The sequence below is a fragment of the Rhodococcoides fascians NBRC 12155 = LMG 3623 genome, assembly GCF_001894785.1.
Taxonomy (GTDB): domain Bacteria; phylum Actinomycetota; class Actinomycetes; order Mycobacteriales; family Mycobacteriaceae; genus Rhodococcoides; species Rhodococcoides fascians.
Genome location: NZ_BCWW01000016.1, coordinates 1 through 114,185 on the forward strand (window position 1 = coordinate 1; position 114,185 = coordinate 114,185).

105 protein-coding genes (1 of these 105 running past the window's edge) are annotated in these 114,185 nt (G+C 65.0%); 56 read left to right on the top strand and 49 right to left on the bottom strand.

The annotated features are described in order from the left end of the window. Positions 1–598, top strand: a 598-nt coding sequence (locus tag RFA01S_RS24035) for an HNH endonuclease signature motif containing protein (RefSeq protein ID WP_255283982.1), incomplete at its 5' end; no start/stop codon positions are given. A gap of 110 nt (positions 599–708) precedes the next feature. Here RFA01S_RS24035 and dapD read toward each other — a convergent pair. After that, on the bottom strand, positions 709–1,662 hold the full coding sequence (dapD, locus tag RFA01S_RS24040) for a 2,3,4,5-tetrahydropyridine-2,6-dicarboxylate N-succinyltransferase (protein WP_032383853.1): 954 nt from the start codon (positions 1,660–1,662) through the stop codon (positions 709–711). Between the two features lie 204 nt (positions 1,663–1,866). On the opposite strand from dapD, the gene RFA01S_RS27950 reads away from it, so the two are divergent. The 6 genes from RFA01S_RS27950 (at position 1,867) to RFA01S_RS24070 (ending at position 7,304) form a co-directional block, all read left to right on the top strand. Further along, complete coding sequence (locus RFA01S_RS27950) at positions 1,867–2,010, top strand: hypothetical protein (protein WP_155288421.1); 144 nt, start codon at positions 1,867–1,869, stop codon at positions 2,008–2,010. Positions 2,011–2,079: 69 nt separating this feature from the next. Continuing rightward, positions 2,080–3,000, top strand: a complete 921-nt coding sequence (locus tag RFA01S_RS24050) for an SMP-30/gluconolactonase/LRE family protein (protein WP_238325043.1) — start codon at positions 2,080–2,082, stop codon at positions 2,998–3,000. 10 nt (positions 3,001–3,010) lie between these two features. Continuing rightward, positions 3,011–4,096, top strand: coding sequence for a succinyl-diaminopimelate desuccinylase (dapE, locus tag RFA01S_RS24055; RefSeq protein WP_032365377.1), 1,086 nt, complete (start codon positions 3,011–3,013; stop codon positions 4,094–4,096). A gap of 10 nt (positions 4,097–4,106) precedes the next feature. Further along, a complete protein-coding gene (locus tag RFA01S_RS24060; protein WP_051365252.1) occupies positions 4,107–4,877 on the top strand; it encodes an LOG family protein in 771 nt (256 codons plus the stop codon). After that, the gene (locus RFA01S_RS24065; protein ID WP_230074810.1) at positions 4,874–5,437 is read left to right on the top strand and encodes an LOG family protein; all 564 of its coding nucleotides are present in this window, start codon (positions 4,874–4,876) and stop codon (positions 5,435–5,437) included. Before RFA01S_RS24060 ends, RFA01S_RS24065 begins: the two co-directional genes overlap by 4 nt. Positions 5,438–5,528: 91 nt before the next feature. After that, a complete protein-coding gene (locus RFA01S_RS24070; RefSeq protein ID WP_032406316.1) occupies positions 5,529–7,304 on the top strand; it encodes a long-chain-acyl-CoA synthetase in 1,776 nt (591 codons plus the stop codon). Here RFA01S_RS24070 and RFA01S_RS24075 read toward each other — a convergent pair. Beyond that, positions 7,294–7,938: a TetR/AcrR family transcriptional regulator gene (locus RFA01S_RS24075; RefSeq protein ID WP_162182868.1), complete on the bottom strand. Its 645-nt coding sequence runs from the start codon at positions 7,936–7,938 to the stop codon at positions 7,294–7,296. The genes RFA01S_RS24070 and RFA01S_RS24075 overlap by 11 nt on opposite strands. Positions 7,939–7,992: 54 nt before the next feature. Here RFA01S_RS24075 and RFA01S_RS24080 point away from each other — a divergent pair, with 54 nt between their 5' ends. From RFA01S_RS24080 to RFA01S_RS24110, 7 genes are all read left to right on the top strand, one after another. Next, a complete protein-coding gene (locus RFA01S_RS24080) occupies positions 7,993–8,430 on the top strand; it encodes an ester cyclase (protein WP_051365250.1) in 438 nt (145 codons plus the stop codon). Continuing rightward, positions 8,427–9,287, top strand: coding sequence for a dihydropteroate synthase (gene folP / locus RFA01S_RS24085; RefSeq protein ID WP_027498058.1), 861 nt, complete (start codon positions 8,427–8,429; stop codon positions 9,285–9,287). Before RFA01S_RS24080 ends, folP begins: the two co-directional genes overlap by 4 nt. After that, positions 9,284–10,213: a glucosyl-3-phosphoglycerate synthase gene (locus tag RFA01S_RS24090; RefSeq protein WP_032386312.1), complete on the top strand. Its 930-nt coding sequence runs from the start codon at positions 9,284–9,286 to the stop codon at positions 10,211–10,213. Before folP ends, RFA01S_RS24090 begins: the two co-directional genes overlap by 4 nt. 55 nt (positions 10,214–10,268) lie before the next feature. Next, entirely contained in the window at positions 10,269–10,682 is a 414-nt protein-coding gene (locus RFA01S_RS24095) for a DivIVA domain-containing protein (RefSeq protein ID WP_052060465.1), read from the top strand. Further along, on the top strand, positions 10,679–11,287 hold the full coding sequence (locus RFA01S_RS24100; protein WP_032383847.1) for a DNA-3-methyladenine glycosylase I: 609 nt from the start codon (positions 10,679–10,681) through the stop codon (positions 11,285–11,287). Before RFA01S_RS24095 ends, RFA01S_RS24100 begins: the two co-directional genes overlap by 4 nt. A 96-nt stretch (positions 11,288–11,383) precedes the next feature. Beyond that, positions 11,384–11,551 carry a DUF3117 domain-containing protein gene (locus RFA01S_RS24105; RefSeq protein ID WP_008714277.1) on the top strand — a complete coding sequence of 56 codons (168 nt, stop codon included), beginning with the start codon at positions 11,384–11,386 and terminating at the stop codon, positions 11,549–11,551. Positions 11,552–11,708: 157 nt separating this feature from the next. Continuing rightward, a complete protein-coding gene (locus RFA01S_RS24110; protein WP_032406317.1) occupies positions 11,709–12,587 on the top strand; it encodes a putative RNA methyltransferase in 879 nt (292 codons plus the stop codon). Here RFA01S_RS24110 and glgA read toward each other — a convergent pair. Further along, positions 12,557–13,720: a glycogen synthase gene (glgA, locus tag RFA01S_RS24115; protein WP_027498054.1), complete on the bottom strand. Its 1,164-nt coding sequence runs from the start codon at positions 13,718–13,720 to the stop codon at positions 12,557–12,559. The two genes, RFA01S_RS24110 and glgA, sit on opposite strands and share 31 nt — an antisense overlap. 76 nt (positions 13,721–13,796) lie before the next feature. Here glgA and glgC point away from each other — a divergent pair, with 76 nt between their 5' ends. Next, positions 13,797–15,011: a glucose-1-phosphate adenylyltransferase gene (gene glgC / locus RFA01S_RS24120; RefSeq protein ID WP_027498053.1), complete on the top strand. Its 1,215-nt coding sequence runs from the start codon at positions 13,797–13,799 to the stop codon at positions 15,009–15,011. 61 nt (positions 15,012–15,072) lie between these two features. Here the strand turns inward: glgC and RFA01S_RS24125 are convergent, their stop codons facing one another. Beyond that, on the bottom strand, positions 15,073–15,684 hold the full coding sequence (locus tag RFA01S_RS24125; RefSeq protein ID WP_032365496.1) for an O-methyltransferase: 612 nt from the start codon (positions 15,682–15,684) through the stop codon (positions 15,073–15,075). A 239-nt stretch (positions 15,685–15,923) separates the two neighbouring features. Between RFA01S_RS24125 and sigE the strand changes: the two genes are divergently transcribed. From sigE to tatB, 4 genes are all read left to right on the top strand, one after another. Beyond that, complete coding sequence (gene sigE / locus RFA01S_RS24130) at positions 15,924–16,550, top strand: RNA polymerase sigma factor SigE (protein WP_045840779.1); 627 nt, start codon at positions 15,924–15,926, stop codon at positions 16,548–16,550. 16 nt (positions 16,551–16,566) lie between these two features. After that, positions 16,567–16,893, top strand: a complete 327-nt coding sequence (locus RFA01S_RS24135) for a hypothetical protein (RefSeq protein ID WP_032365497.1) — start codon at positions 16,567–16,569, stop codon at positions 16,891–16,893. An 84-nt stretch (positions 16,894–16,977) separates the two neighbouring features. Next, positions 16,978–18,483, top strand: a complete 1,506-nt coding sequence (locus RFA01S_RS24140; RefSeq protein ID WP_032406318.1) for a S1C family serine protease — start codon at positions 16,978–16,980, stop codon at positions 18,481–18,483. A gap of 18 nt (positions 18,484–18,501) precedes the next feature. Next, positions 18,502–18,966, top strand: coding sequence for a Sec-independent protein translocase protein TatB (gene tatB / locus RFA01S_RS24145; protein ID WP_032406319.1), 465 nt, complete (start codon positions 18,502–18,504; stop codon positions 18,964–18,966). A gap of 159 nt (positions 18,967–19,125) precedes the next feature. Here tatB and RFA01S_RS24150 read toward each other — a convergent pair whose 3' ends face one another. The 6 genes from RFA01S_RS24150 to RFA01S_RS24175 all read right to left on the bottom strand — a co-directional run bounded on the left by RFA01S_RS24150 (position 19,126) and on the right by RFA01S_RS24175 (position 25,476). Then, positions 19,126–19,899, bottom strand: coding sequence for an amino acid ABC transporter ATP-binding protein (locus RFA01S_RS24150; RefSeq protein ID WP_032406320.1), 774 nt, complete (start codon positions 19,897–19,899; stop codon positions 19,126–19,128). Then, positions 19,896–21,353 carry an amino acid ABC transporter substrate-binding protein/permease gene (locus tag RFA01S_RS24155; protein ID WP_032369630.1) on the bottom strand — a complete coding sequence of 486 codons (1,458 nt, stop codon included), beginning with the start codon at positions 21,351–21,353 and terminating at the stop codon, positions 19,896–19,898. The genes RFA01S_RS24150 and RFA01S_RS24155 overlap by 4 nt, the downstream gene beginning before the upstream one ends. A 92-nt stretch (positions 21,354–21,445) precedes the next feature. Beyond that, entirely contained in the window at positions 21,446–22,582 is a 1,137-nt protein-coding gene (locus RFA01S_RS24160) for an Mrp/NBP35 family ATP-binding protein (protein ID WP_032406321.1), read from the bottom strand. Positions 22,583–22,652: 70 nt separating this feature from the next. Beyond that, on the bottom strand, positions 22,653–23,525 hold the full coding sequence (locus tag RFA01S_RS24165) for a lytic transglycosylase domain-containing protein (RefSeq protein ID WP_032365384.1): 873 nt from the start codon (positions 23,523–23,525) through the stop codon (positions 22,653–22,655). Positions 23,526–23,650: 125 nt separating this feature from the next. Continuing rightward, a complete protein-coding gene (locus tag RFA01S_RS24170) occupies positions 23,651–24,181 on the bottom strand; it encodes a DUF1003 domain-containing protein (protein WP_045840756.1) in 531 nt (176 codons plus the stop codon). A gap of 20 nt (positions 24,182–24,201) precedes the next feature. Continuing rightward, positions 24,202–25,476 carry a magnesium transporter MgtE N-terminal domain-containing protein gene (locus RFA01S_RS24175; protein ID WP_027498042.1) on the bottom strand — a complete coding sequence of 425 codons (1,275 nt, stop codon included), beginning with the start codon at positions 25,474–25,476 and terminating at the stop codon, positions 24,202–24,204. Between the two features lie 60 nt (positions 25,477–25,536). Between RFA01S_RS24175 and RFA01S_RS24180 the strand changes: the two genes are divergently transcribed. The 6 genes from RFA01S_RS24180 (at position 25,537) to RFA01S_RS24205 (ending at position 31,548) form a co-directional block, all read left to right on the top strand. Continuing rightward, positions 25,537–26,493, top strand: a complete 957-nt coding sequence (locus RFA01S_RS24180; protein ID WP_032406322.1) for an HpcH/HpaI aldolase/citrate lyase family protein — start codon at positions 25,537–25,539, stop codon at positions 26,491–26,493. Positions 26,494–26,591: 98 nt separating this feature from the next. After that, positions 26,592–27,080, top strand: coding sequence for a YflT domain-containing protein (locus RFA01S_RS24185; RefSeq protein WP_027498040.1), 489 nt, complete (start codon positions 26,592–26,594; stop codon positions 27,078–27,080). Positions 27,081–27,276: 196 nt separating this feature from the next. Continuing rightward, entirely contained in the window at positions 27,277–28,599 is a 1,323-nt protein-coding gene (locus RFA01S_RS24190) for an ABC transporter substrate-binding protein (protein ID WP_027498039.1), read from the top strand. Then, positions 28,596–29,540, top strand: coding sequence for a carbohydrate ABC transporter permease (locus RFA01S_RS24195; RefSeq protein ID WP_032406323.1), 945 nt, complete (start codon positions 28,596–28,598; stop codon positions 29,538–29,540). Before RFA01S_RS24190 ends, RFA01S_RS24195 begins: the two co-directional genes overlap by 4 nt. After that, positions 29,540–30,373: a carbohydrate ABC transporter permease gene (locus tag RFA01S_RS24200; protein ID WP_027498037.1), complete on the top strand. Its 834-nt coding sequence runs from the start codon at positions 29,540–29,542 to the stop codon at positions 30,371–30,373. Before RFA01S_RS24195 ends, RFA01S_RS24200 begins: the two co-directional genes overlap by 1 nt. Positions 30,374–30,378: 5 nt before the next feature. Beyond that, on the top strand, positions 30,379–31,548 hold the full coding sequence (locus RFA01S_RS24205) for an ABC transporter ATP-binding protein (RefSeq protein WP_027498036.1): 1,170 nt from the start codon (positions 30,379–30,381) through the stop codon (positions 31,546–31,548). A 67-nt stretch (positions 31,549–31,615) separates the two neighbouring features. Here RFA01S_RS24205 and RFA01S_RS24210 read toward each other — a convergent pair whose 3' ends face one another. From RFA01S_RS24210 to RFA01S_RS24220, 3 genes are all read right to left on the bottom strand, one after another. Beyond that, a complete protein-coding gene (locus RFA01S_RS24210) occupies positions 31,616–33,052 on the bottom strand; it encodes an MFS transporter (RefSeq protein ID WP_052060466.1) in 1,437 nt (478 codons plus the stop codon). 124 nt (positions 33,053–33,176) lie between these two features. After that, positions 33,177–34,040, bottom strand: a complete 864-nt coding sequence (locus RFA01S_RS24215) for a hypothetical protein (protein WP_032371672.1) — start codon at positions 34,038–34,040, stop codon at positions 33,177–33,179. Further along, a complete protein-coding gene (locus tag RFA01S_RS24220) occupies positions 34,030–34,746 on the bottom strand; it encodes a metallophosphoesterase family protein (RefSeq protein WP_027498034.1) in 717 nt (238 codons plus the stop codon). The genes RFA01S_RS24215 and RFA01S_RS24220 overlap by 11 nt, the downstream gene beginning before the upstream one ends. Positions 34,747–34,816: 70 nt before the next feature. Between RFA01S_RS24220 and RFA01S_RS24225 the strand changes: the two genes are divergently transcribed. After that, a complete protein-coding gene (locus RFA01S_RS24225; RefSeq protein ID WP_174557311.1) occupies positions 34,817–35,410 on the top strand; it encodes a suppressor of fused domain protein in 594 nt (197 codons plus the stop codon). A gap of 90 nt (positions 35,411–35,500) precedes the next feature. Here RFA01S_RS24225 and RFA01S_RS24230 read toward each other — a convergent pair whose 3' ends face one another. Next, complete coding sequence (locus tag RFA01S_RS24230; RefSeq protein ID WP_027498032.1) at positions 35,501–36,589, bottom strand: magnesium and cobalt transport protein CorA; 1,089 nt, start codon at positions 36,587–36,589, stop codon at positions 35,501–35,503. A gap of 79 nt (positions 36,590–36,668) precedes the next feature. Between RFA01S_RS24230 and RFA01S_RS24235 the strand changes: the two genes are divergently transcribed. From RFA01S_RS24235 to RFA01S_RS24250, 4 genes are all read left to right on the top strand, one after another. After that, the gene (locus RFA01S_RS24235) at positions 36,669–37,505 is read left to right on the top strand and encodes a PHP domain-containing protein (RefSeq protein ID WP_027498031.1); all 837 of its coding nucleotides are present in this window, start codon (positions 36,669–36,671) and stop codon (positions 37,503–37,505) included. Further along, complete coding sequence (locus tag RFA01S_RS24240; RefSeq protein WP_027498030.1) at positions 37,502–38,116, top strand: MarC family protein; 615 nt, start codon at positions 37,502–37,504, stop codon at positions 38,114–38,116. The genes RFA01S_RS24235 and RFA01S_RS24240 overlap by 4 nt, the downstream gene beginning before the upstream one ends. Beyond that, the gene (locus RFA01S_RS24245) at positions 38,113–38,406 is read left to right on the top strand and encodes a hypothetical protein (protein ID WP_052053095.1); all 294 of its coding nucleotides are present in this window, start codon (positions 38,113–38,115) and stop codon (positions 38,404–38,406) included. Before RFA01S_RS24240 ends, RFA01S_RS24245 begins: the two co-directional genes overlap by 4 nt. 245 nt (positions 38,407–38,651) lie before the next feature. After that, positions 38,652–39,851, top strand: a complete 1,200-nt coding sequence (locus RFA01S_RS24250; RefSeq protein WP_032406358.1) for an NAD(P)-dependent malic enzyme — start codon at positions 38,652–38,654, stop codon at positions 39,849–39,851. Positions 39,852–39,929: 78 nt separating this feature from the next. Here the strand turns inward: RFA01S_RS24250 and RFA01S_RS24255 are convergent, their stop codons facing one another. From RFA01S_RS24255 to RFA01S_RS24270, 4 genes are read right to left on the bottom strand one after another with little or no spacing between them, the layout of a single operon-like run. Continuing rightward, a complete protein-coding gene (locus RFA01S_RS24255; protein ID WP_027498027.1) occupies positions 39,930–40,622 on the bottom strand; it encodes an ABC transporter permease in 693 nt (230 codons plus the stop codon). Continuing rightward, positions 40,619–41,281: an ABC transporter permease gene (locus RFA01S_RS24260; RefSeq protein WP_032365390.1), complete on the bottom strand. Its 663-nt coding sequence runs from the start codon at positions 41,279–41,281 to the stop codon at positions 40,619–40,621. Before RFA01S_RS24260 ends, RFA01S_RS24255 begins: the two co-directional genes overlap by 4 nt. Continuing rightward, a complete protein-coding gene (locus RFA01S_RS24265; RefSeq protein ID WP_032390505.1) occupies positions 41,278–42,429 on the bottom strand; it encodes an ABC transporter ATP-binding protein in 1,152 nt (383 codons plus the stop codon). The genes RFA01S_RS24260 and RFA01S_RS24265 overlap by 4 nt, the downstream gene beginning before the upstream one ends. Beyond that, entirely contained in the window at positions 42,429–43,403 is a 975-nt protein-coding gene (locus RFA01S_RS24270) for an ABC transporter substrate-binding protein (protein ID WP_032365502.1), read from the bottom strand. Before RFA01S_RS24270 ends, RFA01S_RS24265 begins: the two co-directional genes overlap by 1 nt. 209 nt (positions 43,404–43,612) lie before the next feature. Here RFA01S_RS24270 and RFA01S_RS24275 point away from each other — a divergent pair, with 209 nt between their 5' ends. Then, positions 43,613–44,506 (top strand): glycine betaine ABC transporter substrate-binding protein, encoded by an 894-nt coding sequence (locus tag RFA01S_RS24275; RefSeq protein ID WP_032371670.1) that lies wholly within the window; start codon positions 43,613–43,615, stop codon positions 44,504–44,506. On the opposite strand, the gene RFA01S_RS24280 is transcribed toward RFA01S_RS24275, so the two are convergent. From RFA01S_RS24280 to RFA01S_RS24290, 3 genes are read right to left on the bottom strand one after another with little or no spacing between them, the layout of a single operon-like run. Next, positions 44,462–45,418, bottom strand: coding sequence for an alpha/beta hydrolase (locus RFA01S_RS24280; RefSeq protein ID WP_032371669.1), 957 nt, complete (start codon positions 45,416–45,418; stop codon positions 44,462–44,464). The two genes, RFA01S_RS24275 and RFA01S_RS24280, sit on opposite strands and share 45 nt — an antisense overlap. 12 nt (positions 45,419–45,430) lie before the next feature. Continuing rightward, positions 45,431–46,264, bottom strand: a complete 834-nt coding sequence (locus RFA01S_RS24285; protein WP_032406324.1) for an SDR family NAD(P)-dependent oxidoreductase — start codon at positions 46,262–46,264, stop codon at positions 45,431–45,433. Continuing rightward, positions 46,261–47,829, bottom strand: coding sequence for a flavin-containing monooxygenase (locus RFA01S_RS24290; protein WP_032375499.1), 1,569 nt, complete (start codon positions 47,827–47,829; stop codon positions 46,261–46,263). Before RFA01S_RS24290 ends, RFA01S_RS24285 begins: the two co-directional genes overlap by 4 nt. A 69-nt stretch (positions 47,830–47,898) precedes the next feature. Between RFA01S_RS24290 and RFA01S_RS24295 the strand changes: the two genes are divergently transcribed. Further along, positions 47,899–48,546, top strand: a complete 648-nt coding sequence (locus tag RFA01S_RS24295) for a TetR/AcrR family transcriptional regulator (protein WP_032371667.1) — start codon at positions 47,899–47,901, stop codon at positions 48,544–48,546. Positions 48,547–48,809: 263 nt separating this feature from the next. Here the strand turns inward: RFA01S_RS24295 and RFA01S_RS24300 are convergent, their stop codons facing one another. The 6 genes from RFA01S_RS24300 to RFA01S_RS24325 all read right to left on the bottom strand — a co-directional run bounded on the left by RFA01S_RS24300 (position 48,810) and on the right by RFA01S_RS24325 (position 60,224). Beyond that, complete coding sequence (locus tag RFA01S_RS24300) at positions 48,810–52,607, bottom strand: multifunctional oxoglutarate decarboxylase/oxoglutarate dehydrogenase thiamine pyrophosphate-binding subunit/dihydrolipoyllysine-residue succinyltransferase subunit (RefSeq protein WP_072692234.1); 3,798 nt, start codon at positions 52,605–52,607, stop codon at positions 48,810–48,812. A gap of 110 nt (positions 52,608–52,717) precedes the next feature. Beyond that, positions 52,718–56,455, bottom strand: coding sequence for an ABC transporter ATP-binding protein (locus tag RFA01S_RS24305; protein WP_032406359.1), 3,738 nt, complete (start codon positions 56,453–56,455; stop codon positions 52,718–52,720). 251 nt (positions 56,456–56,706) lie between these two features. After that, a complete protein-coding gene (locus RFA01S_RS24310) occupies positions 56,707–57,477 on the bottom strand; it encodes an ABC transporter permease (RefSeq protein ID WP_032382481.1) in 771 nt (256 codons plus the stop codon). Continuing rightward, the gene (locus RFA01S_RS24315; RefSeq protein ID WP_032406326.1) at positions 57,474–58,514 is read right to left on the bottom strand and encodes an ATP-binding cassette domain-containing protein; all 1,041 of its coding nucleotides are present in this window, start codon (positions 58,512–58,514) and stop codon (positions 57,474–57,476) included. Before RFA01S_RS24315 ends, RFA01S_RS24310 begins: the two co-directional genes overlap by 4 nt. 107 nt (positions 58,515–58,621) lie before the next feature. After that, a complete protein-coding gene (locus RFA01S_RS24320) occupies positions 58,622–59,461 on the bottom strand; it encodes an LLM class F420-dependent oxidoreductase (RefSeq protein ID WP_027498014.1) in 840 nt (279 codons plus the stop codon). A gap of 43 nt (positions 59,462–59,504) precedes the next feature. After that, on the bottom strand, positions 59,505–60,224 hold the full coding sequence (locus RFA01S_RS24325; protein ID WP_032365401.1) for a hypothetical protein: 720 nt from the start codon (positions 60,222–60,224) through the stop codon (positions 59,505–59,507). 97 nt (positions 60,225–60,321) lie between these two features. Here RFA01S_RS24325 and RFA01S_RS28305 point away from each other — a divergent pair, with 97 nt between their 5' ends. Then, positions 60,322–60,456 (top strand): hypothetical protein, encoded by a 135-nt coding sequence (locus RFA01S_RS28305; RefSeq protein ID WP_255283983.1) that lies wholly within the window; start codon positions 60,322–60,324, stop codon positions 60,454–60,456. Then, on the top strand, positions 60,453–60,833 hold the full coding sequence (locus tag RFA01S_RS24330; RefSeq protein ID WP_032365504.1) for a VOC family protein: 381 nt from the start codon (positions 60,453–60,455) through the stop codon (positions 60,831–60,833). Before RFA01S_RS28305 ends, RFA01S_RS24330 begins: the two co-directional genes overlap by 4 nt. A gap of 9 nt (positions 60,834–60,842) precedes the next feature. Here the strand turns inward: RFA01S_RS24330 and RFA01S_RS24335 are convergent, their stop codons facing one another. Together RFA01S_RS24335 and RFA01S_RS24340 are read right to left on the bottom strand one after the other, a co-directional pair. After that, positions 60,843–61,856 carry a glutathione S-transferase family protein gene (locus RFA01S_RS24335; RefSeq protein ID WP_052060467.1) on the bottom strand — a complete coding sequence of 338 codons (1,014 nt, stop codon included), beginning with the start codon at positions 61,854–61,856 and terminating at the stop codon, positions 60,843–60,845. 63 nt (positions 61,857–61,919) lie between these two features. Further along, a complete protein-coding gene (locus RFA01S_RS24340; protein WP_027498010.1) occupies positions 61,920–62,663 on the bottom strand; it encodes a GNAT family N-acetyltransferase in 744 nt (247 codons plus the stop codon). A 194-nt stretch (positions 62,664–62,857) separates the two neighbouring features. Between RFA01S_RS24340 and RFA01S_RS24345 the strand changes: the two genes are divergently transcribed. The 3 genes from RFA01S_RS24345 to RFA01S_RS24355 all read left to right on the top strand — a co-directional run bounded on the left by RFA01S_RS24345 (position 62,858) and on the right by RFA01S_RS24355 (position 65,411). After that, entirely contained in the window at positions 62,858–63,061 is a 204-nt protein-coding gene (locus tag RFA01S_RS24345; protein WP_008714360.1) for a cold-shock protein, read from the top strand. A gap of 272 nt (positions 63,062–63,333) precedes the next feature. After that, positions 63,334–63,951 (top strand): PadR family transcriptional regulator, encoded by a 618-nt coding sequence (locus tag RFA01S_RS24350; protein WP_051365245.1) that lies wholly within the window; start codon positions 63,334–63,336, stop codon positions 63,949–63,951. Next, positions 63,948–65,411 (top strand): DHA2 family efflux MFS transporter permease subunit, encoded by a 1,464-nt coding sequence (locus RFA01S_RS24355; protein ID WP_032406327.1) that lies wholly within the window; start codon positions 63,948–63,950, stop codon positions 65,409–65,411. Before RFA01S_RS24350 ends, RFA01S_RS24355 begins: the two co-directional genes overlap by 4 nt. Positions 65,412–65,463: 52 nt before the next feature. Here RFA01S_RS24355 and RFA01S_RS24360 read toward each other — a convergent pair whose 3' ends face one another. Further along, positions 65,464–66,609: an acyl-CoA dehydrogenase family protein gene (locus tag RFA01S_RS24360; protein ID WP_027498008.1), complete on the bottom strand. Its 1,146-nt coding sequence runs from the start codon at positions 66,607–66,609 to the stop codon at positions 65,464–65,466. Between the two features lie 86 nt (positions 66,610–66,695). Between RFA01S_RS24360 and RFA01S_RS24365 the strand changes: the two genes are divergently transcribed. Next, complete coding sequence (locus RFA01S_RS24365; RefSeq protein ID WP_032406362.1) at positions 66,696–67,487, top strand: enoyl-CoA hydratase/isomerase family protein; 792 nt, start codon at positions 66,696–66,698, stop codon at positions 67,485–67,487. Between the two features lie 10 nt (positions 67,488–67,497). Then, positions 67,498–68,439: an adenosine deaminase gene (locus RFA01S_RS24370; RefSeq protein WP_032406328.1), complete on the top strand. Its 942-nt coding sequence runs from the start codon at positions 67,498–67,500 to the stop codon at positions 68,437–68,439. Position 68,440: 1 nt separating this feature from the next. On the opposite strand, the gene RFA01S_RS24375 is transcribed toward RFA01S_RS24370, so the two are convergent. Together RFA01S_RS24375 and RFA01S_RS24380 are read right to left on the bottom strand one after the other, a co-directional pair. After that, a complete protein-coding gene (locus RFA01S_RS24375) occupies positions 68,441–69,928 on the bottom strand; it encodes a molybdopterin-dependent oxidoreductase (RefSeq protein ID WP_032406363.1) in 1,488 nt (495 codons plus the stop codon). 61 nt (positions 69,929–69,989) lie between these two features. Further along, positions 69,990–71,303: a D-arabinono-1,4-lactone oxidase gene (locus RFA01S_RS24380; protein WP_032406329.1), complete on the bottom strand. Its 1,314-nt coding sequence runs from the start codon at positions 71,301–71,303 to the stop codon at positions 69,990–69,992. A 75-nt stretch (positions 71,304–71,378) separates the two neighbouring features. Here RFA01S_RS24380 and RFA01S_RS24385 point away from each other — a divergent pair, with 75 nt between their 5' ends. Together RFA01S_RS24385 and RFA01S_RS24390 are read left to right on the top strand one after the other, a co-directional pair. Then, positions 71,379–72,020, top strand: coding sequence for a TetR/AcrR family transcriptional regulator (locus tag RFA01S_RS24385; RefSeq protein ID WP_027498003.1), 642 nt, complete (start codon positions 71,379–71,381; stop codon positions 72,018–72,020). 83 nt (positions 72,021–72,103) lie between these two features. Then, positions 72,104–73,318, top strand: coding sequence for an alanine racemase (locus RFA01S_RS24390; protein ID WP_052060468.1), 1,215 nt, complete (start codon positions 72,104–72,106; stop codon positions 73,316–73,318). Here the strand turns inward: RFA01S_RS24390 and RFA01S_RS24395 are convergent. Continuing rightward, entirely contained in the window at positions 73,288–76,737 is a 3,450-nt protein-coding gene (locus RFA01S_RS24395) for a TM0106 family RecB-like putative nuclease (protein WP_032406330.1), read from the bottom strand. The genes RFA01S_RS24390 and RFA01S_RS24395 overlap by 31 nt on opposite strands. Positions 76,738–76,818: 81 nt before the next feature. On the opposite strand from RFA01S_RS24395, the gene RFA01S_RS24400 reads away from it, so the two are divergent. Continuing rightward, complete coding sequence (locus RFA01S_RS24400; protein ID WP_032375181.1) at positions 76,819–77,436, top strand: alpha/beta hydrolase; 618 nt, start codon at positions 76,819–76,821, stop codon at positions 77,434–77,436. A gap of 90 nt (positions 77,437–77,526) precedes the next feature. Here RFA01S_RS24400 and RFA01S_RS24405 read toward each other — a convergent pair whose 3' ends face one another. Next, complete coding sequence (locus RFA01S_RS24405) at positions 77,527–79,314, bottom strand: AMP-dependent synthetase/ligase (RefSeq protein WP_032382489.1); 1,788 nt, start codon at positions 79,312–79,314, stop codon at positions 77,527–77,529. A gap of 277 nt (positions 79,315–79,591) precedes the next feature. Here RFA01S_RS24405 and RFA01S_RS24410 point away from each other — a divergent pair, with 277 nt between their 5' ends. The 4 genes from RFA01S_RS24410 (at position 79,592) to RFA01S_RS24425 (ending at position 85,066) form a co-directional block, all read left to right on the top strand. Next, positions 79,592–81,394, top strand: a complete 1,803-nt coding sequence (locus tag RFA01S_RS24410; protein WP_032392503.1) for a DEAD/DEAH box helicase — start codon at positions 79,592–79,594, stop codon at positions 81,392–81,394. 98 nt (positions 81,395–81,492) lie between these two features. Then, a complete protein-coding gene (locus tag RFA01S_RS24415) occupies positions 81,493–81,993 on the top strand; it encodes a 2Fe-2S iron-sulfur cluster-binding protein (RefSeq protein ID WP_032406365.1) in 501 nt (166 codons plus the stop codon). Next, the gene (locus RFA01S_RS24420; RefSeq protein WP_032406331.1) at positions 81,990–83,003 is read left to right on the top strand and encodes an FAD binding domain-containing protein; all 1,014 of its coding nucleotides are present in this window, start codon (positions 81,990–81,992) and stop codon (positions 83,001–83,003) included. Before RFA01S_RS24415 ends, RFA01S_RS24420 begins: the two co-directional genes overlap by 4 nt. Next, entirely contained in the window at positions 83,000–85,066 is a 2,067-nt protein-coding gene (locus RFA01S_RS24425) for a xanthine dehydrogenase family protein molybdopterin-binding subunit (RefSeq protein WP_032406332.1), read from the top strand. The genes RFA01S_RS24420 and RFA01S_RS24425 overlap by 4 nt, the downstream gene beginning before the upstream one ends. A 16-nt stretch (positions 85,067–85,082) precedes the next feature. Here RFA01S_RS24425 and RFA01S_RS24430 read toward each other — a convergent pair whose 3' ends face one another. The 4 genes from RFA01S_RS24430 to RFA01S_RS24445 are packed head-to-tail and all read right to left on the bottom strand — an operon-like array spanning position 85,083 to position 88,407. Beyond that, complete coding sequence (locus RFA01S_RS24430; RefSeq protein ID WP_032371654.1) at positions 85,083–85,829, bottom strand: amino acid ABC transporter ATP-binding protein; 747 nt, start codon at positions 85,827–85,829, stop codon at positions 85,083–85,085. Further along, positions 85,826–87,316, bottom strand: a complete 1,491-nt coding sequence (locus tag RFA01S_RS24435) for an ABC transporter permease subunit (protein WP_072692235.1) — start codon at positions 87,314–87,316, stop codon at positions 85,826–85,828. Before RFA01S_RS24435 ends, RFA01S_RS24430 begins: the two co-directional genes overlap by 4 nt. A 39-nt stretch (positions 87,317–87,355) precedes the next feature. Beyond that, a complete protein-coding gene (locus RFA01S_RS24440; protein WP_032371653.1) occupies positions 87,356–87,838 on the bottom strand; it encodes a RidA family protein in 483 nt (160 codons plus the stop codon). 14 nt (positions 87,839–87,852) lie between these two features. Next, on the bottom strand, positions 87,853–88,407 hold the full coding sequence (locus RFA01S_RS24445) for a histidine phosphatase family protein (RefSeq protein WP_032382495.1): 555 nt from the start codon (positions 88,405–88,407) through the stop codon (positions 87,853–87,855). A 78-nt stretch (positions 88,408–88,485) separates the two neighbouring features. Here RFA01S_RS24445 and RFA01S_RS24450 point away from each other — a divergent pair, with 78 nt between their 5' ends. Both RFA01S_RS24450 and RFA01S_RS24455 read left to right on the top strand, forming a co-directional pair. Further along, on the top strand, positions 88,486–89,661 hold the full coding sequence (locus RFA01S_RS24450) for an acyl-CoA dehydrogenase family protein (protein WP_027497991.1): 1,176 nt from the start codon (positions 88,486–88,488) through the stop codon (positions 89,659–89,661). 16 nt (positions 89,662–89,677) lie between these two features. Beyond that, positions 89,678–90,805 carry an acyl-CoA dehydrogenase family protein gene (locus RFA01S_RS24455; protein WP_032364891.1) on the top strand — a complete coding sequence of 376 codons (1,128 nt, stop codon included), beginning with the start codon at positions 89,678–89,680 and terminating at the stop codon, positions 90,803–90,805. A gap of 69 nt (positions 90,806–90,874) precedes the next feature. On the opposite strand, the gene RFA01S_RS24460 is transcribed toward RFA01S_RS24455, so the two are convergent. After that, positions 90,875–91,684: an alpha/beta hydrolase gene (locus RFA01S_RS24460; protein ID WP_027497989.1), complete on the bottom strand. Its 810-nt coding sequence runs from the start codon at positions 91,682–91,684 to the stop codon at positions 90,875–90,877. Between the two features lie 158 nt (positions 91,685–91,842). On the opposite strand from RFA01S_RS24460, the gene RFA01S_RS24465 reads away from it, so the two are divergent. Continuing rightward, the gene (locus RFA01S_RS24465) at positions 91,843–92,754 is read left to right on the top strand and encodes a phosphodiesterase (protein WP_027497988.1); all 912 of its coding nucleotides are present in this window, start codon (positions 91,843–91,845) and stop codon (positions 92,752–92,754) included. Here the strand turns inward: RFA01S_RS24465 and RFA01S_RS24470 are convergent. The 3 genes from RFA01S_RS24470 to RFA01S_RS24480 all read right to left on the bottom strand — a co-directional run bounded on the left by RFA01S_RS24470 (position 92,751) and on the right by RFA01S_RS24480 (position 95,445). After that, positions 92,751–94,250 carry a stealth family protein gene (locus RFA01S_RS24470; RefSeq protein WP_174557312.1) on the bottom strand — a complete coding sequence of 500 codons (1,500 nt, stop codon included), beginning with the start codon at positions 94,248–94,250 and terminating at the stop codon, positions 92,751–92,753. The genes RFA01S_RS24465 and RFA01S_RS24470 overlap by 4 nt on opposite strands. Positions 94,251–94,403: 153 nt before the next feature. Then, positions 94,404–94,766, bottom strand: a complete 363-nt coding sequence (locus tag RFA01S_RS24475) for a VanZ family protein (protein ID WP_032406333.1) — start codon at positions 94,764–94,766, stop codon at positions 94,404–94,406. A gap of 10 nt (positions 94,767–94,776) precedes the next feature. Then, the gene (locus RFA01S_RS24480) at positions 94,777–95,445 is read right to left on the bottom strand and encodes a class I SAM-dependent methyltransferase (RefSeq protein ID WP_081371415.1); all 669 of its coding nucleotides are present in this window, start codon (positions 95,443–95,445) and stop codon (positions 94,777–94,779) included. Positions 95,446–95,529: 84 nt separating this feature from the next. Between RFA01S_RS24480 and RFA01S_RS24485 the strand changes: the two genes are divergently transcribed. After that, complete coding sequence (locus tag RFA01S_RS24485) at positions 95,530–96,003, top strand: phosphoribosyltransferase (RefSeq protein WP_027497985.1); 474 nt, start codon at positions 95,530–95,532, stop codon at positions 96,001–96,003. A 1-nt stretch (position 96,004) separates the two neighbouring features. Here RFA01S_RS24485 and RFA01S_RS24490 read toward each other — a convergent pair whose 3' ends face one another. Beyond that, on the bottom strand, positions 96,005–97,039 hold the full coding sequence (locus RFA01S_RS24490) for an NADPH:quinone reductase (protein WP_032406334.1): 1,035 nt from the start codon (positions 97,037–97,039) through the stop codon (positions 96,005–96,007). A gap of 97 nt (positions 97,040–97,136) precedes the next feature. On the opposite strand from RFA01S_RS24490, the gene RFA01S_RS24495 reads away from it, so the two are divergent. Then, positions 97,137–97,646: a mycothiol transferase gene (locus tag RFA01S_RS24495; RefSeq protein ID WP_027497983.1), complete on the top strand. Its 510-nt coding sequence runs from the start codon at positions 97,137–97,139 to the stop codon at positions 97,644–97,646. Between the two features lie 3 nt (positions 97,647–97,649). Here RFA01S_RS24495 and RFA01S_RS24500 read toward each other — a convergent pair whose 3' ends face one another. Beyond that, positions 97,650–98,144: an SRPBCC family protein gene (locus RFA01S_RS24500; protein ID WP_027497982.1), complete on the bottom strand. Its 495-nt coding sequence runs from the start codon at positions 98,142–98,144 to the stop codon at positions 97,650–97,652. Further along, positions 98,141–98,965, bottom strand: coding sequence for an SDR family NAD(P)-dependent oxidoreductase (locus RFA01S_RS24505; protein ID WP_032371649.1), 825 nt, complete (start codon positions 98,963–98,965; stop codon positions 98,141–98,143). The genes RFA01S_RS24500 and RFA01S_RS24505 overlap by 4 nt, the downstream gene beginning before the upstream one ends. Positions 98,966–99,066: 101 nt before the next feature. Here RFA01S_RS24505 and RFA01S_RS24510 point away from each other — a divergent pair, with 101 nt between their 5' ends. Then, on the top strand, positions 99,067–100,128 hold the full coding sequence (locus RFA01S_RS24510) for an iron-siderophore ABC transporter substrate-binding protein (protein ID WP_032406335.1): 1,062 nt from the start codon (positions 99,067–99,069) through the stop codon (positions 100,126–100,128). Positions 100,129–100,279: 151 nt separating this feature from the next. On the opposite strand, the gene RFA01S_RS24515 is transcribed toward RFA01S_RS24510, so the two are convergent. Then, the gene (locus tag RFA01S_RS24515; protein ID WP_072692236.1) at positions 100,280–101,647 is read right to left on the bottom strand and encodes an HNH endonuclease signature motif containing protein; all 1,368 of its coding nucleotides are present in this window, start codon (positions 101,645–101,647) and stop codon (positions 100,280–100,282) included. Positions 101,648–102,221: 574 nt separating this feature from the next. Beyond that, positions 102,222–103,694: a cryptochrome/photolyase family protein gene (locus RFA01S_RS24520; protein WP_032407133.1), complete on the bottom strand. Its 1,473-nt coding sequence runs from the start codon at positions 103,692–103,694 to the stop codon at positions 102,222–102,224. Between the two features lie 127 nt (positions 103,695–103,821). Between RFA01S_RS24520 and RFA01S_RS24525 the strand changes: the two genes are divergently transcribed. The 4 genes from RFA01S_RS24525 to RFA01S_RS24540 all read left to right on the top strand — a co-directional run bounded on the left by RFA01S_RS24525 (position 103,822) and on the right by RFA01S_RS24540 (position 107,526). Further along, entirely contained in the window at positions 103,822–105,474 is a 1,653-nt protein-coding gene (locus RFA01S_RS24525; protein ID WP_032407132.1) for an alkaline phosphatase D family protein, read from the top strand. Between the two features lie 18 nt (positions 105,475–105,492). After that, entirely contained in the window at positions 105,493–106,335 is an 843-nt protein-coding gene (gene trhO / locus RFA01S_RS24530; RefSeq protein ID WP_032407131.1) for an oxygen-dependent tRNA uridine(34) hydroxylase TrhO, read from the top strand. Between the two features lie 3 nt (positions 106,336–106,338). After that, positions 106,339–107,214, top strand: coding sequence for a pseudouridine synthase (locus RFA01S_RS24535; protein WP_032407136.1), 876 nt, complete (start codon positions 106,339–106,341; stop codon positions 107,212–107,214). Positions 107,215–107,310: 96 nt separating this feature from the next. Beyond that, the gene (locus tag RFA01S_RS24540) at positions 107,311–107,526 is read left to right on the top strand and encodes a hypothetical protein (protein ID WP_032407130.1); all 216 of its coding nucleotides are present in this window, start codon (positions 107,311–107,313) and stop codon (positions 107,524–107,526) included. Positions 107,527–107,648: 122 nt separating this feature from the next. Here the strand turns inward: RFA01S_RS24540 and RFA01S_RS24545 are convergent, their stop codons facing one another. After that, positions 107,649–113,126 carry an ATP-binding protein gene (locus RFA01S_RS24545; protein ID WP_032407135.1) on the bottom strand — a complete coding sequence of 1,826 codons (5,478 nt, stop codon included), beginning with the start codon at positions 113,124–113,126 and terminating at the stop codon, positions 107,649–107,651. 414 nt (positions 113,127–113,540) lie between these two features. Beyond that, positions 113,541–114,185, bottom strand: partial view of a TetR/AcrR family transcriptional regulator gene (locus RFA01S_RS24550; RefSeq protein ID WP_032371643.1) — the 3' portion only. It continues 27 nt past the right edge of the window; only the last 645 of its 672 coding nucleotides appear in the window; its start codon lies off the right edge, out of view — the gene reads right to left on this strand; the stop codon is at positions 113,541–113,543.

Genomic DNA, 114,185 nt, shown 5'->3' on the forward strand with positions numbered 1-114,185 from the left:
AACCGACGCAGCAGATCCGGTCGACATCAACACTGGCAATCCCATCGACACCGACGCAGCAACCGAACCGGACCACGAAAACGGCAGCGGCAGTGGTGATCGCGGTGGAGGTGATGCTGCAGCGGATCGCGGCGCGTATCGCGACTTGTTCGGTGACGGCACGTCGGTCGGGTGGCTGCCCTGGATGGGCCCCCTCTCCCGCAACACCTCTCGCCAACTCGCCTGCGATTGCCTTCTCACCGCCATCGTCATGGACGAGAACGGCAACCCACTCAACCTCGCCCGCACCGCCCGTACCGTCACCGCGAAACAGAAACGCGCCTTGACGGCCCGCGATCACGGCTGTGCGTTCCCCGGCTGCGGAAAACCCGCCGCCTGGACCGAAGGTCACCACATCTGGCACTGGGCCGATGGTGGCCCCACCGACATGAACAACCTCGTCCTCCTGTGCGGATTTCATCACCGACTCATCCACCACTCCGATTGGGAAGTGTTCATCGGCAGCGATCAACACCCCTGGTTCGTACCCCCGGCATCCGTCGACCCGTACCGAGAACCCCGGCAATCTCACGCCCGAGCCGGCCCCCACATCGCATAGGTCCGCGCAAACACGCACCAGCCCCACACAAATACACCAGCCCCGCACCGAAAACACGGTGCGGGGCTGGAAGAGATTGTCCGACTAATCGATTGGAGTCGATCAGGCTCTCAGTCGTTGGCGTGCAACGCTGCGTTCAGCTCGACGCCGGTGCCCTTCCACGGCACAACCTCGACCGCACCCGAGAGCGAGTTACGACGGAACAGGAGGTTGGACTTGCCGCTCAGCGTCGCCGCCTTCACCACGGTTCCATCCGGTCCACTGACCTTCGTTCCGGCGGTGATGTACAGCCCCGCCTCGACGACGCAGTCGTCACCGAGTGAAATGCCGAGTCCGGAGTTGGCACCGAGCAGGCAGCTCTTGCCGACGGAGATGACGTTCTTGCCGCCACCGGACAGCGTGCCCATGATCGACGCACCGCCGCCCACGTCGGAACCGTCACCCACCACGACGCCCGCGGAGATGCGTCCCTCGACCATCGAGTTACCGAGCGTGCCTGCATTGAAGTTGACGAAGCCCTCGTGCATGACCGTCGTTCCACTGGCCAGATGAGCACCGAGGCGCACACGGTCGGCGTCGGCGATGCGGACGCCGGTGGGAACGACGTAATCGACCAGGCGCGGGAACTTGTCCACGCCGTAGACGGTTACCTGGCCGCGGGCACGTAGCTTCGCACGCACAGTCTCGAAGCCCTCGACCGCTGCGGGTCCGAAGTTGGTCCAGACGACGTTGGCGAGCAGTCCGAACAGTCCGTCGAGATTCTGACCGTGCGGCTCGACCAGGCGATGCGACAGCAGATGCAGTCGTAGGTACGCGTCGTGGGCGTCGATCGGAGCATCGTCCAGAGATGCGATGTTGGTGCGCACTGCGACGACCTCGACGCCGCGCGCCTCGTCCGCACCGACCAGCGCGGCCAGCTCCGCGGGGATGTCGGATCCTTCGAGCCGAGTCGTGCCGGCCTCGAGATCGGACCCGAGCTCCGGGCTCGGAAACCAGGTGTCGAGAACTACGCCCGATGTCGTGATGTTGGCAATACCTACTGCTGTTGCTCCCTGTGCACTCACGGCTCGAAGAATACGCGGTGGTGCGTCGTGCGTGGTTCGGTGACTGGGCGCCGCAGGTTCCCAGGTGATTTCCGGGCACACCGACCGGCGGTAGTCGCCGGTTCGGTCACGACGGCGGTTCGTTATCCGTTCGGCTGACGAGCGTGACCACATCGGGATTCGCGGAGACCGGCCCGGGGCCCGTGGGCTGACAGAGTGACGACAATGACCACCCGCAGGATTTCGCTCGGAAGAGGAGCAGTGTCGATGATGGCCGACGGGATGTCGTTCACCGGGTTGGTGGCAACCTTCGCTTCGACCATCATTCTCGGAGTCGCTTTCGGCTTGGTTGTCGCCGAGGCGTGGTAGAAATGCCCATCGGCTGACAGGGGGTCGCCGTAGGCGGGGGATTCCATGAGATCGAGCAGGTCAATAGCTATGCGTTCGATAATCTCGGTGGTCGCTGCATCACTCCTCGCGGTGACCGGCGTGGTAGCCGGTTCCGGTACCGCAGCCGCCGCACCCAACTGCGCCGGCGTCGGCGGGAAGTCGGCAGAGGTCGCGAAAATTCCTGGGGCTGCGCTGGAGGGCCTTGCCGTCGATGGGTCGGGCCGCGCGTATGTCACCGATATCGTCTCGGGCCGGGTGTACCGCATCGACGCACCTGGACAGCCCGCGTATCCCATTGCGAAGGTTCCCAGCGGCGGCGGCGGAGCTCTGGCGTGGATGCCCGACGGGACGCTCCTGGTCGGCTACGGTGCCGATCCCCGTGTATTCGTCGGAGACGTCGTCAAGGCCGCCGGCATCGTTCGACTCGACATCGACACCCTTGCCGCCACTCCCTTTGCGAAGGGACTCAGTGCTGCCAATGGACTCGCCGTTGCTGCGGACGGAACCGTCTACGCCACCAACGACTTCGGTTCGCTCATCGGCCGAATCAGCCCCGACGGTTCTGTCGACCCGAGCTGGGCGCGCTTGCTGAGCGCCAACGGCGCGGTGCTCGATGCCGCTGGGAAATATCTCTACGTCTCTCGGACTTTCGTGAACGCGGGCGTCAGTCGAATTCCGATTGCAAATCCGTCGGCACCGGAAGACCTGCTCGATCTGAAGGGGCTCGACTCGTTGGCTGCCCCGGACGGTCTCACTCTCGACGCCGCCGGCCGTCCGGTGGTACCGCTCAATGCAGGCGGTTCCGTCGTCCGCATCGATGCTCCGGGGGTCACCTGCGTGATCGGTACCGGCACTCGGTTGACCAGTGTCGTCTCCTACGGTCGCTCCGAGCAGGGGTTTTCGAGCGGAAGATTGTTCGGCGCAGGCTTCGACGGCGTGGTCCGCGAGATTCCGGGGCCCAAAGCCTAGGGTTGTCGCCGTGACGCTCGATTTGCATGCCGACCCGATAGACCTCACCGCAGCGCTGGTGGACATCCCCAGTGTCAGTGAGGACGAGGCGCGTATCGCCGACGAGGTGGAGCAGGCACTTCGCGAGCAGACCACGGGCTTCGAGATAATTCGGAGCGGCAACGCCGTCCTGGCCAGAACCAACCGCGGGCTGGGTTCACGGGTGATGCTCGCCGGTCATCTCGACACCGTGCCGATAGCCGACAACGTCCCGTCGAGGCGCGAGCACGAGAGCGCCGAGGGGGACATCCTGCACGGCTGCGGGACCGTCGACATGAAGTCGGGCGATGCGGTGTTTCTTCACCTCGCCGCAACGATCGACAACCCGGCACACGACCTGACTCTGGTGTTCTACGACTGCGAGGAGATTGCTGCCTCACGCAACGGTCTCGGTCGCATCGAACGTGAGCTACCCGAATGGCTGAACGCCGACGTCGCGATTCTGGGCGAACCGTCCGGCGGGTTCATCGAAGCCGGTTGCCAAGGCACACTGCGTGTTCGGCTGACGGCGTCGGGAACCCGAGCGCACAGTGCCCGATCCTGGCTGGGCGACAACGCCATTCACAAGTTCGGTGCGGTGCTCAATCGGCTGGCGGCCTACCACGCTCGCAGCGTCGATATCGATGGATGTGTATATCGCGAAGGGCTGCAAGCAGTTCGGATCGCAGGCGGGGTGGCGGGCAATGTGGTCCCCGATGCCGCCGAGCTCGACGTCAATTTCCGTTTCGCACCGGACCGCAGTGTCGACGAGGCCGTCGAGCATGTTCGTGAGGTGGTCGACGGACTCGATCTCGGGTTCGAGGTGACCGACTCGTCACCGGGTGCGCTGCCCGGTCTGAACCAGCCTGCTGCCGCTGCGCTCATCGAGGCAGCGGGAGGGCAGTTCCGGGCCAAGTACGGCTGGACCGACGTCTCCCGGTTCTCGGCCCTCGGCATACCCGCGGTCAACTACGGACCGGGCGATCCCAACCTCGCCCACAAGCGCGACGAGCGCGTCCCGGTCGAACAGATCACCCACGTCACACAGGTTCTACGGAGCTACCTCTCCGCCGGATAGCCTGAACGCCATGAACAGCGTCGAGGGTCCCAGTGGTTTCGAACAGATCGGCAGCGAAAAGCCTGCCAAACACAAGGGATCCGTCGTACTTCGCCGCGGTCGAAACACCGAGACGTCCACGTCGGACCAACGATTGCTCGACGAACGCGGATCCGGCAATTGGATCCACTCGGACACCTGGCGCGTGCTGCGCATTCAGAGCGAATTCGTCGAAGGTTTCGGTGCTCTGGCCGAGGTGCCGCGAGCGGTGACGGTGTTCGGTTCGGCGCGCACACCCGTCGACCATCCCGAATACGAGCGGGCGCGTGAACTCGGAGCTGCCCTGGCGCGTGAAGGCTTCGCCGTGATCACCGGCGGCGGTCCCGGTGTGATGGAGGGCGCGAACCGCGGCGCGAGCGAGGCCGACGGGTACTCCATCGGACTGGGCATCGAGCTGCCGTTCGAGCAGGGCCTCAACGACTGGGTCGATCTCGGTGTCAACTTTCGATACTTCTTCGTACGCAAGACCATGTTCGTCAAGTACTCCCAAGCGTTCGTGTGCCTGCCCGGAGGCTTCGGTACTCTCGACGAACTCTTCGAGGCGCTCACACTCGTGCAGACCGCGAAGGTCACACGATTCCCGATCGTGTTGCTGGGCAAGGACTTCTGGTCGGGATTGCTCGACTGGATCAAGACCACTCTCGTGAAAGAAGGCAAGGTGTCCGAGAAGGACCTCGACCTCATCCATTGCACCGACAGCGTCGACGAGGCCGTCCGCATCGTCCGGGAGGCCCAGCAGTGAGCGTGCAGCCGGTCGGCGTTTCGGGGATCAGCGTGTGTGTCTACTGCGCATCGGGACCGGTCGACGCGTCGTTCATCGATCTGGCGCGTGAGGTCGGTACCGAGATCGGTCGACGTGGTTGGCAGCTGGTGTCGGGCGGCGGCAACGTCTCGATGATGGGCGCGGTGGCCGCGGCGACACGCGCAGCCGGAGGCAACACCGTCGGTGTCATCCCGAAAGCGCTCGTGCACCGCGAGGTCGCCGACGTCGATGCCGACGAGTTGATCGTCACCGACACGATGCGTGAGCGGAAGAAGATCATGGAGGACCGAGCCGACGCGTTCATCACGTTGCCCGGCGGCATCGGAACGCTCGAAGAACTCTTCGAGACGTGGACGGCCGGCTATCTGGGCATGCACAGCAAGCCGATGGTGATGCTCGATCCGTTCGGGCACTTCGACGGCCTGATGCAGTGGATCGACGGTCTGAGCTCCACCGGGTTCGTGCAGCAACGAGCGCTCGACGCGCTCGTGCGCACCACTTCTGTCGACGAGGCCCTGGACGTGTGCGGCGCGTTGTGAAAGTTCACCAACCGAGCCCGCCTGACGAAGTGCTGGAAGTTGTTACTCTCTAGTAGGGTTAGTTATCTCACATCGTCTCAAAGGGGAGCTCATGGCTGTCGATGCCCGTCAGAAAATCGGAGTGACCGACCTCGCGGTCGCGTTGCCGAAAATGGTGACGGAGGTGCCGAGCCTGCTCAAGGGGCTGGCGGGCTTCACCCGCAAGCCCGACCACAAGGTCTCCATCGGACTGATTTTCCAGGACGCGGCAGCCAAGAACAGCACTCGACCGTTCGTCCGTTTCGAGGGTGAGTCGATCTCCTACAAGGACGCGAACGCGCTGGTCAATCAGTACGCCGCAGTGTTCACCGACCGGGGTGTCGTACGCGGCGACGTCGTCGGTGTGCTGAGCAAGAACCGCCCCGAGGCGCTGTTCGCGGCGCTGGCTGCCGTGAAGCTCGGTGCCACCGCAGGCATGCTCAACTACAACCAGCGCGGCGACGTGCTCGAGCACAGCCTCGGAATCCTCGAAGCGAAGGTGCTGGTCCTCGACGAGAACGCGCAGGAAGCGCTGGATTCTCTGGACAACGAGCCCAAGGTCGGGTCGGTGTTGCCGCTGAAGGAGCTCGGCGAGCTGGCCGCGAAGGCGTCGACGGCCAACCCGTCGGTCACCGCGGAGATCCAGGCCAAGGAGAAGGCGTTCTACATCTTCACCTCGGGAACGACGGGCATGCCCAAGGCCAGCCTGATGAGCCACTTCCGTTGGCTCAAGTCGATGTCGGGCCTGGGCAACATGGGCGTGCGACTGCGCGGCGACGACGTCATCTACTGCTGCCTTCCGCTCTATCACAACAACGCGCTGACGGTGACGCTGTCCTCGGTGCTCGCCGGCGGCGCGACGATGGCCATCGGTAAGCAGTTCTCGGTGAGCAACTTCTGGGAAGACATTCGCGTCAACAAGGCCACGGCGTTCACCTACATCGGCGAGCTCTGCCGGTACCTCCTCACGCAGCCGAAGAAGGATTCCGACCGGGACAACTCGGTCAAGCTGATCGTCGGCAACGGACTGCGACCGGAGATCTGGGAGGAGTTCACCGAGCGATTCGGTATCTCCCGCGTCGCGGAGTTCTACGGCGCCAGCGAATGCAACATCGCCTTCATCAACGCACTGAACATGAAGAAGACTGCCGGAATCTGCCCGTTGCCGTATGCCGTGGTGCAGTACGACGAAGAATCGGGCAAGGCCAAGCGCGGCCACGACGGCAAGCTCCGCAAGGTCGGCAACGGTGAAGTGGGCCTGCTGCTGTCCAAGATCACCGACCGGGCTCCGTTCGACGGGTATTCCGACGACAAGGCCACCGAGAAGAAGATGGTGCGCGACGGATTCAAGGACGGTGACGCGTGGTTCGACACCGGCGACCTCGTTCGCAAGCAGGGCTGGATGCACGTCGCATTCGTCGACCGGCTGGGAGACACTTTCCGCTGGAAGGGCGAGAACGTCGCCACGACCCAGGTCGAGGGTGCACTCGGTAGCCACCCGGCAGTGGACGGTGCCGTCGTCTACGGCGTCGATATCGAGGGTGCCGACGGCAAGGCCGGTATGGCTGCGGTGACCTTGCGCGACGGTGAGTCCTTCGACGGCAAGTCGTTCGCCGAGCACCTCTACGACAAGCTGCCGACGTATGCGGTGCCGCTGTTCGTTCGCGTCGTCGACAGCCTCGAGCAGACCTCGACGTTCAAGAGCCAGAAGGTCGCTCTACGCAAGCTGGGGTTCCAGGAAGACGGTGACAGCGAACTCCACGTGCTGCGCGGCAAGTCCGGTGGCTACGAGAAGTTCTACGACGGCTACGTCGACGAGGTTGCCGCCGGCAAGGCCCCTAAGGGGTAACCAGCAAGCTCGAGGCGAGGGTGGCCACGAGCCATCGTGCGTAGCGGTCGGTCGTCCAGCCCGACCGCTCGCACAACATTCGGTGCATTTCGGGGCTGGTCAGGGCCCAGATGGTGGTTCCTGCCGTTTCGAGGTCAACGGCCAGATCTCCACGTGCCCCGATCCACTCGGCGATCTGCATCATCGCCGATCTGCGTTGTCGGTCCTGGATATCGCGTCGTAGTGCTGCGATGTCCTCGTCGACGGCAGCCGCGCTGAGCAAGATGTCGTCGACCGCTCTGATTCGCGCGACCTGTTCGGCGATTCCTGACGCGAACATGCGGAGCTGCGTGCGTTGATCGAGTTCGTCGCGCACGGCCGATGCTGATGAGCGCTGCATGATCGGCGTCGGGTCGGTGTCTCCGCCGATGTCCAGATCCACCATTTCTCTGAGCAGCGTGCGCTTGTTCTTGAAGACGTGGAAGACGGTGTCCGCCGAGACACCTGCCGCGGCGGCGATCGACGGCACCGAGGTTGTGCCGTATCCGTGGGCGAGGAAGAGTCCGCGCGCGGCCTCGATGATGCGGAGTCGGGTGCCTTCGGCCTGCTGTTGCCGCACGGCGGAGTTGTAGGTCCTCTTGACGTTTTCGGTCATCGGGTCGAGTATATGCATATTGATCCGAGTGCCACTTGAACGAATCGGGGCGTCATGGATATCCAACAGGCGAAAGATCGAGTGGGACGGGTCTTCGAGGACGGATTCGGGCGGGGTGATCTCTCGACGGTGGATGCAGCACTCGCGCCGAGCGCTGTCGACCGGCACGCTTTCGGACAGGACGAGCCGGATATGGCGGCACACCTCAAAGGCGCGATCGCGATGTTCCGTTCTGCGATGCCCGACCTGCGCGTGACGATCGGTGATCTCTTCGGGGAAGGAGACCGCATCGCCGCGCGGGTCGAGATGGAGGGAACCCATACGGGCTCGCCTCTGTTCGGCGTGCCATCCTCGGGGCTGTCCGTTGCGCTCGAACAGTTCCACGTCATCGAGCTCGACGCCGACGGACGTGGTGCCCGGCACTGGGCGAATGTGGGTGCCGACACCATCGCGCTCGGGCACCTCCGCCGAAATGCCACTATGGATGAATGAGCACTCTGTGCGGTAAGCCGGTCGCCGACGATCGAGCTCTGGTCATGGCGATCGTCAATCGCACCCCGGACTCGTTCTACGACGGGGGCGCGAATTTCTCCGACGATGCAGCGATGGCGTCCGTGCACAGGGCTGTCGCCGAGGGTGCCGACATGGTCGATATCGGCGGCGTCAAAGCAGGCCCCGGTGATCTCGTCGACGCGGCGGAGGAGATCCGCCGCGTCGTGCCGTTCGTCGAGGCCATCCGGGATGCGTATCCGGATCTGTTGATCAGTGTCGACACCTGGCGTAGCGAGGTTGCTCGCCTGGCCTGCGGGGTGGGAGCCGATCTGATCAACGACACCTGGGCCGGAGCCGATCCCGAGTTGGTGCGCGTCGCCGCTGCCGAAGGAGTCGGGATCGTCTGCTCGCACACCGGCGGTGCCGTTCCGCGGACCCGCCCGCACCGGGTTCGGTACACCGACGTCGTGGCCGATGTGGTCGCGGAAGTCACCGCAGCTGCCGATAACGCGGTCGCGGAGGGGGTGAAGAAAGATTCGATTCTGATCGATCCGACCCACGATTTCGGGAAAAACACCTATCACGGACTCGAGTTGTTGCGTCGCGTGGACGTTCTTGTAAACACCGGGTGGCCTGTGCTCATGGCGCTGAGCAACAAGGACTTCGTAGGCGAGACTCTAGGGGTAGAGCTCGCCGACCGGTTGGAGGGAACATTGGCAGCGACAGCATTGGCCGCAGCAGGCGGAGCCCGGATGTTCCGGGTGCACGAGGTTGCGTCGACCAGAAGAGTCGTCGACATGGTGGCAGCGATCCAGGGACGACGAACCCCGGCGCGGACGGTCAGGGGGCTGGCATGACACTGGCCGATCGAACGGACGTGACCCGAATGTGGTCCGAGACCAACAGCTGGGACACCCCCGAATGGACCATCGCCGAGCTCGAGGCCGCCAAGGCGGGCCGCACGGTGTCCGTGGTGCTTCCGGCGCTGAACGAGGAACAGACGGTGGCTGCCGTCATCGACACCATCCACCCGTTGCTCGGTGGCCTCGTCGACGAACTGATCGTGCTCGACTCGGGCTCGACCGACGAGACGGCAGTGCGCGCGAAAGCGGCCGGTGCCCGTGTCATCAGTCGAGAGGAGGCAGTACCGGGGCTCGATCCGGTACCGGGCAAGGGCGAGGTGCTGTGGCGATCGGTCGCGGCGTCGACGGGTGACCTCATCGCCTTCGTCGATTCCGATCTGATCAATCCCGACCCCGCGTTCGTGCCGAAACTGCTCGGACCTCTGCTGATGGGCGACGGCATTCATCTCGTCAAGGGCTACTACCGACGTCCACTTCGCGTCAGTGGCACCGAGGACGCCAACGGCGGTGGACGCGTCACCGAGTTGGTGGCTCGACCCTTGCTCGCGGCGCTGCGCCCGGAGTTGACCGGCGTGATCCAGCCGCTGGGCGGGGAGTACGCGGGCACTCGCGAGTTGTTGTCGGCGGTGCCGTTCGCGCCCGGTTACGGGGTGGAGATCGGCCTGCTTCTCGACACGTACGACCGGCTCGGTCTGCAGGCCATCGGACAGGTGAACCTGGGAGTGCGAAAGCATCGCAATCGGCCGCTTGTCGAACTCGGGGCGATGAGTCGGCAGATCGTCGGAACGATGCTCAATCGGTGCGGCATGGTCGATTCCGGTGCCGGACTGATGCAGTTCCGCGTGGCAGGGGATTCGTTCGAGCCGTTCTCGACCGAAGTGTCGTTGGCCGATCGACCGGCGATGAACTCGCTGATCTGACCGACCACCAGGTGCGTCCGGCCGACGTGTCGGACAGCCGTGACAAGATCGTGGCATGTTGACGCTGTTGATCTACATCATCGTCATTGCAGTCGTCGCTGCGGCGTTGTTCTTCATCGCCGCAGCGGTGTTCGGTCGCGGTGAAGAGCTGGGGCCGTTGCCCGAGGGAACCACCGCAACAGTGCTGCCGGCCGAAGGAGTCACTGATGCCGATGTGCGCGCGTTGAAGTTCCAGCAGACGTTGCGGGGTTACAAGCCCAGCGAAGTCGACTGGGCTCTCGAGCGCCTGGGCGGCGAGATAGAGATGCTGCGGTCACGGCTGTCCGCGGCGCAGGAGTCAGGTTCTCGATCCCCGCTGTCGGGGCAGCCCGGCAGTGCGGGCTTCACGGATAGTTCTGGCCTCACCGACAGTGCCGGCCTCACGGATAGTTCGGGCGTCACAGGCACGGTCGAGTCGGACGAACGGTGAGCGCAGTCGCGGGGCCGGACGGCAAGCTGCGCTGCCCGTGGGGTGCCACCGACGACGAGCTGTATCGCACCTATCACGACACGGAGTGGGGGCAGCCGCTGCACGGCCGCAATGAGCTCTACGAGCGCCTGTGTCTGGAAGCGTTTCAGTCGGGCCTGGCGTGGATCACGATCCTGCGCAAGCGGGAAAGCTTCCGCACTGCTTTCGCCGGATTCGATCCCGACGCAGTGGCCCGCTTCGACGACGCCGATGTGGAGCGATTGATGAGCGACGCGTCGATCGTGCGGAATCGGCTCAAGATCGAGGCGGCGGTGAGCAACGCTCGCGCGATCGTCGACCTCGACGACACCGATCTCGACACTCTGCTGTGGTCTTTCGCGCCGGAGCCCAGGTCACAGCGGCTCACGGAGTTCACCGACGTGCCCGCGTCGACACCCGAATCGACGGCGTTGGCCAAAGAGCTCAAACGCCGCGGGCTACGGTTCGTCGGTCCGACTACCGCCTACGCATTGATGCAGGCCACCGGAATGGTCGACGATCACCTGTCGAGGTGTTGGGTGCAGGTCACGAATACCGACTCAGGTTCCCCCCATCGACGGCGATAGGGAAGAATGGCACAGGACACTCCGTCGCCCCGCGACGAATTTATCTTTTAGGCCGAGGCGCCGAGCAGGTGGGCGCAGATCTGGAGGGAGCAGAGGATGGCGGCGATGAAGCCCCGGACCGGGGACGGTCCCCTCGAAGCAACCAAAGAGGGACGAGGAATCGTCATGCGTGTCCCGCTCGAGGGGGGCGGCCGTTTGGTCGTCGAATTGACCCCCGACGAGGCCGCGGCACTCGGTGACGAACTGAAGGGCGTCACCGGCTGATCGCCACGTCGATCGATCATCGCTCAGCCCCGCTCGCCGCACCGGCCAGCGGGGCTTTGTGTTGTCATCAGCAGGGTTGTCATCAGCGGTGTTGTGATCATCAGGTCGTTTCCGGGGGAGTGCCGAAGAATCTGTCTCGATACGAAAGAGGTGCTCGATGCTGACCGACGTCGTCGAATTGCTGGTCTGCCCACAGTGCCGCGTCCGTGAGGTCGAGTCGGGCCTGGGTCTCGGTGAGACCGATCGAAGTCTGTGGTGCGATCGTGGTCATTCGTTCGACGTGGCCCGGCAGGGGTACGTCAGCCTGTTGACAGGCGACGGCGGCAAGTTCACCGGTGATTCGGCCGAGATGGTCACAGCCCGTGAGAAGTTCCTCGGTGGCGGTCATTTCGAGCCCATCGCGGCGGCGGTGTCGGCCGCTGTTCCGCCCGAGTCGGACGTGGTCCTCGATGTCGGGGTCGGCACCGGGTATTACCTCGCAGGTGTCCTGGACGCGCGTCCGGCCGCGCTGGGGGTCGGGGTGGACGTGTCCAAGTTCGCGGCGCGCCGAGCCGCGCGGTCGCATCCGCGGCTCGGGTGCGTCGTCGCGGACATCTGGAGCGGGCTACCGATTCGGGCGGGTGCCGTGTCTGCGGTGACGTGTGTGTTCTCGCCGCGCAATGCCGGTGAACTGCATCGAGTTCTCGGCGACGACGGCACGTTGGTGGTCGTCACGCCGACGTCTCGGCATCAGCGTGAGCTGCGCGGGCCGCTGGGACTGATCGGCGTCGAAGAGGACAAGACCCGTCGGCTCGGTGAGTCGCTGTCGGGTCTGTTCGAGTCGGTGGCCGAGACCCCGCTCGAGTACTCGATGATGCTCTCGCACAACGACATCGAGGAACTCATCGGTATGGGGCCGTCGATTCGGCACGGTGACCCCGACGCGCGGTCCGCGGCGTTGAAGGATTTGCCCGACACCGTCCCGGTCACCGCGTCGGTGACGGTGTCGACCTACCGAAAGATCTCTCAGCCCCGACGCGCCAGCGCGTCGTTGTAGACGGCGAGGGTCTGCTTCGCGATCGACGCCCACGAGAATTCCGCAACGGCCCGCTCGCGGCCGGCCTTGCCCATCGCCGTCGCCAGTGCGGGGTCGAGAGCGACCTCGTTGACTGTGTCGGCGAGGGTTCGCTCGAAGACGTCGGGCTCATACGAGTTGTAGTGCACCAGCCGTCCGGTGCGGCCGTCGTCGACGACCTCGGGGATGCCGCCGACGTCCGACGCCACGACCGCGGTTTCGCAGGCCATTGCCTCCAGGTTGACGATGCCGAGTGGCTCGTACACCGATGGGCAGACGAATACCGCTGCGGCAGAGAGGATCTGGCGAATCTTGTCGGTGGGGAGCATGTCCTTGACCCAGAAGACCCCGCTGCGTTGCTCGGCCAATAACGCCACTGCGCGTTCGGTTTCTGCGGCGATCTCCGGAGTGTCGGGCGCGCCTGCGCACAGGACGAGCTGAATCGACGGATCGAAGTGGTGCGCCGCAGCGATGAGGTGACCCACGCCCTTCTGCCGGGTGATGCGGCCGACGAACGCGACGATCGGCTTGCTGGGATCCACCCCGATCTCGTCGAGAGTCGACGTGCCATGATCTGCGTACCACCGCTCGGTGTCGATCCCGTTGCGCACCACGTGGACTCGACTCGGGTCGAGGCGCGGATAAGCGTCGAGCACGTCCTTGGCCATGCCCTCGCTGACGGCGATGACGGCGTCGGCGTATTCCACCGCGTTCTTTTCCGACCACGACGAGATGCGGTAACCGCCGCCCAGCTGCTCGGCCTTCCACGGCCGACGCGGCTCGAGCGAGTGCGCGGTGAGAATATGCGGAACTCCGTACAGCTCGGCCGCGAGGTGGCCGGCGAGCCCGGTGTACCAGGTGTGCGAATGCACCACGTCCGCTCCCGCTGCCGCGTTGGCCATCCGCAGCTCCGCCGACAATGTCGTCAGTGCTGCGTTGGCTCCGGCGAGTGCAGGATCGGGATCGTGCACCTGTGCGGTGTCGCGCGGAGCTCCCATGCAGTGGATGTCCACCTCGCACAGCGACTTCAGCTGCGCGGTCAACTCCGTGACATGAACTCCTGCGCCACCGTAGATCTCCGGCGGGTATTCCTTGGTCATCATCGCTACTCGCACGTGAACGAACCTACATTCCCCGGCAGTTGTGCGTGTACTGGTAGCAAGGTTCTCTCGGTGCGGATAGGTTGGGAGGGTGAGGACACAACCGCACGTACTAGGGATTGTGCTTGCCGGCGGAGAGGGTAAGCGCCTTTACCCGATGACCGCGGACCGAGCCAAGCCAGCCGTTCCCTTCGGGGGCGCCTACCGACTCATCGACTTCGTGTTGAGCAATCTCGTGAATGCCGGTTACCTCCGGCTCTGCGTGCTGACTCAGTACAAGTCCCATTCCCTGGACCGCCACATCTCGCAGACGTGGCGACTGTCCGGTTTCGCCGGGGAGTACATCACTCCGGTCCCGGCACAGCAGCGTCTCGGCCCCCGGTGGTACACCGGCAGCGCCGACGCCATCTTCCAGTCGCTGAACCTGGTGTACGACGAGGACCCCGAGTACATCGTCGTCTTCGGTGCCGACCACGTGTACCGAATGGATCCGGAGCAGATGGTGCAGCAGCACATCGACTCCGGAGCGGGCGTCACCGTCGCGGGTATCCGGGTTCCACGTAGCGAGGCATTCGCGTTCGGCTGCATCGACTCGGACGAGAACGGCAAGATCACCCAGTTCCTGGAGAAGCCGGCGCAGCCGCCCGGTACCCCCGACGACCCGGACGTCACATACGCCTCGATGGGCAACTACGTGTTCACCACCAAGGTGCTCGTCGATGCCATCAAGGCGGACTCCGAGAACTCCGACTCCGACCACGACATGGGCGGCGACATCATCCCGGCGCTCGTCGAAGCAGGCGTGGCCTCGGTCTACGACTTCAACGACAACGTCGTTCCCGGTGCCACCGAACGCGATCGCGGCTACTGGCGAGACGTCGGCACCATCGACGCCTTCTACGACGCCCACATGGACCTCGTGTCGGTGCATCCCATCTTCAATCTCTACAACCGCCGCTGGCCCATCCGCGGATCGGCCGAGAATCTGCCGCCCGCCAAGTTCGTCCAGGGCGGCCTCGCTCAGGAATCCGTCGTCGGTGCCGGCTGCATTCTCAGCGCCGCCACCGTCCGAAACTCGGTACTGAGCTCGAACGTCATGATCGACAGCGGCGCGACCGTCGAAGGCAGCGTCCTGATGCCCGGAGTCCGGATCGGCAAGGGTGCCGTCGTTCGGCACGCGATCCTGGACAAGAACGTCGTCGTCGGTGACGGCGAAATCGTCGGAGTCGATCTCGAACGCGACCGGGAACGCTTCAACGTCAGTGCCGGGGGAGTCGTCTCCGTCGGCAAGGGCGTCTGGATCTAGAGCAGAGCCTGCGGCATGTGAGTGGAAGTTCGTAGCCTGCTACGAGTTTCCACTCACATGGTCACGCCCGCGACGCGCAGATCAACCCGTCGCCCAGAGGAAGCAGCACCGTCGTCAGGCGTTCGTCCTCGGCGATGGCGCGCGCGGCCGATCGAACGGCCACCGCAGTCGCGTCTCGTTGAGTCGGGTCGGCCACCCGTCCACCCAGCAATGCGTTGTGCAGCACCAGAACTCCGCCGGGGCGTAGCAACCGCACGCTCTCGGCCACGAAGTGTGGATGGTCCGCAGGGCTGGCGTCGATGAACACCAGATCGTAGGTGTCATCGGCCAATCGGGGGAGCACGTCCAACGCCCAGCCGTTGATCAGCCGAGTGCGGGACGGCGCAATTCCCCCTGCCCGGAATGCTTCTCGCGCTGCCCGCTGGTGCTCGGGCTCGGTGTCGATGGTGGTGAGAACCCCGTCCGCACGCATCCCGTCGAGCAACCACAGACCGCTGATTCCCGCGCCTGTTCCGATTTCGACGACCGTCTTCGCGCCGAGCATCTGAGTGAAGATGCTCAGGATGGCACCGACGGACGGCGGCACCGGAGCGGCACCGAGGTCGACGGCTCGCTCTCTGGCTGCGATCAGAACCTCGTCCTCCTGAGCGGAGTCTTCGGCATAAGCGAGCATCTTCTCGGCGTTGGTCGGCACGTCCCGAGGTTATCGTGCCCGGGGCTCGATCTCACGCACACATTCTCAGGTGGGCCTCAGGTGATTCATACCGGACCCACACGCGGGTCGGTCAGGCTATGGAGGAATCGCAGGTCCGTCTCGATTGCGAAGTGTGAGCTGGAACATCCGAGGGTAGTCGTCGGTTGCATCAGAAGGACGTACGCAGTCCTGAGCAGGAGGATCCAACTATTTACAAGATCAACGGCGATCGCGACATCGCTCGTCTACCCGAGTCCGTGCCCACCCCCGACGACCTCAGCGGCACCGCAGTGTTCGATGCGACCGGCGAGAACTCCACCATGCCGTCTTGGGACGAGCTCGTTCGCGAACACGGCGACCGCGTCTACCGACTCGCGTACCGCCTCTCCGGCAATGCCCAGGACGCCGAGGACCTGACTCAGGACACCTTCATCCGCGTGTTCCGCTCCCTGTCGAACTACCAGCCGGGAACGTTCGAGGGTTGGCTGCACCGCATCACGACCAACCTGTTCCTCGACATGGTTCGTCGCCGCAGCCGTATCCGCATGGAAGCACTGCCCGAGGACTACGACCGCGTTCCGTCGGACCGGCCCAACCCCGAGCAGATCTACCACGACGCTCGCCTCGACCCGGATCTGCAGTCTGCGCTCGATTCGCTGGCACCCGAGTTTCGCGCCGCAATCGTGTTGTGCGACATCGAAGGACTGTCGTACGAAGAGATCGGTGCGACACTGGGCGTCAAGCTCGGAACGGTTCGTAGTCGCATTCACCGTGGCCGTCACGCGCTACGGGAGTACCTTCGAGTGCACGGGAAGGTCGACTCGGGTCACGCAAGTGTCCACTAGCTACGAGGAGGGTTGGATGACGCAGGCACGCAAGCCTCGGCAATTCAGCTCCACCGAACATCTGGCCAGTGAAGCCGTCGCAGCCTACGTCGATGGTGAACTACGAATGCCCGCTCACCTCCGCGCCGCTCACCACCTCTCCGAATGCCCGGAATGCTCGGCCGAGGTCGAGGCGCAGCAGCAGGCGCGTCGAGCGCTCCGCGGAGCAGGCGAGATGTCGATGCCACATTCGCTCCTCGGTTTGCTGAGCCAGATTCCGTCCTGTGCAGGCGAAGACGGGCCCGCTCGATCCAAGCGGTCGTTCATGGCGTCCGTCGAGGCCGTGCGCCGTCGTCGACGCTGACCGCCGCGTTTTCTGCCCGACGAGTCCTCACCTGCATCGAGCTGCCCCGACCGCTCGAGTGATACTGAACTCTCACACCGACGTATGCGAGGGGTAACCGGACGCGTGACATCGAATTCGACCAGCACCGAGACCACAGGCACAGCAGACGAAGGTCCACGGTTGCCGCCGCGTCCGGTCCATCGACCCACCGTCGATCCGGTGTCGGCCTCGGTATTCGGACGTCCCGATGACGTCGGCGGTTCGTTCTCCCCACGTCGCCCCGACGAACAACTGCCTTCCCGGCTGTCGGTCCGGCCGCCGGACCCCGTCCTGGCCGAGGCCTTCGGACGTCCCGACGACGCCACCGAGTCACTGCAGCGCGACCCCGACGCCGCCGACGAGTCCGACGCCGGCCCCCAGGTTCCGGCCGATCCGTGGCGTGATCCCGCGTCCCGAGTGTCGCTGGGCGGCGCGGCCCTCGACTCCCCACCACCTCCTGTACTCCCTCCTGGAACCAAGCTCGGCGTGCGCGACGTCTTGTTCGGGCGATCGGTATCCGTGCGGGCGCTCGTCGTACTCGGTGTCCTTGCCCTCGTCATCGGGTTGGTCGGTGGACTGTTCGGCCGCCTGACCGCCGAAGTGACCGGCGCACTGACCAGCCAGAAAGTGACACTGACCCAGTCCAGTGGCGACGACGTCCCACGCGGCCAGATCAGCAAGGTGGCCGACGCGGTCCTGCCGTCGGTCGTCTCCATTCAGGTGACCCTCGGCGAGACCGGAGGCACCGGCTCGGGCGTCGTGATCGACGCCGACGAGGGCTACATCGTCACGAACAACCACGTGATCTCGCTCGCCGCATCCGACGAGGACAAGTCGACCCTCGAAGTCACCTTCTCCGACGGCACCAAAGTGCCAGGACGCATCGTCGGCCGCGACACCAAGACCGACCTCGCCGTGCTCAAGACCGACGTCGGCAACCTCACCGAGGCTCAGCTCGGACGCTCCGACGACGTCCGCGTCGGCCAGGACGTCATCGCCGTCGGGTCGCCGCTCGGCCTGAACAAGACGGTTACCTCGGGCATCGTCAGTGCTCTCGACCGCCCCGTCGCGCTGTCGGGGGAGGGCACCGACACCAACGCCGTCATCGACGCGGTTCAGACCGACGCAGCCATCAACCCGGGTAACTCCGGTGGCCCCCTCATCGACTTCGAAGGTCGCGTCATCGGCATCAACTCCGCCATCCGAAGCGAGAGCGGGGGATCGGTGGGACTGGGCTTCGCGATACCCGTCGACGAGGTCACCGAGGTGGCGCAGGCCCTGATTCGGGACGGCGTCATGCGGCACCCGGATTTCGGGATCAACGCGCGTTCGGTGATCAACGAAACCTCGGCCGGCGCAGAAGTCGCCAACGTCCGGGCCGGTGGGCCGGCCCAGCAAGCCGGAATCGTCGAAGGGGACGTCATCACCAAGGTCGGCGACCGCTCGGTGGGGGACGCGGACGAGCTCGTCGTCGCGGTGCAGGAAACCACGATCGGCCAGGCGGTGCCGGTGCAACTCGTCCGCTCCGGACGGCTGGTGGACCTGTCCGTCACGCCGGTTTCCGACTGACGACGTAGGCTGGCACCCGTGTTCGGCAACATCGGTTGGGGAGAGCTCGTCATTCTCCTCGTAGCAGCTCTGGTCATCCTCGGCCCGGATCGTCTCCCCGGTGCCATCAGCTGGGTGTCGAAGTCCCTCCGCCAGGTCAAGGACTACGCCAACGGCGCGAGCCAACAACTCAAGGACGAGCTCGGCACCGACTTCGAGGACCTGCGTAAGCCCCTCGCCGACCTCAACCAACTCCGCGGCATGACACCCCGAGCCGTGATCACCAAACACCTGCTCGACGGCGACGACTCGATCTTCAAAAATCCGCTGGACGACACCTTCAAAGGCAAGCCCTTCGACACCAAGCCCAAGAACATGGGCGGACCGACGCCGCAGAACGGCGTGTCCTCGGGCAGTACATCCGGGGGAGCCGTGTCGATGAGCAAGAACGAACCGAAACTCGCGGCGGGCGATACCCCGCCCATCGACGCGGACGCCACGTAGGCATAGCCCCAACCGGCCCGACGAACCACCCAGTCTGCAGGCTGCGCCCGCCCGACCGCTGCGCCCCCGTCGGATGAATGTGGGATTCAGTCGCTCTGAGTGCAACAAAGGCGCATTGATCCGCGGCGGGGCGGGCGGCGGGAGTGGGCGGGCCAGTGGCTAGAGCACCTTGTTCAGGAAGTCCTGGCTGCGTGGGTTCTGCGGGTTCCCGAACAGCTCGTCGGGTGTTCCCTCTTCGACGATGACGCCCTCGGCCATGAAGATCACTCGATCCGCGACTTCACGCGCGAAGCCCATTTCGTGGGTGACGACCACCATCGTCATGCCGCCCTTGGCGAGGTCGCGCAGTACCTGCAGAACTTCGCCGACCATTTCGGGGTCCAGGGCGCTGGTGGCTTCGTCGAACAGCATGATCGACGGGTTCATGGCCAGTGCCCGCGCGATGGCCACGCGTTGCTTTTGCCCACCGGAGAGGTTGGCGGGCTTGTAGTCGGCCCGCTCCGACAGGCCTACCTGTTCGAGCAGCTGCAGGGCCGCGTCCTTGGCCTGCGACTTCGTCATCTTCTTGGTTTCGACGGGTGCGAGCATGACGTTCTCGAGGGCTGTCATGTGCGGAAAGAGGTTGAAGTGCTGGAACACCATGCCGATGTTCTGGCGCACCTTGTCCAGGTCCACGTTCTTCGCCGTCAGGTCGGTTCCGTCGACGACGACCGATCCGGCGGTGATGTCTTCCAGCTTGTTCAGGCAGCGTAGGAACGTGCTCTTGCCGGAGCCGGACGGTCCGATCACGCAGACCACTTCACCGTTGGCGATCTCGGCGTCGATGCCCTTGAGAACCGTGTTGTCGCCGAACGCCTTCTGCAGGGCCTTGATCGAGATCTTCGTTCCCGGACCTTTGTCGACCGGCAGGTCCTTGGTCAGTTCGGTGCTCATTTGTTGATCCTCTTCTCGAGCCGGTTCGACAGCTTGGTGAGAGCCATGATGATGATGAAGTACAGGACGCCGACGATGAGCCACATGTTGAACGACTCGAAGTTGCGAGCGATGATCAGACGACCGGTCTGCGTCAGCTCGGCGAGGCCGATGACCGAGAGTAGCGACGTGTCCTTGAGTGTGATGACGAACTGATTGATGTACGACGGGATCATCGTGCGAATTGCCTGTGGCATCACCACTTTTCGCATCGACTTGAGGTAGCTGATGCCGAGGCTGCGCGACGCCTCCATCTGGCCCTTGTCGACGGCGAGGATGCCGCCGCGGACGATCTCGGCCATGTAAGCACCGGCGTTGAGCGAGAGTGTGATGATGCCTGCGGTGAACGCCGACATCTGAAAGTTCAGTGCCGCGGGTACGCCGAAGTAGATGAAGAATGCCTGCACCAGAAGTGGTGTGCCACGGAAGATGTCGACGTAGGTGGTTCCGATGCCGCGGAGCACGATGTTGGTCGAGACGCGGAACAGGCCGAAAATTCCGCCGAGTACCAACGCGATGGCGATGGAGATGACGGTCAGCACGATCGTGAGCCACAGACCCTTGAGCAGCAACTGCCAGCTGCTGGCGATCAGGCCGGGGATGGAGGTGTCGGCGGTGGACGCGTCGGCGTTGAGGTAGGTGTCGAGAATTTCGTCGTACTGGCCGTTGGCGCGCAGGTTTTCGAGGCCGGTGTTGAACTGGTCGAGCAACTGGGCGTTGGTGCCCTTGGCGACGGCGAATCCGTAACTGGCACCGGCTTCCTTCTCGGTGACCGTCTTGAAGCCGTTGCCCTGGGTGATGCCGTAGGCGAGCACCGGGTAGTCCTCGAAGGCCGCTGCGGAGTTTCCGGTGCGCACTTCCTCGAACATGGTCGCGGAGTCGTCGAAGCTGCGGATGGTGAAGCCGTACTGATCGGCGATCGACGTCGCGAACGTCGCACCCTCGGTGCCGTTCTTGACCGCGACCGACTTACCGCGCAGGTCTTCGTAGCCCTTGATCTCGTCGTTCGAATCCAGAATCGCCATCTGGACACCGGAATCGAAGTACGGATCGGAGAAGTCGAAGGTGGCCTTGCGCTCGTCGGTGATCGACATGCCGGCGATCATTCCGTTGAACTGGCCGCTGGTGACGCCCTGAAGTGCGGTGTCGAAACCGACCTGTTCGACGGTGTAGTCGAAGCCCTGGTCGACGGCGATGGCCGCGAGCAGGTCCATGTCGATTCCGACGAGTTTGCCTGTCTCGTCCTGGAATTCGAAGGGCGCGAACGTGGTGTCTGTCGCGATCGAGTAATTCTGGGCAGGCGGGGCAGGTTGTGCCGACGCCAGCCCGGGACCGAGTACGGATCCCAGCAGGGTCATCAGCAGTGCGATCAGTACCGGAACGACGACCGGCCTGACCCGATGCGGCTTCTTCATGAAGGCCACTCTCTATCGACAGTAGGATTGAAGGCAAATCATAAGGCTCCAACCCTGTCTCCCGCGTCGTTTGTCGGGTATAAGCGCCTGCCTTACAGTTTCCGGGTCGTGTCGATTCCCAGCGACATTCCCACCAGTCCGCGCTCGCGTACCGCAAGCTTTGCGGCGACCGACTCGAGTGCTTGTGCTGCAGGCGAATTCGGGTCGTTCAGTACAATCGGCGTGCCGGCGTCGCCGCCCTCGCGGACGGCGGTGTCGAGCGGAATCTGGCCCAGCAGAGGCACCTTTGCACCCACGGCCTTGGTGAGGCGATCCGATACGTCCTGTCCGCCACCGGATCCGAAAATATCCATGCGGGTACCGTCGGGCAGCTCGAGCCAAGACATGTTCTCCACGACGCCCGCGACGCGCTGACGCGTCTGCAGTGCGATCGCTCCGGCGCGCTCGGCGACCTCGGCAGCGGCTTGCTGAGGGGTGGTGACCACGAGGATCTCTGCGTTCGGAATCAGTTGTGCGACAGAGATTGCCACGTCGCCGGTGCCGGGCGGAAGATCGAGGAGGAGCACGTCCAGGTCGCCCCAGAACACGTCGGCGAGGAATTGCTGCAAGGCCCGGTGCAGCATGGGTCCGCGCCAGACGACCGGGGTGTTGCCCTCGGTGAACTGAGCGATCGAGATGAACTTCACGCCGTGCGCCTGCGGCGGCATGATCATCTTCTCCACCTGCGTGGGTCGCGCGTCGTTGCCGAGCATGCGGGGAACGGAATGGCCGTAGATGTCGGCGTCGAGCACACCCACCGACAGGCCGCGGGCGGAAAGGGACGCGGCAAGGTTGACCGTCACGCTGGACTTGCCCACGCCGCCCTTGCCCGACGCCACCGCGTACACGCGCGTCAGCGATCCGGGTTGCGCAAAGGGAATGACCGGCTCGGCGGAATCGCCGCGCAGGGACTTGCGCAGTGCGGTGCGTTGCTCGTCGTTCATCACGTCGAGTTCGACCGTCACGGTGCCGACTCCGGCGACGTCGGCGACGGCGTTCTTCACGCGATCGCTGATCTCGGTCTTCATCGGGCAACCGGAGGTCGTCAAGTAGATGCCGACGCCGACGGCTCCGTCGGGGGCGATGTCGATGCTCTTGACCATGCCGAGGTCGGTGATGGGTTTACGGATCTCGGGGTCGATGACCTTCGTCAGCGCGGTCCGAACGTCGGATTCGGTCAGTACAGCCATTGCTTCATGCTATGCGGTGCACCGAGTCCCGATGAACAGCAGGGCAGCTCGATCTAGTGCTGCGTTGAATTCAGTGAATCCGCGGCAGCTGGTCCGAGGAGGGCACGATGCCGGTGGCGTAACCGGCCGACCATGCGAGCACGTTCGCCACGTAGGCCATCGAATTGTTGTAGCGCAGGATTGCCCGGGTGGTCGAGGCCAGGTCGCGGGCGTTGGTGCCGTCGTCGCACAGGTACATGCCGGTGGCCAGGGCCGCGTCGTACAGGTTCTGTGGGTCGGAGACTCCGTCGCCGTTGCCGTCGGCGTGGTAGAGGTTCCACGTAGAGGGCAGGAACTGCATCGGGCCGACTGCGCGGTCGTACTGGGTGTCGCCGTCGAGCGCGCCGCCGTCGGTGTCGCGAATCACCTGATTGCCGGCGAGGGTGCCGTTGAGAACCGGTCCGAGAATGGGCTCGTGCAGTTCGCCCGAGTCGTCGACCTTGCCGTTGTTGGCGTGGGTGGATTCGACGCGGCCGATGCCGGCGATGACGGTCCAGCTGATGCCGCAGCCGGGCTGCTGCTGGGCCAGGATGCGTTCGGCGTTCTTGTATGCAGAGACGTTGACGACCGGGATCGCGATCGGGCTGACCGCAAGGTTGGTGGGCAGCTCGGGTGTGGGCGGGATCTCGGGAGCCGGGGCGGGCGCGGGGACCGGGGCGGGTGTCGGCAGCTCGGCCTGAGCCACCGGCTGCGCCTGCTGGTCCTGGGCGATCGCCTGCGGGGTCTCGACCACGGAGTTCGATTCCTGTGCGGCCGGGGCCGTCTTGGCGGTGACGAACGGGATGTATTCGGTGGCTCCGGCGCTGGTCGCGGCCGTGACGAGTCCTGCGGGGACGAGGCCTGCCAGAGCAATCACCGAGTTCCGTCGAACCTTGGAATTCGATGCTTTTCTGTGACGACCCACGCGCGCTGTACCTCCTGATTTCCCCGGATGATCTCCGGGGCCCGACCTGATGACCGGGATCGAGGGTACCTGATTCGAGACTGTTCCGTTATCGGGCCGTTACCAGGCGCGGAGCGGTGCGCGGTCTATTGCGGGTCGGTCTCGCCCGACGCGTCGTCGGCCAGGCGCGCGGCCGCTTTCTTGCGCGCCTTCTTCGGTGCGTTGGCGGGTTGACCCGTCGCTTGTTCCAGCAACGCCCTGATGTCGTCGAGTTCGCGGCGCAGATAGTCACGGGTGGCGACTTCACCGACGGCGATACGCAGAGCTGCGAGCTCCCGCGCGAGGAACTCGGTGTCGGCCTTGGTCTGCTGAGCCCGCGACCGATCCTCTTCGAGAGAGACGCGGTCGCGGTCGTCCTGCCGATTCTGGGCGAGCAGGATCAACGGCGCGGCGTACGCGGCCTGCGTCGAGAAGGCGAGGTTGAGCAGGATGAAGGGATACGGGTCCCACTGCAGATTGACGGCCACGACGTTGAGGAAGATCCAGACGATGACGATGCCGGTCTGAATCGCCAGATAGCGTCCGGTACCCAGGAACCTGGCGGCTTTCTCACCCGACTTACCGAGATCGAAGTCGAAGTTGACGTTGAACAGCCGCGAACCGCGCGGCGTGTCCATTCTCTGGCGTGCTGTTTCTTTCACTGTCCGGCCACTTCCTGATCTCGCCAGTCCTCGGGCAGCAGGTGATCGAGGACGTCGTCCACGGTCACGGCCCCGACCAGGTGGTCCTCGTCGTCGACCACCGGGCCGCAGACGAGGTTGTACGTCGCGAAGTACCGCGTCACCGCGGTCAGGCTGTCCTCGGGGGACAGCCGCGGGAGTGCGCTGTCCACGACTCCGCCCACCAGACTCGCCGGGGGTTCTCGCAACAGTTGCTGCAGGTGAACACAGCCCAGATATGGGCCGGTCGGTGTTGCGGTCGGCGGCCGCACCACGAACACGAGTGAGGCCAGCGCAGGCGTCAGGTCGGGGTTGCGTACCCGAGCGAGGGCCTCGGCCACCGTCGTCGACGCGGTGAGGATCACGGGCTCGGGCGTCATCAGACCGCCGGCGGTGTCGGGGGAGTGTTCGAGCAGGCGGCGGACCGGCGCGGAGTCCTCTGGATCCATCAGTCGCAGAAGCGATTCCGCTTCGGTCTCGGGTAGCTCGCCGAGGAGGTCGGCGGCGTCGTCGGGGTCCATGGCCTCGAGCACGTCGGCACCGCGGTCGACTCCGAGGTAGTGCATCAGCTCCACCTGATCGTCGTCGGGCAATTCCTGGACGACGTCGGCGAGGCGCTCGTCGTCCAACGCCCGCGCAACTTCCATGCGGCGCTTGACGGGCAGCTCGCGCATCGCATTCGCCACGTCGGCGGCGCGCAGGTCCTCGAACTGCATCAACAGCTGCGCCACACCCTGGTCGGGCATCGACAGTTCGTTCTGCGTGAGCCCCTGCACGTGCTGCCAGTCGACGACGTGGATGGCACCGCGTCGCGCAAGGCGTTGGCGCTGCTTACGCACCGCCACGCGTGCGACCTTCCAGTCTCGAGTTCGGGTGAGCTCGATGCCGAGATCGACGACGACGGAATCGGTGTCGTGCAACTCGTCGAGCTCGGGATCGTCGACGCGCACCTTGGAGTCGAGTATCTGCGCGAACACCAGAATCTCGTTCGCGCGCTGAGTGAATCGGCGCAGACTGACGTTTCCGGTGGTGAGCTGAACGGAGTTGGGCTCGATGCTGGTCACTCGCAGCATTGGGACGAAAATTCTTCGGCGCGTTGCCAATTCGACCACGAGTCCGAGGACTCGCGGCTGTGCCCTGCCCACGCGCATGGAGACCACCACGTCGCGCACTCGCCCGATCGATTCGCCGTCGGGGCCCAGGACGCCGAGGCCGGCGAGCCTGGCCGCGAATACCTTGCTCAGTGCTGCCATGATGGCAAGGTTAGAGGCAGGGCAATACAGCGGGTGAATCAGACAGGGGTAGTGCTTTCGATGGGTGCTTCGGGATTGCGTCGATCGGTACTGGCCGTTCCGGGCAGTTCGGACAAGATGATCGCCAAGGCCAAGGGCTTGCCTGCCGACGCGATCTTCCTCGATCTCGAGGACGCCGTCGCGCCGATCGCCAAGGTCGAGGCCCGCGCACGCATCGTCGACGCGTTGAACTCCGACGGTTGGGGCGATCAGCTCAAGGTCGTGCGCGTGAACGACTGGACGACGCAGTGGACGTACGGAGACGTCATCGACGTCGTCTCCGGGGCGGGTGGAAATCTCGACGCCATCCTGTTGCCGAAGGTCGAGTGCGCGGCGCACGTGCAGGCATTGGATCTTCTTCTCACGCAACTCGAGAAGAAGCACGGTCTCGACGTCGGGGCCATCGGCATCGAACCGCAGATCGAGAGCGCGCGCAGCCTGCGCAACATCGACGAGATCGCAACCGCGAGCCCCCGGGTGCAGACGTTGGTGTTCGGGCCGGCCGACCTGATGGCGAGCGTCAACATGCGCACCCTCGTCGTCGGGGAACAGCCGGTGGGATACGACACCGGCGACGCCTATCACCACATTCTGATGACGATCCTGCTGGCGGCTCGGACGCACGGATTGCAGGCAATCGACGGACCGTACCTGCAGATACGCGATCTCGATGCGTTTCGCCGGGCCGCGGGACGGACGGCCGGCCTCGGGTTCGACGGCAAGTGGGTGCTGCATCCGACGCAGATCGAGGCGGCCAACGAGATCTTCGCGCCACGACAGGACGATTACGACAAGGCCGAGCTGATTCTCGACGCGTACGAGTTCCACACCTCGGCGGCGGGCGGCGCTCGCGGTGCGGTGATGCTCGGCGACGAGATGATCGACGAGGCGAGCCGCAAGATGGCGCTGGTCGTCTCGGCGAAGGGCCGCGCGGCCGGTCTGACACGCACGACGACGTTCGAGCCGCCCACCTCCTGATCCACGCAGTGTTCGCGGACAGAACAATGGGTGTGACGGTGCCGGAGCGGAGCCTGCAGAAGCGACCGGAAAAGTCCGTTTCGGGGCACAATGGAGTCATGACCAATCCCCTCTCACAGCCGGGCCGCCCAGGGCAAGGACTGCCGACGCCGCCGTCCGGTTGGCCCATCGGTTCCTACCCCACCTACGCCGAGGCGCAGCGCGCCGTCGATTTCCTCTCCGACGAGGAATTCTCGGTACAGGACGTCACCATCGTCGGCGTCGATCTGATGCAGGTCGAACGCGTCCTCGGCCGCCTCACCTGGCCCAAAGTTATTGGTGGAGGCATTGTTTCGGGAGCGTGGCTCGGGGTTTTCCTCGGCCTGGTCCTCGGCATCTTCAGCGAGAACATCTTCGGAGCTCTGCTCATCGGCGTCGGCGGCGGCATCATCTTCGGTTTGATCTCGGCGTCCATTCCGTACGCGGCCACCAAGGGGCAGCGCGATTTCGCGTCGAGCATGCAGTTGGTCGCCGGACGTTACGACGTCATCTGCGAGCCTCGGACGGCGGAGAAAGCACGGGACCTGCTCGCCAAACTGTCGATTTGATCACAACGGTTGGACGACCAGGCAACCGACAGGTAACGGAATAGCCCCAAATCGCCCTCGAGGCCAGTGAGTTCGGTTACGTTTCTCTCGTGCACGGCAGTGCCGACACAAGGGCTGCGCGAGTAACCGAACGTACGGAGGCGGGACAGTGCCGAGACATCGTGGTCGTAGGCGTGGAAAAGCAACGAGGATAGGGGTGTTGGCGGCAGCGGCTCTGGTGACGAGTCCGTTGCTCGCAGCGTGTGGTTCGTCGGACAGTTCGGTTCCGGTTCTGAGTTTCTACACTGCCGCAGACGGCGCAGAGCAGTACGCCGCTGCGGCACAGGTGTGTTCGGACGCCTCCAACGGCCGGTATCGGGTGGAGCAGCGAACACTGCCCAAGAGTGCCAACGATCAGCGCCTGCAGCTCGCGAGGCGTCTCGCCGGAAACGACAAGACGTTGGATCTGATGACGCTCGACGTCGTCTGGACCGCCGAATTCGCCGAGGCCGGATGGGCATTGCCCGTCCCGGACGACCTCTCGGCGAAGCTGCGCGACGGGTCCACCCTGGAAGGCCCGCTCGCCACCGCGGAATGGCAGGACCAGCTCTACGCCGTTCCGCTCAACTCCAACACCCAGTTGCTCTGGTACCGGCCCGACGAGGTGCCGGGCGGCACCCCGCCGCAGACGTGGGATCAGCTGATCGACGTGGCCGAGGCCAACGCGGCCGCCGGTAAGCCCGCTCAGATCGGTGTGCAGGCCAAGCAGTACGAGGGCTTCATGGTCTGGTTCAATTCGCTGCTCGAGAGCGCGGGTGGGTCGGTGGTCGCCGAAGACGGAACGACGGTGACCCTCAACGACACTCCCGAGCACCGCGCCGCCACCGAGAAGGCCCTCGAGATCATCAAGCGGGTGGCCACGGCCGACGGCCGCGATCCATCGGTCTCGCAGAGCGACGAGGCGACAGCTCGACTAGGCATGGAGTCGGGACGGATGGCCTTCCAGGTCAACTACCCGTTCGTGCTACCCGGCCTGAAGGAGAACGCCGTCGCCGGGGCAGTGTCGTTCCTCGATCTGGCGAATGTGCCTGCCGATCAGCAGGATGCACGCATCGCCGAGGTCTTCCGCAGTGCTCCGTACCCCGAGGTGAACGCGGGGGAGCCCGCCAAGGTCACCATCGGCGGCTTCAACATCGGCGTCGCGAAGACCACTCAGCACGAGGACCTCGCCTGGGAAGCCGTCGAGTGCCTCACCAACCAGGAGAATCAGCGCAACAACGCCGTCAACGGCGGCGTGCCCCCGGTGCTGAAGTCGCTGTACTCCGATCCGGAGTTCCAGGCCGTCTATCCCGCATGGGAAGGGGTGCTCGGTTCCATCGAGTCCGCGGCAGTGCGGCCCGTTTCGCCTGCCTACCAGAGCATTTCGATTCTGTTGACCGATGCCCTCAACCCGCCGCAGAACATCGATCCGGTTGCCGACGTGGACAAGCTCGCAGAACTGGTCAGCAAGGCCGTCAATTCCGAAGGGTTGATTCCATGAGCGATCCCACCCAATCGCAGCCGCAGCCCGCCGATCGGCAGGCGGCTCTGAAGAACATCTCCGACGGTAAGAAAGCCGAACGACGCCTGGGATTGCTCCTCGTCGCACCCGCGGCGATCCTGATGCTCGCGGTCACCGGCTACCCGATCGTCTACGCCTTCTGGCTCAGTCTGCAGAAGTACAACCTCGCGTTCCCCGAGGATCGCCAATTCGTCGGCATCTCCAACTACGTGACCGTGCTGTCCGACGGCTACTGGTGGACGGCATTCGGCGTCACCGCCGGCATCACGATCATCTCGGTGATCATCGAGTTCATCCTCGGTCTGGCAGTGGCTCTGGTCATGCACCGCACCATCTTCGGCCGCGGACTCGTCCGCACCGTGGTGCTCATTCCGTACGGCATCGTGACCGTCGCCGCCGCGTACAGCTGGTACTACGCCTGGACCCCGGGCACCGGTTATCTCGCCAACCTGTTGCCCGACGGCAGCGCGCCACTCACCGAGCAGTTCCCGTCGCTCGCGATCGTGGTTCTGGCCGAGGTGTGGAAGACGACCCCGTTCATGGCTCTGCTGCTGCTGGCAGGCCTGGCTCTGGTGCCCGACGATCTGCTCAAGGCCGCCGAGGTGGACGGAGCGGGTGGTTGGACGCGGCTGATGCGGATCACCATTCCGTTGATGAAGCCGGCAATTCTCGTCGCGGTGCTCTTCCGCACGCTCGACGCGTTCCGCATCTTCGACAACATCTACGTCCTTACCCGAGGGAGCAACGAGACAGGATCGGTGTCGATTCTCGGTTACAACAACCTGTTCGGCGCGTTCAACCTCGGACTCGGGTCGGCGATCAGCATCCTGATCTTCTTCTGCGTCGCGATCATCGCGTTCGTGTTCATCAAGCTGTTCGGTGCCTCGGCACCGGGATCCGACGACGGAGGCCGCAAGTAATGACCACTGTTACGCCTCGCAAGAAGGTCGGTTGGACGGTAGTCAACGTCCTCGTCCTCCTCTACGCGCTCGTTCCGTTGGCGTGGATCATCAGCCTGTCGTTCAAATCGACGGCCACGATCGCCGACGGAAAGTTCATCCCGCAGTCGTTCACCCTGGAGAACTACAAGGGCATCTTCTCCACCAACCAGTTCACCTCGGCGCTGGTGAACTCCATCGGAATCGGGTTGATCACCACGGTGATCGCCGTCGTGATCGGCACCATGGCCGCGTATGCCGTTGCCCGGCTGGACTTTCCGGGCAAGAAGCTCCTGGTCGGTGCGGCTCTGCTCATCGCGATGTTCCCCCAGATCTCGCTGGTGACACCGCTGTTCGACATCTCGCGCTCGCTCGGGCTGTTCGACACCTGGCCGGGCCTGATCATTCCGTACATCACCTTCGCGTTGCCGTTGGCGATCTACACGCTCTCGGCCTTCTTCCGCGAGATTCCGTGGGAGCTCGAAAAGGCAGCGAAGATGGACGGAGCAACGCCTGCACAGGCTTTCCGCAAGGTCATCGCCCCGCTGGCAGCACCGGGCATCGTCACCGCGTCGATCCTGGTCTTCATCTTCGCCTGGAACGACCTCCTGCTCGCCATCTCGCTGACGGCGACGGAACGTTCGGTCACCGTCCCGGCGGCCATCTCGCAGTTCACCGGTAGCTCTCAGTTCGAGGAGCCCACGGGATCGATCGCGGCAGCCGCCGTCGTCATCACGATCCCGATCATCATTTTCGTGCTCTTCTTCCAACGACGTATCGTGGCGGGCTTGACGTCCGGCGCAGTGAAGGGATAACCGTCATGGCCGAAATCGTTCTCGACAAAGTCACCAAGCTCTACCCGGACGGCGCCGCTGCCGTCAGCGACGTCGACATCACCATCGCCGACGGCGAATTCATCATCCTCGTCGGACCGTCCGGCTGCGGAAAGTCCACCACGCTCAACATGATCGCCGGGCTGGAGGACATCTCGTCGGGTGAGCTGCGGATCGCGGGGGAGCGCGTCAACGAGAAGGCACCGAAGGATCGCGACATCGCGATGGTGTTCCAGTCCTACGCGCTGTACCCGCACATGACGGTCCGGCAGAACATCGCGTTCCCGCTGACGCTCGCCAAGCTCTCCAAGACCGAGATCAACGACAAGGTCGAAGAGGCTGCCAAGATCCTCGATCTCAGTCAGCACCTCGACCGGAAGCCCGCCAACCTCTCCGGTGGTCAGCGACAGCGAGTTGCGATGGGACGCGCCATCGTTCGCACCCCCAAGGCCTTCCTGATGGACGAGCCGCTGTCCAACCTCGACGCCAAGCTGCGAGTCCAGACGCGCGCCGAGATCTCGCGGCTGCAGAAGCGCCTGGGCACCACCACCGTCTACGTCACGCACGATCAGACCGAGGCCATGACCCTCGGCGACCGCGTCGTGGTGTTGCGCGGCGGGCTCGTGCAGCAGATCGGTTCTCCGCAGGAGCTCTACGACAAGCCGCGAAACCTGTTCGTGGGCGGCTTCATCGGATCGCCCTCGATGAATTTCGTTCCGGGACAGCTCACCTCGAACGGAGTGTCCACGGCCCTCGGCGACATCGAGATCCCGCTCGAGCGAATGGACGCGATCAAGGCCAAGAACCCGGGCCGCGAGGTGGTCGTCGGTATCCGTCCCGAGCACTTCGAGGACGCGGCACTGATCGACGGCTACCAGAAGATGAGCGGTGCCACCTTCACCGCAACCGTCGACGTGCTCGAGTCCATGGGCAGCGACAAGTACGTCTACTTCACGCTGAAGGGTGCCAAGGTCGAGTCCAGCGAACTCCAGGAGCTGGCCGCCGATGCCGGTATCGCTGATCTCGGTGGCGCACAGGTGGTTGCGCGTCTGGCAGCCGAATCCAAGGCCGCCGAGGGTGGTCAGGTGGAACTGTGGTTCGACCCGGGCAAGATCTCGGTGTTCGACCAGGCGTCGGGTGCGAACCTGACAATCTGAGCGGCTGCGCCGCATGTGAGCGGAACTTCGTAGCCCACTACGAAGTTCCACTCACATGCCGCAGGCTCTACAGTGGCACGTTCGACGTGGTGTTCGGTTCGGACTCGGCAACCCGCACCGATTGCCGCGCTGCCGGGGTGCTTCTGATGGCCAGGGCTGCCGCAGCGACGACGGCGCAGGCCACGGCACCGGCGACGAAGGCTGCGGTGTACGCGCTCTCGCGGGCCACGTTTGTGCCGTCGATGGTGAACATCGCAAGCACGGTGGACAATGACGCACTCGCGATCGACGTGCCGACGGTGCGCACGATCGAGTTGACGCTGTTGGCCACGCCGGTGTCCGCCGCGCTGACCTCGGCCATGAGCAGGTTGGGCAGGGCCGCGAACGCGAGGCTGACGAACGTGTTGATGACGATGCCCGCGGTGATGAGCTGCCAGGTGTGATCATGGGCCACCGCGACGAACGCAAATCCGAGAACGCCGATCACCGCACCGCCGACGAGGACTCGGCGCGGCCCGAACGATCCGATGAGGCGACCGCTGATCACCGCGGCCACCACTCCTACCGCTGCACCGGGCAGCAGGTACACGACACTCGCTTCGAGAACGTTGGCGGTGAATCCGTAGCCGGCGACGGCACGTGGGGTCTGCACGAAGTAGGAGCAGGCCAGGAAGTTGGCGAACATTCCGACGCCGACGAACAGGGTGGCGACGTTGGTGGCCAGCAGGGGCCCGTGAGTGAGCATGCGGGGTGCGACGAGCGGGGCATCGATGCGTTTCTCGAAGATCCACCAGACTGTTCCCAGCAGCACGCCCGCGACAGCGCATCCGATGGTGGCCACCGAACCCCAGCCCCACGTGCGGCCCTGGGTGAGGGCCAGGAACAGCAGCAGGAGTGTGCCCGCCAGAAGCACGGCACCCCACCAGTCGACCGACCCGCTGCCGCTACGCGGTCGGGCCGGGACACCGAACCACGCGATGCCGAGTGCAACCACGACGATGGCGACGGTGAGCCAGAAGACGCGGTGGTAGTCGGCACCGTTGGCCGTGAGCAGCCCCGTCAGCACCAATCCGAATCCGCCGCCCACGCCGAGAGTGCCGGACAGGATCGACATCGAGCCGACGAGTGCGCGCGGTGGCATCTCGTCGCGCAACACCGCCAGGGCGATGGGGAACAGGGCGTACGAGACGCCCTGCAGAATGCGGCCCACCAGCAGCCAGGTCAGTGAATCGGTCAAAGCTGCCAGCATCGACCCGGCCAGCACGACGGTCAGGACGCCGATGAGCACGGGGCGTTTGCCGTGCAGGTCGGCGAGTCGGCCGATGACGGGAGTGGCGATGACCGCGGCCAACAGATTCGCCGTCAGTACCCACCCGGCAGCGGTGGTGCTGACGCCCAGTTGGGTGCCGATGGTGCCCACGATGGGAACGACCATCGTCTGCAGGACGGCGAGGGTCATGACGATGAAACAGAGTCCTGGCAGCAGCGTGCGGCGGGTGGACATGGAAGAGCTACCTCGTTACCTATGACAACCGAAAATACGAACCGATCGAACTAAATTGTTGAACGCATCTAATTAATTATCGGGTACCGGTTTCCCCAGTGTGAGTCGAGGTGCCTCGGACGAGCTACTGCGCCCGGTTGGGCTTCCCCAGGGCCTTCTGCCGGAGTTCACTGACGATCTCGTCGTTCCAGACGTGCTCGCGCACCAACCGATAGCGCTCACGGCTCATCCACAGATAGGCCTCGGCATCGGTGCGGTCCTCGAGAATCTCGGCCGCCCGGACCATGCGGACCACCGGCAGGTACTCCTCACCGAACCAGCGTCGTGCGACCGTTCCGCGGTCGACGAACTCCCCGAGTTCTTGCATCAGCCGAAATCCCCAGGCCTCCACCGACTCGCTCAGCTGCGCGTAATCGAACGGGTCGGTGACCTGTACCGCCTCGCGTGCGCGTCCCACCAGGGGCACCCGACTCAGGAAGATGCGGCGATGATCCTTGATCAACAGATCGCCGCGCCGGGTGATGCCCTCGGGGGAGATACGCGTGATGATCTCGGTGACGACGGCGTCGATCGTCGTGCGATGCATCGCGAACGCAATCGACACCCGGTGATGCCCGTCGACGACGAAGTGCATGCCGCCGATGCGATACACCTGGATCGGCGGCATCGCTTCACCGCGGCGCTGCGCCGCCGCCAACCGCTGCCAGCGTTCCCTGATCCGCGCCGAGGTCGGCCTGAAGAACCTGTCGAAGTCGCGGGTGCGGTCGACACTTCCGACGATGGTCTCGACGCGAATGACCTGCAGACCCAGGTGCCGTTCACCGACCTTGCCGAGGGCAGCAACCACTTCGTCGAACGGCAGGATGGTGTTGACGTCGTCGGGTTGACGCCGCAGCCACCCGACGAGTCTCGCCACGTCGGCGCGTCGACGCTGGCGGGTGAAGTCGTTCTCCGCGTCGGCGGCCGGAAATCCGGTGTCACGTGCCATGTCTGCGCCTCACGATCCTCGGTGCTTCGACGTGCTGTCGCTGCCCACCCGGTTCGACGTCGAGCAGGGTGTATCCGACGGTGTTGATCACCGCCGCCCCGTGCAGGGCCAGATCGTCCGGGGTGTGGCCGTGTGGATGAATGTGGCCGTGCAACAACAACTGTGGGGAGAGCCGACGCGTCACCTCGTCCAGGCAGTCGAAGCCGACGTGTGCCGGGTCGGTGTCGTCGCCGACTCCGAGGGGTGGGCTGTGAGTGAGCAGAATGTCCACCGGCCGTACGTCCTTGCGGACGTTGCGATTCCACGCGAATGTTCGAGTGAGGGTGCGTGAGCGTCTGCGCTGCTGACGTTGCGTCCATTGATTGGGTCCGCCGTTGTAGCGGATCGACCCGCCGAGACCGGCGATACGCAGACCGGCAGCGGACACGATCCGCCGGTCGACGTTGATCGCACCCACCGGCCCCGGCCAGGTGGCAGGCAGCCCGGCGCGCATCCAGCCGGCCTTCCCGGCCGAATAACCCGTCAGGTCCGCGTCGTGATTGCCGGGCACGAACACGCACGGAGCGTTCAACGCATCGGTCAGATACTCGAGGTAATCGAACGGAAGGTCGCCCGCGCCGAGAATCAGATCGACGCCGAGCGACTTCACCTGCGGACTCCACAGAGATTCGATCGTTTCGTCGGACACAGCGAGAACGGATACCACGGGTACGACGGTACCCACCTCGTCCGCGGTGGCACCTCCGAACGGACTTCTCGGGCACCGGTGGTGTTGGATGGGTCTCGTGAGCGAGAGTGTCATTACCGCGGTACGCGCACACCTGGTGACCGAGATCGGCGACGACAACCCGTCGTCCGCGTCCGTGACGTTCCTCGGCCTGGAGTCACTGGACGTGCTGCGATTCGGAGCGGACTCCGAGGTGGTGCGGTACGTCAGCCTCGGCTGCTCGCGTCATCCCATGGCAGACCCGAACGACATGGTCGCCGATCCGTCCCGTGGCCCTCGCGCCGAACTGGTACTGACCCTTCGCGGTGGCGCAGGCGTGGCGTCGGGCGTCCACAAGAGCTTGGCCGTGCTCGCGGCCTCGCCTGCGGTGGAGGGCGTCGTGCTGGTGGAGGACGCCCTGCTCGATCTCGGTGAGCCGCTGTGGACCAACGCGCCGTTCACGGCCGTGCTGCTCGGGCCGAGCGACATTGCGGACCTGCCGCTGCCGGAGCCTTTCGATCCGGTTCATTTCTTCGCCGCGGTGCCGTTGACCGGAACCGAGGCCGCCTGGGTGCGGTTACGCGGGGCGGATGCGTTGCGCGAGGCCTGGAAGGAAGCGGGGATCGACGTTCGAGACCCCAACCGGTCCGCAGCCAGCCTCTGATCGGGCGCTCCTGCGCACAGGGTGTCGACTTCCGGTGGCTACCCGCTTCTGTCGGAGTTCGTCCCTGGCTGTAGATCTCCGGCGCAGGATCTACAGCCAGTTGTTCTTGTGGAACGTTCGCCACAGACCGACGCACACGCAGGCGACGATCGCGACGATCGTGTGATACCCATAGGTCCAGTGCAGCTCGGGCATGTTGTCGAAGTTCATGCCGTAGATGCCGGCCACCATGGTCGGCACCGCCGCGATCGCCACCCAGGACGAGATCTTGCGCATGTCGAGGTTCTGCTGCATCGTCACCCGAGCCAGGGCGGCGTCGACGAGCGAGCTGAGTACCTCGTCGTATTCGGAGATACGTTCGGCGACAGTGGTGTGATGGTCCTGCACGTCGCGCAGGTACCGCCGGACGGATTTCGGAACACTGGGCTCCTGGACCAGCCGTGCGAGAGGCGTCGACAGTGGGGTCACCGACCGGCGCAGTTCCACGACCTCCCGCTTGAGCAGATAGATGTTCTCGATCGGCACGTGATGATGCGGAGAGAACACCTCCTCCTCCATGCCGTCGACGTCCCTCTCGATCGAGTCGGTGACGGCCAGGTACTCGTCGACGACGTGGTCGGCAACCGCGTGCAGCACCGCCGACGGGCCGAGTGCGAGCTGCTCCGGATTGTCCTCGAGGCGCTGGCGCACGCCGGCCAATCCGGAGTGTTCGCCGTGTCGGACGGTGATGACGAAATCTCGACCGACCATCACCATGATCTCGCCGCTCTCGACGATCTCGTTCGCCGTCGTCACCGACTCGTGTTCGACGTACTTGACTGTGCGCAGGACGAGGAATGCGACGTCGTCGTATCGCTCCAGCTTGGGCCGCTGATGCGCGTGCACGGTGTCCTCGACCATCAACTCGTGCAGGTCGTAACACTGAGCGATCGCGTTCATCTGACGGTCGTCCGGCGCATGCAGGCCCACCCAGACGAACCCCTCGCCGCGGGCTCGTACTTCGGCGATCGCGGAAGTGTGAGTGAACCGGCCGGGTAGCCGGGAGCCGTCGACGTAGACAGCGCAGTCGACGATGGCGCGCGCCGTCGGCACCGGTATTCGTGGACTCGAATCGGGAACGGCCTTGTTTCCTCGTCGGTGCAGCGAGGGCAGTGAGGGACGCGGTGGAAGGGACGGCATGGCGGGCAATCGTACGCCAGGAAAACGACAGAACAGTGGGCCCGGAACATCACGGCGGTACGCCTGGGACACTGTTCTGGTGCTCATCGATCTCCACACCCACTCGACAGCGTCCGACGGTACCGACAGCCCGGCCGAGCTGGTTCGCGCTGCGTCGGCAGCGGGCCTGTCGGTGGTGGCGCTCACCGATCACGACACCACGGCGGGATGGGACGAGGCCGCTGCCGCATCGCCCGCCGGCCTGACGCTCGTGCGCGGCATGGAACTGTCGTGCACCGGTCGTGGGGAGGACGGCACGCCCGTCCCGGTGCACCTGCTGGCGTACCTGTTCGACCCCGAGAACGAGGCATTCGCCGCCGAGCGTGCACGACTGCGCGGTGAGCGGGTGACCCGGCTGCGGGCCATCGCCGAGAACATGGCCGCGGACGGCCTACCCATCGATCCCGACGCGGTTCTCGCCTCGGCCGGGGAGGCCGCCGGTCGTCCCCATTTGGGCCAGGCTCTGATCGAGGCCGGCTACGTCTCGGACATGGACGCGGCGTTCGCCGGTCCGCTGGCAACGGGTGGCAAGTATTACGTGGGCAAGGTCGACACTCCACTCGACGTCGCCGTCGAGATGATCGCCGCCGCAGGCGGCGTCAGCGTGCTCGCGCATGCCCGGGCCCGCAAGCGCGGACGCATCCTGGATCTGGACCACATCCGAGAACTCACCCCGCTCGGGCTCGGCGGTGTGGAAGTCCACCACATGGACCACTCGCCGGAGGACACCGTGGTGATGGCCGAGTTGGCCGCGGAGTTGGACCTCATCGTCACCGGGTCCTCGGATTATCACGGCACCAACAAGACCGTGAAGCTGGGCGAGTACACCACCGACCCGGAGCAGTACGACCGACTGATCGCGGCGGCCCGGTCATGAACTTCGACGTGACGCTGTACCTGACGGTTCTGATCACGCTGTTCGTGATCATGGATCCACCGGGCGCGATTCCGGTGTTCTTGTCCCTGGTGGGACGCAAGAGCAAGGAAGTGCGCAACAAGGCCGCATGGCAGGCACCCGCGGTCTCGCTCACCGTCATCTCGGTGTTCGCGATCGGCGGCCAGGCCATTCTGAGCTACCTGCACATCGGCATTCCGGCACTGCAGGGCGCGGGTGGACTTCTGCTCCTGCTCATCGCGCTGTCGTTGCTCACCGGTAAGGGCGCGGGCGGCGACGCGGCGGCCGAGGACGTCAACGTCGCACTCGTGCCGCTGGGAACGCCGTTGATGGCGGGCCCCGGAGCCATCGCCGCGGTGATCGTCTACGTCAGTCAGGCCGACGGCAACGCGAGCTCGTTGCTCGCAATTGCCTTGGGCATCATCACGATTCACGTCCTGTTCTTCGTGATTCTACGATTCTCCACCGTCCTCATCCGGCTGCTCGGCGAAGGCGGCATTTCGCTGCTGGCGCGCATCGCAGGCCTGTTGCTCGCCGCCATCGCAGTGCAGTTGATCGCGGACTCCGTCCGCGGATTCGTGGCCGGAGCATGAGCGGGGCCGGAGCGGGCGCCGGACTGCGCTTCCTGCGCGGGCTCAGCGGCATCGTCACCGCCGGACTGCTGGTGCTGGCGATCGGCGTCGGCGTCACCCAATATCTCGGTCAGTCCCGCGGCTACCCGGGACCGGGCGCGCTGTCGGTCACCGTGCACATCGTTGCCGCTGTCGTCGCCATCGCAGCGCAGCGGATCGCCGATCACCGACGCGGATTCACCGCATTCCTCGGAGCGATCGTGGTCTTCGTGGTCACCGGTCTCGTCCTGTGGACCCAATGGTGGCAGTAGTTCACGCTGGTTTCTGACTCTGTGGTCAGGTCGGTGGGCGGTATGGCACACTTGGGCCGTTACAGCGATGCGGCTACAGCCCATCGTTGACTGTGCAGGCACACCCGCCGCACGTGCGAGACGCGCTTTTCGGCAGTCGGCAGCCAGTACTGGCGCCCTCCGGTAGTCCGCGACCCTTTCGAGCATCAATCACTTCGTAGACACGTGTTGCCTCGTCGAGGCCGACAGTGCGAGGAGCTTTCACCGTGACGGCAGTCGAAGACACCACAGGAACACCATCGGCAGTTGCGGCCGCGATCACCGACGACGAGATCTTCGCCGGGCATCTCGGCGGCAAGCTTTCGGTCCAGTTGGCCGCGCCGCTCGAGACCCAGCGCGATCTCTCGATCGCGTACACCCCGGGAGTGGCCCAGGTCAGCCGTGCCATCGCCGCCGACCCGGCGCTGGCCAAGCGCTACACCTGGACCGACCGGCTGGTCGCCGTCATCTCCGACGGTTCCGCGGTGCTCGGCCTGGGCGATATCGGTCCGCGCGCGTCGTTGCCGGTGATGGAGGGCAAGGCGGCGCTGTTCAAGAAGTTCGCCGGCCTCGATTCCATCCCGATCGTGCTCGATACCCACGATGTCGACGAGATCGTCGAGACGATCGTGCGGATGCGACACAGTTTCGGAGCCGTCAACCTCGAAGACATCTCCGCCCCGCGGTGTTTCGAGGTGGAACGACGCGTCGTCGAGGCACTGGACTGCCCCGTGATGCACGACGACCAACACGGCACGGCCATCGTCGTCCTTGCGGCGCTGACGGGTGCTGCACGGGTACAGGGCCGGGACCTGGCCGGGCTCCGAGTGGTCGTCTCGGGCGCAGGCGCTGCAGGCGTTGCGTGCGCGAACATGCTGCTCGCCGCCGGCATCTCCGACGTCGTGGTCCTCGACTCCAAGGGCGTCGTCTCGGCCGATCGCGGTGACCTCACCGGCGTCAAGGTCGACCTCGCTGCGCGAACCAACCCTCGTGGACTGAGCGGGGGACCGGGCGATGCGCTGGCCGGAGCCGACGTGTTCCTCGGACTGTCCGCAGGCAAGGTGGACGAGAACGTCATCGCCTCGATGGCCCCCGAGTCCATCGTGTTCGCGCTCTCGAACCCGGATCCGGAGATCCACCCCGAGGTGGCCAGGAAGTACGCGGCCATCGTCGCGACCGGACGCAGCGATTTCCCCAATCAGATCAACAACGTTCTGGCCTTCCCCGGTGTGTTCAAGGGCGCGCTCGACGCCGGCGCACGCCGCATCACCGAAGGCATGAAGCTCGCCGCTGCCGAGGCAATCCTCTCGGTTCTCGGCGACGAGTTGGCCGCGGACAGAATCGTCCCGAGCCCGCTCGATCCTCGCGTCGCCCCGGCCGTTGCGGACGCAGTTGCGGCAGCAGCGCGAGCCGAGGGCGTCGCGTAGGAAAACAGAAAAAGCACCCCGAACCCCGCCCTATCCGGGCCGGTGGGTCGGGGTGCTTTTAGTTTGCGTGAGTCGTCGTCAGACTTTTGCCAGTCCGGTCGGCATGCGCCGGAGGCGACCGGTTCCCGGCACCGACGTCCACACCGCTAGGGCGAGAAGGCCGTCGACGACGAGTGTGAGCAGCGCGACGAGGATCGCCCCCACCAGAACCCGGCCGTAGTCGTAGAGCGCGAGACCGTCGAAGATGTAGCGACCCAGCCCGCCCAGGTTGACGTACGCCGCAACGGTCGCGGTCGCGATGATCTGCAGGGTGGTGTTCCGTAGTCCGCCGAGGATCAGTGGCAGTGCATTGGGGATCTCTACCCGCAGCAGCACCTGTGATTCGGTCATTCCCATTGCCCGGGCGGCGTCGACCACGTGAGCATCGACGTTGGCTATTCCCGAGTAGGTGCCCGCCAGCAGCGGTGGTATCCCGAGCAGGACCAGCGCGATGATCGGCGGGATCAGACCCAACCCGATCACCAGGACCAGGAACACCAACACACCCAGAGTCGGCAGTGAGCGCAGAGCGTTGACCAGTCCGACGACCACCGCTTCGCCGCGGCGCAGGTGACCGATGATCAGTCCGATGGGAATCGCGACAGCGGCCGAAAGCACAACGGCCAACAGCGAATACCACATGTGCTCGAGCAGTCGAGCACCGATTCCCGTCGGCCCGGCCCAGTTGGCACCGTCGAGGATGTACGAGAACGCTTCGGAGAACAGATTCATGCGCGCGCCTTCCTCGTCGACGAGCTGCCCTGCCGGGTCCAGGGCGTGAGTCGACGGCCCACCAGGTACAGGGCGGCGTCGAAGATCAACGCCAAGAACACGATCGAGATGATGCCGGCGAAGATCTGATCGGGATAGTCACGTTGGTAGCCCTGGGTGAACAGCTGGCCGAGACCACCGATACCGATCACCGAACCCACCGAGACCAACGAGATGTTGGTGACCGTGACAACTCGAATATTGGCGATGAGCACCGGCAAGGACAGGGGTAGCTCGACGGTCACCGCCCGGCGTAACGACGAAAAGCCCATGGCCTGAGCCGAATCGACGACGGCGAACGGAACCGAATCGAGTGCCTCCGGAACCGCGCGAACGAGCAGGGCCGTGGAGTACACCGTCAGTGCGATCACCACGTTCAGCGGATCGAGCACAGGCAGTCCCACGACCGCAGGAATGGTGACGAACAGTGCCAGGGACGGCAACGTGAACGCAATGCTGGCCACCGTCAACGTGATTCGGCGGACCCACCGCGTGTTGCGAATCAGAGTGCCGACCGGAACGGCGATGAGCAGGCCGATGAGTAGAGGCACGAGCGAAAGATACAGATGTGTCTTCGTGTACCCCAGTACGACGCCGAAGTTGTCGAACAGCCAGGTCACTGTGCGTCGTTCCCGGCCGCGCCGAAGTGGTGGCGATTGCGCTCCTCGTCCTCCGACTTGCGCTGTACGGCCAGGTTTTCGAGAATCTCCGCACCGTCGACGCTACCCACGGCGGCACCGGTCGAATCGACGGCGACGCCGATTCCCGACGGAGACGAGATCGCCGAGTCGAGCGCCTGCCGTAGATCGCCGCCCTCGAGGAACAGCGACCCACCGGCCGCGGTGCTCTCGTCCAGGCTGCCGCCGCCGCGTACTTTCTCGACGCCGGTGGCGTCGATCCAGCCGAGGGGACGACGCTGGGAGTCCACGACCAGAACCCACTGCCCTTGGTCGAGTCGCAGGGTGCTCATCTCGTCCTCGGTCGCGGTATGGATCGGATGCATCGTCACCGACTGCGCGGAGCGGAAAGACAGGCCGCGGTAGCCGCGGTCGCGGCCGACGAACGACGCCACGAACGACGTCGCCGGTGCCGCGAGCACGGTCTCGGGCTTGTCGTATTGCTGCAGACGACCCTGCGGTCCGAAGACTGCGATGTGGTCGCCCAGCCGCACGGCCTCGTCGATGTCGTGCGTGACGAACACGATCGTCTTCTTCAGATCGGCCTGCAGCCTGAGCATCTCGGTCTGCAGATCCTCACGCACCACCGGATCGACGGCGCTGAAGGGTTCGTCCATCAACAGAATCGGTGGGTCCGCGGCGAGCGCGCGGGCCACCCCGACGCGCTGTTGCTGCCCGCCGGACAGCTGTGCCGGGTAGCGGGACGCGAGAGCCGGATCCAGGCCCACTCGTTCCAGTACCTCGAGCGCCGCCTTGCGGGCCGCGCGCCGGGACTGACCGTTCAACACCGGAACCGTCGCAACATTGTCGACGACGGAACGGTGGGGCAGCAGCCCGGCACTCTGGATGACGTAACCGATTCCTCGGCGCAGCTTCACCGCGTCGGTGTCGGCGATGTTGCGGCCGTCGACCGTGATGACACCCGAGGTGGGCGCGATCATCCGGTTGATCATCCGCATCGACGTCGTCTTGCCGCAGCCGGACGGCCCCACGAACACGGTGAACGAATGTGGCTGGATCACCAGGTCCAACGAGTCGACTGCCGTGGTGCCGTCCGGGTACGTCTTGGTGATGTTCTCGAAGGTGATCATCAGCTGACCGGCTGGTCCAGACCCTTGTCCTTGACCCACGCCGTTGCCGCCGCAGCCGGTTCGACCTTCTGGTCGCCGGACACCGACGTGTTCAGTGCTATGAGCTCTTCGGTGGTGATCTGCGCCGAGACGGCGTCGAGAACCTGAGTGAGCTTGTCGGACTGCTTGGACGTCCGCAGCACCGGGATGACGTTCTGAGCGGCGAAATTGTTCTCCGGGTCTTCGAGAACCACGAGATCGTTCTGCGCGATGGCAGGCGAGGTGGTGAAGATGTCCGCCGCGACGACCTGGCCCGACACGAGTGCCTCGACCGTGGCCGGTCCGCCGCCGTCGGAGATGGGCACGTAGTTTCCGGGGGAGATGTCCAGGCCGTACTTCGCCTTCAGGCCCGGCAGTCCGCCGACGCGCTCCTGGAATTCCGGCGTGCCTGCGAACGTCACCTCCGAGGAGAACGGTGCGAGATCGCCGACGGTCTTCAGATTCCGCTCGGTTGCGGTCGCGCGGGTGACGACGACGGCATCCTTGTCCTCGCCGGGTGCCTGGGCCGTCACCGAGAGGTCGTCGCCGAGTGCAGCGGGCAGTGCCGCCAGCACGTCCTCGGACGAGGTGGCCGTGGCAGATTCGTCCAAGTACTGGAGCAGGTTGCCCGTGTAATCGGGAATCAGGTCGATCGAGCCGTCGCGGACGGCGGGAATGTACGCCTCGCGGCTACCGATGTTCAGCTTGGTGCTCACCTCGAAACCGTTGGCGCGCAATGCTTCTGCGTAGATATTCGCGACGGTCTCGGACTCCGGGAAGTTGGCCGAGCCGACGATGATCGAGTTCGTATCGTCGTTGCTCTCGCCGCCTCCGCTCGAGAGCGGATCCGAATTTCCGCCGCAGGCGGTCAGTGCGGTGACCGACAGGGCGAGCGCGGCAACGGCCGCCACTGCCTTCGGGGCGGAGAACGCGCGCGTGATTCGGGAGGTGGTCATGGTGTCCTTCCATCGGTTCGGGCACAGACGAAGCCCCAACTCCGACGGGTGCCGCCCGATCACCGGGGACACCGCCGAACCAGGACTCGGGCTGCTCGGGATGGTAGTCGACGTCGCCGTGCCCATAAGGTTGGTTCGACTACCCTCTCGTTCGCATCTGTGCCCCGCGGTCGGGATCGGTAAACCCCACGGGCAGTGAACAGGAGAAAATGAGAGTGCGTTCGTCGATTCTGGCAGCGGCCCTCGCGGTCACTATTGCAGGTTCCGTCGGTGGGTGCAGTGCGGCCGACCGGGCCGAACCCGGGCACATGCCCGTCGTCGTCGGAGCCGGGAATTCCGACCTCTCCCGGTTGCTCGCACAGATCTACGCAGGAGGACTCCGGTCGACGGGAGCCGAGGTCTCCGTCGCCGAGAACCTGGGGGATCGGACGGCGTACCTCGCGGCGCTGGACCGCGGCGAGGTATCGATGATCCCCGACCTGACCGGGGACCTGTTGCGCACCTTCGACGCCCTGGCCGGGGCAACCGAAGCAGAGGACGTGTTCACCGAACTGAACCGATCGCTGCCCGCCGGACTGTCGGTGGGAGACTACGCAACCGCCGAGGATCGATTGGCCCTTGCTCTCGCTCCAGACGCGACCTCGGACGAGGGCACGACAGTCACAGAATTTCTTCGTCGGGACGACGTGACAGTCGGGACGGTCGAGGGGGAGGTCGATCCGATGGACGTGAGGATGGAGGGTGTGGGCAGTCCCAGTTTCACCGGGGCAAGTGTCACCGATTTCATGGTCTACCCGGATGCGCAGTTCGCCGTCGACGACCTGAATTCCGGTGCGGTGGATGCTCTCGCGATTCGGACGGCGTCGTTCGGTCCGCTGGCCAAGGATTTGACGACTCTGCCCGACGACGATCATGTGTATCCAGCGCAGAACGTCGTTCCGCTGTACCGCACCGGTGTGCTGGACGAGAGTGCGGTGAAGTCGTTCTCGGTGGTGGCGGGGGAGCTGACGACAGCGGACCTCGCCGACATGATCGGCGAGGTCCGCGGCGGTGCTGCGTCAGGCGATGTCGCCGGCCGCTGGCTCGGCGAGCACAGCCTCTGACACGTCGGACTTCTGCTCTGCTCTGAGCTTGCGGCCCAGGTACGCACCCATGTGCTGGACGGCTTCGGCTGCTTCCCGCAGGATCGACGCCTGCAGATGCGCCACGTGCCAGAGCTTCTTGTACTCGATGTACTCGAGTTCGACGCCGGACAGGCGCAGCTTGTCCGCGAACGCGGTGATCTGCGGATAGAGCACCTCGTCCGTCCCGACGTGCATGACGACCGGAGGCAGCTCATCGAGGTTGCCCTGGAGCGGCGCGAAGCCTTGATCCAGCGGGTCGCCCGCCCCGAGATACGCGTCGGCCGAGGAGTTCGACCACCCGGTGTTGACCACCAGGTCGCGCGGCTTGACCGCGTCGCGTGCGCCCGGATCGACCCACGGTGAGATCAATCCGAGTGCTGCCGGCCTCGCGCCGTCGTCCACCAGCCGCCTCGCCGTCGCGACGGTCAACCCGCCGCCTGCCGAATCACCGGCGATGGCGATGCGATCCGGGGTGAAGCCGTGCGAACGCACCAGTTCTCGGAACGCCGCCACGGCGTCGTCGAGCGCGGCCGGGTACGGGTTCTCCGGGGCCAGTCGGTAGTCGAGTACGTACACGGCGCTGGCCGACTCTCGGGCCAGATGGGCGGCGAGCGATCGGTGGGTGTTGATCGAACCGATCGTGAACGCGCCCCCGTGGAGGTACAGGATGGCGGTGTCGCGTTCGGTGGCTCCGACGGTGATGCGCTCGGCTCGCCTGCCCGCGAGCGTCAGCTTCTGCGCGACGGTCCCGTGCGGGAGCGTCTGCACCGGAGCCGCGGCCTCGAGGACCGCCCGCTGCGCCCGGAAGGACAGACGCGGATTCAGCGCGAGGCGGTAGAAGGGCTTGAGCGCCGCCGCAACGATCGGCAGTGGAACGTAGAAGGCTTTCACGACGCGGCCCGCCTACTTCTTCGACCGTGGCATGGCCCGCTTGGACACCGCTGCGATCAGGCCCTGGTACCGCGAGCCGGTGATGCGTTGCAGCAGATCGAGCGCGATGGCGTCGGAACCGATGAGCACGCGGCCCCTGCCCTTCTCGACACCCTTGAGAATGGTCTTGGCCGCGTCGATCGGGGTGGTCTTCGCCAACTTGCTGTCGAAGAATTTCGCCACGTCGGCCTGGTCGAAATTCTCGGCGACGGTGGCGTTGCGGGCGATGGCAGTCTTGATGCCGCCGGGGTGCACCACGGTCACCTTCACCGGAGCCTTCGCGATCAACATCTCCATGCGCAGCGACTCGCTGAAACCGCGGACGGCGAACTTCGCTGCGTTGTACGCGGACTGGGACGGCATCGCCAACAGGCCGAACAGGCTGGAGATGTTGACGATGTGGCCGTCGCCGGAGGCCTTGATGTGCGGCAGAAATGCCTTGGTGCCGTTGACGACGCCCCAGAAATCGACGTCGACGATGCGCTCGATGTCCTTGAACGAGGACTTCTCCACGTCACCGTGGTAGGCGATGCCCGCGTTGTTGTAGATCTGGTTGACCTTGCCGAAATGCGCGACGACGGCCTCGGCGTAGTCCAGCACGGTCTCGCGCTGCGAGACGTCGAGGAAATCGGACTTCACCTCGGCTCCGAGTGCTTCGACGCGGCGCACCGTCTCGTCGAGTCCGGCGGTGTCGACGTCGGACAGTGCGAGCTTGGCTCCGTGTCCGGCCAGCTCGAGGGCCAAGGCCCGGCCGATTCCCGAACCCGCGCCGGTGACGACGGCCACCTTGCCTGTGAATGTGCTCATCGTGCGGACACCTTGTCTGTGTTGTTGCCGGCGGCCGTGCTTGCCGACGCGGAGGTCAGATCTGCGGTTGCGACGCTACGGTACGCATCGAGATCGAAATGCTTGGTCTGACGACGGAACTCGAACGTGAACCCGGGCCACAGGGTGGTGTTGTTTCCGTGCTTGTCCAGATACCAGCTGGCGCAGCCGCCGTTCATCCAGACGCTCTTGGCGAGCTGGTCCTGCAGAGTCACGTTGTATTCGTCCTGCACGTCCTTGCGCACTTCGATGGTCCCGATGTCGTGCTTGTCGATGGTGTTCAAGGCGTCGACCAGGTAGTTGATCTGCGACTCGATCATGAAGACCATCGAGGTGTGCCCGAGGCCGGTGTTGGGGCCGACGAGGAAGAACATGTTCGGGAAGTTCGCCACCGCGGCGCCCTTGTAGCCCTGCTGTCCGCCGTCGTCGAACGTCTGCGCCAGCGTCCGGCCGTCCTTGCCGACGATGGCTTGGTATGCAGGTGAATCGGTGACGTGGAAGCCGGTGGCGACGACGAGTGCGTCGATCGGGCGCTCGGTGCCGTCCTTGGTGACGATCGATCCCGTGCGGATCTCGGCGATGCCGTCGGTCACGAGGTCGACGTTGCTCTGCGCGAGAGCGGGGTAATACGCGTTGGAGATCAACATGCGCTTGCAGCCGATGCGGAAGTTCGGGGTCACCTTCGCGCGCAGCGCCTTGTCCTTGATCTGCGTGCGCAGATGATTCTCCGACGCCCACTGCAGCGGCTTCATGAACGCGGGGTTCTTCGCCAGTCCGACGACCTGGGTCTCACGCATCGCGTAGATGCCGGCGCGGGCGAGGCGCTGGAAGCCGGGCACATGCTTGAAGGCGAAGCGCTCGAGCTTGGTGTACGGGCGATCGGCGCGAGGGAGGATCCACGGGGCGGTGCGCTGGTAGACGTCGAGGTGCTCGACCTGGCCTGCGATGGCGGGAACGATCTGGATCGCCGACGCGCCGGTCCCGATGACGGCGACGCGCTTACCGGCGAGCGAGACGTCGTGGTTCCACTGAGCGGAGTGGAAGACGTCGCCCTCGAAATCGTGAATTCCCTTGATATCGGGCAGGTTCGGCTCACACAGTGCGCCGACGGCCGAGACGACGATCTTGGCGGTGTAGTTGCCGGTGGTCGTCTCGACGTCCCAGCGGCTGGTGGAGGCGTTCCATCGCGCCGACGTCACGTCCGTGCCGAAGACGTGCTTGTCCATGACGCCGTACTTGCGCGCAACTCCGGCGATGTACTTCTGGATCTCGGGCTGGGTGGAGAACGAACGGGTCCACTCCGGGTTCAGCGCGAACGAGTACGAGTACAGATGCGAGGGCACGTCGCAGGCTGCACCGGGGTAGGTGTTGTCGCGCCAGGTACCGCCCACATCGTGGCCGCGTTCGACGACGACGAAGTTCTTCTTGCCTGCCTTGGTCAGCTTGATCGCCGCTCCGAGCCCGGCGAAACCACTGCCGATGATCAGCGTATCGACGTGACGCGGCGACGTTGCGCGGTCCGAAGTATCTGTTACGGGAAGACTCATGTAGAGCAGACTAGAAGCTTACTGAGTGTGAGTCAATAGTTATTGACTACTATTCAATAGGATGATTGCATGGCGGATGTGAACCGCGCTGGAGTATCGACGACGAAAAGGACCAGACTCAGTCCGCAGCAACGACGAGCGCAGCTGATCGAGCTCGGCACCGAGATGCTCGCCGATCGGCCACTCGAACAGATCTCCGTCGAGGACATCGCCGATCAGGCCGGAGTCTCCCGAGGTCTACTGTTCCACTACTTCGCGTCCAAGCAGGACTTTCACCTCGAAATAGTCCGCGAGGCGTCGCGGTCGATGATCGAACGGACCGCACCCGACCCCGACCTCGAACCCTTCGAGATTCTGCGCGACTCCATCGCCAACTACGTCGACTACGTCAGCGAGAAACGCGACACCTTCATCTCCCTGCTCCGCGGCACGGCAAGCGGAGACCCCCAGATGCGCGAGGTGTTCGAGCAGACCCGCACCACCATGGCCGATCGCACTCTCGTCCAACTCGCTCAACTCGACGTCGATGTCACCCCCACCATCGACCTCGCCGTCCGCGGTTGGATCGCCTTCGTCGAAGAAGCCACCATCACCTGGCTCAGAAATCCACAGATCACCCGCGACGAGTTGATCGACCTGAACGTCAACGCCCTACCTGCTGTCGCCCTGGCTCCGGGCATGATCTCCGCGCTGCTGGGAGCCGACGCCGACGCCTGAGCCCCGCCCTAGTGTGCGTCCCCCCGGTTCGACGTCCTCCCCGGTTGCAGGTCCTCCCCGGTTGGGATCAATGTCCCTTTGTTGCAGTCTGACCGACTGAATCCCGCATTCATCCGAAGTGCGGCCGAGGCCACAGCCGAATGAATGCGGCTCTGTTGCAGTCTGACCGACTGAATCCCACATTGATCCCAACCCGGGTGCGCCCAGAAACGGCGAAAGCGGCCCACTCCCGAAGGAGTGGGCCGCTTGTCGCTGTCGGAGATCTAGTCTTCGCCGACCTTGTTGAAGGCCTCGTCGATGATTTCGAGTTGCTCGACGGCGTGCACCTTGCTCGATCCCGAGGACGGTGCGGACATGGCGCGACGGGAAATGCGCTTGATGCCGACCAGCTTCTCGGGCATGAGTTCGGGCAGTGCGAGACCGAAGAACGGCCAGGCACCCTGGTTCGCAGGCTCTTCCTGAACCCAGCGGAATTCCGTTGCGTTCGGGTAGCTCTCGAGTGCTTCCCGGATTCGACGCGTCGGCACGGGGTAGAGCTGCTCGATTCGGACGATGGCGACGTCGTCGCGGTTGTCCTTCTGCTTGCGAGCGAGGAGCTCGTAGTAGAGCTTGCCGCTGACCATCAGCACTCGCTTGACCTTGCTGCGGTCGCCGGTGCCGGTGTCGTAGGTGGGCTCGTCGAACACCGAGTGGAACTTGCCGTCGGTGAAGTCCTCGATGTTGCTCACTGCTGCCTTGTTGCGCAGCATCGACTTCGGGGTGAAGACGATCAGCGGGCGACGGATTCCGTCACGCGCATGCCTACGCAGCAGGTGGAAGTAGTTCGCGGGGGTCGAGGGGAGTGCGACGGTCATCGATCCTTCGGCGCACAGCGTCAGGAATCGTTCGATGCGTCCGGACGTGTGGTCCGGGCCCTGACCCTCGTGGCCGTGCGGGAGCAGCAGCACGACGTCGGAGAGCTGTCCCCACTTGGCTTCACCGGACGAGATGAACTCGTCGATGATCGACTGGGCACCGTTGACGAAGTCACCGAACTGCGCTTCCCACATCACCAGTGCGTCCGGGTTGCCCACGGAGTAGCCGTACTCGAAGCCGACGGCCGCGAACTCGCTCAGTGCGGAGTCGTAGACCATGAACTTGCCGGGGTTGTCGCTGCCGATGTTCTGCAGCGGCGTGTACTCGGAACCGGTCTTGCGGTCGATGATCACCGAGTGCCGCTGCGTGAAAGTGCCGCGGCGGGTGTCCTGGCCCGAGAAACGAATGTTGCGTCCCTCGTCCACGAGCGAGCCGAGTGCGAGCAGTTCGCCGAAGGCCCAGTCGACCTTGCCCTCGTACGCCATTTCCCGACGCTTCTCGAGCACCGGCTTGACGCGGGGGTGCACGTTGAATCCCTCGGGAATGTCGAGGTGCGCATCACCGATGCGGTGCAGGACGGCCTTGTCGACGGCGGTGGTGAGCTTGGTCGGCAACTGCTGGTCGAGTTCGACCGATTCGCTGGGCTCCGGGGTGTACTTCTCGAGTTCGCGTACCTCGTTGAAGACGCGTTCGAGCTGACCCTGGTAGTCGCGGAGCGCGTCCTCGGCTTCCTTGAGCGAGATGTCTCCACGGCCGATGAGCGATTCGGTGTAGCTCTTGCGGACGCTGCGCTTGGTGTCGATCACGTCGTACATCGCCGGCTGGGTCATCGAGGGGTCGTCGCCCTCGTTGTGTCCGCGACGGCGGTAGCAGATCATGTCGATGACGACGTCCTTGTGGAACTTCTGACGGAAGTCCACTGCCAGCTGAGCCACCCAGGCACATGCCTCGGGGTCGTCGCCGTTGACGTGGAAGATCGGCGCGGCGATCATCTTGGCCACGTCGGTGCAGTACTCGGACGAGCGCGAGAACTCAGGCGAGGTGGTGAAGCCGACCTGGTTGTTGACGACGATGTGCACGGTTCCGCCGGTGCGGTAGCCACGCAGATCGGACAGGTTCAGCGTTTCCGCGACGACGCCCTGGCCGGCGAAGGCCGCGTCGCCGTGCAGCATCAGCGGCAGCACGGAGTAACCGCCCTGGCCGGTGCCCTTGTCCAGGAGGTCCTGCTTGGCCCGGACGAGGCCTTCGAGAACGGGGTCGACGGCTTCGAGGTGCGACGGGTTCGCCGTGAGCGAGACCTTGATGTCGTTGTCGCCGAACATCTGGATGTACGTGCCCTCGGCACCGAGGTGGTACTTCACGTCACCGGAGCCGTGTGCGGCAGCCGGGTTCATGTTGCCCTCGAACTCGGTGAAGATCTTCGAGTACGGCTTGCCGACGATGTTGGCCAGCACGTTCAGGCGGCCGCGGTGCGGCATGCCGATGACGACCTCGTCGAGGGCGTACTCGGCGCTCTGGTCGATGACGGAGTCCATCATCGGGATGACCGACTCGGCACCTTCGAGCGAGAAGCGCTTCTGTCCGACGTACTTGGTCTGCAGGAACGTCTCGAAGGCCTCGGCTGCGTTGAGCTTGCTGAGGATGTACTTCTGTTGCGCCACAGTTGGTTTGACGTGCTTGGCTTCGACGCGTTCCTGCAGCCACGAGACCTGCTCGGTCTCGAGGATGTGGGTGTACTCGACGCCGACGTGGCGGCAGTACGAGTCGCGCAGGACGCTGAGCACGTCGCGCAGCTTCATCTTGTCCTTGCCGTGGAATCCGCCGACCTTGAACTCGCGGTCGAGGTCCCACAGCGTCAGGTCGTGACTGATCACGTCGAGGTCCGGATGCATCCGGAACTTGTCCTTGGTGAACTGCAACGGGTCGGTGTCGGCCATCAGGTGACCGCGGTTGCGGTACGCCGCGATGAGCTCGAGCACGCGGGTGTTCTTGTCGACGGTGCCCTCGGGCAGATCCTTGCGCCAGCGGATCGGCTCGTACGGGATCTTGAGCGAATGGAACAGCTCGTCGTAGAACTCGTCGCTGATCAGCAGATTGTGGATCGTCTTGAGGAAGTCGCCCGACTCCGCACCCTGAATGATGCGGTGGTCGTACGTCGAGGTCAGCGTCATGAGCTTGCCGACGCCGAACTCGGCGAGACGCTCGTCGCTGGCACCCTGGAATTCCGCCGGGTACTCCATGGCACCGGCACCGATGATGGCACCCTGGCCGTTCATCAGGCGCGGGACGGAGTGGACGGTGCCGATTCCGCCGGGGTTGGTCAGCGAGATCGTGACGCCCTGGAAGTCCTCGCCGGTGAGCTTGCCGTCGCGGGCACGCCGGACGATGTCCTCGTACGCGTTGTAGAACTGCGTGAACGTGAAGTCCTGCGTGTTCTTGATGGCCGCGACGACGAGGGAACGGTTGCCGTCCTTGCCGGGAAGGTCGATCGCCAGACCGAGGTTGATCGACGCCGGAGTGACGGCGTTGGGCTTGCCGTCGACCTCGGCGAAGTGGCGGTTCATGTTCGGGAACGCCTTGACGGCCTGCACGATGGCGTAGCCGAGCAGGTGCGTGAACGAGATCTTGCCGCCGCGGGTACGCGCGAGGTGGTTGTTGATGACGAGGCGATTGTCGACCATGAGCTTGGCCGGGATGGCTCGCACGCTGGTAGCTGTCGGAATCTGCAGCGAGGCGGACATGTTCTTGGCAACCGCCGCAGCTGCGCCGCGCAGAATCTTGCTCGACTCTTCACCGAATTCGGCAGCGGCGGGCTTGGCCGGGGCTGCCTTCTTCTCGGCCGGCTTGGCCGGGGCCGACTTCGCCGGAGCAGGCTTGGTTTCAGCAGCCTTGGGAGCTGCGGCCTTCGCGGGGGCTTCGGTCTTCTTGGGAGCTTCGGTCTTCGCGGCCGAGGCGGCGGGCTTCGCAGGAGGCGCGGGTGCTGCGGGAGGAGCGGACTTGGCCGAGCTGCCGTTCGAGGCCGAGCCGTTGGAACCGGACTTACCGTTGGAGATGGGGTTCTCGTCGATCACGGCTTCGGGGTCGTAATCGGTGAGGAACTCGTGCCAGCTCGCGTCGACGGAGGACGGGTCCTGCTTGAACCGCTGGTACATCTCGTCGACCAGCCATTGATTTTGTCCGAATTGGGTAGTAGAGCTGCTGCTCACGGCAGTAGTTCGCCTCGTTTCTGTCTTCGTTCCCGATCAGCGCGCGTACGACTCCAGGCTAGACCTCCGGTCGAGATCGCGTGCGTCCGGGACGTAGCTGTGATATGTACTCACCGGTAACCATCGGCCTCGTTGTCGATGACCCCGTTGACTATCGAATTATTCCCCCGGTTCGTTTCGGCTGCAGCCCACAATGTGGCGTAGAAGCCGTCCCGTTTGCGAAGTTCGGAATGTCGTCCGACTTCCACGATACGACCACCGTCGACGACCACGATCAAATCCGCTCGTGCGGCGGTGGCCAATCGGTGCGCGACGACCACTGCGGTGCGGGTCCGCGCAACGGCGTTGCTGGCTTCGAGGACCTTGCGTTCGGTGGCCGGATCTAGGGTTGCGGTCGCTTCGTCGAGCAGGAGTAGATCGGGATCCACCAGTTCGGCGCGGGCCAGTGCGATCAGCTGTCGCTGGCCGGCCGACAACCCTTGGCCGCGTTCGCCGACAGGTTGCTGCATACCGCCGCGAAGTGCAGCGATGGTGTCGAGGGCCCCGACCGAGCGTGCCGCGTTCTCGATGTCGGCCCGGCTGGCGTCGGGCCTGCCGTACGCGATGTTCGACGCGATGGTTCCGGTGAACAGGTGGGCTTCCTGCGGTACGACGCCCAGCCGGTGGCGGTAGTCGGACAACCGGTAGTCGCGGAGGTCGTGGCCACCTACGCGTACCGATCCCGAGGTCGGGTCGTAGAACCGAGCGAGCAGCTTCACGACGGTGGATTTGCCTGCTCCGGTGCGGCCGACCAATGCGACGGTGGTGCCGGCCGGGATGCTGAGAGATACCTCACTGAGCGCGTCGGAGTGAGCTCCGGCATACCGAAAGCTGACGTCGACGAGGTCGATGTCGGCGTGCAGGCGATTGCCGACGACTGCACCGGACCCGGTCGCTGTCGCTGTTTCGATCGAACTCGTCGTGCGTAGGAGGTCTCCGATTCGGCCGACGCCGACGCGGGCCTGCTGGTAGCCGTCGAATACTTGCGAGAGTTGCTGGATCGGGCCGAAGAGGAGTCCGAGGTACAACACGAACGCCACCAGGGTGCCCGCGGTGGCGGTGCCCGTGGCGATCTGATGCGCACCGACGAAGACGACGACGGCCAGCGCGGCATCCGAGAGCAGCGTGATGAACGGGAAGAACACCGAGATTGCGGTCTGCGATCGCATGCGGCTCGCTCGGTAGCGGTTGCTGCGTTCGGCGAAGCGGGAGGCTGCGTACTCCTCACGTCGGTATGCCTGCGCTGCGCGCAGTCCGGTGACGTTCTCCTGGAAATCGGCGTTGACGATGGAGATGCGTTCGCGCGAGGTCGAGTACGCAGCCGAGGAGATGCGTCGGAAGACGACGGTTGCAACGGCGAGTGGCGGCACGACCGCCAGGGCCACCAGCCCGAGTGTCGTATCCGTGACGAGCAGTGCGATCGCGATGCCGACGACGGTCAGCACGCTGACCACGGCCGTGGACGCGCCGGTCTGGATGAACGACGACAGCGCATCGACGTCGGTGGTCATTCGCGTCATGATGCGCCCGGACAGCTCGCGCTCGTAGTAGTCCAGCCCGAGTCTCTGAATGTGCGCGTAGCTGCGTACTCGCAATCCGAACAGCACCCGCTCGCCGGCTCGTGCGGTGAGCACGGTCGTCGCGCAGACCACGAACCAGCTGGCAGCAGCCAGGGCGACGCCTATCGATGTTGCGATCCACAGGGTGTCGGAGTCACCGCGGGCCACGCCGCTGTCCACTGCGTACCGGACGAGTGAGGGAAAGGCGATCGAGGCGATCGAGTCGAGCGCCAGCAGCACCACGACACCTGCCAGCAGCAGCCGGACAGGACTCAGCAGACGTGAGAGCCGGAATTCCGGGTCGGGTCGACGCAACTGTTGTCCCGATCCGCCTGGTTCCTCCGTTGCCGGTGGCAGGGCTGCCACCGCGTCGGAGATGGCCTGCGTCGGTGCCAACGAGCCGAATGCGCCGGCCATCGCTGCGCCGTGTGTGCCTCCGCCTCCGGCACCTGCGGGCGGCATCGCGGTACCGGGGTTCGATGCGGCTTCCAGAGCATCGTCCGGCCAGAGCATCGCCGCCGACGGTTCCGTGCGCGGTTCCGGTGCGGCGTCGCTGTGTTCGTTCTCGTCTCCGCCGGCGAGGAGAGCGCGGAACAGTGGGCAGCGCTCGTCGAGTTCGTCGACTGTGCCGGTGTCGATGATGCGTCCACCGTCGAGGACGGCTACTCGGTCGGCCAACGTCAGTGTCGATCGGCGGTGTGCGAGGACGAGGGTCGCCCGGGTACGCACGCCGCGCAGTGCGTCGAAGATGGCGGCCTCGGTCTCGGCGTCGACGGCGGAGGTGGCGTCGTCGAGGACGAGAATCCGCGGCTCGACCAACAGGGCGCGAGCCAGGGCGATGCGTTGGCGTTGCCCGCCCGAGAGGGTGAGGCCGCGTTCGCCGACGAGACTGTCGTAGCCCTCGGGCAGAGCGTCGATGAAGGTCGAGGCCTGAGCCAGCCGAGCCGCGTGTTCGATCTCCTCCGCGCTTGCCTCGGGCCTGCCGAGCGCGATGTTGGCGGCGATGGTGTCGGAGAACAGAAACGGCTCGTCGAAGACCAACGACACCGCTTCGCGCAGTGACGCGGAATCCAGGTCGTCGATGTCGATGGACGTGTCCCCGGAGGTCACCGCGATCCGGCCGCGAGTAGGGCGATAGAAGCGGGGGAGCAGCAGGGAGAGCGCGGTCTTTCCCGAGCCCGCGTGTCCCACGACGGCCACCGTCTCCCCGGGGGCGATGCTCAGGTCGAGGCCGCTGAGAACGTTGCGCTCTGCCTCGAATCCGAACGTGACGCCGGTGAGGTGGACGCCGAGGGGGCCGTCGGGCAGTGCGATGGGGTGCGCCGGTTCCGGTTCGGTCGGCTCGGTGTCGACCACTTCGTAGACGCGCTCGACGGCCGCGCGGGAGAGCTGCGCCATGATCACCACCGACGACACGGTTCGGGTGACGGCGGACAGCGTGGCCACGTAGGTGGCGAAGGCGAGAAAGGTGCCGATGGTGATGTGGCCGTGCAGTGCCAACCAGCCGCCGAGAGCGATGACGCCGACCAGTCCGAGCTGAGGAATGGTTGCCATGGTCGGTGCGAACCGTGAATTGATGCGGGCCGAGCGCATGCGTTCGGCGAACAGCCTGCGCCCGAGAGCTTCGATGCGATCCACCGCACGCGCTTCCTGCCCGAAGCCCTTGACCACCCGGACTCCGGTGACGGTCTCCTCCACGTGCTGGGCCAGATCGGCGGCGCGCTGTTGTGCGGACCAGGTGGCAGCGAAGAGGGTGGGTCGCATCCGGTAGACGACGACGCTGACCGCGGGAACGATGACGACCGCGACAAGGGTGAGCAGCGGTGAGAGGTAGGCCATCACGACCAGGGCCAGGACGAACTGCAGAATTGCCCCGGCCGACAGCGGCACCATGGCGAGCAGACCCTGCACCAACTGCAGGTCGGTGATCGATCTCGACACGACCTGGCCGGTTCGGATTTCGTCCTGCTTGCGACCGTCGAGCCGCTGCAGCGATGCCAGCAGGTCCATCCGCAGATCGTGTTGAACATCGATGGACAGGCGACCGGCGAGCATGCGCCGACCGAACTGGCAGGCGAATCGCAGAGCACCCAGCAGTGCGATGGCTATCGCGACTCCGGCGATCACGTCGTTCTTGCCTGCGCTGGCGTCGTCGATCGCGAGGCGCGTCAGCAGCGGAAACGAGATGTCGATGAGGGCGGCGATCATCGTCACGCCCAGTGCGCCGAGTGCCGTCCGCCGGTGCAACATGCACTGCGCGAGCAGACGTCTGATCCAGCCACGCCGTGTGATCGACGACGCGGTGATCGACGACGCGGTGGTCGGCCGGGAGTCGGTGGGTACGCCGGACGAGCCGGGGTCGGTTTCCAGCAGACGGGTACTGCCCGTATTGCTGCCCGACCCTGCTCGATCCTTCACGTATTCGCTGTGTGCCATCGATTCACACGGTAGACCCGGCTACCGACAGCAGGATCGGGCGAACATCCTCACCGATGCGGTGGTCAGTCGATGTCCCGGGTACGGGCGAGGAACCAACCGCCACCAGTGAGGATCACGGCCCACAGGGCAAGTCCGAGCGGAGCCCACGGCCACGACGCGAGGTCGCCCGCATCGTCCAATTGTGTCGCGGCCATCGTCGGCAATGTCAGGTTCGACGGCAGCGCGGTTGCCACCGGTCCGAAACCGACTCCGAACAGAATCAGGGACAGCAGTCCTTCACCGAACGGCAGCCAGGCGACGAGCACGATGGCGGCCCAGGTCGGGGATTTGAGCAGCAACCCCAGCCCGGCTCCGATGAGCGACCACAGCACCACGGCGAGCAAGCACGACGCGACGACGCCGATGAAAGCGCCGTCGAGGACGATTGTTCGTTGGCTGAAGATCAGCAGACACACCAGGCTCGCCAGGAGCACGACGAGGCCGTACCCCAGGCCGAACAGGGCGGTGACGATGAGTTTGGCGGCAATGACGCCGTCCCTGCCGCGGGCCGTCAGGAAGCTGGTGGTGATGGTCTTGTGTCGAAACTCGGTACCGGCGTTGACCGCGCCGAAGATGCCGGCGAACAGGATGGCGGCACCCGCGGCGACGTACAGGCCGATGGAGGCGACACCGCCGGCGATCTGAAGATCTTCCTCGAACTCGCCCAGCTGGTTCGCGATCACCGAGGTGATGACGGACGCGAACACGCCGACAACGATCGGTGCGATCGCCAGCGCCCACCAGAACTTCAGTGTGGTGACCTTGCGGATCTCTGATGTCAACAGCGCGTTCATCGCGAACCCCCGTTCCAGTTCTGCGGTGGTCCGTAGTTCTGTGGCGGCGGGGAGTACCCCTGGTTGTAACCAGGCGGCGGCCCGTAACCAGGCGGCGGTCCGTATGCAGTGGGTTCGACGGGTGCTGCGGTGTACTGACCGGCGGTCATCGACAGGAACACCTGCTCGAGGTCGACGTGTTCGCTGGTGGTGCCGAAGACCGTGACCCCAGCGTCGGCCGCGATGCGCGTGACAGTGGCAGCGTCGGCACCCGCGACGCCGATGCGGCCGTCGGGCAGCAGTTGGGTGTCGGTGAGTCCGGTGGACGCCAATGCCAGGGCTAGTTTCGCCGGGTCGGACGCGGCGACGAGCACGCGGCTCGGGCGGGTGGATCGCAGCTGAGCGATGGATCCCTGGTACATCAGGGTGCCGGCGCTGACGATGACGAGAGTGTCGACGGTCTGCTCGATCTCGCGCAGGATGTGGCTCGATACCAGGACGGTTCTCCCCGATGCCGCGAACGCTTTGAGGAAGTCTCGAAGCCAGGCGATCCCCTCGGGATCGAGGCCGTTCGCGGGTTCGTCGAGTACGAGGATCTCGGGATCGCCGAGTAGAGCTGTTGCCAAGGTCAATCGCTGACGCATGCCGAGAGAGAACCCGCCTGCTGCGCGGTGTGCGGCGTCGCCCAGACCGACGAGGTTCAGGACGTCGAGGGCGCGGCTGTCGGGTACCCCGATCGCCGCGGTGTAGATCTTCAGGTGGTGCTCGGCGCTGCGTTTGGGGTGCAGACTCAGCGAGTCGAGAACGGCCCCGACGGTACGGGCCGGGTGGGTCGCCGTACGAAACGGAACGCCGTTGACGAGGCCGACGCCCGAAGTCGGGGCGACGAGGCCGAGCAGCATCCGCAGTGTAGTGGACTTGCCGGAGCCGTTCGGCCCGAGAAAGCCGGTGACGGTTCCGCGTGGAACAACGAAGCTCAGGTCCGAGACCGCGCGAACGGTACCGAATTGTTTCGTCAGAGCCTGCGCTTCCAGCGCCGGAGCCGAGTAGCTGGTCATCTGTGCGGTGTCCCCCTGGCCGTCGGTGCACCTCGTGTGCCGGTTGCTTGGCGGCAACCGGTACACGAGGTTACGGGGTGGGACCGACGGGCGGGATGACCCCGGTTTCAGCGATGCAACGCCGCAGCGATCTCCCGGTACGTCTCGAGCGGGTCGGCGTCGTCGGGCAGCGAGTGCAGCGTCACGTGCGACGCGCCGGCGGTGAGGTGCTCGTCGAGTCGCGCCGCGATGGCGTCGGCATCGCCGTGTGCGACGAGCGCGTCGATCAGTCGGTCACTGCCGCCGTCGCCGATTTCCTCGTCCGAGTAGCCGAGCCGGTTCAGATTGTTGGTGTAGTTGCGCAGATGCAGGTAGGGATTGTTCACCGGTGGCCTACCGATCGCGCGTGCCTTCTCCGGATCGGTCTCGAGCACCACCTTGTGCTCGGGAGCGAGGATCTTGTTCGGCCCCACTGCTTCTCGGGCTTCACGGGTGTGCTCGGGAGTGGTCAGATAGGGGTGCGCACCTGCGGTACGGCTCGCGGCCAGCGCGAGCACCTTGGGGCCGAGCGCGGCGAGGACCCGACGCTCCATCGGGACTCCGGCCTCGTCGAGGTCGTCGAGGTAGCTCACCAATGCGTCGTACGGCTTCTGATACTCCTGGGTGGCCTCGGGGTGACCGGCACCGATGCCCAGGACGAACCGTCCGGGGTGCTTGCTCTCGATGCGGTGATACGACGCGGCGACGTCGGCGGCTGCATCGGACCAGATGTTGACGATGCCGGTGGCGACGACGATGGTGTCCGTGGCGTCGAGGATCTCCTCGGTGGTCGTCAGGTCCGCGGGCGGGGATCCGCCGAGCCAGATGGTCCCGTAGCCGAAGGACTCGATGGCGCGGGACAACTCCGGCGTGAACGCCGAGTGCAGTCGCCAGACGCCGTACTTGCCGAGTTCAGGTGTGGAAGTCATGTTCGAAGTCAACGCAGCAGCCTCTCGAAGATTCCGGGCATTCTCATTCGTCCGGTTCGATGATGCGATTTTCCGGGAACCGTGCGGGCGGCGGGCCGAAGGCGTCACGGGCGTTCTTGATGACGCCTTTGCCGACCACTCGGTTGCCCGCGCCGCCGATCGCCGCGCCGATTCCGGCGGGAAGCATCTTGCCGACCAGCAGTGCACTGCGCTTGGCCAGGTATTTGGTGACGAACTTCTTCACCAGCGATTTGTTCATGCTGGCCATCGAGCCGCCCGGGATGCGCGAGGTGATGAGCGGGCCCCAGTTCTTGGCTGTCTTGCCCACTGTTCGTTGAACGATCTGCATGCCCGATTCGCCCAGTGCCACCGAGAGCACCAGCGCGCGTCGCTGCTGGTGATTCTCGACGGGAATGCCGTGCACGGACGCGACCGACAGCGTCAGCAGAGCCGACGACTCGATGAAGAACGCGGTCTCGGCACCGACGGCGGCGAGCGATGCGACCGTACCGATTCCGGGGACCGCCGCTGCGCCTCCCACTGCCGATCCGCTGCCGGTGACCGCCAGCAAAAATCGCTTCTCGAGCCGTTCGATGATCTGGGCCGGGGTGTCGTACGGGTGTGCTCGACGCACGTGCGCGACGTATTTGTCGACGGCGGGCCCCTGTAGGCGGCTGGCGTTGTCCAGGATGTTGACCAGGGCCCGTTCGAGCTTGCCTCCGCTCGAGATCTCGACCTGAGCGTCGTCCTTCTTGCCTGCCATCGATACCTCTTTCGGTTGCGAGCGTCGGTGACGCTGGTCGGGGGAGTTACCCGCGAATTCTTGAATGCACACGTACGGGGCAATTTAGACTCGTGGCGTGCAGATTCCTCCGAGCGAGGTGGTGTCCGGTGGCGCGCGCCGCGTCGGGGTGCAGGCGTGTTCGAGACCCTGGCGAGCGGCATCGCGGCCGGTGACGATCCGCGCGGCCGACGAGGAAGGTATGGCGTCATGACGACACACGTTTGGCCCACTCTGAAGTACGACAACGCGCGCGACGCAATTCGATTCATCGTCGACGTGTTGGGATTCGAGGAGTGCGCGGTTCACGGCGAAGGTGACCGCGTCGATCATGCGGAACTGCGCTGGCCCGACGGCGGCGGGGTGATGCTGGGCAGTGTTCGCGACGGGAGTGCCATCGGCGAACTGCCGCCGGGTGTCGGGTCGATCTACATCGTCACCGACGACCCCGACGGCATCCACGATCGCGTCGTCGCGGCGGGCGGCACCGTCACGCAGGGCCTGCGCGAGGAGGACTACGGCAGCCGCGGCTTCACCTGCCGCGACGCCGAGGGGGTCTACTGGAGCTTCGGTACCTACGCCGGGGCATAGCCGTCACTGTTACACCCAGTGCTCGGGCGGGACCAGTTCGTCCGGCTTCGGCGGCTGCGGCGCGGTGCCGTCGCCGAAGGGCGATCCGCCGAGTGATTCACGTCCGTGCGGTTCGAGCCAGCCGGCCAGATCGGGCCCCTTCGGCACGATGCCCGACGGATTGATGTCGGTGTGCACCTCGTAGTAGTGCCGTTTGATGTGATCGAAGTCGACGGTGTCACCGAATCCGGGGGTCTGGAACAGGTCGCGTGCGTAATTCCACAGCACCGGCATCTCGGTGAGCTTGCTGCGGTTGCACTTGAAGTGGCCGTGGTAGACGGGATCGAAACGGACGAGGGTGGTGAACAGTCGCACGTCGGCCTCGGTGATGTGCTCGCCGACGAGATACCGCCGGGTGGACAGCCGTTCGACGAGCCAATCGAGGCGAGCGAACAGGCGGTCGTACGCCTTCTCGTATGCCTCTTGCGAGCCGGCGAATCCGCAGCGGTAGACGCCGTTGTTGACGTCCTTGAACACCAGATCGGCCACCTCGTCGATCTCGCCGCGGAGCGCCTCCGGGTACAGATCGGGCGCGCCCTCGCGGTGGTACTGCGTCCACTCGGTGCTGAGGTCGAGGGTGATCTGTGGGTAGTCGTTGGTGACGACCTGGCCGGTGGGAACGTCGACGATCGCCGGCACGGTGATGCCTCGTTCGTAGTCCGGGAACCGTGCGAAGTAGGCGTCCTGCAGCCGAGGGATCTGTAGAACCGAGTCGACGCCGCCCGGCTCCCCCTGGAAGTTCCAGCTGCGCGGGTCGTGGGTCGGACCCGGAATGCCAAGGGACAGAACATCTTCGAGTCCGAGGAGTCGACGCACGATGATGGATCGATGGGCCCACGGGCAGGCCCGCGCCGCGATCAACCGGTAACGCCCGGGCTCCACCGGATACCCGTCCCGGCCGTCGGCGGTGATGCGCGTCGGGATGTAGTTGGTATCGCGCTTGAATTCCTCGCCCGGCTTCACGTAGGTGGCGTCCTCGGCCATGATCGAACTCCTCACATCGGTCGGTCTCACGAACGCTACCCAGTCCGGACCGGATTCAAGCGCCTAGGTTCGACGCACGGCGGTGTGGCAGGCGCCGATCTCCACGTAGTCGAGCCGGGCGGCAAGGCGTCGAGCGGTCGTGTTCTCCGGTCGCGCTCGCCACTGCGGTATCAGGCCGTCGTCGATGGCATCGTTGGTCGCGAGCCGCCCGACGACCGCGGCGTATCCGTGTCGTCGGTGTTCCGGGTCGGTGAGAACGCGCATGTCGGCCAGGATCATATTTTCTTCCGAGTACCCGGCCGAGGCCAGGGATCGCGCCGAATCCGCGGGTCGGTCGTCTCCGAGCAAAGTGAACCAGTGCCGCGACACCGGCTCGCCGAATGCCTCCGTCACGTCGGCCTCGCTGCAGTGCTCCGCCAGAGCACGGGCGTGCTCGGCGTCGTGGGAGATCAGCGGATCGTGGACGTCGATGGTGTGGCCGATCTCGGATCCGTAGGCCAGCGTGTGGGAGTCGATCTCGTACTGCTCGACGCGATCGCCCAGCAGCGTCGCCAACCACGTCCGACCGGTGTCTGCCTGGCCCTCGATTCCGCGTGCGGCGTCCACGGCCCAGGACGGCCCGACGATCAGAGTGGTCTGCGCCAGTCGGAGTACGACGATGTTCTCGGTGTCGGTCCGATGTTCGACGCGGTCTGCGGTGGTATCGAGGGCACGGTCGTCCAGCGACAGCCGTCGGCACCAGGCGAGTCGGACGATGTCGAGTCGGTGGGGATCGAATCGGTCGGCTTCGTAGGCAGGCAATTCCACGGTTCGACAGTAGCGACGGCACTTGAACCGACGGGCTGCGGCAGCTGTGGCGGCATTTCTGTTTCACCGTCCCAAAGCAATCTTTCGAACTTTTTCGCCCCCGGTGTTTCGCTCAGCGCCAATAGATGGCAGACTCGGTTTTGAGATTAGAGCTTCGACGTGAAGATCTAGCTCGCTTACAGAAGGTTTACAGAATGACGCAGGGCAGTGTGAAGTGGTTCAACGGCGAAAAGGGCTTCGGCTTCATCGAGCAGGATGGTGGCGGACCGGACGTTTTCGTTCATTACTCGGAGATTCAGGGTAGCGGCTTCAAGTCGCTCGACGAGGGCCAGCGCGTGGAGTTCGAGGTGGGCCAGGGTCAGAAGGGCCCCCAGGCTACCGGCGTCCGCGCCATCTGATTCAAGCTTCGTAGCCCGATTTCTCCTGGTGGACTGAAACTCTAGACTTTTTCAGCACCAGAAACTCGGTGACAAGGCCGGATACACGGAAGTAATTCCGAGTATCCGGCCTTCGTCTGTTCGGTGAGGGCATCGACCGTGGTCGGTGCCCATTCTGCGTCGAAAGACGCCTTTGTCCCCTGGTGGGCGCATTGTCCGGGTTGCTCCGAGGCTACCGCCGGCCCTATATTCCAGTTGGAATAATTCGTGCGGGATAGGTGACAGGGGGATCGATGCGAGCTGGAACCGTCAATCCGCTGGGCGTCTCGATTCTGGCTCTGCTCTCGGAGGGCCCGATGCATCCCTACGAGATGTATCAATTGCTGCTCTCCCGCAAGGAAGATCGAATCGTCAAGATTCGCCCGGGTTCGCTCTATCACGCGGTCGCACGTCTGCACGAGCAGGAACTGGTCGACGAGGTCGGAACCGACCGGGGTGGCAACCGTCCGGAGCGCACCACCTATCGGATCACCTCGGCCGGACGGCAAGTGCTGACCGATCGGCTGACCGAAATTCTGAGAACCCCGGTGCGTGAATACCCGCAGTTCGTCCTCGGCCTGTCCGAAATGCACAACCTACCCGCATCCGACGCGACCGCCCTGTTGCGGGAGCGAATCGTGGACCTGACCGCGGACATCGACGAACTGTCGGGCTATCAACAGCTCGCAGCAGATCGCCAGATATCCGAAATCTATTGGGCCGGAATCGATTACATTCACCACATGCTGCGCGCAGAAGTGCAGTGGCTGACGCGCTACCTCGATCGGATCGACAGCGGCGAGCTCGACTGGCCGCATCACATCTCCGCACATCACACGAACCCGACTTCGGGGATAGGGAGCGCTACATGAATTCCGTCGAGACTGCCCCGTCGCAGCACGAGATCAGACCGTGGCCGGCGCTGTGGGCACTGTGCTTGGGCTTCTTCATGATCCTGGTGGACACGACGATCGTCGCGGTCGCGCAACCTGCGATCCTCACCGGGCTGAACACCGACATCAACAACGTCATCTGGGTCACCAGCGCGTATCTCCTCGCCTACGCCGTTCCGCTGCTGGTCACGGGCCGATTGGGTGACAAGTTCGGTCCGCGGAATCTGTACATCGCCGGCCTGGTGCTGTTCACTCTCGCGTCCGTGTGGTGTGGGCTGTCGGGATCGATCGACATGCTCATCGCGGCGCGCGCGGTTCAAGGTCTCGGCGCGGCGATGATCACCCCACAGACGATGGCGGTGATTACTCGCGTGTTCCCGGCGGAGAAGCGCGGAACGGCGATGGGGGCATGGGGTGCCGTCGCAGGCGTCGCTACGCTCGTCGGGCCGATTCTCGGCGGTGTGCTGGTCGACTCGCTCGGCTGGGAATGGATCTTCTTCATCAACGTGCCGGTGGGCATTCTCGCAATTGCGTTGGCGCTGAAGTTCGTTCCGGTATTGCCGACCCACGATCACAAGTTCGATCTAGTAGGCGTTGCGCTCAGCGCCGTCGGACTCTTCTGCATCGTTTTCGGTATCCAGGAGGGTCAGAAGTACGACTGGGGTACCGGCGTGTGGATTCTCATCGGTGTCGGTCTGCTCGTCTTCGCGGGGTTCGTCTACTGGCAGTCCGTGAATACCAGCGAGCCGCTGGTGCCCTTGGCCCTGTTCCGCGACCGCAACTTCTCGCTGTCCAATATCGGTATCGCCGCAATGGGTTTCGCGATGTCCGGCATGATGCTGCCGATCATGTTCTACGCGCAGAGCGTGACCGGTCTGACGCCCACCCGGTCGGCACTGCTGTTCGTTCCGATGGCGCTGCTCACCGGACTGCTCGCACCCAATATCGGCAAGCTCGTCGACAAGACGCATCCGCGGTACATCGCCGGATCGGGACTGTTCATCCTCGCCGCGTCGCTACTGTGGTTCGCCTACGAGATGACGCCCACGACGGCCATCTGGAAGTTGCTGCTCCCCGTCGCTGCAATGGGTGTGGCGAATGCGTTGATCTGGTCTCCGCTGGCAGCGACGGCCACTCGCAATCTTCCGATGAGCCAGGCGGGTGCCGGTTCGGGAATTTACAACACCACCCGCATGATCGGCTCGGTTCTCGGTAGCGCGGGCATCGGCGCGCTCATCCAATCGCGCTTGGCCGCCGAACTACCTACCGGTGGATCGGCTTCGGGGGCAAACGAATTCGCCGGCCGAGTGCCCGAGATGCTGCGTGACGGCTTCACCACCGCCATGGCGCAGTCGCTGATTCTGCCCGCCGTCGTGCTCCTGGTCGGCATGGTCGCGGTCTGCTTCTACGCCCGGCCCGCGTTCGAGAAACCCATGTGAGTGGAACCTCGACCCCTGCTACGAAGTTCCACTCACATGCGGCGAAGCCGCTCTACAGCCCCAGATCCCGGCCGATCAGTTCCTTCATGATTTCGTTCGATCCGGCCCAGATCTTGGTCACGCGAGCGTCTTTCCACGCGCGGGCGGCGCGGTATTCGTTCATGAATCCGTAGCCGCCGTGCAGCTGGACGCAGTGGTCGAGGATTTCGTTCTGCACCTGCGAGCTCCACCACTTGGCCTTGGCTGCATCGATGGCCGTCAGCTCGCCCTGGCCGTGGGCGACGATGCAGTTGTCGATGTATGCCTGTGCCACATCGAGTTTGGTGACGAGCTCGGCGAGCAGAAACTTGTTCCACTGCAGCGAGCCGATCTGCTGACCGAATGCCTTGCGGTCCTTGGCGTACTGCAGCGTCTCTTCGAGAATGGGCCGTACGTGTCCGAGGTTGGCCACCGAGCAGCTGATGCGTTCCTGGGGGAGCAGCTGCATCATGTGGATGAAGCCACCGTCGAATTCGCCGATCATGTTGGCGCTGGGTACTCGCACGTTCTCGAAGAACAGTTCCGCGGTGTCGGATTCGGGCTGGCCGACCTTGTCGAGTTTGCGGCCGCGGGTGAATCCTTCGGTGCCGTTCTCGACGGCGAACAGCGTGATGCCCTTCGCCTTCTTCTCGGGCGTCGTGCGCGTGGCGACGATGACGAGGTCGGCGGAATTGCCGTTGGTGATGAACGTCTTCGAGCCGTTGATGATGAAGTCGTCGCCGTCCTTGACGGCGGTGGTCTTCAGCGCGGCCAGGTCCGAGCCGCCGGAGGGCTCCGTCATGGCGATGGCGGTGAGGATCTCGCCGCTGCAGAACCCGGGCAACCAGCGCTTCTTCTGCTCCTCGGTGGTGAGCTTGACGAGGTAGGGCGCGACGATGTCGACGTGGATACCGAAGCACGACGCCACCGCGGCACTCGAGCGGGCGAGTTCCTCACCGAGGACGGCGTTGAATCGGTAGTCCTCAGCTCCGCTGCCGCCGTATTCCTCGGGCACTTCGAGGCCGAGGAAACCGTTGCGTCCTGCTTCGAGCCAGATCTCGCGGTCGATGTATCGCTGTTCGACCAGCTTTTCCTCGACCGGTGTGATCGTCCTGGTGACGAACTCGCGTACCGATGCGCGGAAGTCGTCGTGGTCGGACTCGAACAGGCTGCGCTTCACTTACTTGTTCCTCTCGGTAACGGCTGATACGCGCACAATACTCGTCGGTAACTACGCCCCGGAACGCGTATGGCACTATGCGAGGCATGGCTGACGCACCTACCTCGCTCGTTCGATCGACCACTGCGGCCGGTGCCGAGGTCGCTGTCCTGACCTTCGATCACGGCCCCCTCAACCTGTTCGATCAGGCGATGTTCGACGCGGTGGCCGCGAATGTCGCCGATCTGGCCGCGAATCCGCCGCGTGCGGTGCTGCTGCGTGCCGAGGGCAAGGTCAACTCCGCGGGCGTCGACGTGCACGTGTTCGAGGGATTGTCCGCGGCCGAGGGTGCCGATCTGTGGCGCGGTTTGTTCGCCGGCATCATTCATCCGCTCGAGGCGTTGCCGTGCCCGGTGATCTACGCCGCGCACGGTTTGACGCTCACCGCGGCGTTCGAGATCTCGCTGGCGTGCGACATCATCCTGGCCGGACCCAAGGCCAAGTTCGGTCTGGTCGAGACCGTCGTCGGGTTGACTCCGTCGATGGGTGGGCCGCAGCGTCTGGCCGAGCGGGCCGGGTCGGGTCGGGCACGTGAATTCGTCATGACCGGTGATCTGTACGACGCCCAGACGTTGAAGGAGTGGGGCGTGGTCAACCAGATCCACGACGACGTCGATGCCGCGGCGCTCGCGTTGACACACCGACTGGCCGACGGCCCTACCGTCGCCCATGCGGCCACGAAACAGATTGTGGCGGCGTGGCGTTCGGGCGGGGTGGCGCATGCGGACGAGATCACGTCGGAGGTGTCGGGCGCATTGTTCGAGACCGAGGATCTGCGCGGTGCGGTGACGAGCTTCCTCGAGGTCGGCCCGGGTAAGGCGACCTACACCGGCAAGTAGAATCGTACGAGTGAGTAACGATCAACTGGCCGAACTGCACCTGCACATCGAAGGGTCGCTCGAACCGCCGCTGATCTTCGATCTCGCCGAGCGCAACGCAATCACGCTGCCGTACAACGATATCGACGAACTGCAGGCGAAGTACGAGTTCACCGACCTGCAGTCCTTCCTCGATCTGTACTACGCGAACATGGCCGTGTTACGCACCGCCGAGGACTTCGCCGATCTGGCGCGCGCGTACTTCCGCCGCACCGCGCAGGCCGGGGTGACGCATGCGGAGATCTTCTTCGATCCACAGGCGCACACCGAGCGCGGTGTACCGCTCCAGGCCGTCGTCGAGGGATTGGCCGACGCCTGCGCGACCAGTGAGCGCGAATTCGGCGTCACCAGCGGGTTGATCGCGTCGATCCTGCGAGACAAGCCGGTGCTGCACGCCAACCAATTGCTCGACGACCTGTTGGCGATGAAGGCACCGATCATCGGCCTCGGTCTGGACTCCGCCGAGGTCGGCTACCCGCCGTCGCTGTTCGTCGACGTGTTCGCCAAGGCACGCGCCGAGGGCCTGCACGTGGTCGCCCATGCCGGTGAGGAAGGCCCGCCCGACTACATCTGGCAGGCACTGGATCTGCTGAAGGTCGAGCGCATCGATCACGGCGTGCGATGCCTGGAAGACGAGGCGCTGGTGAATCGACTTGTCGAGGAACAGATTCCGCTCACCGTCTGCCCGTTGTCCAACGTTCGGCTCAAGGTGATCGACGACGTCGCGCAGTTGCCGCTACGGCAGATGCTCGAACGTGGATTGTCGGTGTCGATCAATTCCGACGACCCCGCTTATTTCGGCGGGTACGTCGACGACAACTTCACCGCCCTCGAAGCCGGCTTGGGCCTCACCGCGGACGAGCGGAAGCAGTTGGCGGAGAATTCGGTTCGCGCCAGCTTCGCGACAACCTGAATCAGTTCGCCGTCACCGATATTTTCGGGTAGCCGGTTGCTCCGTCGGGGACGGTGTCTGCAGTCTTGTTGGTCTGCAGCTCCCCGGCGGAGTTGGTAGCCCGGGCGCGGATCGCGTGCTGTCCCGCCGGCAGGTCGAGCTCGATCATCCACTGCCGCCACGTGTCCTTGGAGTACTCCTCCGACAGGGTTGCCGGCATCCAATTGCCCTCGTCCACTTGTACTTCGACGGCCTCGATGCCGGTGTGCTGATCCCAGGCGACACCCGCGAACACGGTCTTACCCGCGGATACGGAGCTGCCCGACCGCGGAGTGTCGATGCGGGCAGCGGTCTTGATCGGACCGAGTACGCCCCAGCCGCGGTCGGTCCAGTACGCCGTCACCTTGTCGAATCGGGTGATTTCGATGTCGGTGACCCACTTGGTGGCCGAGACGTATCCGTACAGTCCGGGCACGACCAGTCGGGCCGGGTAACCGTGCTCCACGGGTAGCGGGGCGCCGTTCATCCCGACGGCCAACAGTGCGTCGCGGCCGTCGAGCAGCACCTCGAGGGGAGTGCCCGCGGTGAAGGCGTCGCTGCTGGACGACAGGGCCATGTCGGCGTCGGGGGAGATGCCCGCTTCTTCGAGGATGTCCTTCAGTGGGTAGCCGATCCACGTCGCGTTGCCGACGAGGTCGCCGCCAACGATGTTGGACACGCACGTCAACGTGACTGTTTTCTCCACCGCCTGACGCTGCGCCAGATCGGCGAACGTCAACTCGATCTCGCGGTCCACCATGCCGTGGATCCGCAGCGACCATGTATCCGACGCCACGCGTGGCACGACCAACGCGGTGTCGATGCGGTAGAAGTCCTCGTTCGGGGTGATGTACGACGCGAGGCCGTCGATCTTCAGGTCCGCCCCCGCCGGTATCGGCGTTTGCGGCGTCGGGGTCGGGAGCATGAAGCCGAGTCGATCGGCGGTGACCGCTCGCGCCGAGGTGAGCATTCGTCCGGCCGTCCCTGCGACGACTCCGAGTACTGCGGCACCGGCGGCGAGGGTCAGAAAACTGCGTCGGTTCATTCCGTCGGTCGCCGGGGTGGCGGATCCGATGAGGGCGTGCAGCACGACGATGCCGACGATGACGCCGCCGACGGTCGGGACTGCGTAGAACACCGTCGCGTCGGGTCGGGTCACCGCGGCGAGGACGCCGATTACGCCCAAGGCGGCGAACACCGCGGCCCCGATCGGTTTGCGAGCGATTCCTGCCGCGGCGGCGATAGCACCGATGACCACGGCCATACCGAGGAACAGGGCGAGCTTGTCGGAGGTGCCGAACGTGTCGATGGCCCATTCACGGACCGGAGCAGGACTGTAATCGACCGCCGAGGATCCGACGGCGGTCAGTGGTGACGAGTTCGGTCCGATGGGGACGGCGATCAATTCGCCGACGCCGAGGACGACTCCGGCGGCGATGATGCCGGACAGCGCGCGTTTTCCTGTGCTCACCGAGTCCAATGTAAGCGAATCCGTCGTGCGCGGTATTTCGTAGCAGGGTACGAGATACCGCTCACGACAGCAGGTGCGCCAAGTAGTCGTTGCGGAACAGCTGCGTCGGGTCGAGGGAATCGCGGATGCGCAGGAAATCGTCGAAGTGCTCGTAGGAATCACGCAGCTCGGCGCTGCCGAGAGAGTGCAGTTTGCCCCAGTGCGGCCGACCCCCGACGCTGCGGCAGATGGCTTCGACAGCGTCGAAGTACTCGCGGTGATCACGCCGGTGATACTGGTGCACGGCGATGTACGCCGTCGGACGCCCGGATGCCGTGGACAGCCAGATGTCGTCGGCGGCCGCGAACCGCACCTCGACGGGGAACGCGATGGAGATCGCCGAACGCTCGAGCCAGCGATCCACCTCGCGCACCACCCAGGCGATCTCGGAGACGGGCACGGCGTATTCCATCTCGACGAACTTGACCGTCCGCGACGACGCGAACACCCGGTACGAGCGGTCGGTGTACTCACGGGCCGACAGTGCTCGGGCCGAGACCGCGTTCACCCTGGGAATCAACGCAGGCACCCGCGTCACCACTCGGTTGAGGCCCTCGAAGACCGTGTTGGACAGCAGTTCGTCGTCGAGATACGAGCGCACCTTGCCCAGCGGACGCAGATCGGTGTCACCGGGCAGGCGGGTGTTGCGTTTGGTAAGCACACGATCGGTGTGCGGAAACCAATAGAACTCGAAATGGTCGACGCCGGCGACGGTAGCATCGAGGTCGCGCAGCGTCGCCGTCAGCGTCGACGGCGTCTCGACGGCCTGCAGCGCGAACGCCGCGACGCAGTTCAACGTCACACGCGTGATGACGCCGAGAGCGCCGAGACCGATGCGGGCCGCGTCGAACAGTTCGGTGTTCTCGTCTCGGGAGCACTGCACCGACTGTCCGTCCGCGGTCATCAGCTCCAGCGCGTGCACCTGGGTGGCGATGCCGCCGAACCGGGCACCGGTTCCGTGAGTGCCCGTCGAGATGGCCCCGGCGACGGACTGCTCGTCGATGTCGCCCAGATTGGTCATCGCCAGACCGAGCTCCCACAACCGCGCCGACAACTCCCGGAGTCGAGTGCCGGCCAGCACCGTCACCTGGGCAGATCCGTCGTCGGCGCGTTCGACGGATTCGATACCGCTCAGCGCATCCAAGCCGATCTGGATACCGTCGGTGACGGCAATGGGAGTGAAGGAATGCCCTGCCCCGACGCAGCGCACCGGCAGAGACCGTTCGGCGGCATCGCGCAGAATCGCACGCAGCTCCTCGACCGACGAGGGCTCGGCTCGACGCGCCGGGAATGCATGTTGATTGCCCGCCCAGTTCTGCCACGACCGCTCGATCATCGAATCACTATCTCGCAGCGCGCTCCCCTGGGGCAATCCAAGGCACAGATGTCGACCGCGACCTAGTATCGGGTCATGCAATCGAGGCTGCCCGCCGACGTGCGCCGCGCACAACTGGTGCAGTCGGCAATCGACGTCGCCGAGCGGGTCGGTATCGAGTCGCTCACCGTTCGGGCGCTGTCGGAATATGCCGACGTCACCAAAGGCATCGTGCAATACCACTTCGAGACCAAGCAGGATCTGGTGATCGCGATGGGCGAGCACCTCATCGTCGACGTCACCGAGATACTGCACGCCGCGTTGGACAGCGCGGTCGGAACACACGAACTACCCGGTGTTCGGGGTTTGCGCGAGCTGGTGCACAGCGGGCTGAGCGCGGTGTGGCTGCTGATCGAGAAATCGCACGGTCGGCAGCTGTTGGCGTACGAGATCAAGACGTATCTGTTGCGGCATCGCGCACTGGGTTCGGCCACGGCCGCCGAGATCGCCAGCGGGCAGTATCGAATCCGGGATTCCGAGGCGCAGTTGTTCTTCGAAAATTGTTCCGACCACACCGGCACGCGGTGGCTCGAACCGGTGGAGTCGATCGCCCGCTTCGGGATGGCGACTCTCGACGGTTTGGTGCTGCGGTGGTTGGTCGACGGCGACGATCTCGAAGTGTTGGCCCAGATCGACGACCTGTCCGGGCTGATCGCCGCGAAGGCAGAAGATCGCTGAGTGGAAAACCGCTCGACGGGACTTCTCGGCTGCGGAGTGTTTGACTGTGTCGGCCCGGCAACGACGACGAAGGAATGTGCCGAATGAGTTCGATCGCCGGTGACACCACCACCGCTACGACCCCGCTGTCCCGCATTGTCGCAGCCACCGAGGGTCTCGAATCTCCTTCGGCAGCAGTCGATCTGACAGCTCTCGATGCCAATGCTGCAGCGCTGCGCGCACGCGCGAACGGTGTACCGATCAGGATCGCCAGCAAGTCGGTGCGGTGCCGAGCCGTGTTGAATCGGGTCCTCGCGGCGCAGGGTGTATCCGGAGTGATGGCCTATTCGCTGCGCGAAGCGATCTGGTTGGCGCGGGACGGCGTCGACGACATTCTGATGGGGTACCCGACGGTCGATCGAACGGCGCTCGCCGAGGTGGTCAACGACCGCGTGCTGTCGGGGCGCATTACATTGATGGTCGACGACGTCGCGCAACTGGACCTCGTCCGAGACGCCGCTCGGAGCGACCTGCTCAAGCCCCGCATCTGTATCGACGTGGACGCATCGTTGCGGGTGGGGCCGCTGCACATCGGGGTCAGGCGCTCTCCGCTTCGGGATCCGGAGCAGGTGGCGCAGTTCGCCCGTCAGGCTCGCTCGCGGGGGTTCCGGGTGGTGGGGTTGATGTTCTACGAGGCGCAGATTGCCGGTGTTCCCGACGCCAACGTCGCTGTCGAGCTGATGAAGTCGCTGTCGTCTCGTGAGATCGGTGCGCGGAGACCAGCAGTGGTGAACGCCGTCACCGCGGCGATCGGGCCGCTCGAGATCGTCAACAGCGGTGGTACCGGGTCGATCGATTTCTCCGCTGCGGATCCGGCCGTCACCGAGGTCACCGCGGGCTCGGGTCTGTTCGCGCCGACCCTGTTCGATCGGTATCGCGCGTTCTCGGCCGAACCCTCGCTGTTCTTCGCACTGCCGGTGGCGCGCAAGCCGACTCCGCGGATCGCCACCGCGTTCGGCGGCGGCTACATCGCGTCGGGCCCGGCATCCTGGTCGCGATCACCCAGACCTGTCGGCTGGTCCAGGAGGGCAGCGGGCGTTGTCACGTCGGGCCTGAAACTGCTGCGCAACGAGGGCGCGGGAGAGGTGCAGACCCCGGTGAGCGGGGCCGAGGAGGTGCGCATCGGCGATCGAATCTGGTTCCGCCACGCCAAGGCCGGGGAGTTGTGCGAGCGGTTCGACACCCTGTCTCTGGTGCATTCCGACGGATCGGTCGTCGCCGTTCCCACCTACCGCGGCGAGGGTATGGCGTTCGGCTGACGTGCGTTCTCGCACAGCCGCATGAACGTGCCGAGCGTGACGAGTCCGTCCGGGGTCGACGGCAGATAGTGGGTCAGCGCGCGCGAGCGCACCAGGATCGCGGCCCACTGACCGCGGGAGATGGCGACGTTGAGTCTGTTGCGCGACAACAGGAATCCCATTCCGCGGGGCACGTCCTCGATGGCCGACGCTGCCATGGAGATGAGGACCACCGGTGCCTGACGGCCCTGGAATTTGTCGACGGTCCCCACCGACACCTCGTCGAGTCCGGCGGCTGCGAGTTGCGCGACGATGACGGCAACCTGTGCGTTGTAGGCCGCGACCACCAGAAAGTCGGACTGCTGCATCGGGCGCGGGTCGCTGCCGTGTGCGGGGTCCACCCACGGCCGACCGAGCAACGACCGCACGCGCGTGACGATCTCGTCGGCTTCCTCGATCGAGTCGGTGGAATTGCCGTGGTGGTCCAGAAGGACGACGTGCAGGCCCGGTTCCAGACCCGACAGCGAACGTGACTGTGTCACATCCTTGTTCGATTCGAGCTTGCCCTCGTAGGACAGCGTCGACACCGGCGCGCACAGATCCGGATGCATCCGCCACGTCGTCGCCAGGAAGTAGCCGCGGTCGGCGGGCAGGGTAGCGTGCCCGGTCGTCAGCCATCCGAGGGCCGATTCGTCGACGGGCTCGGGGTGGGTGCCCTGACTGACCTGAGGGAGCTGCGCCGGGTCGCCGAGAAGCAGCAGATTGCGCGCCGATACCGAGACCGCGATGGTGTTGGCGAGGGAGAACTGACCGGCCTCGTCGACGACGAGTAGATCGAGGGAGCCGGGTGGAATTCGGCCGGGGTTGGAGAAATCCCAAGCGGTGCCGCCGATGACGCAGCCCTCGTCGGCCTCGGTGACGAAGTGCGAGTATCCGGCGATGTCCACGACGGTGTGCGCGGTCGGGGCCTTCTTGCCAACCTTCGAGGCGTCGACCCCGGCCCCGACGATGGTGTCGAGCAGGTTGTTCACCACGTGATGCGACTGGCCGACCACCCCGATCCGCCAATGATGTGTGTTCACCAGGTGTTCGATGACGCGCGCCGCCGTGTAGGTCTTCCCGGTGCCGGGCGGGCCCTGCACCGCGACGTACGAATTGTCGAGATCGAGCAGCGCGGCCGTGATCGCATGTGCGTAGTCGTTGTCGTGGACCACGGGAAGGCCGGCGCCGGAACGAGTTCGGGGCGTCGAGCGCGTCAGCAGATCGGCGACAGCCGTACGTGGTAGTTCCGGCAACCCGCCGAGAACCTCGGTCGCGACGGAGACGATCGCCTGCTCGAGATGCTTGGTGTTCGGCGGCGGCTCGGGCGCGGTGGCAACCGGGAAATCGGTGTACTCCTCCACGCCCTTGCGTAGATTCTCCTGTACGACAACCACATCCAGGGTTCCCTCGTACCCGGTCTGCACGATCTCGACCGATGTGGTGGCCCGATGCGTCGGTTGCTGCTTCGTCAACCCCTCCGGCGCCGGGTTCTCGTACAGCAGCTTCACCTTCGAGCCGGACAGCACGCCGTTGCTCAGGTGCCCGACCAGTTTGACCTGACGACGCAGCACCCGTTGTCCGGGTGCAGTTTTCATCCAGTCGTGCACCAGCTCGGCGCGCTCGACCTTCAATACGTCCGCGGCGTCGGCCCATTCGTCGAGCGGATGGGTCAGACGGTCGTAGTGGCCCCACCAGAACGGCTTGTTCTCTCGTCGGTGATATCCGATGGCACCGGCGAACAATCCGAGCGCGTGCTGCGTCGGCGTGCGATCCCACGGCAGTCCGGCGTGCTCGGCCAGTTCGAGTTCGAGTGGGGTCGCGGTGCGGTCGACGACGTCCTCGAGGTCCAGCTGCTGCGGGGACCGCGGTGCCACCCCGGCGTCCGATGCCCGATCGAGCAGCCAATCACGCAGTCGCAGTGTCGATTCGCAGTCGGTGCGGTTGTACTCGGCAATGTCGGCGAGCAGAGCTGCCGCCTCGGCGTCCTTGCCTCGATCTCGCAGTTCGCACCAGTGCGCGTATTCGACGATCGACGCCGCCGCGTCGGTCACGTCTCCGTCACGGGCCGCGGGCATGTAGAGCGGTTCGAGTTTCTTGATGCTGTACGAGCGAGCACCGATGCGAACAGCGGACCGCACGACGGGGTAGAGATCCACCAGAACGTTCTCCCGCAGCAGATCGTCGACGGCGTCCTCGCCCACTCCGTACCGGCCGGCCAGCCGCAGCAGGGCCGTCTTCTCGTACGGCGCATAGTGATACACGTGCATCTTCGGATACTCGGCTCGGCGGGCGGCGACATAGTCGAGGAAGTCGATGAGCGCACGACGTTCCTGCGCGCGGTCGTGTGCCCAGAACGGCAGGAAGTCGCCGTCCGCGGTGTAGACGCCGAACAGGTACTCGAGACCCCAGTCGGACGAACCGGATTCCGCGTACAGCGGATCTCCCTCGAAGTCGAAGAAGATGTCGCCGTCGTCGGGCTCGGGAATGACCCCCAGTGCCTCGGCGTCGAAGATCTCGAATTCGGCTGCCCCGCTGCGCTCTTGGCGTACCTGCAAGGCTGCCTGCGCCCGCAGGTTCTCCAGTGTTCGAGTGGACATGCCGTCCACCGGGGTACTCGACTCGGCGAGCTCGTCGATCGACGAGATCCCTGCGTCCAGCAGGCGGTCCCTGGTGCTGCCGCGCATGCCGGCGACGAGCACCAGATCGCGATGCTGCTCCACCTCGGCGGTGCAGGCATCGCATTGCCCGCATCCCGAATACCGCGGATCGAACCACTCGACGACGGTGCCCTCGGCGTGATGCTCGTCGAGAATGTGCTGCAGGTGTGCTCGCGACTGCCGGTAGACCGGAAGAATGTCGGCCAGTGCGTGCGCGGAGTCGCTGCCGTCGCCGAGCATCAGATGGACCTGCTCGCTCGGAGTGATACCCCCGGTGTGCAGCGCGTCGGCGTACGCGGCCAACTGCAGCAGCGCCGGCACCTTCGCGTGTCTCGACAGTTTCGTGTCGTAGACGGTGTAACGAGAACCGTCGGCTACCAAGAAGTCGCAGAAACCGAGAAATCGTCCGTCGAAGAAGGTGGCCTGATAGAGCACCGGCGTGCGTGAGGTCAGGGCGGTGAAGGTCGCCCATGCCGCGTCCGCCAGTTCCTGTGCTGTACGGCCCGGTCGGTCCATGGTCAGGACGCCACCGGGAAAACGCTGCTCGAACGCCTCGAGTTGGCGTCGTTCGTGCTCGAATCCGAGCGTGGACGTGCGGTCGAGCATCGGGTCGGCTGCGACGCTCTGCCGGGGGATCAAGCCGGTGACAGCGTCCAGTCGTCGGAGCAGGCCGAATTCGCAGGACGCCGCCGCGGCGAGGTCGCTGGCGCTGTAGACGACCTGATCGCCGAGGAGGAACACAAGCGTCCACCCTAGCGACCCACGACAGCGGCACCGGTCACGTTGCGCGCGGAAGCCGGCGGGAACAGGCAAAATGATTCAATGCCTTTTTTCGACGGAGCCACCGGTGCTGTCCACTATCGAACCTGGACCGTCGCCGACGCTCGATTCGGTCTCGTTTTCCTGCACGGTCTCGGCCAGAACAGCGCCCACTACCACCGCTTCGCGCGGCTGCTGAACGAGCGTGGGGTGGACGTGTGGGCGGTCGATCACGTGGGGCACGGCCTGACCGAGGGTGAACTGACCGACGCAGCACAGATCCCCGGTCTCGCACAGAACGCGCTGCAGTTGATCGACATCGCCGAGGCCGAGCACCCCGAGCTGTCGTTCGCCCTGATGGGCCACTCGCTCGGTGCCGCGACGGCCATCGCAGCGCTGGGTGCGCATCCGGAGGCCGTCCGCTGCGCAATCCTGTGCGGCACGCCCAAGTCCGTCACCGGTTCTGCCGACGACCTGTCCGACAACGTCATCCCGTTGCTGGCCGTGCACGGGGTCGACGATCGTCTGGCACCGGTCGATGCCGTGCGTGAATGGATCGGACGCGTTCCGCAGGCGAGCCTGCGCGAGTTCGAGGACGGCGGACACGATCTGCTGCACGAAAAGATCCACCAGGCCGTGACCACGGTGGTCGCCGAATTCCTCGACGATCACATGCACTGACGATCACATGCACTGACGATCACATGCTGTACGACGAAGGGCCCGGCGCGATTGCTCGCGTCGGGCCCTTCGGCACTCGTGCTGGGCGATCTACGAGTAGATGGCCTCGATGTCGCTGCCACGTTCAGTGTGGATGATGTTGCGCTTGAGCTTCATCGTCGGAGTCAGCTCACCGGTCTCGACGGTGAAGTCGTTCTCGAGGATCGTGTACTTCTTGATCTGCTCGGGGTTGGAGACCTTCTTGTTGGCCTCGGCCACGGCCTTGTCGATTTCGGCGACGAGGTCGGCGTTCTTCGACAGCTCCGAGAACGGGATGTCGGCCGCGAGGTTGTGGCGTTCGAGCCAGCCCGGCATTGCTTCGGGGTCGAGGGTGATGAGCGCACCGATGAACGGCTTGGCGTCGCCGACGACGAGGCACTGGCTGATGATCGCGTTGGCGCGCAGCGCGTCCTCGAGCACCGCGGGGGCGACGTTCTTGCCGCCTGCGGTGACGATGATTTCCTTCTTGCGGCCGGTGATCGAGACGAAGCCTTCCTGGTCGATCGAGCCGAGGTCGCCGGTGTGGAACCAGCCGTCGACGATCGCTTCGGCGGTGGCCTTCTCGTTGTGCCAGTAGCCGCTGAACACCACGGGCCCCTTGAGCAGCAGTTCGCCGTCTTCGGCGACCTTGACCGCGTGGCCGTCGATGGGCTTGCCGACGGTGCCGACGCGCTGTTCCTTGGTGGTGTTGACGGTGACGGCCGCGCTGGTCTCGGTCAGTCCGTAGCCCTCGTAGACCGGTACCCCTGCGCCGCGGAAGAAGTGGCCGAGGCGAGCGCCGAGGGGGCCGCCGCCCGAGACCGCACGATCGCAGTTGCCGCCGAGCGCAGCCCGCAACTTGGAGTAGACGAGCTTGTCGAAGACGGTGTGCTTGAGATTGAGGACCAGGCCTGCGCCGCCCTTCTCCTGGGCCTCGCTCCACTCGATGGCCGTCGCGGCGGCCTTGTCGAAGATGCTGCCCTTGCCGCCGTCGTGCGCCTTCTGCTTGGCCGAGTTGTAGACCTTCTCGAACACGCGCGGCACCGAGAGAATGAAGTTCGGCTTGAAGACGGCGAACTGTTCCACCAGGGTCGACACGTCCGAGGTGTGGCCGACGGTCACCTTCGACTCGAACGAGCCGAACGACACTGCGCGGGCGAACACGTGCGCCATCGGCAGGAACATCAAGGTGCGGTTGCCCTCGCGCATGGAGTCGTGCAGGGCGATCTGAGTGGCTTGGACCTCGGCGTAGAAGTTCGCGTGTGTCAGCTGCACACCCTTGGGGCGGCCGGTGGTGCCCGAGGTGTAGATCAGGGTCGCGGGGGAGGCTGCAGTGACCTGGTGTCGACGGGTATGGACGTCCTCGTCGCTGACTCCTGCGCCGCGGGTGGTCAGCTCGTCGATGGCTCCGCCGTCGATCTGCAGTACCTCACGCAGGTCGGCGGCCCCGTCGGTGACGTCCTTCAGGTTCGAGACGTGAGACGCCGTCTCGACGATCAGCAGCTTGGTCGCGGAGTCCTCGAGGATCCACTGCGCCTGATCGGGAGACGAGGTCTCGTAGATCGCGACGGTGCATCCGCCGGCGGTCCAGATGGCGTAGTCCAGGACGACCCACTCGTAGCGGGTCGCGCTGAGAATGGCGACGCGGTCGCCCAGTTCGATGCCCGACGCGATCAGACCCTTGGCCACCGCGGTGACCTCTTTTGCGAACTGACCTGCGGTGACGTCGGTCCAGGTCCCGTTCACCAGGCGCTGGAACGGGACGAGATTCGGTGCTTCCTTCTCGTACCGGAAGACGGTGTCGGCCATGGATGCGTCGTCGGGAATGGTGAATGACGCCGGCACAGAATATTCGCGCACTGCTGGACCCCTTACGGATAAATAGCGTGGTAGTTGTGCATTTCATCACACCCGAGTCCGTAACGCACCACCGAGGTTGTCCGGTTTGTCGATTTTCCGTCGTTTCGAGTGGAGTTGAGTGTGACTCGGGGTACAACATAACGGTGTCCGGTCGTGCATCTCCGTCGGGTTGCCGTCGTGAGAACGCTCGCACCTGCCGTCCACGGCCGCTGTTTTCGTCACCTGATCAGCGCAGAAGGAGTCGCGGGGGCCGGGCAGGTACTAAACTCGGGTGTATATGAGCACTTCAGAATCTGATCAGGATGCCGCCGTGACGTCTGACGAGACGAGTTCGTCCCCTCCCGTCCACGCAGGTGAGTCTTCTTCGACAGCGGATGACGACATCACTTTTGCCGATCTCGGAATAGACGAGCGGGTCCTGAAGGCCCTGCGCGACGTCGGATACGAGAGCCCGTCGCCCATCCAGGCGGCCACCATCCCGCCGTTGATGGCGGGCAACGACGTCGTCGGCCTCGCGCAGACCGGAACGGGTAAGACCGCTGCGTTCGCAGTGCCGATCCTGTCCCGTCTCGACGTCTCGCGTCGGACGCCGCAGGCCCTGGTGCTGGCACCGACCCGCGAGCTCGCGCTGCAGGTGGCCGAGGCGTTCGGCAAGTACGCCACCCACATCCCGGGTCTGCACATTCTGCCCATCTACGGCGGCCAGGCCTACGGGATCCAGCTGTCCGGCCTGCGTAAGGGTGCGCAGATCATCGTCGGAACCCCGGGCCGTGTGATCGACCACCTCGAGAAGGGCACACTCGACCTCTCCGGGCTCGAATACCTCGTGCTCGACGAGGCCGACGAGATGCTCAAGATGGGGTTCCAGGAGGACGTCGAGCGCATCCTCTCCGACACTCCCGAATACAAGCAGGTCGCGTTGTTCTCGGCCACGATGCCGGCCGCGATTCGCAAGATCTCCAAGCAGTACCTGCACGACCCGGTGGAGATCACCGTCAAGACCAAGACGTCGACGGCACCGAACATCACGCAGCGCTACGTCCAGGTGGCCCATCAGCGCAAGCTCGAAGCGCTCACTCGAATCTTCGAGGTCGAAGAGTTCGAGGCCATGATCATGTTCGTGCGCACCAAGCAGGCCACCGAAGAGCTCGCCGAGAAGTTGCGCGCCCGGGGCTTCTCCGCCGCCGCGATCAACGGCGACATCGTGCAGGCACAGCGTGAGCGCACCATCGGCCAGCTCAAGAACGGCCAGATCGACATTCTGGTGGCCACCGATGTGGCGGCTCGTGGTCTCGACGTCGACCGCATCTCGCACGTCATCAACTACGACATCCCGCACGACACCGAGTCCTACGTACACCGCATCGGCCGTACCGGCCGCGCGGGTCGCGCCGGTCAGGCTCTGCTGTTCGTCGCGCCCCGGGAGCGTCACCTGCTCAAGGCCATCGAGCGCGCGACGCGGCAGCCCATCACCGAGATGCAGCTCCCCAGCGTCGACGACGTCAATGCGCAGCGCGTGACGAAGTTCAAGGACTCCATCACCGAGAGCCTCGGCAACGAGAATCTGGCGCTGTTCCGTCGGCTCATCGAGGACTACGAGCGCGAGCACGACGTGCCGCTGGTCGACATCGCAGCAGCTCTGGCCATCCAGTCGCGCGACGGCGAAGCCTTCCTGCTCAAGCCCGAGCCGCCTGCCCCGCCGCGGGCACCCCGCGAGCCTCGTGAGCCGCGGCCACCGCGGACGTTCGACGAGGATGCGGCCAGCTCGCATCACCGCAAGACGGGCCAGGAGATGGCGACGTACCGGATCAGCGTCGGTAAGCGTCATCACGTTGCTCCCGGTGCCATCGTCGGTGCCATCGCCAACGAGGGCGGTCTGCGTCGAAGCGACTTCGGGCACATCAGCATTCGTCCTGACCATTCGCTGGTCGAGTTGCCTGCCGATCTCGCCGACGAGACAGTCGAGGCGTTGCGTCGCACCCGCATCAGCGGTGTGCTGATTCAGCTGCAGCCCGATTCCGGTCCTCCCGGACGTAGTGGCAGTCCGCGCGGCGGCGGAAAGTTCAAGGGCAAGCGCTAGCACCACGTGCGCGGAACTTCGTAGCCCACTACGAAGTTCCGCGCACGACCCGCCGGCTCGAGCGTTTGGTGGCTCAGGCCCCGGGTATCCGCACGTGCATGACCAACGTCACTCTGCGTGTCAATGGAACCGATCGTGAGTTCGACTGCGACACTCGATCCACTCTGCTCGACGCACTTCGCGAGAACCTGGATCTCGTCGGGGCCAAGAAGGGGTGCGACCACGGTCAGTGTGGTGCCTGCACCGTCCTGGTCGACGGCCGGCGAATCAACAGTTGCCTCACGTTCGCCGTCGCGCAGGTCGGGCGCGAGATCACCACGGTCGAGGGACTGTCCGACGGCGACACTCTGCATCCCGTGCAGCAGGCTTTCGTCGATCGTGACGCGTTCCAGTGCGGGTACTGCACGTCCGGGCAGATCTGCTCGGCGGTCGCGGTGATCGAGGAAGCAAAACAGGGCTGGCCCAGCGCGGTCACCGAAGACCTCGAGGCCACCGATGTCGAACTCGACTCCGGCGAAGTGCGCGAGCGCATGAGCGGCAACCTTTGTCGCTGCGGTGCGTACGCGAACATCGTTCCCGCAGTGCAGGACGCGTCATGAAAACATTCGAGTACCGAACCGCCACTGCGATCGACGACGCTCTCGAACGTCTGGCGGGGGACGAGAACGCGATGTTGCTCGGTGGCGGCACCAATCTGGTCGATCTGATGAAGCTGGGTGTGGCCGCACCATCATCGTTGATCGATGTGACGCGACTGCCGCTGCACGACATCGACGTCGCCGACGACGGAGCGTTGCGGATCGGATCCGGGGTGTCCAACAGCGATCTCGCGGTGCATCCGATTGTCCGCCAGCGGTATCCGGTGCTCTCACGGGCAGTGCTGTCCGGGGCCTCGGGCCAGCTACGCAACATGGCCACCACCGGCGGAAACCTGTTCCAGCGCACTCGATGCGTCTACTTCATGGACGCATCCAAGCCGTGCAACAAGCGCGAACCCGGTTCGGGCTGTCCGGCACGTAACGGCGAGCATCGAAACCTCGCCATCCTCGGAGCCTCGTCGTCGTGCGTGGCGACGCATCCGTCCGACATGGCCGTCGCGCTGTCGGCTCTCGACGCGCGCATCGTCGTTCGCGGAGTCGACGGTGAACGGAAACTCGAGATGGACGAGTTCTACCGATTGCCCGGCGATGATCCGACGCGAGACAACACTGTCGCTCGAGACGAGATCGTCACCGCCATCGAAATTCCGAAGGCTGCCGACGGCACTGTCTCGACGTATCGGAAGGTACGGGACAGGCAGTCGTACGCGTTCGCGGTCGCGTCGATCGGCGCTGTGCTCGACGTCGAGGACGGAATCGTACGTGGGGTGGCGATCGCGCTGGGCGGCGTCGCGCACCGACCGTGGCGGGCCCGAACCGCCGAACATGCTTTGCTCGGAACCGCTCCCGACGAGGCGTCGTTCCGGGCTGCGATCACCGAGGAACTGCACGCAGCAGAGCCGTTGCGAGACAACGCGTTCAAAATTCCGCTGGTCACGAACCTGGTGACGCGCACGCTGACGGAGTTGGCAGAGCTGGGCACACACGAAGAGTTGGGAGATCGGTCATGACGGCATCGATCGGCCGGTCGATTCAGCGCACCGAGTCCGTCGACAAGGTCACCGGCCGAGCGCGCTACGCCGCCGAGCAGCCGCCGATCGCCGGCCAGGTGTACGCCTGGTACGTGCCCGCGACGGTTCCCGTCGGGACGGTCGAGAACGTCGAACTCGCTGACGGGGGCCCGTCGGTGCACTCGCTGCTGTGGCACGGCAACGCCGAGAAGCTGGGCGACGTGGAAGATGCGGAACTGCATGTGCTGCAATCGAATTCCGTTGCTTACCGCGGCCAGATCGTGGCCGTCGTTCTGGCCGACACCCTCCAGGCTGCCCGCGCGGCTGCTGCCCGAGTACAGGTGCGTTACGCCGACGTTCGCTCACCCGACAACACCCTGAGCGCCGATCACAGCTCGCTGTACGCGCCCGAGTCCGTCAACGCGGGGTTCCCCACCGACGTCACGATCGGTGATCCGGACGCTGCATTGACGACGGCCGAGCACGTCGTCGACAACTGGTACTCGACGGCTCCGATGCACAACAGTCCGATGGAACCGCATGCCACCACGGCGCAATGGTCCGATGGTGTGCTGACGGTCTGGGATTCGACGCAGGCACCGTCGGGCGTTCAGGGCGATCTCGCCACCGCGTTCGGGCTCGAACCCGAGAACGTTCGTGTGATCGCAGAGAACGTCGGCGGAGGTTTCGGAGCGAAAGGCAGTACACGGCCCAACGCGGTTCTCGCTGCGATGGCGGCGCGAGCAACCGGCAAGACCGTCAAGCTGGTCCTGCCGAGGCAGGCCCTGTTCGATGTGGTCGGATACCGCACCCCGACCCTCAATCACGTTCGGCTCGGTGCAGATTCGGGTGGCAGGCTGCAGGCCATCGCTCACGATTCCTTTCAACAGACGAGCACGATCTTCGAGTTCTGTGAGCAGACGTCGGAATCGACCCGGCACATCTATGCCTCGCCCAACCGCGCCACAACGCATCGGCTCGCGTCGCTGGATGTCGGCACCCCGCGCTGGATGCGAGCCCCGGGTGAGGCACCCGGCATGTTTGCCGTCGAGACGGCGATCGACGAATTGGCAACGGCCACCGGAATCGATCCGATCGAGCTCCGGATCCGCAACGAACCGGACGTCGATCCCGCGAGTGGGAATCCGTTCAGCTCCCGCAGTGTGGTGCAGTGCCTGCGCGAGGGTGCCGAGAAATTCGGCTGGGATCGTCGAGACTCCACGCCGGGCCGACGCCGAGAAGGCAATGTTCTGCTCGGAATGGGTGTCGCGACAGCGAGTTACCCGGTGCTGATCTCGCCGAGTACCGCGGCGGCGCGTGTCGAGCAGGACGGCACGATCACGGTGTCCGTCGCTGCATCCGACATCGGAACCGGTGCGCGGACCGTGCTGCGACAGATTGCCGCCGATGCGCTCGAGGTCGACGCGGATGCCGTCACACTGGAACTGGGCGACAGCGCTCTGCCCAAGGCCCCCGGTGCCGGTGGATCCTCGGGCACCTCCTCCTGGGGTTGGGCGGTCACCAAGGTCTGCACCGCGTTGCGGGACCAGGGACCGTTGCAGCCGGGTAACTCCGCCGAGGCTGATACAACCGACGACGTCGAAGCTCAGAAAGAGTTGGCGCGCATGGCGTTCGGTGCCCAGTTCGCCGAGGTGGCAGTCGACGTCGACACCGGCGAAGTACGCGTGCGCCGGATGCTGGGGGTGTTCGGCATCGGCAAGGTGATGAATCCACGGCTGGCCCGGTCGCAGCTCATCGGCGGCATGACGTTCGGACTCGGGATGGCGTTGATCGAGAGCGGCGTCGTCGATCACGAATTCGGCGGCTTCGCCAACCACGACCTCGCCGAGTACCACATCCCGGCCTGTGCGGACGTCACCGATCTCGAGGCCGTGTGGATCGAGGAGGTCGACACCGAGCTCGCACCGATGGGCGGTAAGGGAATCGGTGAGATCGGTGCGGTGGGCTCGTCGGCAGCCATCGGCAATGCGGTCTACAACGCCACCGGCATCCGAGTCCGCGACCTGCCGATCACCCTGGACAAGGTGCTACCGCACCTCTAGAACGGGCGCAGCCCCTCTACGCCAGAATTCGCTGCAGGAATTGTCGGGTGCGGGGCTCGGTCGGGTTCGCGAGAACCTGCTCGGGTGTCCCGCGTTCGACGACGACGCCGTTCTCGAGGAACAACACCTGATCGGCCACCTGCTGGGCGAAGCGGATCTCGTGGGTGACGATCACCATCGTCCATCCTTCGGCGGCAAGGCCTTTGATGACGCCCAGTACTTCGCCGACCAGTTCGGGGTCGAGTGCGGAGGTCGGCTCGTCGAACAGCATCAGTTTGGGGCGCAAGGCGAGGGCCCGGGCGATTCCGACGCGTTGCTGTTGGCCACCGGAAAGCTGGAACGGGTACTGATCGGACTTGGCGTCGAGACCGATCTGGTCGAGGATCGCGTGTGCGTCGCGAGTGGCGTCGTCCTTGGACCGCTTCTGGACGATCACCGGTCCCTCGATGATGTTCTGCAGCACGGTCTTGTGGGGAAACAGATTGTGGCTCTGGAACACCATGCCGCTCTGCGCGCGGAAGTGGCGCAGTCGCGCGGCGTCCACGGGCTCGGCGAAGTCGACCGACACGTCGCCGATGCGGATCAGGCCGGCATCGGCTCGGTCGAGAGCATTGAGCGTTCGCAGCACTGTGGTCTTGCCGGAGCCGGACGGCCCGATGATGACGGTGACGGTGCCCGACGGCACGGTGAACGAGACGTCCTTCAGTACCTCGATCGGTCCGAACGATTTCTTCAGTGCGGATACTTCCAGCAGGTCTGTCATTTCGCCACGTACCTGTCGAGTCGGACTTCGAGTTTGCCTTGGAAGAACGAGAGAATTATGCAGATCACCCAGTAGTACAGGGCGGCAACGGAGTACAGCGTGAAGAAGTCGAACGTCGGAGCCGCCGCCAGCTGCGCGACGCGCAGCAGTTCGGTCACCAGGATGGTCGATGCCAGCGAGGTGTCCTTGACCAGCGAGATCAATGTGTTCGACAGCGGCGGCACGGCGGTACGCAGTGCCTGCGGAAGCACGATGCGCTGCAACGTGGTTCGGTATCCCATGCCGATCGTCTGCGCGGCCTCCCACTGGCCCTTGGGCACGCTCAGTATCGCAGCGCGAATGACTTCGGCTGCGTAGCCGCCGACATTGAGCGAGAACGCCACGACCGCCGCCGGAAACGGCGAGATCACGATGCCGAACTGCGGCAGGCCGTAGAAGATGATGAACAGCTGCAGCAGTAGGGGAGTGCCGCGAATGATCGAGACGTAGAACCGGGCCACTGCGGCGAGGGGCTTGATCGACGAGATCCGGGCGAGTGCCACGGCCAGCGCGATGACCAGTCCCACAACGAAACTGACGGCGGTCAGCGGGATCGTCATGGTGACCGTCGCCTTCAGCATCGGCCACAGGTTGTCGAGTACCAACTGCATCTTCGACGTCGCAGTGGTTCCTGCGTCCTCGCTCACCGGTGCCGCGGTGTCGGCGGTCGGTGCCGCGACGTCGCTGCCGAAGTACTTCTTCGAGATCTCGGCGATGGTGCCGTTGTCACGGAGGGTGTCGATGGCCGCGTCGACCTCCTCCATCAGGCCGCTGTTCTTGCGGGCCACGAAGGACTGCAGCGTCGTGTCGCCCGTGTTTCCGGAGACCCGCACTCCCGTGTCGCCGGTCTGCTGCAGGTATTCGGCGATGGCGAGCGAGTCGTTGACGGTGGCGTCCACCCGGCCGTCCTTGACGAGCGCGACCGCTTGGACGAATCCCTCGACCGCCTCGACGTTCGCGCCCGCGTCGGCAGCGACCTCGGCCCAGTTGCTCGTCGACGATTGGGCGGTGGTCTTGCCGGCCAGATCGGCCGTCGAGGTGATCGTGGTGTTGTTCGCGGCGGTGAGAATCTGGCCTTCGGACACCGTGTAGGGCTTGGACAGGTCGTAGGTCGACTGCCGGGCAGGAGTGATCGACACCTGGTTCGCGATCAGGTCGAAGCGTTGCGATTGCAGCCCGGCGAAGATCGAGTCGAAGGGGGTTTGCACGAAGTCGACGCGGACGCCCAGTTCGTCGCCGACCGCGTTGATGACGTCGATGTCGTAGCCGGTGAGTTGGCCGTCCCCGCCCTGATAACTGAACGGGCTGTACGTGCCCTCGGTGCCGACGACGAGTACACCGTCGTCGCGCACTCGGTCCAGGAGGGATTGCGACGACGAACTACACCCGGACAATCCGAGTATGCCGATCAGAATCGCGACCAGAACCAGAGTGGATCTGCGCACCATCTAGGCCTGCTTTCGCTGTAATGACGAGTGGAGAAAAACCTACCCGTCGATCTCCAGTTCCGCTGACACGACGACGGTGTTGTTCATCGGCAATGCGGCCGCTCCCAGCGCAGTCCGCGCATGCGCACCGACCTCGGGTCCGAAGATCGCCAACACCAGATCGGAGAACCCGTTGACGACGGTGGTGGTCTGAGTGAAGCCGTGATCGGCGTTGACCGAGCCGGTGACGGTCAGCCACGCGCTGATTCGATCGAGATCTCCGATGGCACGGGCGAGGCTGCCCAATACCGCGAGGGCGGTGTCACGCGCGGCGTCGGTGGCAGCGTCGAGGTCGACTTCGGACGGCACCGCACCGAACGGACCGGCGAGGGTTCCGTCCGGTGCGAGCGGCGAATGACCCGAGACGAAGACGCGGTTGCCGCGCACGCGAACCCAGTCGAAGGAGAACTCGAATCCCGGTGGTGCGCTCGGTTCACCGGGCAGCTCGAAGCCGAGTTCGGCGATGCGACGTTCGATCTCCATGAACGAAAATCCTGTCAGACCGCAACGCCGTTGATGGTGCGAACCGTCCATCGGGTGCCGTCGTGTTCGAGTGTGGACACACCGGCGTTGAGTATGCGGGGTGAGTGTCGTCGACGGATGGCGTCGAAGATGGCTCGAATGACGCCGCCGTGGGCCACGGCGATCACCGCGGAGTCGGGGTAGTGCGAGGCGATCTCGTCGACCGCTCGCACGCCCCGGACGATCAGATTCGATCGTGGCTCGAGGCCCGGGTATCGCCCGTCCGGCCAATGCGAGTACGCGTCCCAGTCGGTGAATCCCTCGGCGTCACCGAAGTGACGCTCGGCCAGATCCGGGAATTCGGCGGTTCGGTTCAGGCCCAGATGGGTCCCGATGATGTCGGCGGTTTCTGCGGCTCGGACCAGTGGCGAACTGACCAGGTGATCCCACGTACGGAACTCCAGTTCGTAACCTGCCTCGCGGGCCTGAGCTCGTCCGGTGTCGTTGAGAGGGATGTCCGAAGAGCCCTGCAGGCGGCCGTGCAAATTCCAGTTCGTTTCACCGTGCCGAACCAGCGCCAGAAAAGTCATAGTGAGCGGAGAATATCCCAGAGTTACCAGGGAGTACGGTCGATACCGAGATAAGCGAACGAGCACGGAGGATTGTCGATGAATCTTGCCCTGACAGAAGAAGAGGCCGCGTTCCGCGACGAGATGCGGACGTTCTTCACCACGAAGATCCCCGCCGAGATTCGCGAGAAGAACGCGACGGGTCAGGAGTTGAGCAAGGACGAAGTGGTCACGACCATGCGAATCCTGAACGAGAACGGCCTGGCAGTACCGCATTGGCCTGCGGAGTTCGGTGGCCGCGACTGGTCTGCGGTCCAGCGTCACATCTGGCTCGACGAAATGCAGCTGGCCTCGGTACCCGAGCCGCTGGCGTTCAACGCGTCGATGGTGGGCCCGGTCATTGCGACGTTCGGGTCGCAGGAGATCAAGGAGAAGTTCCTGCCGAAGACGGCGAACCTCGACATCTGGTGGTGCCAGGGGTTCTCCGAGCCCGAAGCCGGTTCGGATCTCGCCTCGCTGCGTACCACCGCCATTCGGGACGGTGACGACTACATCGTCAACGGCCAGAAGACGTGGACCACTCTCGGCCAGTACGCCGACTGGATCTTCGCGTTGGTACGCACCAACCCCGATGCACCGAAGAAGCAGGCCGGAATTTCGTTCCTGCTCATCGATCTGAACACCCCCGGCATCGAGATGCGTCCCATCAAGCTGGTCGACGGCAGCGTCGAGGTCAACGAGGTGTTCTTCGACAACGTCCGCGTCCCGGCCGAGAACCTCGTGGGCGAGGAGAACCAGGGCTGGAGCTACGCGAAGTTCCTGCTCGGCAACGAGCGCACCGGCGTCGCCCGCGCCGGGCACACCAAAGTTCGACTGGGACAGGCGAAGAAGCACGCCGCGCAGACGAAGGTCGGCACCGGGACGCTGCTCGAGGATCCACTGTTCGCAGCCAAGCTGGCCGAGGTGGAGAACGAACTGCTCGCCCTCGAGCTCACCCAGTTGCGGATGGTCTCGAGCTCGGACGACGGCAAGCCGAACCCGGCATCGTCGATTCTGAAGCTGCGGGGTTCCGAATTGCAGCAGACCACAACCGAATTGCTGATGGACATCGCCGGGCCGGACTCGTTGCCCTACGAGGCAGGCGAGGACATCGAGAGCGACGGTTGGGCGCAGCGGTCGGTACCGAACTACCTCAACTATCGCAAGGTCTCGATCTACGGCGGCTCGAACGAGGTTCAGCGCACCATCATCGCGTCGGCGATTCTCGGACTGTAAGGGAGCATCTGAAGACATGGATTTCGAACTCAACGAAGAGCAGAAACTGCTGCGCGACACCACCCGTGAGGTTCTTTCGCGCGCCTACGACACCGAGAAGCGCAACAAGATCGTGGCCGGTGAGCTGGGGTGGAGCACCGACGTCTGGAAGCAACTGGCCGAGGTCGGTCTGCTGGGTCTGACGTTCAGCGAGGACGACGGCGGGATGGACGCCGGTCCCGTGGAGATCATGGCGGTCATGACCGAGGTCGGACGACGGCTCGCGCCGGAGCCCATTCTCGACGCCGTTCTCGTGCCCGGCGGGCTCATCTCCGAGCTCGGCTCAGCCGATCAGCGCAAGCGACTTCTGCCACCCGTGGCCGAGGGCTCGTCGATGTTGGCGTTCGCGCACAACGAATCCGGCAGCCGCTGGCCGAACGTCGAGGTTGCCACCACGGCGACCGAGGACGGTGGATCGTGGTCGATCAGCGGCGTCAAGAACCCGGTTCCGCACGGCGGCAGCGCTGACGTCATCGTCGTCAGTGCCGTGCTTCCCGGCGGTGGAACCGGATTGTTCGTCGTCGACGGCGACGCGACCGGGCTGACCCGCAAGTCGTACGCCACCCACGACGGTCAGCGCGCCGCGCAGATCGAATTCTCCGACGTTGCTGCAGAACCGCTGGGTTCGGCCGAGAACGCAGCCGCGGCGATCACCGGTGCCGAGGTGCGCGCACAGGCCGCGCTGTGCGCCGAGGCAGTGGGAGCAATGGAAGAGGCGCTGCGGCTGACCACCGATTACCTCAAGCAGCGCAAGCAGTTCGGGGTTCCGCTGGCCAAGTTCCAGGCGCTCACCTTCCGTGCGGCGGACATGTACGTGCTACTCGAGCTGGCCCGCAGCATGAGCCTCTACGCCACGATGTCGTTGGCGGACGGCAATGTCGACACGACCATCGCCTCGCGCGCCAAGCTGCAGATCTCGCGTTCCGGTCGCAAGATCGGCCAGGAGGCAATTCAGCTGCACGGCGGAATCGGCGTCACGGCCGAATATCCCGTCGGGCACTACACCAGTCGGCTCGTTGCCATCGAGCACACTCTCGGTGGGGCCGACGAGCACCTGCGCATCCTGTCGGACAAGGTCGCCGATCACGACCTCATCGGAATCTGATCCGGTAAAAGGATACGGGCCCGGCCACCTCGTCCAGGTGGTCGGGCCCGTTCTCGTCTCTCGGACGCGTCAGCTACCCGAATCCGCCTGCACCACAAGGTCGGCCACAGCTGCGGGGTTGGAAACCAGGATCGCGTGCGAGCCCGGAACCTCGGTCACCCGGGCCCCGGCCCGCTGCGCCATGGACCGCTCGGCGGAGGTCGGGATGATCTGATCCTGCTGGGGGATCAGCGCCCACGACGGGGTGTGCGCCCAGGACGGCGGACCGCTCGGTTCGAGCAAGGCACCGGCAGCGATGGTCTTCTGGTGAGCGGCCATGCGGGCGGCCTGCTCCTCGGTGACGTCGGGGGCGAAGAACGGACGGAACAGCGCGGGCGTGATGTACGAGTCGACGTTCTTGCCGATCAGGTTGGACGAATCGTCGACGATAGACAGCCCGATCACCGGTGGGACCAGAGCCGTCACGGGGAATCGGAACGGGTCGAGTTCGAGTGCGACGGGTTCGCCTTCGACCGGCATGAACGCCGCGACGTAGACCAGAGCCTCCACGTTGTCCGCGTGCACGTTGCTGATCACCGTGCCGCCGTAGGAATGGCCGACCAGCACCACGGGCCCGTCGATGTTCTCGACGACGTCGGTCACCGAGGCCGCATCGATCGCCGGGCCGCGCAGTGAGTTCTCGGCGGTGACGACGGGGTAGCCGCGGCCGCGTAGGTCGGCCGCGACACCGTCCCAGCTGGTGCTGTCGGCGAAGGCACCGTGCACGAGGACAACGGTCGGCAGGCCCTGCGCAGCGGCCGGAGCCACCCCGATCCCGAGCATCGTGCCCACGGTCAGTGCCGCGGCTGCGAGCAGGGAGGTCCACTTGGAAGACGTCATGTTCTCAACCTGCCACATGCCAGGAGTTTCCACGGTGTTCACCGTCCGGATTCGACCAGCTTTTTCTCAGTGAACGCTCGTATGCTTGGCTTGTGGCAGTGGCGTTCGCCCGACCGGGTGATCGTGAAACGGTAGGTCCGATCGTGAGCGAGAGTTCGATGAAGTCTCGGATGGCCGAGTACCCACGTCCCCATCACTGCTTGTTGCACATCAGCGACACGCATCTCGTCGACGGCGGCGGTCGCTTGTACGGCGGCGTGGACAGTGAGTTGCGGCTCGAACAAGTGATGACCGATGTTCGGAACTCGGGGGTGCGGCCCGATGCGTTGGTGTTCACCGGTGATCTGACGGACAAGGGCGAGGCGGGTGCCTACGAGAAGCTCCGCGCTCTGGTCGAGCCGGTGGCCGAGGAGCTCGGCGCGCAGATCGTCTGGGCGATGGGCAATCACGACGACCGCGCGACGTTCCGTCGGACCCTGCTCGACGCGGAACCGAGCGGGCAGTCCATCGATCGCGTGCACGACGTCGACGGGCTTCGCATCGTCACCCTGGATACGACGGTCCCCGGAAAGCATCACGGTGAGCTCGCCGACGAGCAATTGGCTTGGCTCGCAGACACTCTCGCAACCCCTGCCGAGTTCGGCACGATTCTGGCGATGCACCACCCGCCGGTACCGACCGTGCTCGATCTCGCAGTTCTGGTCGAGCTCATCGATCAGCCGCGCCTGGCGGACGTGCTGCGCGGCAGCGACGTGAGATCGATACTCGCAGGGCATCTGCACTATTCGACGACAGCGACGTTCGCGGGTATCCCCGTCTCGGTCGCGTCGGCCACGTGCTACACCCAGGATCTCAATGTTCCCGCCGGCGGGTTACGCGGTCGCGACGGAGCCCAGGGCTACAACCTGGTTCACCTCTACGACGACACCGTCGTCCATTCGGTGGTACCGACGGGCTCGTACGACACTGTGGGAGAGGCAGTGTCGGCAGAGGAGACCGCGCGCCGGCTCGACGCAGCGGGAGTGACCATTGCCGACAGCGCCCGTCGAAAGTTGTTCAGCGACGCCTAGTTCTGGGTGCGTTCCCACGGCGCGACGATGGGGAAGTACTTGTCCAGGAACTGCGTCACGGTGCGCGTGCGCAGATCGAGGTCGACCTCCGGGAAGCTGCCGTCGTTGAGGCAGAAGAAGTCGACCGATCTTTTGGGCAGCAGCTTCTCCATCAACTCGAGACCCGCGACGGACGTGGTGTCGATGTACCGAACCTTCGCATCCTTCTGGACCACGGCGCGTCCGCTCATCAGCGCGTAGTAGTGGTACAGCGAATTCGTGACCGAGATGTTCGTACTCGCGCGGAATGCACTGGCAGCGGTGGAGGCGAACTCGTCGGGGAACTCGTTCTCCATTTCCTGCATCACGCTGCGGCGCAACGGCGTTGCCGCATGCTCGAGGTGCCGGGTGGTCGTCATCCCGAAGCGGTCCTGCAGGATCCGACGGTTCACGCGTGCCGCGTTCTCGAAGCCGCTGCGGTCGGCGTCGCTGTAGCCCAATCCGATTCGCGTCGTCGCCTCGATGAACATGCTGATTCCGCCGGGGGAGAAGAACATCGACGGGCTGACGGGGCGACCGAAGAACATGTCGTCGTTCGAGTACAGGAAGTGCTCGGACAACCCGGGGATGTGGTGCAGCTGGCATTCGACGGCCTGCGAATTGTGCGTCGGCAGTACGGAGGTATCGACGAAGAACGCCTCGCTCGGCACGAACGTCACCTTGGGATGGTCGGCGAGCCACGCCGGCCTCGGGGAGTCGGTGGCGACGAAGATGCGCCTGATCCACGGTGCGTACAGGTGAATCGACCGCAGTGCGTACTTCAGTTCGTCGATCTGCCGGTACCGGGCGGCCGAATCGTCGCCTTCGCCGACGACGTAGTTCGCCATCCGGCGGGCGCGTTGAGCCTGGAATTCCGCGGAGGAACCGTCGACCCACGAGAACACGATGTCGATGTCGAAATTGATGTCCGACGCGTGGTCGGCGAACATGTTCTCGATGGTCGGCCAGGTTCGGCCGAAGCGCTCGACGGTGCCGCGGACGGCCTCGTCGGGCCGAATGTTGCGGCGAGTGAGCGAGTTCTCGATCGGCAGCACGATCTCGGACGGTGAGAACGACCACAGCTCGATCTGCACCGCGGTCGATGCGCCGTAGTAGAGCCCGCTGAACGGCTCGACACGTGGGCGGTAGAGCCGCACGATGCGCGCGTTCGACGACGGCGACAAGGTGCCATCGGCTACCAGTACCGCTTTTCCGCGGGCGTCGACGGTCTTGGAGTAGAAGGGCTCGGCGCGGCAGGCATGCACCAGGGCCGTGGTCAGTGCCTCGCGAGCGGCCAGTTCTATGGCGATGACGGGACGCTCGTCGTTGCCGCGCACCAGGAGGTACTTGATCCGCGCGGCGTCGAGCACGGCGCGCACGAACAGCAGATCTTCGACCATCGCCTGGTGCGGGGTGGTCGAGGTGATGGTCAGTGCGTAGCGGCCGTCGTGGCTGACGACGTCGGACCGTTCGTTCAAGCGCGCGGCGGCAGCGTCGGATTCTCGGGTGACGGCATCGTTGGTCTCGTGCTCCGGTGGAACGAGGTAGATATCGTGCGGGGCAGAAGACGAGGTGATGACGTTCCTTCCGGAGTGTTCGCGCTGGCCGAGGAACCCCGGTGCCGTCTCAGTCTAGTGCAGGTGCGGTGCCTTTCGGACGCGCTGCGGTAGAACCCTGCTCGCTGCGACCAGGCCCAGTGCGATACCGACGACGTCGGCGAGTGCGTCGGCGGCCGATCCGGAGCGACCGAGCGGCAGGATCGCCTGCAGGAACTCCGACAGCACTGCGAACGCCGACACCCACAGTGCGGTCTTCACCCAGCCGATGCCGGCGAGTCGGGAGGTGTAGGCGAGAGCAGCGAACAGGATGCAATGAATGATCTTGTCGCTGTGCTGAAAGCTGGACGGCACCCCGGACGCGGGGGTGAAGAGAACGATCAGCGCGACGACGAACGTGACGGCCAGGGGAATTCGGTACGTCGACTGCGAGATCACTGCGAAGAGTTTACCGGCGCTGCAGCACCACCACTGTGTCGATTCGCTCGTCGCCGTCCGGCGTCGTCCGGGTGCGGTGTTCGGCGTGAATCACCTCGAACCCGTCGCCCGCCGCAGCGACGACCGGTTCCGGTGCGAACAGTCGGTGCTTGGCCGGGTGCTGCGAGGCGTGGCTGTCGCTGGGACTGTGACCGACGATCAGTAGACGGCCCTTCGGCGCGACCGCCGCGGCGAACCTGCGGGTGGTCAGTTCCAATTCGTCCGGCGGCACCTGCAAGAAGTGCACCGACACCAGATCGAACGCCGCGGCCGGGGGAGTCCAGTCCAGTACGTCTTCCTGACGCCAATCCACCGCGAGCGTCTGTGACCCGAGTGCCTGCTGTGCGGCGCGAGCGCGGCCCAGGGCCACATCGGAGATGTCGACGCCGGTCACGTTCCATCCTTCGCCGGCCAGCCAGAGTGAGTCGGCACCTTCACCGCAGCCGATGTCCAGGGCGCGGCCCGGAATCAGCTCGGACGCTTCCTGTACCAACACGGCGTTGGGATTTCCGCTCCAGATGGCGGTGCGTTGGTTGTAGAGGTTGTCCCAGAACGATTCGTCGAAGGCACCGTTCTCGAAATCCGGTTCCGGGTGGGTCGGGTCGGCTGGATGAGTGTGCGCAGGTGTGTGGTCGGCCATGGTTCGAGACTGCCCGCTGTCGTCCCCGAGCGCAAACGAATTTGCTCATTCGGCAAAAATAGGCCTTGGGTAAAGTAATCCGTCATGACCGAACCGGAACGCGAAGTACTGACGTGGGAGACCTTCGGAGACGCCTCGCGCGATCTGACGAAGAAGATCGTGGGCGACGGGTTCGTTCCGGACATCGTCATCGCGATCGCCCGCGGCGGACTCATCCCTGCCGGTGCCATCTCCTACGCCATGGGCGTCAAGGCTGCCGGCACCCTCAACGTCGAGTTCTACTCCGATATCGAAGAGACTTTGCCCGATCCTGTTGTGCTCGAACCACTTCTGGATACCGACGCGATCGTCGGCAAGAAGCTGCTCGTCGTCGACGATGTCGCCGATTCCGGCCGCACCCTGGCGCTGGTGATCGATCTACTGAAGGCGCACACGGCCGACGTGCGGTCGGCCGTGATCTACACCAAGCCCAGAACCATTGTGCAGCCGGACTACTCGTGGCGCGAGACCGACAAGTGGATCAATTTCCCGTGGTCCACGTTGCCGGTCATCACCTGAATTATTCGCTGGAGACGTCGATCAGCACCTTGCCGATGGTTCCGTTCTCCACGGCGTCGTGTGCGGCCGCGGTGTCGCTCAGCGAGAAGCGGTGCAGTGGCAGGCCGGTGGCTTCGCCCACCTCCAGCACGCCTGCTGCCGCCGCTGCGCTGACGTCCGCCTCGGCGTTGCGCAGAGCCTCGTCGCCCACGGTGTAGAGCAGCACGAACTGGTAGCGAGTGTTGAGCACCATGTTCGGCCGGACGTCGAGGGTGATGGTGTCGCCGCCGTTGTTGGCGTAGACGGCTACGGATGCTCGGTTCGCTCCCACGGCCGCGTTGAGTGCGGCGTTCTGTGCGGGAGCGACCTCGACCACCAGATCGATTCCGCCGGGCACCAATTCGCGGATGTCAGCGGCGGCGTCTCCGGTCTTGTAGTTCACCACGTGGTGCGCGCCGGCAGCGGTGGCCAGTGCGCCCTTCTCCGGTCCGCTGACGGTCGTCACCACGGTCGCGCCTGCCCAGCGGGCCAATTGGATCGCGGCATGACCGACGGCACCGGCGCCACCGGCGACGAGTACCGACTTGCCTTCCAACGCGCCGGGATGCAAGCGAGACGGGCCGTCCTCCGACACCGTCAGTGCGCGGTGTGCCGTCATCGCGGGTACGCCGAGGCTCGCGCCGACGTCGAAGCTGACGCCGTACGGCAGAGCAACCACACGTGATGCGGGAAGGTTGGTGAACTTCTGCGCCGTTCCGGTCGGACGCTGATGCTGGGCCAGGTACACCCAGACGCGATCTCCTACGGCCAGCCCCTCGACATCAGGGCCCACGGCGTCGATCACTCCGGCACCGTCCTGGTTCGGAACCACCTCGTCGAACGCCAGCTTCTCGCCCGGTCCGGAACCGGTCCTGTTCTTCCAGTCCGTCGGATTGACGCCCGAGACCACGACGCGTACGCGCACTTCGCCTGCGGCCGGCTCGGTCACCTCGCGATCTTTCGGTTCGAGGACGGACGAATCGCCGGTGCGGGTGTACACAATTGCTGGAGAAGTCATACCGGGTTCAACGCGCCTGGAGGGCCCCGATGTTCCCTTCGAAGCAATCGGGGTATGCATGACTGGCTATCAGTGCTCGACGGAAGAGGCGTACTCGATGAACCACAACGACCTGCTGACCGACGCATTCGGTCGAATCAAGGAACTCGTTCACTCGGTGTTGGACGACATACCCGCTGCCGCGTTGACCTATCGGCCCGACGCCGATGCCAACAGCATCGCGTGGTTGCTGTGGCACCTGACGCGTGTGCAAGACGACCACATCGCGGGTGTGGCCGGGAGCGAACAGGTCTGGACGTCGGACTCGTGGTTCGAGCGTTTCGGATTGCCGTTCGACAAGTCCGACATCGGGTACGGCCAATCGTCCTCCGACGTCGCTCAGGTCACCTCGAGCGCCGAGTTGTTGCGTGAATACCACGACGCCGTGCACTCGAAAACCGTTGCGTACCTGAGCGGTATCTCGACCGACGATCTGGACCGAATCGTCGACGAGAACTGGGATCCGCCGGTCACGTTGGGTGCGCGCCTGGTGTCCGTGGTCTCCGACGACCTTCAGCATGCCGGGCAGGCGTCGTACGTTCTCGGCCTGTACACCCGGCAGGCCTAGCCGTCAGGCGTAACGCTTCTGCAGGTTCTCCAGCGTCTTTCGGATGTTGCGACGCTGGAACTGCGGGAACGTCTTGCCGCTGGTGACGATCTTGTCGAACACGAGCGCCAGGGCATCGGGCCATTTCGTTCTGTCGTCGGTCCAGGTTTCGGTGACCTTTGTGCCGCCCGCGACCGGCTCGAAGTCGTATCGCCAGGTTGCGTTCGCGCCCTTGATCTTCGGAGCGCTCTTGCCAATGGCGTGGACGCGGAACTCGAAGGTCTTGCCCGGGTCGGCTGCGGTCACGGTGCAGCGAGTGATCCACTTCGCCCTGCCGCGCTTGTTGGTTCCGTCGAATACCATTCCCACGTAGGCGCTCTCGCGAGGATCGTGCACGGTGGCACCGGTATTTTCGGGACTCCACCGGCCCATCTTGGTGGGGTCGCTGATCGCAGCGTAGAGGGTGTCGGCGTCGGCGTTGACTACGACGCTGTCGGACACCGTGAACTCGCGGCTCATGAGGATGCGCCGTTCTTCAGGCCTGGATGAATACGAGTGAGCATGGGCACCAACAATGTTCGCGGAGTGATCTGGGCGAAGATCGATCCGATGCGGTTGGCGGGCCCGGGAATCGACACCATCCGTCCCTTGGTCATGTCGTCGACGGCGGTCTTGGCCACCGTTTCTGCCGACACCCACATGATCGATGGCAGTGCCTTCTCGGCGTCGTCTTTCGCGAAGCCCGCGGCCTCGCCGAAACCGGTTTGCACCGGTCCCGGGCACAGCGCGGTGGCGGTCACGCCGGTTCCGCGCAGTTCTCCGGTCAGAGACTGGGTGTAGGAGAGAACGAACGCCTTGCATGCGCCGTATCCGGCCTGGCCGGGAAGCGGCTGGAACGCGGCGGTGGAGGCCACGTTCAGCAGAGCGCCGCGTCGTCGCTCGGTCATGCCGGGGAGGAATCGAGTGCAGAGATCGGCGACGGCAACCACGTCGACCTCGATCATGTTCATCTCTGCTTCGGGGTCGGATTCGACGACCGGGCCGAGCGTCGACAGCCCGGCGTTGTTCACCAGGATGTCCGGTATCAGTCCGAGTTCGGTGATGCGCCCGAGCAATTCGGCGCGGGCGGCGCGATGGGACAGGTCTGCTGCGAGCACCTCGGCGCGAACTCCCCGCGAGCGGAGCTCGTCCGCAAGCTCGTCGAGCTTGTCGGCGCGGCGGGCGACGAGGGTGACTCCGTGACCTCGGGAGGCGAGTTCGCGAGCGATGGCGGCACCGATTCCGGAAGACGCTCCGGTCACGACGGCAGTCCGGTCGGGTGCGGGGCGAGGAAGGCTCATGCCCCCACCGTAGCGAACGCCCGCTGTGCAGCGCATTTGAATCCGGATGAGAGGTTAGCCTAGGGTTACTTTAAAGTCCCTTTGCTTGTCGAAAGGTAACCATGTTCTCTGTTTCACCGACCGGTCGACGGACTGCGCGCCGCGCAACCCTGCTGTCCGCGCTCACGGTGTCGGCCCTTGTGGTCGGTGCGTGTTCGAGTACCGATACCGCTGAGGAACCACAGGCGGGCAGCGACTTCGCGGCCGTCACCATCGATTCGGCGCTGGGTCAGGCCGTCATCACCGAGAAGCCGGAGCGCATCGTGACGCTCGGGCAGGGTTCGGCAGAGACGGCGATCGCGCTGGGTACAGTCCCGGTGGGCGTCGAGGAGTATTCCTGGGGTGCCGACGACACCGGCTATCTGCCGTGGGTGCACGACGCGGTCACCGAATTGGGTGCCGAGCTTCCCCAGCAGTTCACGGGCGGAACCGAATTGAACATCGAGGCCGTCGCGGCGCTCGAACCGGATCTGATTCTGGCACCGTGGTCCGGCGTCACGCAGGATCAGTTCGACAAGCTCAGTGCCTTCGCCCCGGTGGTCGCCTACGAGGAGAAGCCGTGGACCACGACGTGGCAGGACCAGATCACCGTCATCGGCAAGGCCATGGGCGAGGAGCAGAAGGCGGCGGATGAGATCGGCAAGATCGAGGACCGCTTCGCCGACGCTGCCGCCCAGCACCCCGAGTATTCGGACGTGAGTTTTTCGTACATCTACAACACCGGTCCCGGAACGCTTGGAGTGTTCCTCGCCGACGAGCAGCGCGTCGCGATGGTCCGCGGTCTCGGGCTGCAGGTCGATCCGGTGGTGAACACGCTCGACGAGACTGAGGGCACCGACTCGTCGGTGATCGGCTTGGAGAACGCGAATCTGTTGAACGATTCCGACCTGATTTTCACCTTCTACTCCGATCCGCAGAACCGCACCGACACCGAGAATCAGCCTGCGTACAAGCAGATTCCGGCCGTGTCCCGCGGTTCGGTCGTTGCGCCGACGGATCAGTCCTTCGTCACCGGGTCGTCGATCATCAACCCGCTGACAGTGCCGTGGGCACTCGAGCGATACGTGCCGATGATCGACGAGGCGGTCGCGAAGGTCGACGCCGGCATGTCTTCGACCAATTGAGCGGAGCGTAGAAGAGACGGTTGATCTCGACCCCATCGAGTCGCAGACGGTGCAGAAAGCCCACGGTGGTCTACTCGAATCAATCTGTTGAGCAATCTCTTCCAGCCCCGCACCGTGTTCTCGGTGCGGGGCTGGTGTGCGTTCGAGGGGCCTATGCGATGTGGGGGCCTGCTCGGGCGTGGGATGGTCTGGGTTGTCGGTAGGGGTCGACGGTTGCCGGGGGTACGAACCAGGGGTGCTGATCGGTGCCGATGAAGACTTCCCAGTCACTGTGGTGGATCAGGCGGTGGTGGAACCCGCAGAGCAGGACCAGGTTGTTCATGTCGGTGGGGCCACCGTCGGCCCAGTGCCAGATGTGATGGCCTTCGGTCCAGGCGGCGGGTTTCCCGCAGCCGGGGAACGCGCAACCGTGATCGCGGGCGGTCAGTGCTCGTTTCTGTTTCGCGGTGACGGTGCGCGCGGTGCGGGCGAGGTTGAGTGGGTTGCCGTTCTCGTCCATGACGATGGCGGTGAGGAGGCAATCACACGCCAACTGGCGGGAAGTGTTGCGGGAGAGGGGTCCCATCCAGGGCAGCCAGCCGACGGTGGTGCCGTCACCGAACAGGTCCCGATATGCGCCACGATCCGCAGTCACCGAACCGGCCTCGTTGTTGGTTTCTGCTGTGGTGTCGATGTCGACCGGGTCGACCAGGTCTGAGTCGAATTCTGTTGCAGCGCGTGTGGTTTCGTCGTCGGTGATGTCGTCGCTGTTCTGACCGCTCAGGCTCTGGAGGTCCTGCAACCGGATGTGCAGGTTGACGTGTGGCTTCTCACCGCCCTCGGTGGGGCGATCCTTCGAGGCGAGGTAGTGGTCGAGGATCTGCCCGAATGCGTCGGCGCGTCGCCTCGCAGGACTGCGTTCGTCGGGGGTGCCGTCGGCTGCGGGCCGAGGTTCGGTCAGCGGTGAGAGTGCGGTGAAGAGCTTTTCCGCGGTGACGGCATCGAAGTCGGCCTTGAGGCACAGGCGTTGGTTGAGCATCTTCGATGCGAACAGTTCGTTGCGGTCGGTGTCCTCAGGGGGCGGCTTGTCGCTGCCGTAGGTGTCTTCGAGTTTGGTGATCGCTTCACGGATCTTGTCGGTGCGTGCCCCGGGCCCGGTGGCGGCGGTGATCATCGCGGTGCGAGCGATGTCTTGACCGGCTCTAGGGAGGAGTTTGGGTGGTGTTTCGGCGAAGGTGAGGATCAGGGCGGCGTGGTCGACGGACATGACGCCGGTGTTGACTGCGTCGGCGATGTCGGGGAAGTTCTTCAGTCCGCGGGCGAGGGCAACGATCTTGGTGGCTTTGCTGGGGGTGAGCAGGGTGGTGGAGGTGAGCCACCCTGCGGGGCCGGGGAAGCCGAGCTTCTCTCGGCTCACTCGGGTGTCGATGTCGGCGACGAGGGCGATGCGCCGTGCTTCGAGCAGTTGGATCTTGTGGGAGACATCAGCAGCGTCGGCGAGGAGTTCGCTCTCGCTCAGTTGCCAGATCTCCGTGGTCATGGAGATAAGTGTATCGAACGGGTGTTCGATACGCAATGATGGCGCAATCGAAAACTATTGCTGTGCATAAGGATTCGATAATCCGAACCTGTCGGTGGCGCATGGTAAAGGCTCGATCTCTCCGGCGACCGCACAAGACCGCGATACTTCGACGAGAAGTACACCCGAGCATCGGTGCATGTGGACCGGACCCATCGACCCCGCACGTTGCCCGAGTACCGAGCCGGGGTGAGACGTCAAATTCTGCGGCGGTGTGATCTCGCGATGACGATTCGGTGCGGAGCGCAATGCCCCCAAGAGTCCGCTCGGTATCGCCGACGGCGACGCCCGAACCTGCGCTCGAGCGATCTGCCAATTCTGCTGCTCTACTCAGTTGTTCGGGGATCCTCTGTGCGCGGCGGACTGAATGCACTGTCGGCTGCGACAGGTGGAACACGCTCGGTCCTCGTGGCAGCGTCTCAGCCGGCGTGGTGGGCGTCGCGCAGTCGGTGCCCGCGACGCCGCGCAAGGCAGGGCTGATCTCACTGCCGCCGAGCCTCCTCCCGAGTCGATGCTCGCGATAGTCGAGGGCGCGTCAGTACACCTCGCGTTGGCGTTCCTGTTCCAGCACCTGCTCGAGGTCGTTCAATCGGTTCATCGACGACACCTGTCGCGCGGTGCGGTGGTTCAGTGCCAGCATCTCGCGGTGTCGGTGGACGAAGGCCCAGTAGCCGGCGGTGAAGGGGCAGGCGTCGTCTCCCAGCCTCTTTTTCGGATTGAATTCGCATGTGCCGCAGTAGTCGGTCATGCGGTTCAGGTACGCCCCACCCGAAGCGTAGGGCTTGGTGGCGATCAATCCACCGTCCGCGTGTTGACTCATGCCGATGACGTTCACCGGCATCACCCAGGCGAACCCGTCGACGAAAGCCGTCGCGAACCACTCGGTCAGCGCTCGTGGGTCCCAGGCATGTTGCAGCGCAAAGTTTCCCAGGATCATCAGCCGCGGAATGTGGTGCACCCAGCCGCGGTCGCGTACGCCGTCGACGGTACTGGAGAGGCACTTCGCGACCACCGCATCGCCGTCCAACTCGAGAAGCCAATCCGGTAGTGGCTCATGGGCTTCGAGTTTGTTCCGTTCGAGGTACTCCGGCCCCATATGCCAGTAGAGGTGCCACACGTATTCGCGCCAGCCGAGGATCTGCCGAACGAAACCCTCCACGCTCGCCAGCGGGGTGCCGTCGCGATGGGCGTCCTCGGCGGCGTGCGCCACGTCCAACGGTTGCAGCAGACCGAGGTTGAGCGGGACCGACAGCAGCGAGTGCGACATCGTCCAGTCGTCGGCCATCACCGCGTCCTCGTATTTGCCGAAGTCGTCCAAGCGGTAATTGACGAAGTGCGACAACGCTTCCGACGCCTCAGAAGCAGTCACCGCAAACACGCGAGGCCCGTCCACACCGACGGTGTCCAGCTCACACGAATCGAGATCGGCACGCACCTCGTCGTCGATGTCATCCTCGGTCGGCCACCACGGTTCTTCCACGCCCAGGGTCAGCCGACCCTTCGGGGGTGGCGACTGATTCTCGGCGTCGAGGTTCCATTTGCCAGAGACCGGGTCGGCACCGTCCATCAGCACATCGAATCTTTTGCGCTGCTCGCGGTAGAACGTCTCCATGCGAAAGGTTCCGCGCTCGGCCGCCCAGTCGGCGAACTCGGCCCGGGGGAGCGCGAACATCGGCGTCGGCAGAATTTCCGAGACCAGACCCTCCTCGTGCAAGGCAGCGACGAACTTCTCCGCCGCATGCGAGGTGGGCTCGAACACCACCACGGGCTTGCCGTACTCGGCCAGGGCTTCGCGATACGTCTCGGTCTGCAGGTAGGTGACGCGATCACCCAGCTCGTCGGCCAGATGACGCATCCCGGACAACACCAAATGGAGCTTCTGTCGGTGGTATCGCCGGCGTCGAAACACGCGCCGGGACTCGATCATCAGCACGTCCCGCTCGGCATGCTCGTCCACGGAGTGGAAGTGCGGGCCGAGCTGATCACCGAACAACCACAGAGCGTCCATTCTCGGAGTGTTCTCCCGCAGCGACGACGGCAAACCAGCGTCCGCAGCATGGCCGGCTGGTGAACACTGTGGCCGACCCAGGCGCGCCTTACTTGACCACCGACGATCCATCGCATGGACTGACCCGATGCCCGCTGATTCTGCGCTGTCCAGAAGAACGTTTCTTCGCTCGTCGTCGGTGGCCGTTGCCGTGGCCGGAGTCGTCACGACACTGCCCGCGGTCGCCCACGCCCAGGGCAGCGACCGAGGCTTTCTGCACGGGGTGGCATCGGGAGATCCGTTGCCCGACGCGATCATTCTGTGGACCCGCATCACCCCCACGCCCGACGCCACCCCAGGCTCCGGCGTCGGCCCGCAGGTATCGGTGACCTGGCGCGTCGCCCGGAACGTAGACATGAGTGGCGTCGTCGCCTCCGGAACCGTTTCCACCGGCCCCGATACCGATCACACCGTGAAAGTCGACGTCGACGGCCTCAGCGCAGACACCACGTACTTCTACGACTTCCGGACGAGCGACGCGGCATCGGCCGTCGGCACCACGCACACCGCCCCGGCCAACGATGCCGACATCGATGCGGTGCGTTTCGGCGTCGTCTCGTGCTCCAACTGGGAATCGGGGTACTTCGGTGCCTATCGCCACCTGGCAGCCAGGGGAGACCTCGACGCCATCGTCCATCTCGGCGACTACATCTACGAGTACGAGACGGGCGGCTTTCCGGGGCGCGACGGCGTCGTCCGGCAGCATTCGCCCACCCACGAGATCGTCACCCTTGCCGACTACCGCCAGCGGCACGGTCAGTACAAGTCCGACCCGGATCTGCAAGCAGCGCACGTCGACGTTCCGTGGATCTGCACGTGGGACGACCACGAGTCGGCCAACGACGCGTACGACGGCGGCGCCGAGAACCACACGCCGGCCACCGAGGGCGATTGGTACACGCGCAAGGCCAATTCGGAGAAGGCCTACTACGAGTGGATGCCGGTCCGGGCAGCAGGCACTGCCACCAACCGTCACCTGTACCGCAGGCTGCGGTTCGGCAACTTGCTCGAACTCTCGATGCTGGATCTGCGCACCTACCGCTCGCAGCAGGTGTTGCCGTTCAACGGCCCCGAGGTCGATTCACCGAACCGCACCATCACCGGTGCCGAGCAGATGCAGTGGCTCACCGACGGCATCGTGTCGTCGCCGACGCAGTGGAAGATCGTCGGCAACCCGGTGATGATCACGCCCACTCTGATCCCACCGCTCGATCGAGACGCAGCCAGGGCCGTCACCTCGCTCCTCGGAATCCCGGAGGGCGGCTTGCCCTACAACGCAGATCCCTGGGACGGATACACGGCCGACCGCCGCAAGCTGCTCGGTGCCATCGTGGACGCAGGCGTCGACAACACCGTCTTCGTCACCGGCGACATCCACTCCGCTTGGGCCTGCGAGGTACCCCTCGACGCAGCGCACTACGCAACGACGGAACCGGCTGCCACCGAGCTCGTCGTCACCTCGGTGAGCTCGGCCAACATCGACGATCTGACGCACACTCCGCCGCACACGCTGGGCCGGGTCGCCGAGGAAGCGTTCAAGGCGCTCAACCAGCACGTGAAGTTCGTCGATCTCGACAGTCACGGTTTCGGCGTCTTCGAGGTCACCAAGACGGCGGCTCGGATGGACCACTGGTTCCTCACCGCCAAGGAGGATCCGCGGACCGGCGTGTACTGGGGAGCGGGCTTCACCGTCGACTCCGGCACCCAGCGGCTTCGGGCGGCGGCACCGCCACTGGGCTGACCCGCCATACTGGACGGCGTGGCTGTACCGAAAATCGTCCTGTTCTACGTGTTCACTCCATTGCCAGATCCCGAGGCGATCCGGCTGTGGCAGCAGACGCTGGCCGCGTCCAACAACCTGACCGGACGCATCCTCATCTCCGAACACGGCATCAACGCGACGGTGGGCGGCGACGTCGACGACGTCAAGAGGTACGTCCGCGGCACCCGCAGCTATCCGGCCTTCAAGTCGGCCGACATCAAGTGGTCCGACGGCCTCGGCAACGACTTTCCGCGATTGAGCGTGCGAGTGCGCGACGAGATCGTCACGTTCGGAGCCCCCGGGGAACTGAAGGTCGACACCGACGGCGTGGTCGGCGGTGGCACTCATCTGAGCCCGCAGCAGGTGCACGAGCTCGTCGATTCCCGCGGCGACGACGTGGTCTTCTTCGACGGCCGCAACGCGTTCGAGGCGCAGATCGGCAAGTTCAAGAACGCGGTGGTGCCCGACGTCGAGACGACGAAGGACTTCGTCTCGCAGCTCGATTCCGGTGCCTACGACCATCTCAAGAAGTCCCCGGTGGTCACGTACTGCACCGGGGGAGTGCGGTGCGAGGTCTTGTCCTCATTGATGGTGGGCCGAGGATTCGAGGAGGTCTACCAGCTCGACGGCGGAATCGTTCGGTACGCAGAGACTTTCGGCGACGATGCGCTCTGGGAGGGCTCGCTCTTCGTCTTCGACAAGCGGATGGCACAGAACTTCTCCGACCACACCGCCATCATCGGTCGCTGCAGTGCCTGCGGCAACCCGACGTCGCGTTACCAGGACTTCGACGGTGATGCCGGCCGTGGTTTGCGGTTGATCTGTCTCGACTGCGCTTGAGTGATGCTGCCTTTTCGAGACGGTCTCGCGCCTCTGAGACTGCTTCTACCGCATGGTGATCCGTCCGCCACCATCGTCGAATATCTCGAACGTGAGATGCCCGACGACGATTGGCGTCGGGCAATCGGCGACGCCGAACTGGTGGACGAGAAGAGTCGGCCCATAACTTTGGACACTCGCTACCGCGCCGGCAGTCTGGTGTACTTCTATCGTGTTCCGGCGCACGAGGTTCCGGTTCCGTTCGAGATCGGCATCCTGCACGAGGACGAAAATCTGCTGGTGGTCGACAAGCCACATTTCCTCGCCACCATCCCGCGTGGTCGGCACGTCACCGAAACCGCGACAGTGCGGCTGCGCAAGCAGTTCGACTGCCCCGACCTCACGCCCGCGCATCGACTCGATCGCGCCACCGCTGGAGTGCTGCTCTTCACCAAGACCAAGCATGCCCGACGGCCGTTTCAGGAACTCTTCTCGACGCGCAACGTCACCAAGGAATACGAGACCGTCGCGGGTTTCGATGCAGCACTGCAGTTTCCGCGCGTCGTGCAGAGCAGGATCCTCAAGGAACACGGGGTCATGACGGCGTACGAGGCACCGGGGGAGCCGAACAGTGAGACCCGCATCGAGCTCATCGACACTCTCGGCGACCTCGCCCGCTATCGACTCTTTCCCAAGACGGGTAAGACCCATCAACTGCGAATCCATCTGTCGTCGTTGGGGATTCCCATCGTCAACGATCCGTACTATCCGGCGTACACATCGACTCCGGCCGACGACTTCACTCGGCCGTTGCAACTCCTGGCCCGGGCACTGGACTTCACCGACCCGCTCACCGGCGAACAGCGGCGATTCGCCAGCGCCCGAGAACTCCAGCTCTGACGCCCAGGAATCGTTCGTTCGGACGATGGTGACAATTCGGACGCGAGGTTAGCGTAACGATCGAAACATGTCCGATGGAGCACAGAGGAGAACTGCGTGAAGCGTCGTATTGCTGTTGTGTGGGGAGCTGCCGTCATCGCCATAGCGTCGCCAGCGGTTGCCGTGGCCGATACCGGAAGCGCGAGCACCGGTAGCGCGAACGGAGCGTCGAGCTTGTTCTCGGATCTGTCCCGGTTGTGGGAGGCCTGCTCGGTGACCATCTTCACCGGACAGTGCACCGGAATCGTCGCAACGGACGTGACCTACTGGTAGCGCACGCCCTGCACTGAACCCCCAACCGACAAACGCGCGCGCGTTCGCCGGACGCTCGCGGAACAGGTAACCATTCCGCTCGCATCCAGCAAACGCGCGCGCGTGTGCCTGGAGCCTGAGCCCTACTTGGCCAGCGACCGCGCCATTCCGCGTTCGACGGCCGCAACCAGCTGCGGGCGTAGTTCGGCAGCGGGGACGATGTGGTGCACCGATCCGACGCTCTGCGCGCGCTGGATGTTGTGGATGGCCTCGAATTCGGCTGCCACCTCACCCAATTTGGCGTTGCGGGCGTTCGCTCGCACGGTGGCCAGCTCGACGCGCAGAGCCGAGCGGGTGGCGTCGTCCTCGGCGGCGTTCAGTCGTGCTTCGAGCTCCTTGACGTCGGCGTCCGCTGCGGTGCGGGCGTTGACGTCGCGGGTGAACACCACTGCGGCTGCCGGGGCACCGCCGAGTACGGAGGCGAAGGAGCCCTCGACCGCGAGGACCTCCATATTGTCGTTGAGTGCTCCGGAGAACACCACGAACGCGCCGCCGTGGTAGCGCGAGACGACACAGAACACGACCGGTCCGTCGAAGTTGACGATGGCGCGGCCGATTTCGGCACCGTATTCGAGCTGGATGTTGCGCAGCGATTCCGGTGATCCGTCGAAGCCGGAGAGGTTGGCCAGCACCACGATCGGCCGGCTTCCGCTGGCAGCGTTGATGGCGCGGGCCGTCTTCTTCGACGAGTTCGGGAACAAGGTTCCCGAGGTCCACTGATCCGGGCCGTCGGACGGGAACCAGCCCTTGCGGGGGATGGCCCGCGACTCGATGCCGATCACGGACACCGGGATTCCGGCGAGGTGGGCGTCGAACACCACCGAAGTGTCGGCGTCGGCCATGTCGGCCCACCGCTCGAGCACCGAGTGGTCCTGGTCGACCACGGCGCGCATCACGGTGCGAATGTCGAACGGCTTCTTGCGGTCCGGGTTGGTGACCGAGGAGAAGATGTCGCCGACGGTGGTGAAGTCGCTGGACGGGTGCACGTGCGGGTAGGTGCGTACGTCACGCTCGGTGGGATCGGCGGTGGCTGCACGGCGTGGGAAGCGTTCTCCCGGTGCGGCATACGCGTGATCGTAGTGAGCGAACAGGATGTCGCATGCGGCTCGCAGGTTCGGTGCCCAGTACTGTGCCTGGCCGTTGGGGCCCATGACGCGGTCGTAGCCACCGATACCGAAGTTGTCCTCGGCCGAGACGCCGCCGGAGTAGTCCAGGGACTGCTTTCCGGTGAGCACCATCGCACTGTCGGGGGTCATCACCAGGATGCCCTTGGTGTGGGTGAGCATGGTGGCTTCGGCGTTCCAGTACGGCTGCGCGCCGACGTTGATGCCCGCGACGACGATGTTGATCTCGCCGCCGGCCTGGGTGAAGGTGATGATGCGGCGCAGGCCGCGCGAGACCCAGTCCATGTTCTCGGTGCCCGATTCCATGGAAATCGTTGCGCCGGAGGACAATGCGAACCATTCGACGGGAGCCCCGAGTTGTTCGGCGAGGTCGATGGCCGCAACGATCCGCGAGCACTCCGCCTCGGCGACGGTGCCGAGCGCCTTGGTGGGGTCACCGAACAGTGCGACGCGAGTGATGCCCTCGGGGTACTTGGCGGTCGGGGTGGTGGCCACACCGACGATGACGCCCGCGGAGTTGCGGCCGTAGGGACGATCGACCGGGGCGAGCACGCCGTCGGAGTCGAAGTCGTACTCGGTGAACGTGCCACCGTTGCTGCTGAGCAACGGAATCAGCTCGTACGGGTACACGGTGCCGCGGGCCTGGGATCGCTGCACCTTCTGGGTGTACTCGTCGAGCGGGCGCATCGGCTCGGTCGGCGGCGGGGTCACCTTGGCGACGATGCCGGCACCGGACCGGTACGACAGGCGCAGAGCCACCTCGCGCGGCGTCGCGCCCGGTGTTTCGGCCAGGCGTGCGATCAGCGTGATCTCTTCGAGTCCGGCTCCGATGGTCAGCGGCGCGATGTGCCGGGCGATGGTGGCGATGCGGTCCGCGGGCACGTTCAGTACCGGCCAGACGTAGAGCACGACGCGGTTGGCGTCGAGACGCTTCTTGCCGCGTCCGGCCTGTGCGCGGCGGATGCCGTCGAGGCAGGCTGCGACGGTTCGTTCGATCTCGGGTACCGCGACGATGTTTCCGGCGTCGTCCAACTGTGTTGTGATGCCCCGGATCTCGGCGAGGGCGACGAGTCGCTCGTCGGACGGGTTGGCCTTGGACGTCAGGTGGAACAGGTAGGTCCCGGCGCTGGCGGGCAGGCGGACTCCGTCGAAGTTCTTCAGTCGCCACAGGTCGAGTCGCTGACCGGTGAGCGGGTGCATGTCCCGGATGATGGTGTCCTCGGCGAGGGGCTCGGATCCCTCGACCGTGGTGCGGCGGTACGTCATCTTTCGCGTGACCGCGCCGAACACGGTGACCGTGACCCGGCGCCAGCGGCCGGAGCCGGAGTGGGCGGCCAGAACTTCCTGCAGTCGGGCCGAGAGCACGTCGCCGTCGGCGGGGGCGTCCGGCCACGACAGGTACAGATCGACGGCAAGGTTTTCCGGCGACGGGCCGGCGATGTCCTCGACGGCGTCGAGAGTCGTTGCGAGGGAGTCGAAGTCCGTCGCGGTCGAGATCAGATGCAGTCGTTCGCCCGAGAGCTCGAAGTTGCCGGTGACGAAGTGCTTACCGTCGCGGTCGAAGGCCTTGACATCCTCGAGGGTGCGAATTTCGTAGTACTGACGGGTGATCACCTCGAGCAGAGCACCGGGATCGGTGATCCGTTGTGCCAGAAGCTCGATCAGTGGTTCCGGTGTCGCCACGAGAGCGGCTACACGAGCCGAGTAGTCGGCTGCGTCGGGGTTCTCGGCCAGGTACTGCAGACTGCCACGGACGCCGTCGTAGACCTTTTCGCGGGCGATCCGGATCTGCGGCTCGTCGAACAACCGGAAGCGCAGGTTGCGGGCGACGTCGCCGATGACGGGGTAGCGGGCCTGGGTGGCACCGATGAGGCGCTCGAGTACCTCGGCCATGGCCGGGGTGGCCTCGGGCTGGGCGGAGGAGTCGCTGAGCCAGTGGCCGAGGAGGGCCGCGATCACCGGAACCTGGTTCTCCATGCGCTGCAGGGCGAGGAAGACACGGTAGACGGCCTCTTCGAGAGCCGGGGTTCGGCCCTCGTCGATAGCGGCGTCGTAGTGCGCGAGCGCGCGAGTGAGCTTGGCGCGGAACGACTCCGGCAGACCCTGGACGTCCGCGTCGAGCGAGTGCAGGAACGAGTGGAAGTGCTCGCGGGGGGAGTGGACTCGCTCGTCGTTGTTCTCCTCGTCCATCGTCGGACGGTTGCGGGAGAGCTCGCAGATGTCGGCGAAGGTGTTCAGCAACGCCAGTTCGGCGGTGACCAGCTCCGAATCGTCGCGTGGCACCTCGGCACGCAGAGTCTCATAGGTGGACAACAGGTTTCGAGCCCGGGCACCGCTGACGTCGAAGCCGGTGATGAGGGCTGCAAGTTCGTCGAGCCGATCCAGTGCGCGACGCTGCGGCGAGCGCTGCGCGGCGTCGTCGACGCCACGGAACTGCACCCGAGGTGCCTGCTCGGAGACCTTCTGTTCTCCGGCCTGATCGACGCGCAGCAGTGCAGCACCCGCGTCGACCTGTCCGTTGACCGAGGCCAGGACCTCACGCACGGTGCCCGCGTACGGGGACCGGACGGCAGTTTCCATCTTCATCGATTCGAGGACGACGAGGGTCTGTCCTGCTTCGACCTCGTCGCCGACGGCGACCGGGACGGCGACGACGACAGCGGGTGCAGGCGCGCGGACCAGCCCGGCCTCGTCCTGGGAGATCTGATGGCTGATGCCGTCGACCTCGACGAGGAAGTGGGCGGCTCCGGCGACGGTGACCACCTGGTAGCGGCGGTCGCCGATGACGAGGCGGCTTTCGTAGGTGCCGAGGCGTTCGACGTCGACCTGCAGTTCGCCGATGCCGTCGCTTTCGATGCTGTAGCGGTGAGTACCGGTCTGGCCGACCTCGAGCTTGTAGGCCTGGCCCTGGTAGTTCAGCTCGACGGTTCGGCCGATGGCGTGTGTCGCGCGTGGGCGGCCGCCGCGAGCGGAGTTGAGGAACGAGGTGCGTTCGCGGCCTTCTTCGGCGTCGTAGGCGTCGATCGCTGCGGCGATGATGGCGATGTCGGCGACGGCGGTCGGCCCCACCTGGGAACCGGCTTCGGTGCGGTCGAGCCAGCCGGTGTCGGCGGAGGCGGAGATGACTTCCTCGCGGTCGAGCAGGCTGAGCAGGAACGACTTGGTGGTGGTGCCGCCGTCGATGACGACCGTGGTCTCGCGCAGTGCGTTGCGCAGTCTCGCCAGCGCTTCGCTGCGGTCGCGGCCCCAGGCGATGACCTTGGCGACCATGGAGTCGTAGTCGGGTGGGATGACGTCGCCCTGGGCAATGCCGGTGTCGACGCGGATGCCGGTGCCGAGGGGGAACTTGAGCAGCTCGACGGTGCCGGGGGCCGGTGCGAAGCCGTTGTCGGCGTCCTCGGCGTTGAGGCGGGCCTCGACGGCGTGACCGAACTCGGGCGGGCAGTCGCCGGGCAGTGCCTGGCCGTCGGCGACGAGTATCTGCAGCTTCACCAGGTCGATGCCGGTGGTGTATTCGGTGATCGGGTGCTCGACCTGCAGGCGGGTGTTGACCTCGAGGAACGTGAAGATCTTCTGCTCGGGTTGGTAGAGGTACTCCACGGTGCCCGCGCCCTGATATCCGGCGGCCTTGACAAGCTCGGCCGACGCGGTGCGCAGCTGATCGGACTGTTCCTTGGTCAGCAGCGGGGAGCTGGACTCCTCGATGACCTTCTGGTTGCGACGCTGAATCGAGCAGTCGCGCACACCGGGAGCCCACACGTTGCCGTGACTGTCGGCAATGACCTGGACCTCGACGTGCCGGGCATCGGTGACCAGACGCTCGAGGAATACGACGGGGTCGCCGAACGAGCGCTCGGCCTCACCCTGGGTGCGTTCGAGGGACAGTTCGAGTTCGTCCTCGTGGAACACCTTGCGGATGCCGCGGCCACCGCCGCCCGAGCGGGCTTTGATGATCAACGGGTAACCGATAGCCGCGGCGTGGCGACGGGCGTCGGCGCGGGTCTCGACGGGGCCGCCGGACCACGGTGCGACGGGAACGCCGACTTTCTCGGCGAGGATCTTGGCCTCGACCTTGTCACCCAGCAGGCGCATCGCGTCCGCGGACGGGCCGATGAAGGTGATGTTCAGGCGGGCGACCAGGTCGGCGAACGTCGGGTCCTCGGCGACGAAGCCCCAGCCGACCCATACGGCGTCGGCCCCGGATTCCACCAGTGCCGCTTCCAGCACGCCGTAATCGAGGTAGGCCGAACCGCTCGCCGGCTTACGCAGCGTGACCGCTTCGTCGGCCAGGCGGACGAACATGGCCCGCTTCTCTGCCTCGGTGTGCAGCGCTACGGTGCGGATGCCGTAATCGTGTTCGGCGTTGAGCTCTCGGACGGCTCGGATCAGCCGTACTGCTGCCTCGCCTCGGTTGACTACTGCAATCCGCTTGAACAACGTATCTCTCTTCGCTCGGTGTAGGCGCACATCGCGTCGGTGCACTCGATGGGAGGTGGGTCCGGCTGGGCATGTCCGTTTGATGGTTGTCGGGTCGTTGCGCAGGCTCCGGTCCTGCGCCCATGCAGCACTCCGGTCGACTTATTCTAGCGGCAACCGGACCCTGTGCCGTGCCAACGGCGTTCGGGGTGAGTGTGATTGATCACGAACGAGCCAATTCAATTCTGTGACAACACATTCCGTACTGGACATTTTCTTTGCTCTGCCTCACATCGGATTCGTACTCACGAGTAGCGTTGTCGGGACGCATAATTCGTGATTCCTCACCATCTCTGGCTACCGGCGAGTACATTACCGACGGGTACAGGTCGACGAAGGCGGTTTCGGACGAGCAGCAGGTTGCCGAGGAGGCGTTCATCCGGTGTGTCCGACGCTCTTGTCCGGTATCCGCAACGCGTTGACCCACAGCCTCGTCGCAGTGGCGAGCAGCGCCTCGTAGTCGGCGTCGGGATTGCCGTCCTCGGCGTCGACGACGAAGTGGTTGAACGCGAGACGACTGATCATCGACGACAACGCGCGGGAGGCGAGCAGGGGATCGAGGTCGGTATCCGCCACGCCGCGTTTCTGCAGGCTCTCGATACTGCGTGCATTGCGTCGTACGAACGCGTCGGCGCGTTCGCGGCGCAGGCGGCGAAAGTCGGGATCGATGTTGGAGACCTGCTCGAGCAGTGCCATCAGCTTGGCGTTGCGCCGATATGCCTCGAAGTACGCCCGGTTGCTGGCTGCGATCACGGCAGCGGGATCGTCGTGCGGGTCCACCCGTTCCGTGCCGGGGTGCAGCATGTCGTCCCTGGCCTGTTCGAGCACCGCGGCCAAAATCTCTTCCTTGCTGGTGAAATACGTGTAGAAGGTCCCAGCCGAGCAGTGCGCGGCTCTGGTGATGTCGATCAGCCGGGAATCGAGGTAGCCGCTGTCCTCGAACACGCGTCGGGCGGCTGCCACCAGTGCGGATCGGGTCCGTAGTCCGCGCTGGGTCGTCGGCCGGCGAGTCGGCTGCTC

Bases quoted from the DNA above. Each gene is read 5' to 3' on its own strand.
- RFA01S_RS24150 (WP_032406320.1), bottom strand. From the start codon at position 19,899: ATGAGCACCGAACTGACCAAGGACCTGCCGGTCGACAAAGGTCCGGGA.
- RFA01S_RS24385 (WP_027498003.1), top strand. From the start codon at position 71,379: ATGCAATCGAGGCTGCCCGCCGACGTGCGCCGCGCACAACTGGTGCAG.
- RFA01S_RS24070 (WP_032406316.1), top strand. From the start codon at position 5,529: ATGGCTGTCGATGCCCGTCAGAAAATCGGAGTGACCGACCTCGCGGTC.
- RFA01S_RS24520 (WP_032407133.1), bottom strand. From the start codon at position 103,694: ATGGACGCTCTGTGGTTGTTCGGTGATCAGCTCGGCCCGCACTTCCAC.
- RFA01S_RS24210 (WP_052060466.1), bottom strand. From the start codon at position 33,052: ATGTCCACCCGCCGCACGCTGCTGCCAGGACTCTGTTTCATCGTCATG.
- RFA01S_RS24525 (WP_032407132.1), top strand. From the start codon at position 103,822: ATGCCCGCTGATTCTGCGCTGTCCAGAAGAACGTTTCTTCGCTCGTCG.
- RFA01S_RS24350 (WP_051365245.1), top strand. From the start codon at position 63,334: ATGCGAGCTGGAACCGTCAATCCGCTGGGCGTCTCGATTCTGGCTCTG.
- RFA01S_RS24245 (WP_052053095.1), top strand. From the start codon at position 38,113: ATGAGCGGGGCCGGAGCGGGCGCCGGACTGCGCTTCCTGCGCGGGCTC.
- RFA01S_RS24195 (WP_032406323.1), top strand. From the start codon at position 28,596: ATGAGCGATCCCACCCAATCGCAGCCGCAGCCCGCCGATCGGCAGGCG.
- RFA01S_RS24200 (WP_027498037.1), top strand. From the start codon at position 29,540: ATGACCACTGTTACGCCTCGCAAGAAGGTCGGTTGGACGGTAGTCAAC.
- RFA01S_RS24315 (WP_032406326.1), bottom strand. From the start codon at position 58,514: ATGACCAGCTACTCGGCTCCGGCGCTGGAAGCGCAGGCTCTGACGAAA.
- RFA01S_RS24480 (WP_081371415.1), bottom strand. From the start codon at position 95,445: ATGGCCGACCACACACCTGCGCACACTCATCCAGCCGACCCGACCCAC.
- RFA01S_RS24310 (WP_032382481.1), bottom strand. From the start codon at position 57,477: ATGAACGCGCTGTTGACATCAGAGATCCGCAAGGTCACCACACTGAAG.
- RFA01S_RS24175 (WP_027498042.1), bottom strand. From the start codon at position 25,476: ATGGCAGCACTGAGCAAGGTATTCGCGGCCAGGCTCGCCGGCCTCGGC.
- RFA01S_RS24440 (WP_032371653.1), bottom strand. From the start codon at position 87,838: ATGGAGATCGAACGTCGCATCGCCGAACTCGGCTTCGAGCTGCCCGGT.
- RFA01S_RS24420 (WP_032406331.1), top strand. From the start codon at position 81,990: ATGAAAACATTCGAGTACCGAACCGCCACTGCGATCGACGACGCTCTC.
- RFA01S_RS24285 (WP_032406324.1), bottom strand. From the start codon at position 46,264: ATGAGCACATTCACAGGCAAGGTGGCCGTCGTCACCGGCGCGGGTTCG.
- RFA01S_RS24355 (WP_032406327.1), top strand. From the start codon at position 63,948: ATGAATTCCGTCGAGACTGCCCCGTCGCAGCACGAGATCAGACCGTGG.
- RFA01S_RS24170 (WP_045840756.1), bottom strand. From the start codon at position 24,181: ATGGACACGCCGCGCGGTTCGCGGCTGTTCAACGTCAACTTCGACTTC.
- RFA01S_RS24305 (WP_032406359.1), bottom strand. From the start codon at position 56,455: ATGTTGCACCGGCGGACGGCACTCGGCGCACTGGGCGTGACGATGATC.
- RFA01S_RS24505 (WP_032371649.1), bottom strand. From the start codon at position 98,965: ATGAGCCTTCCTCGCCCCGCACCCGACCGGACTGCCGTCGTGACCGGA.
- RFA01S_RS24230 (WP_027498032.1), bottom strand. From the start codon at position 36,589: ATGCCGTCCCTTCCACCGCGTCCCTCACTGCCCTCGCTGCACCGACGA.
- RFA01S_RS24325 (WP_032365401.1), bottom strand. From the start codon at position 60,224: ATGGCAGGCAAGAAGGACGACGCTCAGGTCGAGATCTCGAGCGGAGGC.
- RFA01S_RS24335 (WP_052060467.1), bottom strand. From the start codon at position 61,856: ATGGCCGAGGACGCCACCTACGTGAAGCCGGGCGAGGAATTCAAGCGC.
- RFA01S_RS24205 (WP_027498036.1), top strand. From the start codon at position 30,379: ATGGCCGAAATCGTTCTCGACAAAGTCACCAAGCTCTACCCGGACGGC.
- RFA01S_RS24160 (WP_032406321.1), bottom strand. From the start codon at position 22,582: ATGGCTGTACTGACCGAATCCGACGTTCGGACCGCGCTGACGAAGGTC.
- RFA01S_RS24415 (WP_032406365.1), top strand. From the start codon at position 81,493: ATGACCAACGTCACTCTGCGTGTCAATGGAACCGATCGTGAGTTCGAC.
- RFA01S_RS24155 (WP_032369630.1), bottom strand. From the start codon at position 21,353: ATGAAGAAGCCGCATCGGGTCAGGCCGGTCGTCGTTCCGGTACTGATC.
- RFA01S_RS24185 (WP_027498040.1), top strand. From the start codon at position 26,592: ATGACCAATCCCCTCTCACAGCCGGGCCGCCCAGGGCAAGGACTGCCG.
- RFA01S_RS24255 (WP_027498027.1), bottom strand. From the start codon at position 40,622: ATGAATCTGTTCTCCGAAGCGTTCTCGTACATCCTCGACGGTGCCAAC.
- RFA01S_RS24490 (WP_032406334.1), bottom strand. From the start codon at position 97,039: ATGACTTCTCCAGCAATTGTGTACACCCGCACCGGCGATTCGTCCGTC.
- RFA01S_RS24330 (WP_032365504.1), top strand. From the start codon at position 60,453: ATGACGACACACGTTTGGCCCACTCTGAAGTACGACAACGCGCGCGAC.
- RFA01S_RS24445 (WP_032382495.1), bottom strand. From the start codon at position 88,407: ATGACTTTTCTGGCGCTGGTTCGGCACGGTGAAACGAACTGGAATTTG.
- RFA01S_RS24295 (WP_032371667.1), top strand. From the start codon at position 47,899: ATGGCGGATGTGAACCGCGCTGGAGTATCGACGACGAAAAGGACCAGA.
- RFA01S_RS24485 (WP_027497985.1), top strand. From the start codon at position 95,530: ATGACCGAACCGGAACGCGAAGTACTGACGTGGGAGACCTTCGGAGAC.
- RFA01S_RS27950 (WP_155288421.1), top strand. From the start codon at position 1,867: ATGACCACCCGCAGGATTTCGCTCGGAAGAGGAGCAGTGTCGATGATG.
- RFA01S_RS24105 (WP_008714277.1), top strand. From the start codon at position 11,384: ATGGCGGCGATGAAGCCCCGGACCGGGGACGGTCCCCTCGAAGCAACC.
- RFA01S_RS24110 (WP_032406317.1), top strand. From the start codon at position 11,709: ATGCTGACCGACGTCGTCGAATTGCTGGTCTGCCCACAGTGCCGCGTC.
- RFA01S_RS24460 (WP_027497989.1), bottom strand. From the start codon at position 91,684: ATGACGTCTTCCAAGTGGACCTCCCTGCTCGCAGCCGCGGCACTGACC.
- RFA01S_RS24435 (WP_072692235.1), bottom strand. From the start codon at position 87,316: ATGGTGCGCAGATCCACTCTGGTTCTGGTCGCGATTCTGATCGGCATA.
- RFA01S_RS24050 (WP_238325043.1), top strand. From the start codon at position 2,080: ATGCGTTCGATAATCTCGGTGGTCGCTGCATCACTCCTCGCGGTGACC.
- RFA01S_RS24515 (WP_072692236.1), bottom strand. From the start codon at position 101,647: ATGACCACGGAGATCTGGCAACTGAGCGAGAGCGAACTCCTCGCCGAC.
- RFA01S_RS24290 (WP_032375499.1), bottom strand. From the start codon at position 47,829: ATGAGTCTTCCCGTAACAGATACTTCGGACCGCGCAACGTCGCCGCGT.
- RFA01S_RS24365 (WP_032406362.1), top strand. From the start codon at position 66,696: ATGGCTGACGCACCTACCTCGCTCGTTCGATCGACCACTGCGGCCGGT.
- RFA01S_RS24425 (WP_032406332.1), top strand. From the start codon at position 83,000: ATGACGGCATCGATCGGCCGGTCGATTCAGCGCACCGAGTCCGTCGAC.
- folP (WP_027498058.1), top strand. From the start codon at position 8,427: ATGAGCACTCTGTGCGGTAAGCCGGTCGCCGACGATCGAGCTCTGGTC.
- RFA01S_RS24400 (WP_032375181.1), top strand. From the start codon at position 76,819: ATGCCTTTTTTCGACGGAGCCACCGGTGCTGTCCACTATCGAACCTGG.
- RFA01S_RS24215 (WP_032371672.1), bottom strand. From the start codon at position 34,040: ATGGCACGTGACACCGGATTTCCGGCCGCCGACGCGGAGAACGACTTC.
- RFA01S_RS24265 (WP_032390505.1), bottom strand. From the start codon at position 42,429: ATGATCACCTTCGAGAACATCACCAAGACGTACCCGGACGGCACCACG.
- RFA01S_RS24410 (WP_032392503.1), top strand. From the start codon at position 79,592: ATGAGCACTTCAGAATCTGATCAGGATGCCGCCGTGACGTCTGACGAG.
- RFA01S_RS24180 (WP_032406322.1), top strand. From the start codon at position 25,537: ATGGGTGCTTCGGGATTGCGTCGATCGGTACTGGCCGTTCCGGGCAGT.
- RFA01S_RS24140 (WP_032406318.1), top strand. From the start codon at position 16,978: ATGCGAGGGGTAACCGGACGCGTGACATCGAATTCGACCAGCACCGAG.
- RFA01S_RS24225 (WP_174557311.1), top strand. From the start codon at position 34,817: ATGGGTCTCGTGAGCGAGAGTGTCATTACCGCGGTACGCGCACACCTG.
- RFA01S_RS24390 (WP_052060468.1), top strand. From the start codon at position 72,104: ATGAGTTCGATCGCCGGTGACACCACCACCGCTACGACCCCGCTGTCC.
- RFA01S_RS24430 (WP_032371654.1), bottom strand. From the start codon at position 85,829: ATGACAGACCTGCTGGAAGTATCCGCACTGAAGAAATCGTTCGGACCG.
- RFA01S_RS24125 (WP_032365496.1), bottom strand. From the start codon at position 15,684: ATGCTCGCTTATGCCGAAGACTCCGCTCAGGAGGACGAGGTTCTGATC.
- RFA01S_RS24075 (WP_162182868.1), bottom strand. From the start codon at position 7,938: ATGACCGAAAACGTCAAGAGGACCTACAACTCCGCCGTGCGGCAACAG.
- RFA01S_RS24090 (WP_032386312.1), top strand. From the start codon at position 9,284: ATGACACTGGCCGATCGAACGGACGTGACCCGAATGTGGTCCGAGACC.
- RFA01S_RS24455 (WP_032364891.1), top strand. From the start codon at position 89,678: ATGGATTTCGAACTCAACGAAGAGCAGAAACTGCTGCGCGACACCACC.
- RFA01S_RS24510 (WP_032406335.1), top strand. From the start codon at position 99,067: ATGTTCTCTGTTTCACCGACCGGTCGACGGACTGCGCGCCGCGCAACC.
- RFA01S_RS24450 (WP_027497991.1), top strand. From the start codon at position 88,486: ATGAATCTTGCCCTGACAGAAGAAGAGGCCGCGTTCCGCGACGAGATG.
- RFA01S_RS24535 (WP_032407136.1), top strand. From the start codon at position 106,339: ATGCTGCCTTTTCGAGACGGTCTCGCGCCTCTGAGACTGCTTCTACCG.
- RFA01S_RS24270 (WP_032365502.1), bottom strand. From the start codon at position 43,403: ATGACCACCTCCCGAATCACGCGCGCGTTCTCCGCCCCGAAGGCAGTG.
- RFA01S_RS24240 (WP_027498030.1), top strand. From the start codon at position 37,502: ATGAACTTCGACGTGACGCTGTACCTGACGGTTCTGATCACGCTGTTC.
- RFA01S_RS24465 (WP_027497988.1), top strand. From the start codon at position 91,843: ATGAAGTCTCGGATGGCCGAGTACCCACGTCCCCATCACTGCTTGTTG.
- RFA01S_RS24275 (WP_032371670.1), top strand. From the start codon at position 43,613: ATGAGAGTGCGTTCGTCGATTCTGGCAGCGGCCCTCGCGGTCACTATT.
- RFA01S_RS24060 (WP_051365252.1), top strand. From the start codon at position 4,107: ATGAACAGCGTCGAGGGTCCCAGTGGTTTCGAACAGATCGGCAGCGAA.
- RFA01S_RS24320 (WP_027498014.1), bottom strand. From the start codon at position 59,461: ATGACTTCCACACCTGAACTCGGCAAGTACGGCGTCTGGCGACTGCAC.
- RFA01S_RS24135 (WP_032365497.1), top strand. From the start codon at position 16,567: ATGACGCAGGCACGCAAGCCTCGGCAATTCAGCTCCACCGAACATCTG.
- RFA01S_RS24495 (WP_027497983.1), top strand. From the start codon at position 97,137: ATGAACCACAACGACCTGCTGACCGACGCATTCGGTCGAATCAAGGAA.
- RFA01S_RS24095 (WP_052060465.1), top strand. From the start codon at position 10,269: ATGTTGACGCTGTTGATCTACATCATCGTCATTGCAGTCGTCGCTGCG.
- RFA01S_RS24080 (WP_051365250.1), top strand. From the start codon at position 7,993: ATGGATATCCAACAGGCGAAAGATCGAGTGGGACGGGTCTTCGAGGAC.
- RFA01S_RS24380 (WP_032406329.1), bottom strand. From the start codon at position 71,303: ATGATCGAGCGGTCGTGGCAGAACTGGGCGGGCAATCAACATGCATTC.
- RFA01S_RS24500 (WP_027497982.1), bottom strand. From the start codon at position 98,144: ATGAGCCGCGAGTTCACGGTGTCCGACAGCGTCGTAGTCAACGCCGAC.
- RFA01S_RS24345 (WP_008714360.1), top strand. From the start codon at position 62,858: ATGACGCAGGGCAGTGTGAAGTGGTTCAACGGCGAAAAGGGCTTCGGC.